General features: G+C 64.6%; 99 protein-coding genes and 3 pseudogenes. 45 read left to right on the top strand and 57 right to left on the bottom strand.

What is annotated here, in order from left to right; all coding sequences use genetic code 11:
• Positions 1-786: pseudogene (locus G3N64_RS04515) on the top strand (RND transporter); the annotation flags it as partial.
• Positions 779-1,726: a VacJ family lipoprotein gene (locus G3N64_RS04510; protein ID WP_205782579.1), complete on the top strand. Its 948-nt coding sequence runs from the start codon at positions 779-781 to the stop codon at positions 1,724-1,726. The pseudogene G3N64_RS04515 and the gene G3N64_RS04510, both read left to right, overlap by 8 nt.
• Positions 1,727-1,845: 119 nt before the next feature.
• On the opposite strand, the gene G3N64_RS04505 is transcribed toward G3N64_RS04510, so the two are convergent.
• The 5 genes from G3N64_RS04505 to G3N64_RS04485 form a co-directional block, all read right to left on the bottom strand.
• On the bottom strand, positions 1,846-2,502 hold the full coding sequence (locus G3N64_RS04505) for a phosphorylase (RefSeq protein ID WP_241020777.1): 657 nt from the start codon (positions 2,500-2,502) through the stop codon (positions 1,846-1,848).
• A gap of 51 nt (positions 2,503-2,553) precedes the next feature.
• A complete protein-coding gene (gene shc, locus G3N64_RS04500; RefSeq protein WP_205782577.1) occupies positions 2,554-4,527 on the bottom strand; it encodes a squalene--hopene cyclase in 1,974 nt (657 codons plus the stop codon).
• 11 nt (positions 4,528-4,538) lie between these two features.
• The gene (hpnE, locus tag G3N64_RS04495; RefSeq protein ID WP_205782576.1) at positions 4,539-5,792 is read right to left on the bottom strand and encodes a hydroxysqualene dehydroxylase HpnE; all 1,254 of its coding nucleotides are present in this window, start codon (positions 5,790-5,792) and stop codon (positions 4,539-4,541) included.
• 13 nt (positions 5,793-5,805) lie between these two features.
• Positions 5,806-6,654, bottom strand: a complete 849-nt coding sequence (hpnD, locus tag G3N64_RS04490; RefSeq protein ID WP_071333753.1) for a presqualene diphosphate synthase HpnD — start codon at positions 6,652-6,654, stop codon at positions 5,806-5,808.
• A gap of 259 nt (positions 6,655-6,913) precedes the next feature.
• On the bottom strand, positions 6,914-7,246 hold the full coding sequence (locus G3N64_RS04485; RefSeq protein ID WP_011353632.1) for a hypothetical protein: 333 nt from the start codon (positions 7,244-7,246) through the stop codon (positions 6,914-6,916).
• Positions 7,247-7,421: 175 nt separating this feature from the next.
• Here G3N64_RS04485 and G3N64_RS04480 point away from each other — a divergent pair, with 175 nt between their 5' ends.
• Entirely contained in the window at positions 7,422-8,306 is an 885-nt protein-coding gene (locus G3N64_RS04480; protein WP_205782575.1) for an alpha/beta fold hydrolase, read from the top strand.
• Positions 8,307-8,351: 45 nt separating this feature from the next.
• On the opposite strand, the gene G3N64_RS04475 is transcribed toward G3N64_RS04480, so the two are convergent.
• Genes G3N64_RS04475 through G3N64_RS04465 form a run of 3 tightly spaced genes read right to left on the bottom strand, consistent with a single transcriptional unit; the run spans position 8,352 to position 10,274 of the window.
• A complete protein-coding gene (locus G3N64_RS04475) occupies positions 8,352-9,290 on the bottom strand; it encodes a diguanylate cyclase (protein ID WP_205782574.1) in 939 nt (312 codons plus the stop codon).
• Positions 9,287-9,913, bottom strand: a complete 627-nt coding sequence (locus G3N64_RS04470; protein WP_205782573.1) for a chemotaxis protein CheC — start codon at positions 9,911-9,913, stop codon at positions 9,287-9,289. Before G3N64_RS04470 ends, G3N64_RS04475 begins: the two co-directional genes overlap by 4 nt.
• Positions 9,906-10,274 carry a response regulator gene (locus G3N64_RS04465; protein ID WP_205782583.1) on the bottom strand — a complete coding sequence of 123 codons (369 nt, stop codon included), beginning with the start codon at positions 10,272-10,274 and terminating at the stop codon, positions 9,906-9,908. The genes G3N64_RS04470 and G3N64_RS04465 overlap by 8 nt, the downstream gene beginning before the upstream one ends.
• A 471-nt stretch (positions 10,275-10,745) precedes the next feature.
• Here G3N64_RS04465 and G3N64_RS04460 point away from each other — a divergent pair, with 471 nt between their 5' ends.
• Positions 10,746-13,001, top strand: coding sequence for a hybrid sensor histidine kinase/response regulator (locus G3N64_RS04460; RefSeq protein WP_205782572.1), 2,256 nt, complete (start codon positions 10,746-10,748; stop codon positions 12,999-13,001).
• Positions 13,002-13,050: 49 nt separating this feature from the next.
• On the opposite strand, the gene G3N64_RS04455 is transcribed toward G3N64_RS04460, so the two are convergent.
• Positions 13,051-13,605: an NAD(P)H-dependent oxidoreductase gene (locus G3N64_RS04455; protein ID WP_069252806.1), complete on the bottom strand. Its 555-nt coding sequence runs from the start codon at positions 13,603-13,605 to the stop codon at positions 13,051-13,053.
• A gap of 367 nt (positions 13,606-13,972) precedes the next feature.
• On the opposite strand from G3N64_RS04455, the gene G3N64_RS04450 reads away from it, so the two are divergent.
• Positions 13,973-14,572 carry an RNA polymerase factor sigma-70 gene (locus tag G3N64_RS04450; protein WP_205782571.1) on the top strand — a complete coding sequence of 200 codons (600 nt, stop codon included), beginning with the start codon at positions 13,973-13,975 and terminating at the stop codon, positions 14,570-14,572.
• Entirely contained in the window at positions 14,550-14,771 is a 222-nt protein-coding gene (locus tag G3N64_RS04445) for a zf-HC2 domain-containing protein (RefSeq protein ID WP_205782570.1), read from the top strand. The genes G3N64_RS04450 and G3N64_RS04445 overlap by 23 nt, the downstream gene beginning before the upstream one ends.
• A gap of 134 nt (positions 14,772-14,905) precedes the next feature.
• Here the strand turns inward: G3N64_RS04445 and arsC are convergent, their stop codons facing one another.
• On the bottom strand, positions 14,906-15,262 hold the full coding sequence (arsC, locus tag G3N64_RS04440; protein WP_205782569.1) for an arsenate reductase (glutaredoxin): 357 nt from the start codon (positions 15,260-15,262) through the stop codon (positions 14,906-14,908).
• A 961-nt stretch (positions 15,263-16,223) separates the two neighbouring features.
• On the opposite strand from arsC, the gene parA reads away from it, so the two are divergent.
• Positions 16,224-16,886 carry a ParA family partition ATPase gene (gene parA / locus G3N64_RS04435; protein WP_205782568.1) on the top strand — a complete coding sequence of 221 codons (663 nt, stop codon included), beginning with the start codon at positions 16,224-16,226 and terminating at the stop codon, positions 16,884-16,886.
• Positions 16,887-16,909: 23 nt separating this feature from the next.
• Positions 16,910-17,971, top strand: a complete 1,062-nt coding sequence (locus G3N64_RS04430; RefSeq protein ID WP_205782567.1) for a ParB/RepB/Spo0J family partition protein — start codon at positions 16,910-16,912, stop codon at positions 17,969-17,971.
• A gap of 89 nt (positions 17,972-18,060) precedes the next feature.
• On the opposite strand, the gene G3N64_RS04425 is transcribed toward G3N64_RS04430, so the two are convergent.
• Complete coding sequence (locus G3N64_RS04425; RefSeq protein ID WP_205782566.1) at positions 18,061-19,428, bottom strand: replication initiation protein; 1,368 nt, start codon at positions 19,426-19,428, stop codon at positions 18,061-18,063.
• A gap of 1,822 nt (positions 19,429-21,250) precedes the next feature.
• Between G3N64_RS04425 and G3N64_RS04420 the strand changes: the two genes are divergently transcribed.
• Positions 21,251-22,432 carry a DNA-binding protein gene (locus G3N64_RS04420; RefSeq protein WP_205782565.1) on the top strand — a complete coding sequence of 394 codons (1,182 nt, stop codon included), beginning with the start codon at positions 21,251-21,253 and terminating at the stop codon, positions 22,430-22,432.
• A gap of 136 nt (positions 22,433-22,568) precedes the next feature.
• Here G3N64_RS04420 and G3N64_RS04415 read toward each other — a convergent pair whose 3' ends face one another.
• The 3 genes from G3N64_RS04415 to G3N64_RS04405 form a co-directional block, all read right to left on the bottom strand.
• Positions 22,569-23,588 (bottom strand): tyrosine-type recombinase/integrase, encoded by a 1,020-nt coding sequence (locus G3N64_RS04415; protein WP_205782564.1) that lies wholly within the window; start codon positions 23,586-23,588, stop codon positions 22,569-22,571.
• Between the two features lie 102 nt (positions 23,589-23,690).
• Complete coding sequence (locus G3N64_RS04410; RefSeq protein ID WP_205782563.1) at positions 23,691-24,068, bottom strand: DUF2471 family protein; 378 nt, start codon at positions 24,066-24,068, stop codon at positions 23,691-23,693.
• A gap of 140 nt (positions 24,069-24,208) precedes the next feature.
• Positions 24,209-24,820 (bottom strand): XRE family transcriptional regulator, encoded by a 612-nt coding sequence (locus G3N64_RS04405; protein WP_021163719.1) that lies wholly within the window; start codon positions 24,818-24,820, stop codon positions 24,209-24,211.
• 161 nt (positions 24,821-24,981) lie between these two features.
• Here G3N64_RS04405 and G3N64_RS04400 point away from each other — a divergent pair, with 161 nt between their 5' ends.
• Positions 24,982-26,181, top strand: coding sequence for a glycine C-acetyltransferase (locus tag G3N64_RS04400; RefSeq protein WP_205782562.1), 1,200 nt, complete (start codon positions 24,982-24,984; stop codon positions 26,179-26,181).
• Between the two features lie 13 nt (positions 26,182-26,194).
• Positions 26,195-27,223, top strand: a complete 1,029-nt coding sequence (tdh, locus tag G3N64_RS04395) for an L-threonine 3-dehydrogenase (RefSeq protein WP_205782561.1) — start codon at positions 26,195-26,197, stop codon at positions 27,221-27,223.
• 396 nt (positions 27,224-27,619) lie between these two features.
• Here the strand turns inward: tdh and G3N64_RS04390 are convergent, their stop codons facing one another.
• Positions 27,620-28,036 (bottom strand): hypothetical protein, encoded by a 417-nt coding sequence (locus G3N64_RS04390; RefSeq protein WP_205782560.1) that lies wholly within the window; start codon positions 28,034-28,036, stop codon positions 27,620-27,622.
• Positions 28,033-28,671, bottom strand: coding sequence for a GNAT family N-acetyltransferase (locus G3N64_RS04385; protein WP_205782559.1), 639 nt, complete (start codon positions 28,669-28,671; stop codon positions 28,033-28,035). Before G3N64_RS04385 ends, G3N64_RS04390 begins: the two co-directional genes overlap by 4 nt.
• A gap of 182 nt (positions 28,672-28,853) precedes the next feature.
• Between G3N64_RS04385 and G3N64_RS04380 the strand changes: the two genes are divergently transcribed.
• Both G3N64_RS04380 and G3N64_RS04375 read left to right on the top strand, forming a co-directional pair.
• Positions 28,854-29,459 carry a TetR/AcrR family transcriptional regulator gene (locus G3N64_RS04380; protein ID WP_205782558.1) on the top strand — a complete coding sequence of 202 codons (606 nt, stop codon included), beginning with the start codon at positions 28,854-28,856 and terminating at the stop codon, positions 29,457-29,459.
• A gap of 63 nt (positions 29,460-29,522) precedes the next feature.
• On the top strand, positions 29,523-30,002 hold the full coding sequence (locus G3N64_RS04375) for a nuclear transport factor 2 family protein (RefSeq protein WP_205782557.1): 480 nt from the start codon (positions 29,523-29,525) through the stop codon (positions 30,000-30,002).
• Between the two features lie 483 nt (positions 30,003-30,485).
• On the opposite strand, the gene G3N64_RS04370 is transcribed toward G3N64_RS04375, so the two are convergent.
• Complete coding sequence (locus G3N64_RS04370) at positions 30,486-31,571, bottom strand: tartrate dehydrogenase (protein WP_205782556.1); 1,086 nt, start codon at positions 31,569-31,571, stop codon at positions 30,486-30,488.
• A gap of 127 nt (positions 31,572-31,698) precedes the next feature.
• On the opposite strand from G3N64_RS04370, the gene G3N64_RS04365 reads away from it, so the two are divergent.
• Positions 31,699-32,622, top strand: coding sequence for a LysR substrate-binding domain-containing protein (locus G3N64_RS04365; RefSeq protein WP_205782555.1), 924 nt, complete (start codon positions 31,699-31,701; stop codon positions 32,620-32,622).
• 159 nt (positions 32,623-32,781) lie between these two features.
• On the opposite strand, the gene argC is transcribed toward G3N64_RS04365, so the two are convergent.
• Positions 32,782-33,720 carry an N-acetyl-gamma-glutamyl-phosphate reductase gene (argC, locus tag G3N64_RS04360; RefSeq protein WP_205782554.1) on the bottom strand — a complete coding sequence of 313 codons (939 nt, stop codon included), beginning with the start codon at positions 33,718-33,720 and terminating at the stop codon, positions 32,782-32,784.
• Between the two features lie 120 nt (positions 33,721-33,840).
• On the opposite strand from argC, the gene G3N64_RS04355 reads away from it, so the two are divergent.
• Positions 33,841-34,725 carry a LysR family transcriptional regulator gene (locus tag G3N64_RS04355; protein WP_205782553.1) on the top strand — a complete coding sequence of 295 codons (885 nt, stop codon included), beginning with the start codon at positions 33,841-33,843 and terminating at the stop codon, positions 34,723-34,725.
• 70 nt (positions 34,726-34,795) lie between these two features.
• Here G3N64_RS04355 and G3N64_RS04350 read toward each other — a convergent pair whose 3' ends face one another.
• The 4 genes from G3N64_RS04350 to G3N64_RS04335 are packed head-to-tail and all read right to left on the bottom strand — an operon-like array spanning position 34,796 to position 38,116.
• Positions 34,796-35,260 carry a hypothetical protein gene (locus G3N64_RS04350; protein WP_205782552.1) on the bottom strand — a complete coding sequence of 155 codons (465 nt, stop codon included), beginning with the start codon at positions 35,258-35,260 and terminating at the stop codon, positions 34,796-34,798.
• Between the two features lie 60 nt (positions 35,261-35,320).
• On the bottom strand, positions 35,321-36,538 hold the full coding sequence (locus G3N64_RS04345; RefSeq protein ID WP_205782551.1) for a patatin-like phospholipase family protein: 1,218 nt from the start codon (positions 36,536-36,538) through the stop codon (positions 35,321-35,323).
• Positions 36,535-37,320, bottom strand: coding sequence for a 3-hydroxybutyrate dehydrogenase (locus G3N64_RS04340; protein ID WP_205782550.1), 786 nt, complete (start codon positions 37,318-37,320; stop codon positions 36,535-36,537). The genes G3N64_RS04345 and G3N64_RS04340 overlap by 4 nt, the downstream gene beginning before the upstream one ends.
• A 55-nt stretch (positions 37,321-37,375) precedes the next feature.
• Positions 37,376-38,116 (bottom strand): acetoacetate decarboxylase, encoded by a 741-nt coding sequence (locus G3N64_RS04335; RefSeq protein WP_021157498.1) that lies wholly within the window; start codon positions 38,114-38,116, stop codon positions 37,376-37,378.
• 443 nt (positions 38,117-38,559) lie between these two features.
• Between G3N64_RS04335 and G3N64_RS04330 the strand changes: the two genes are divergently transcribed.
• Positions 38,560-39,141, top strand: coding sequence for an undecaprenyl-diphosphatase (locus G3N64_RS04330; protein ID WP_205782549.1), 582 nt, complete (start codon positions 38,560-38,562; stop codon positions 39,139-39,141).
• A gap of 26 nt (positions 39,142-39,167) precedes the next feature.
• On the opposite strand, the gene G3N64_RS04325 is transcribed toward G3N64_RS04330, so the two are convergent.
• The 3 genes from G3N64_RS04325 to G3N64_RS04315 form a co-directional block, all read right to left on the bottom strand.
• Complete coding sequence (locus G3N64_RS04325) at positions 39,168-39,392, bottom strand: hypothetical protein (protein ID WP_205782548.1); 225 nt, start codon at positions 39,390-39,392, stop codon at positions 39,168-39,170.
• A 164-nt stretch (positions 39,393-39,556) separates the two neighbouring features.
• Positions 39,557-40,378, bottom strand: coding sequence for a siderophore-interacting protein (locus tag G3N64_RS04320; RefSeq protein ID WP_205782547.1), 822 nt, complete (start codon positions 40,376-40,378; stop codon positions 39,557-39,559).
• A 38-nt stretch (positions 40,379-40,416) separates the two neighbouring features.
• Positions 40,417-41,127, bottom strand: a complete 711-nt coding sequence (locus G3N64_RS04315; protein WP_205782546.1) for a PadR family transcriptional regulator — start codon at positions 41,125-41,127, stop codon at positions 40,417-40,419.
• Between the two features lie 665 nt (positions 41,128-41,792).
• Between G3N64_RS04315 and G3N64_RS39595 the strand changes: the two are divergent.
• Positions 41,793-41,921 (top strand): annotated as a pseudogene (locus G3N64_RS39595) (IS110 family transposase); the annotation flags it as partial.
• A gap of 75 nt (positions 41,922-41,996) precedes the next feature.
• On the opposite strand, the gene G3N64_RS04310 reads toward G3N64_RS39595, so the two are convergent.
• Positions 41,997-42,347, bottom strand: a complete 351-nt coding sequence (locus tag G3N64_RS04310; protein ID WP_205782545.1) for a BON domain-containing protein — start codon at positions 42,345-42,347, stop codon at positions 41,997-41,999.
• Between the two features lie 402 nt (positions 42,348-42,749).
• Positions 42,750-43,100, bottom strand: coding sequence for a hypothetical protein (locus G3N64_RS39590; protein WP_241020773.1), 351 nt, complete (start codon positions 43,098-43,100; stop codon positions 42,750-42,752).
• Between the two features lie 364 nt (positions 43,101-43,464).
• On the opposite strand from G3N64_RS39590, the gene G3N64_RS04300 reads away from it, so the two are divergent.
• From G3N64_RS04300 to G3N64_RS04280, 5 genes are all read left to right on the top strand, one after another.
• Complete coding sequence (locus G3N64_RS04300) at positions 43,465-44,550, top strand: catalase family peroxidase (protein ID WP_205782544.1); 1,086 nt, start codon at positions 43,465-43,467, stop codon at positions 44,548-44,550.
• Entirely contained in the window at positions 44,547-45,083 is a 537-nt protein-coding gene (locus G3N64_RS04295) for a cytochrome b (protein WP_059605789.1), read from the top strand. The genes G3N64_RS04300 and G3N64_RS04295 overlap by 4 nt, the downstream gene beginning before the upstream one ends.
• Before the next feature lie 221 nt (positions 45,084-45,304).
• On the top strand, positions 45,305-46,456 hold the full coding sequence (locus G3N64_RS04290) for a TDT family transporter (RefSeq protein WP_205782543.1): 1,152 nt from the start codon (positions 45,305-45,307) through the stop codon (positions 46,454-46,456).
• A 102-nt stretch (positions 46,457-46,558) separates the two neighbouring features.
• Positions 46,559-47,545, top strand: a complete 987-nt coding sequence (locus tag G3N64_RS04285; protein WP_205782542.1) for a malate dehydrogenase — start codon at positions 46,559-46,561, stop codon at positions 47,543-47,545.
• Positions 47,546-47,609: 64 nt separating this feature from the next.
• A complete protein-coding gene (locus G3N64_RS04280; RefSeq protein ID WP_205782541.1) occupies positions 47,610-48,416 on the top strand; it encodes an extracellular solute-binding protein in 807 nt (268 codons plus the stop codon).
• A 179-nt stretch (positions 48,417-48,595) separates the two neighbouring features.
• On the opposite strand, the gene G3N64_RS04275 is transcribed toward G3N64_RS04280, so the two are convergent.
• The 6 genes from G3N64_RS04275 to G3N64_RS04250 form a co-directional block, all read right to left on the bottom strand.
• Positions 48,596-49,336, bottom strand: coding sequence for an SDR family oxidoreductase (locus tag G3N64_RS04275; protein ID WP_205782540.1), 741 nt, complete (start codon positions 49,334-49,336; stop codon positions 48,596-48,598).
• A 147-nt stretch (positions 49,337-49,483) separates the two neighbouring features.
• Positions 49,484-50,389, bottom strand: coding sequence for an SDR family oxidoreductase (locus tag G3N64_RS04270; RefSeq protein WP_205782539.1), 906 nt, complete (start codon positions 50,387-50,389; stop codon positions 49,484-49,486).
• A gap of 44 nt (positions 50,390-50,433) precedes the next feature.
• Positions 50,434-51,522, bottom strand: a complete 1,089-nt coding sequence (locus tag G3N64_RS04265) for a HoxN/HupN/NixA family nickel/cobalt transporter (RefSeq protein WP_205782538.1) — start codon at positions 51,520-51,522, stop codon at positions 50,434-50,436.
• A 100-nt stretch (positions 51,523-51,622) separates the two neighbouring features.
• A complete protein-coding gene (locus tag G3N64_RS04260) occupies positions 51,623-52,654 on the bottom strand; it encodes a DUF4331 family protein (protein WP_205782537.1) in 1,032 nt (343 codons plus the stop codon).
• 214 nt (positions 52,655-52,868) lie between these two features.
• On the bottom strand, positions 52,869-54,146 hold the full coding sequence (locus G3N64_RS04255; protein ID WP_205782536.1) for an MFS transporter: 1,278 nt from the start codon (positions 54,144-54,146) through the stop codon (positions 52,869-52,871).
• Positions 54,143-55,465, bottom strand: a complete 1,323-nt coding sequence (locus tag G3N64_RS04250) for a HAMP domain-containing sensor histidine kinase (protein ID WP_205782535.1) — start codon at positions 55,463-55,465, stop codon at positions 54,143-54,145. Before G3N64_RS04250 ends, G3N64_RS04255 begins: the two co-directional genes overlap by 4 nt.
• A gap of 327 nt (positions 55,466-55,792) precedes the next feature.
• Between G3N64_RS04250 and G3N64_RS04245 the strand changes: the two genes are divergently transcribed.
• Positions 55,793-56,530, top strand: a complete 738-nt coding sequence (locus G3N64_RS04245; RefSeq protein WP_205782534.1) for an SDR family oxidoreductase — start codon at positions 55,793-55,795, stop codon at positions 56,528-56,530.
• A 60-nt stretch (positions 56,531-56,590) separates the two neighbouring features.
• On the opposite strand, the gene G3N64_RS04240 is transcribed toward G3N64_RS04245, so the two are convergent.
• The gene (locus G3N64_RS04240; RefSeq protein WP_205782533.1) at positions 56,591-57,559 is read right to left on the bottom strand and encodes a LysR family transcriptional regulator; all 969 of its coding nucleotides are present in this window, start codon (positions 57,557-57,559) and stop codon (positions 56,591-56,593) included.
• Positions 57,560-58,316: 757 nt separating this feature from the next.
• On the opposite strand from G3N64_RS04240, the gene G3N64_RS04235 reads away from it, so the two are divergent.
• Together G3N64_RS04235 and G3N64_RS04230 are read left to right on the top strand one after the other, a co-directional pair.
• On the top strand, positions 58,317-59,267 hold the full coding sequence (locus G3N64_RS04235) for an AraC family transcriptional regulator (protein WP_205782532.1): 951 nt from the start codon (positions 58,317-58,319) through the stop codon (positions 59,265-59,267).
• A 264-nt stretch (positions 59,268-59,531) separates the two neighbouring features.
• Entirely contained in the window at positions 59,532-59,957 is a 426-nt protein-coding gene (locus G3N64_RS04230) for a DUF3331 domain-containing protein (RefSeq protein WP_205782531.1), read from the top strand.
• Positions 59,958-60,108: 151 nt separating this feature from the next.
• On the opposite strand, the gene G3N64_RS04225 is transcribed toward G3N64_RS04230, so the two are convergent.
• The 4 genes from G3N64_RS04225 to G3N64_RS04210 all read right to left on the bottom strand — a co-directional run bounded on the left by G3N64_RS04225 (position 60,109) and on the right by G3N64_RS04210 (position 64,764).
• Positions 60,109-61,017 carry a LysR substrate-binding domain-containing protein gene (locus G3N64_RS04225; protein WP_205782530.1) on the bottom strand — a complete coding sequence of 303 codons (909 nt, stop codon included), beginning with the start codon at positions 61,015-61,017 and terminating at the stop codon, positions 60,109-60,111.
• A 94-nt stretch (positions 61,018-61,111) separates the two neighbouring features.
• Entirely contained in the window at positions 61,112-61,456 is a 345-nt protein-coding gene (locus G3N64_RS04220) for a DUF4148 domain-containing protein (RefSeq protein ID WP_205782529.1), read from the bottom strand.
• Between the two features lie 297 nt (positions 61,457-61,753).
• Positions 61,754-64,087 (bottom strand): FdhF/YdeP family oxidoreductase, encoded by a 2,334-nt coding sequence (locus G3N64_RS04215; protein ID WP_205782582.1) that lies wholly within the window; start codon positions 64,085-64,087, stop codon positions 61,754-61,756.
• Between the two features lie 218 nt (positions 64,088-64,305).
• Positions 64,306-64,764, bottom strand: a complete 459-nt coding sequence (locus tag G3N64_RS04210) for a DNA starvation/stationary phase protection protein (RefSeq protein WP_241020775.1) — start codon at positions 64,762-64,764, stop codon at positions 64,306-64,308.
• A gap of 594 nt (positions 64,765-65,358) precedes the next feature.
• Between G3N64_RS04210 and G3N64_RS04205 the strand changes: the two genes are divergently transcribed.
• The 6 genes from G3N64_RS04205 (at position 65,359) to G3N64_RS04180 (ending at position 71,421) form a co-directional block, all read left to right on the top strand.
• Positions 65,359-66,180 (top strand): alpha/beta hydrolase, encoded by an 822-nt coding sequence (locus G3N64_RS04205; RefSeq protein ID WP_205782527.1) that lies wholly within the window; start codon positions 65,359-65,361, stop codon positions 66,178-66,180.
• 520 nt (positions 66,181-66,700) lie between these two features.
• Entirely contained in the window at positions 66,701-67,087 is a 387-nt protein-coding gene (locus G3N64_RS04200) for a response regulator (RefSeq protein ID WP_205782581.1), read from the top strand.
• Between the two features lie 119 nt (positions 67,088-67,206).
• Complete coding sequence (locus G3N64_RS04195; RefSeq protein ID WP_205782526.1) at positions 67,207-69,396, top strand: PAS domain-containing sensor histidine kinase; 2,190 nt, start codon at positions 67,207-67,209, stop codon at positions 69,394-69,396.
• The gene (locus G3N64_RS04190; RefSeq protein ID WP_205782525.1) at positions 69,386-70,060 is read left to right on the top strand and encodes a response regulator; all 675 of its coding nucleotides are present in this window, start codon (positions 69,386-69,388) and stop codon (positions 70,058-70,060) included. Before G3N64_RS04195 ends, G3N64_RS04190 begins: the two co-directional genes overlap by 11 nt.
• 179 nt (positions 70,061-70,239) lie before the next feature.
• Positions 70,240-70,917: a heavy metal response regulator transcription factor gene (locus tag G3N64_RS04185; RefSeq protein WP_205782580.1), complete on the top strand. Its 678-nt coding sequence runs from the start codon at positions 70,240-70,242 to the stop codon at positions 70,915-70,917.
• Between the two features lie 225 nt (positions 70,918-71,142).
• Positions 71,143-71,421, top strand: a complete 279-nt coding sequence (locus G3N64_RS04180) for a DUF4148 domain-containing protein (protein ID WP_205782524.1) — start codon at positions 71,143-71,145, stop codon at positions 71,419-71,421.
• Positions 71,422-71,527: 106 nt separating this feature from the next.
• Here G3N64_RS04180 and G3N64_RS04175 read toward each other — a convergent pair whose 3' ends face one another.
• From G3N64_RS04175 to G3N64_RS04165, 3 genes are all read right to left on the bottom strand, one after another.
• A complete protein-coding gene (locus G3N64_RS04175; RefSeq protein WP_205782523.1) occupies positions 71,528-72,688 on the bottom strand; it encodes an NAD-dependent formate dehydrogenase in 1,161 nt (386 codons plus the stop codon).
• 169 nt (positions 72,689-72,857) lie between these two features.
• Entirely contained in the window at positions 72,858-78,368 is a 5,511-nt protein-coding gene (locus G3N64_RS04170; RefSeq protein ID WP_205782522.1) for an AAA family ATPase, read from the bottom strand.
• A gap of 119 nt (positions 78,369-78,487) precedes the next feature.
• Positions 78,488-79,144 (bottom strand): response regulator, encoded by a 657-nt coding sequence (locus G3N64_RS04165; RefSeq protein ID WP_205782521.1) that lies wholly within the window; start codon positions 79,142-79,144, stop codon positions 78,488-78,490.
• 222 nt (positions 79,145-79,366) lie between these two features.
• Here G3N64_RS04165 and G3N64_RS04160 point away from each other — a divergent pair, with 222 nt between their 5' ends.
• From G3N64_RS04160 to G3N64_RS04140, 5 genes and pseudogenes are all read left to right on the top strand, one after another.
• Entirely contained in the window at positions 79,367-79,825 is a 459-nt protein-coding gene (locus tag G3N64_RS04160) for an MEKHLA domain-containing protein (protein WP_205782520.1), read from the top strand.
• A 1,113-nt stretch (positions 79,826-80,938) separates the two neighbouring features.
• Entirely contained in the window at positions 80,939-81,940 is a 1,002-nt protein-coding gene (locus tag G3N64_RS04155) for an FHA domain-containing protein (protein ID WP_205782519.1), read from the top strand.
• Between the two features lie 20 nt (positions 81,941-81,960).
• A pseudogene (locus tag G3N64_RS04150) lies at positions 81,961-84,795 on the top strand (TOMM system kinase/cyclase fusion protein); the annotation flags it as partial.
• A gap of 128 nt (positions 84,796-84,923) precedes the next feature.
• The gene (locus tag G3N64_RS04145) at positions 84,924-86,378 is read left to right on the top strand and encodes an aldehyde dehydrogenase family protein (protein ID WP_205782518.1); all 1,455 of its coding nucleotides are present in this window, start codon (positions 84,924-84,926) and stop codon (positions 86,376-86,378) included.
• Between the two features lie 82 nt (positions 86,379-86,460).
• Positions 86,461-88,074 (top strand): GMC family oxidoreductase N-terminal domain-containing protein, encoded by a 1,614-nt coding sequence (locus tag G3N64_RS04140; protein WP_205782517.1) that lies wholly within the window; start codon positions 86,461-86,463, stop codon positions 88,072-88,074.
• A 67-nt stretch (positions 88,075-88,141) separates the two neighbouring features.
• Here the strand turns inward: G3N64_RS04140 and G3N64_RS04135 are convergent, their stop codons facing one another.
• Entirely contained in the window at positions 88,142-89,029 is an 888-nt protein-coding gene (locus G3N64_RS04135; RefSeq protein ID WP_205782516.1) for a transporter, read from the bottom strand.
• 390 nt (positions 89,030-89,419) lie between these two features.
• On the opposite strand from G3N64_RS04135, the gene G3N64_RS04130 reads away from it, so the two are divergent.
• Positions 89,420-90,403, top strand: coding sequence for a helix-turn-helix domain-containing protein (locus tag G3N64_RS04130; protein WP_241020771.1), 984 nt, complete (start codon positions 89,420-89,422; stop codon positions 90,401-90,403).
• 161 nt (positions 90,404-90,564) lie between these two features.
• Here G3N64_RS04130 and G3N64_RS04125 read toward each other — a convergent pair whose 3' ends face one another.
• From G3N64_RS04125 to G3N64_RS04105, 5 genes are all read right to left on the bottom strand, one after another.
• Positions 90,565-91,656, bottom strand: a complete 1,092-nt coding sequence (locus G3N64_RS04125; protein WP_205782514.1) for a porin — start codon at positions 91,654-91,656, stop codon at positions 90,565-90,567.
• Positions 91,657-91,839: 183 nt separating this feature from the next.
• Positions 91,840-92,562 (bottom strand): SDR family oxidoreductase, encoded by a 723-nt coding sequence (locus G3N64_RS04120; RefSeq protein WP_205782513.1) that lies wholly within the window; start codon positions 92,560-92,562, stop codon positions 91,840-91,842.
• Positions 92,540-93,661, bottom strand: a complete 1,122-nt coding sequence (locus G3N64_RS04115) for a 2,3-butanediol dehydrogenase (RefSeq protein WP_205782512.1) — start codon at positions 93,659-93,661, stop codon at positions 92,540-92,542. Before G3N64_RS04115 ends, G3N64_RS04120 begins: the two co-directional genes overlap by 23 nt.
• Position 93,662: 1 nt before the next feature.
• The gene (locus G3N64_RS04110) at positions 93,663-94,967 is read right to left on the bottom strand and encodes an MFS transporter (protein WP_205782511.1); all 1,305 of its coding nucleotides are present in this window, start codon (positions 94,965-94,967) and stop codon (positions 93,663-93,665) included.
• Positions 94,968-94,985: 18 nt separating this feature from the next.
• On the bottom strand, positions 94,986-95,519 hold the full coding sequence (locus G3N64_RS04105; RefSeq protein ID WP_205782510.1) for a 2,4'-dihydroxyacetophenone dioxygenase family protein: 534 nt from the start codon (positions 95,517-95,519) through the stop codon (positions 94,986-94,988).
• Positions 95,520-95,697: 178 nt separating this feature from the next.
• Between G3N64_RS04105 and G3N64_RS04100 the strand changes: the two genes are divergently transcribed.
• The gene (locus G3N64_RS04100; RefSeq protein WP_205782509.1) at positions 95,698-96,690 is read left to right on the top strand and encodes a helix-turn-helix domain-containing protein; all 993 of its coding nucleotides are present in this window, start codon (positions 95,698-95,700) and stop codon (positions 96,688-96,690) included.
• A 33-nt stretch (positions 96,691-96,723) separates the two neighbouring features.
• Here the strand turns inward: G3N64_RS04100 and G3N64_RS04095 are convergent, their stop codons facing one another.
• The 4 genes from G3N64_RS04095 to G3N64_RS04080 form a co-directional block, all read right to left on the bottom strand.
• Entirely contained in the window at positions 96,724-98,289 is a 1,566-nt protein-coding gene (locus G3N64_RS04095; protein WP_205782508.1) for a GMC family oxidoreductase N-terminal domain-containing protein, read from the bottom strand.
• Between the two features lie 152 nt (positions 98,290-98,441).
• The gene (locus tag G3N64_RS04090; protein ID WP_205782507.1) at positions 98,442-99,416 is read right to left on the bottom strand and encodes a helix-turn-helix domain-containing protein; all 975 of its coding nucleotides are present in this window, start codon (positions 99,414-99,416) and stop codon (positions 98,442-98,444) included.
• 287 nt (positions 99,417-99,703) lie between these two features.
• Entirely contained in the window at positions 99,704-100,651 is a 948-nt protein-coding gene (locus tag G3N64_RS04085; protein ID WP_205782506.1) for an aldo/keto reductase, read from the bottom strand.
• A gap of 384 nt (positions 100,652-101,035) precedes the next feature.
• A complete protein-coding gene (locus G3N64_RS04080; RefSeq protein ID WP_205782505.1) occupies positions 101,036-101,656 on the bottom strand; it encodes a LysE/ArgO family amino acid transporter in 621 nt (206 codons plus the stop codon).
• A 109-nt stretch (positions 101,657-101,765) separates the two neighbouring features.
• On the opposite strand from G3N64_RS04080, the gene G3N64_RS04075 reads away from it, so the two are divergent.
• Positions 101,766-102,659: a LysR family transcriptional regulator ArgP gene (locus G3N64_RS04075; RefSeq protein ID WP_205782504.1), complete on the top strand. Its 894-nt coding sequence runs from the start codon at positions 101,766-101,768 to the stop codon at positions 102,657-102,659.
• Positions 102,660-102,712: 53 nt separating this feature from the next.
• Here G3N64_RS04075 and fnr read toward each other — a convergent pair whose 3' ends face one another.
• From fnr to G3N64_RS04060, 3 genes are all read right to left on the bottom strand, one after another.
• Positions 102,713-103,459: a fumarate/nitrate reduction transcriptional regulator Fnr gene (fnr, locus tag G3N64_RS04070; protein ID WP_175956992.1), complete on the bottom strand. Its 747-nt coding sequence runs from the start codon at positions 103,457-103,459 to the stop codon at positions 102,713-102,715.
• A 103-nt stretch (positions 103,460-103,562) separates the two neighbouring features.
• On the bottom strand, positions 103,563-104,030 hold the full coding sequence (locus tag G3N64_RS04065; RefSeq protein WP_205782503.1) for a universal stress protein: 468 nt from the start codon (positions 104,028-104,030) through the stop codon (positions 103,563-103,565).
• A 595-nt stretch (positions 104,031-104,625) separates the two neighbouring features.
• Positions 104,626-105,036, bottom strand: a complete 411-nt coding sequence (locus G3N64_RS04060; RefSeq protein ID WP_205782502.1) for a DUF3005 domain-containing protein — start codon at positions 105,034-105,036, stop codon at positions 104,626-104,628.
• A gap of 278 nt (positions 105,037-105,314) precedes the next feature.
• Here G3N64_RS04060 and G3N64_RS04055 point away from each other — a divergent pair, with 278 nt between their 5' ends.
• Positions 105,315-105,548, top strand: a complete 234-nt coding sequence (locus tag G3N64_RS04055) for a hypothetical protein (RefSeq protein ID WP_114181230.1) — start codon at positions 105,315-105,317, stop codon at positions 105,546-105,548.
• 137 nt (positions 105,549-105,685) lie between these two features.
• Positions 105,686-106,606: a serine O-acetyltransferase EpsC gene (gene epsC / locus G3N64_RS04050; RefSeq protein ID WP_174917940.1), complete on the top strand. Its 921-nt coding sequence runs from the start codon at positions 105,686-105,688 to the stop codon at positions 106,604-106,606.
• A gap of 35 nt (positions 106,607-106,641) precedes the next feature.
• On the opposite strand, the gene G3N64_RS04045 is transcribed toward epsC, so the two are convergent.
• The 3 genes from G3N64_RS04045 to G3N64_RS04035 all read right to left on the bottom strand — a co-directional run bounded on the left by G3N64_RS04045 (position 106,642) and on the right by G3N64_RS04035 (position 109,093).
• Entirely contained in the window at positions 106,642-107,445 is an 804-nt protein-coding gene (locus G3N64_RS04045) for an SDR family oxidoreductase (RefSeq protein WP_205782501.1), read from the bottom strand.
• Complete coding sequence (gene folE / locus G3N64_RS04040; protein WP_205782500.1) at positions 107,445-108,077, bottom strand: GTP cyclohydrolase I FolE; 633 nt, start codon at positions 108,075-108,077, stop codon at positions 107,445-107,447. Before folE ends, G3N64_RS04045 begins: the two co-directional genes overlap by 1 nt.
• Positions 108,078-108,166: 89 nt before the next feature.
• Positions 108,167-109,093 (bottom strand): LysR family transcriptional regulator, encoded by a 927-nt coding sequence (locus G3N64_RS04035; protein WP_059523507.1) that lies wholly within the window; start codon positions 109,091-109,093, stop codon positions 108,167-108,169.
• Between the two features lie 164 nt (positions 109,094-109,257).
• Here G3N64_RS04035 and pobA point away from each other — a divergent pair, with 164 nt between their 5' ends.
• From pobA to G3N64_RS04015, 4 genes are all read left to right on the top strand, one after another.
• The gene (pobA, locus tag G3N64_RS04030; RefSeq protein ID WP_205782499.1) at positions 109,258-110,490 is read left to right on the top strand and encodes a 4-hydroxybenzoate 3-monooxygenase; all 1,233 of its coding nucleotides are present in this window, start codon (positions 109,258-109,260) and stop codon (positions 110,488-110,490) included.
• A 142-nt stretch (positions 110,491-110,632) separates the two neighbouring features.
• The gene (locus tag G3N64_RS04025; RefSeq protein ID WP_043186141.1) at positions 110,633-111,349 is read left to right on the top strand and encodes a 3-oxoacid CoA-transferase subunit A; all 717 of its coding nucleotides are present in this window, start codon (positions 110,633-110,635) and stop codon (positions 111,347-111,349) included.
• A gap of 19 nt (positions 111,350-111,368) precedes the next feature.
• Positions 111,369-112,025, top strand: a complete 657-nt coding sequence (locus G3N64_RS04020) for a CoA transferase subunit B (protein ID WP_034189746.1) — start codon at positions 111,369-111,371, stop codon at positions 112,023-112,025.
• Between the two features lie 88 nt (positions 112,026-112,113).
• A partial coding sequence (locus G3N64_RS04015) for a lyase family protein (protein ID WP_241020770.1) occupies positions 112,114-112,670 on the top strand: 557 nt, incomplete at its 3' end.

Genomic DNA, 112,670 nt, shown 5'->3' with positions numbered 1-112,670 from the left:
GACGCCGCCACGCGCGACCGCGCCGAACGTGCGTTCTCCGACACGCTGCGCATCGCGCTCAACCAGCTCGCGTCGCTGCTGCAGCCGCAGGACATCACGCGCGAATCGCTGCCGCCGCAGCTCGTGCGCGACTGGGTCGCGCCGGACGGCCACGCGCTCGTGCAGATTTCGCCGAAGGTGCCGAAGGGCGTCGACCCGAACGACGACACGATGCTGCGCCGTTTCGCGAAGACCGTGAAGGCCGCGGAGCCGGGCGCGACCGGCGGGCCGATCTCGATCCTGCATTCGGCCGACACGATCATCAACGCGTTCCTGCATGCGGCACTGTGGTCGATCATCTCGATCACGGTCCTGCTGTGGGTCACGCTGCGCCGCTTCGGCGACGTGCTGCGCACGCTGGTGCCGCTGCTCGTGTCGGGCGTCGTGACGCTCGAACTGTGCGTCGTGCTCGGCATGCCGCTCAACTTCGCGAACATCATCGCGCTGCCGCTGATGCTCGGCGTCGGCGTCGCGTTCAAGGTGTATTTCGTGATGGCGTGGCGCGCGGGGCAAACCGGGTTGCTGCACTCGAGCCTCACGCACGCCGTCCTGTTCAGCGCCGCGACGACGGCGACCGCATTCGGCAGCCTGTGGCTGTCGCACCACCCGGGCACGTCGAGCATGGGCAAGCTGCTCGCGCTCGCCCTGACCTGCACGCTGATCGGCGCCGTGGTGTTCCAGCCCGTCCTGATGGGCAAACCGCGCGTCAAACGCGCCAAGAACCAATCGCAAGGAATCAATGAATAAGGTGCGAATCATTGCGGCGACCGTTGCCGCCAGCGCAGCGCTGACCGGCTGCGCGACGGGACCGAACCGCAACCCCAACGACCCGCTCGAGCCGATGAACCGGGCGATGTACACGTTCAACGACACCGTCGACACGAACATCGCCCAGCCGATCGCGAAGGGGTACCAGAAGGTCACGCCGACGCCCGTGCGCACCGCGATCAGCAACTTCTTCTCGAACCTCGGCGATCTCGGCAACATGGCGAACAACCTGTTGCAGCTGCGCATCACCGATGCGACGCAGGATCTGATGCGCGTGGCGATGAACTCGGTGTTCGGCGTCGCCGGCCTGATCGACATCGCGACCCCGGCCGGGCTGCCGAAGCATCACCAGGACTTCGGCCTGACGATGGCGCGCTGGGGCGTGCCGTCGGGCCCGTACCTCGTGCTGCCCGTGTTCGGGCCGAGCACGATCCGCGACGGCGTCGGCCGCGCGGTGGACGTGCGCTTCAACCTGCTGAACTACATCGAGCCGGCCGCGCGCAACCCGATGTACATCGCGCAGTTCATCAGCGCGCGTTCGGACCTGCTCGGCGCGACCGACCTGCTGAAGCAGGCCGCGCTCGATCCGTATTCGTTCGTGCGTGACGCGTACCTGCAGCAGCGCAAGTCGCTGACGTATCGCAGCCAGTCGTCGTCGGCCGCGCTGCCGACCTACAACGAGCCAGGTGAATCCGGCGCCGTGCCGGCCGCGACGCCGGCCGTTCCGGGGTTGCCGAACTACGAGGATCCGGGCGACTCGGGCGGTGCATCGGGCGCTACGCCGAACAACGCGCCGGCCGCACCGGGGTTGCCGAAGTACGACGATCCGGGCGCGGACAATGCGATGCCGGCGGCTGCGCCGGCTGCGGCATCGGCAACCGCACCGGCGACGCCTGCGAGCAGTCCGGCCGCGCAGTAACGCCGCAACGGCCTACGCCGCAAAGACAAAGAGCGCTGCAGTTCAATGCAGCGCTCTTTTTTTGTCCGCGAGAAATGGAAGACCGGGAAGAGAAGGGCGAGAAAGGCGGCGCGTACCGCTCAGACGATCCGCATCGCGCCGGCACGCTCGAACGCGTGCCGCGCCTGGATCAGCGTCGTGCGCGCCGCGCGCGCGTCGCTCGCGACCTGCAGCAGCGGGCCGAGCTGCGACGGCTGCTTCAGCAGTTCACGCAGGATCGGCAGGATCGCCGTGCTGCCGTCGTCGCGCAGGCCGGCCGTCGCCGCGCGCGGCAGCGTGCGCCACGCCGGATCGACGATCGCGCGGCACACCGCGAACGGTACGCCGCGCGCGGCCGCAAAGGCCGCCGCGATATGCGACTCCATGTCGACGGCAAGCGCGCCCTTCGCGCGATGCAGCGACGTCTTTTCCTGTTCGCTGACGACCGGTGCGCCGACGGCCGCGATCGTGCCGCGCGTGATGCGCGCCCAGACCGGCGTGTCGTGCAGTGCGGCGACGAGCCGCGCGCTCCAGCCCGCATCGGTCTCGACGCGACCGAACGGCCCGTCGATCGCGTTCGCGATCACGAGTGCGCCGGGCGCCAGGTCGGGCGCGAGCCCGCCCGCCGTGCCGAAACTCACGATGCCCGCGCAACCGCGCGCGGTCGCCTCGGTCAGCGCGCGTTCGAGCCGGTCGGCCCGTGCGGCAAAGACGGCTTCGACACCGTCGCCGCGCGCGATGCGCGCCTCGAACGCCATCCCCGTCACGGCGATGACGGGCAACGTGCCGATGGATTGCGGCGCCACGCGTTACAGCCCGACCGTTACGCGCGTCGTATTGTCGCGCTTCAGGTTGCGATAGCGCGCGAGCGCCCACAGCGGGAAGAACTTGCGATAGCCGTGATAGCGCAGGTAGAACACGCGCGGGAAGCCCGTCGCCGTGAAGCGCGTCTCGTCCCACAGGCCTTCGTCGTTCTGGTTGGCGATCAGGTAGTCGATACCGCGCGCAACCGCCGGGTTGTTCACCTCGCCGGCCGCCATCAGGCCGAGCAGCGCCCACGCGGTTTGCGACGCGGCGCTCGGTGCCTGCTCGAAGCCGCGATAGTTCAGCTTGTAGCTGTCGCCGTCCTCGCCCCAGCCGCCGTCCTTGTTCTGGATCGACAGCAGCCACTGCGCGCCGCGCTTCATGCGCGGATCGTCCGGCGTCAGGCCGGCCGCGTTCAGCGAGCACAGTGCCGTCCACGTGCCGTACACGTAATTCATCCCCCAGCGGCCGTACCAGCTGCCGTCAGGCTCCTGCTCCTTGAGCATGTAGTCGAGCGCACGGCGCGCCGGCTCGCTGTTCAGCGGTGTCTCGCCGAGCTGCGACAGCATCGACAGGCAGCGGCCCGACACGTCGGCCGTCGGCGGATCGAGCAGCGCGCCGTGATCCGAGAACGGGATGTTGTTCAGGTAGTACTGCGTGTTTTCCGGTTCGAACGCACCCCAGCCGCCGTCGCTGCTCTGCATCCCGACGACCCACTCGCGCGCACGCGCGATCGAATCGCGATAGGCGTCGTTCCGCTTGAGTGTCTGCGCGCGCTCCATCGCCACCGCGACCACCGCCGTATCGTCGACGTCCGGGTAGTGCGCGTTCGCATACTGGAATGCCCAGCCGCCGGGCCGCACGTTCGGGCGACGCGAGATCCAGTCGCCGCGTACGTCGAGGATCTGCAGCGGGCGCAGCCATTCGAGGCCGCGGATCGCGGCGTCCTCGGCACGCGCGTCGCCCGTTTCGAGCAGCGCATGCGCGGCGAGCGACGTGTCCCACACCGGCGACAGGCACGGCTGGCAATACGCTTCGTCGTCGTGCACGACGAGCAGCTTGTCGAGCGCCTTGCGCGCGATCGCCCGGTTCGGGTGATCTTCCGCGTAGCCGAGCACGTCGTACATCATCACCGCGTTGGCCATCGCCGGATAGATCGCGCCGAGGCCGTCCTCGCCATTCAGGCGCTCGTCGACGAACGACACGGCCTGGCGGATCGCGCGTTCGCGCGTGTAGTTCGGGAACAGGCCGTCTACCGCGCGCAGCGCATGGTCGACCACGCGGAAGAACGCGAACCAGCCGGCGCTCTGGTGGCCCTGGCGCGGCAGCAGCCCGGCGTTGACGGGCGGATCGATGAACAGCTCGTCGATGCGCACGCCGCGCGGGTTCTTCGCGAGCGGGCGCTTCGCGTTCAGCACGAGCAGCGGCACGATCACGGTGCGCGCCCAGTACGACACCTTCGACAGATGGAACGGGAACCACTGCGGCAGCAGCATGATCTCGACCGGCATCATCGGCACTGCGCGCCACGGAATCGCGCCGTACAGCGCGAGCTGGATGCGCGTGAACACGTTCGACATCTCGGCGCCGCCCATCGCGTGAATGGCCTTGCGCGCACGCTGCATGTGCTCGGCGTTCTCGTCGTCGCCGATCACCTTCAGCGCGAAATACGCCTTCACGCTCGCGCTGATGTTCGGTGCGCCGTCGGTGAACAGCGGCCAGCCGCCGTCGGCCTGCTGGATGCGGCGCAGGTACTTGCCGATCTTCTGTTCGAGCTCGAGGTTCGGCGTCTCGCCGAGATAGTGGACGAGCAGCACGTATTCGGCGGGAATCGTCGAATCGGCTTCGAGTTCGTAGACCCAGTGGCCATCCGCGTTCTGCGCGGCCAGCAACGCGTCGGTCGCACGCGCGACGGCTGCGTCGACGCCGGCCGGCACGGTGCCGGCGGACAGGGTAGCCATTTCGGTGAGATCGTTCATCGGTCCCTCTCTTATTGTGTCTGGAGCACGTCCGCGGCCAGCTGGCCGGAACGGATCGCGCCCTCGATCGTGGCGGGCAAGCCGGTGGCAATCCAGTCGCCCGCCAGTACAAGATTGGTCCAGCGCGTGCGCACGGCCGGACGCTTCATTTCCTGCGACGGCACCGCCGCAAAGCCCGCACGCGGCTCGACGACGAGCTGCCACGCGGGGATGGTTTCCGGGTTCGCGCCGGTCACGCGCGCGACGTCTTCCCAGATGCGCCGCGCGAGCGTGTCGTGCGGCGTGTCGAGCCAGCGGCCCGCGTCGCGGATCGTCGCCGCGAGCTGGCCGCCGCCGGTGCGCACCGCATCGACGACACCGTTCACGACGGCCGTCTGCAGCGGCGTGCCGGCCGGCGCTTCGACCGCGAAATACGCGGTCACGACCGCGCTGAACGTATCGGGCGCGGTGAGTTCGGGCACGAGCGGCTGCGCGACCTCGGGCGGCACGGCCAGCACGACGGCGTCGCCCGGCGCGAGATCGATCCGCTCGCCGCCGACCGAGACCGCATCGACCGCATTGCCGTGCGCACCGAATTCGAACGCGTCGAGCCGCGAGTTCAGCCGGATCTGCGCGCCGCCGTGCTGCAGCATGCGCAGCGCCGGTTCGACGAACGCGCTGCCGAGGCCGTGGCGCGCGACGAGCGGACGGCAGCCGGGGCCGCCCGCGGCAAACGTGCCGTACAGCGCCGCACGCGCGAGCTCGGCGCTCGCGTGGCGCGGCTCGACGTTCAGCACACCGAGGAAATACGGCCTCAGCCAACGTTCCCACAGCACGCCGTCGCATCGCATCGTCTGGGCGAGTGAACGGCCCATGCGCGCGAACGCGAGCGGGGCGAGCGCGAGGTAGTCGAGCGGCGTCGTGCCCGGCGCGCGCGACGCGGCATCGAACAGCCACGACGGCCAGCGCCCGTTGCCGAAGCGCAGCGTCCAGCGCTGCTGCGACGCGACGTCGACGACCGGGAGTTCAGGCAGCGCGGGCCCCGCGAGCCGGTCGGCCGCGCCGATCGCGCGCAGGTAGCGCTGCGTCGCGGGCTGTCCCGCGAACACCGTGTGCAGCCCGCTGTCGAGCGTCGTGTTCAGCGTCCCGTCGAACCACGAGCGGCAGCGGCCGCCCGCATGCGCGTGCGCGTCGTGCAGCACGATGCGTCGCCCGCGGCGTTGCAGCTCGACCGCGGCCGACAGGCCGGCAAGGCCGGCGCCGATCACGTGGACGGTCCTGGGCATCGACTCGGTCGGCTCAGAACAGCGCGTAGCGCGCGGCGATCATCAGCATGCGCGCCTTCGGCTTGCGCAGCGGCGCGCGCGGGAAGGCAAAGCCGCGTGCGATCGCGGCTTCGAGAATGCAGCGATACGCGCCCGACATGATGCGCGGCGCCTTCACCTGTGCACGCGGGCAGGTATCCATCACCGCGTCGGCCTGGCGGAAGTGCTCGAGCGCGCGCTCGACGAGCGTCGCGCACACGCGCGGCAGCGCCGGATCGCGCACGATCGTCGCCGGGTCGGTGATCGCGATGCCTTCGCGCGCAAGCAGCTCGCGCGGCAGGTAGCAACGGTTGATCGCCGCATCGTCGTCGATGTCGCGCAGGATGTTGGTCAGTTGCAGCGCACGGCCGAGGTGATGCGACAGCGTGATCCCTTCGGCTTCAGGCATCCCGAAAATCCTCACCGACAGCCGGCCGGCCGCGCTCGCCACGCGATCGCAGAAGAGGTCGAGCGTCGGTTCGTCGGGTGCGCAGATGTCTTCGACCGCATCCATCGCCATCCCGTCGATCATCGCGTGGAAGTCGTCGCGCTGCAGGTTGAATGCGCGGATCTCGCGGTCGAGCGCGGCCAGGTGGCGCGGCGGGCGGCCGGCGAAGCACGCGTCGATGTCCGCGCGCCAGCGATCGAGGCCCGCGTTGCGCTCGGCGCGCGGCAGGTCGCTGTCGGCGATGTCGTCGACCGCGCGGCAGAATGCGTAGACCTGGAACATCGCATCGCGCTGCACGGCCGGCAGGATGCGCATCGCGAGATAGAAAGAACTGCCCGATGTGACGGCAGCGGCGTCGGTTTCTTGTTCGTCCACGACGGAATTGGAAACGGCCAAGACGAGCTCCACGGAGACACCCACGCGGGGCGATTGAAGAAGCCATGCCCGGCTGGGATGGTCAGGGTGTCAAATGCGTGCGAGATATGCGAACGATCGACGCAGACAGGCACAAATTACCGGCCGGAAGCCGGAATTGGGCGAAAGTATAGCAATCTTTGAAGTTCGATGGCGGACACGCGCCGCGTCCGGCGGCATGCCGGAAGCCGCCGGCCGGCAAGCGTGGCCGGCACGAGCGGGAGCCGGCGCCGGCGGCGCGTCAGCCGTAAACGATGTCGCGCTGCAGGTCGAGCGCAATGAGCCCCATTTCGCGGGTGAGCTGCAGCATCGAGCGACGTTCGAGGCGCGAGCCCATGAAGCTCGTCACGCGGCCGTCGGGCTCCGCGGTGAACTGGAACACCGCACCGCCCGTGCCGAACCACGCCCCCGGCACATCGGGCGATTCCTGCCAGTCGATCTGCGCGAACACGCGCGCGATGCCCGCGCGCACCAGGTCGCCCGGGCCGATCGGCGGCGCGATGTCGCCCAGGTCGTCGAGCGAATAGGGGCCGGGTTTGTCCGGCTTCCGGTAGAAGAGATAGTCGACGTTCATGGGGCGCAATCGCAGGCAAACCCACAAATTAGCGTGCTTCGGGATAAATTCATATCGGATACGAACGAAATGTGGCCTGCACGAGACAAGAGGGACAGATCGAAACCGGCCCCTCTGGGCGCGCGCGGGTTCGTCTAAGATGACACCTTCCTCGAAATCTAAAGACCCGGACATCATGGAGACGAACGCAAGCGCCACCCCGCAGTCCGATCATCCCGTTTTCGTGCTCGTGCACGGCGCCTGGCACGGTGCATGGTGCTACGCGCACGTCGCGGCCGCGCTGGCCGAGCGCGGCCACCTGTCGATCGCGCGCGACCTGCCCGCGCACGGCATCAATGCCCGCTTTCCCGCATCCTACCTCCAACGCCCGCTCGACAAGGACGCGTTCGGCGCCGAGCCGTCGCCGGTCGCGAACACGACGCTCGACGATTATGCGACGCAGGTGATGCAGGCGGTCGACGACGCGTACGCGCTCGGTCACGGCAAGGTCGTGCTCGTCGGGCACAGCATGGGCGGCCTCGCGATCACGGCGGCCGCCGAACGCACGCCGGAAAAGATCGCGAAGATCGTCTATCTCGCGGCCTTCATGCCCGCGTCGGGCGTGCCGGGCCTCGACTACGTGCGCGCACCCGAGAACAAGGGTGAAATGCTCGGCCCGCTGATGCTGGCGAGCCCGCGCGTCGCCGGTGCGCTGCGCATCGATCCGCGCAGCGGCGACACTGCGTATCGCGAGCTCGCGAAGCGCGCGCTGTACGACGACGTGCCGCAGGCCGACTTCGAGGCCGTCGCGAACCTGATGACCTGCGACGTGCCGGCCGCGCCGTTCGCGACCGCGATCCCGACGACGGCCGCGCGCTGGGGCGCGATCGACCGCCACTACATCAAGTGCCTGCAGGATCGCGTGATCCTGCCCGGGCTGCAGCAGCGCTTCATCGACGAAGCCGACGCGTTCGCGCCCGGCAACCCGACCCACGTGCACCAGCTCGACAGCAGCCATTCGCCGTTCATATCGCAGCCGGCCGTGCTGGCCGGCGTGCTCGCCGACATCGCGAAAAGCTGAGCGCGGCACGCATCCGCTCCGCGCGCAGCGGGGCGAATTCGCCGCCTATGCGTACGCGACCGACCGATCGCGCCCGAGCCGCTTCGCGCGATAGAGCGCGGCGTCGGCCTCGTTGACGAGCACGTCGCTGGTCGGCGCGCCCGTCTTCGCACACGCGCCGCCGACGCTCGCCGTCACCGGCACGCTGACGCCCTCCGCATCGACCGGCATGCTGCCGATCGCATCGCGCACCTTGTCGGCCACGCGCATCGCCTCGTCGAGATTCGTGCACGGCAGCAGCAGCGCGAATTCCTCGCCGCCGAAGCGGCCGAACGTATCCTGCGCGCGCACGATCGACGCGACGCGGCGCGCCGTCTCGCGCAGCACGGCATCGCCGGCCGCGTGCCCGAAACGGTCGTTGATCGTCTTGAAGTGGTCGAGGTCGAACAGCAGCACCGACATGTCGCCGCCGTAGCGCTGCCAGCGCGCGAATTCGTCGCCGAGCCGCGCCTCGAAGAAGCGCCGGTTCGCGATGCCGGTCAGGCCGTCGCGATTCGCGTGTTCGCGCAGCTTCGCGACCGCTTCCTCGCGCTCGCGCTGCATCACGCTCACATGCGTGACGTCCGAGATCGTCACGCACACGGCTTCGACGTCGCGGCCGCGCGTGAGCGGCATGAACGTGCAGTCCTGCTGCATGTAGTCGACGCCGCCCGTGATCGGCCGGTCGTGCTCGAAGCGGAACAGGTAGGGCCGCTGCTCCCACGAGCTGAACGCGAAGCTGCCGAGCTGGAACACGCTCTCGAGCTTGCGCGACAGCCACGCGCGCGGCAGGTCGGGAAAACGGTCGAACAGGTTGCGGCCGATCACGTCGGCGGCCGGGATGCCGCTGTGGTCCTGCATGAAGCGATTCCACATCAGCACGGTCATCGCGCGGTCGAGCACGAACAGGCCGAAGCCCACCCGCTCGATCACGAGGTCGCTCAGCGACGGGGTAGCGGCCGTCATAGCGCGGACAGCAACGCGTCGAGCGCGTCGCCCATCAGCCGGATCGAATCCTCGGCCATCAGCATCACGAAGTGCGCCCGGAACGCGTGGTCCTCGAGCCCGAAGTTCACTTCCAGCAGCAATGCCACGCTCCATGCCAGCTCGGTCGGCTGGAAGACGTCGTCGAACGACACGTTCGCGCCGAGCAGCCCCGGCGGAAAGAACACGGGCTTGCGGCCGAGTTCGTCGAGGATCGACGCGACGCAGGCGCCCATCAGCACGTTCGCGACGTCGAACACGACTTCGTCGGGCGTCGCCATCCCGCCGTACACGCCGTCGCCGAACGTGCGGTCGACGACCGACATGAGCCGCGCGATCCCCGCGGTGCGGCACAGCACGATCGCCTCGCCCTTGATGTCGGAACGGAAACCCTGGCGCACGGCGGTCACGTTGTCGTGAATGCCCGTCATCTCGCGCAGCGCGTCGCCCGCGTCGCTCGCTTTCACGACCCGCACGCGCGGCACCGACAGCTCGATGAAGTGCCCGAGCAACAACGCGAGCCGCGCGGCGGCGCGGCCCATTGCAAGGTTGGCGATTTCCTGCAACGCGTCGCGTTGCTCCGCCGTGAACACCGATTCAGGCATACAACCCATACTCCTTGAGAATGGGCAGCAATGCCTCCGACGTCACGGGTTTGGCTACGAATGCGATCGCGCCCAATTCGCGCACGCGTGCTTGCGCCTGCGGCTGGATATCGGCGGATACCACGATCACGAACGTGTTCAGATCTTCGTGGCGCAGTGTCTCCAGGACCTGATATCCGCTCATGTCGGGCATCGTCAGGTCCAGAAACATTACGGAAGCTTTGCCGTCACGATAGAGCGCCAAGGCCTCTCGACCATTCGCGGCATACGCGATATCGACGTCCCAGCCTCCCGGCAGCGCCTTTGTCAGAAGTTTGCGAGCGAGCAGCGAATCGTCGGCAATTACAATCGGCAAAGGCATGGAGCGAAGCGGTATACGGAGTGGTCTCTCTCGCGTTAACGACCGCGCGGCGCGCTTCTTGAGGCGCCAATGCGTTCGGGCGCGGGCAACCGCCTTGCGGCCGCGCGCGGGCGACGCGACGCGGGTGCGCGCGACGCACCGCGCGGCGAACGCCGGCGGGCGCATATATCTGTCATAGGGAAAGCAAGGCGCGATTCTCGGAGTAAACCAGAGGCGATGCAACTCGCCATTTTCGCCATTTCGAACAGAATTGGTCCAAACGCACGTCATTCCGAAAACAGCCGCGACCATTTTCGAGATAAGCACGCAAAATTTTTCCTTGTGTACGTTTGCGCTGCCGGATTCGTCGCGTTTTCAATCTGACGGTTTCCCGCTGTCGGAATCGACAGGATGGCTGGCGTCCGGGGCCGCGCAGCGGGCCGTCGCAACTCGTTTATGATGGCAGGCACCTCTGCCTGACCCGCTTCTTCGATGACGTCCGACCGGCCCGCCGATTCCCACGCTCCCGCCTCCCCACCCGCCGACGACTGGCAGGACGACGGCAACTATGCGTCCGGTGCGCCCGAGCACGATTTCGCGGTGCGCCGCGTGACGCTGATCGTGCTGCTCGTCGCGGCGATCGTGCTGCCCTGCATCTACGTCGTGGTGATGGCGTACAACGACCTGAAGACGCGCGAGGCTGCCGCGAGCGACGTGACGATGCGCACCGTGCGGGTGGCCGAAGAGCACGCACTCAAGGTGTTCGACCTGAGCGAAACGCTCGATGCGCGCATCGTCGATCTCGTGCAGGACATGGACGACGCGACCGTGCGCAACCGGGAGTCCGACATCCACGAAGCGCTGAACACGATCGGCGGCGGGTATCCGCAGGTGGCCGCCGTGTCGATCTTCGGCGCGAGCGGGATGCTGCTCGCGAACAGCCTCTACTATCCGGCGCCCTATGCGTCGATCGCGAATCGCGACGACTTCGCCGGCATCCGCGACGGCAAGGTGATCGAACACATCTCGCGGCTGATGATGGGGCCGCTCAAGCTCGAGAACATTCCCGTGTTCAACACGGGCGTCGCGCGGCGCCATAGCGACGGTTCGTTCGCCGGGATGGTGTCGATCGCGCTGAAGTCGTCGTATTTCAACGCGTTCTACCGCGACCTGCTCGGCGGCGCCGGCACGCCGATGACGATGGCGCTCGCGCGCTCGGACGGCGCGGTGATCGCGTCGTATCCGCCGCCGCCGGCACTCGCGCACACCGATCGCGCCGCCACGTTCGGCGACGCGCGCAACGATCCGCGCGCCGGTATCGTGCGCGTGCGCCACGACGGCGCGAACAGCGAGATCGTCGCGTATCGCCAGGTCGGCAGCTATCCCGTCTACGTGACGTGCGCGTACCGCACGTCGGCGATCTGGCGTGAATGGTACGAACACCTGAGCGTGCTGTTCATCTCGATGTTCGCGCCGTCGATCGCGCTGTGGTCCGTGATCTGGCTGTCGCTCAAGCGGCTGAAGGCGGAAGAGGAGGCGTGGGACCGCTGGCAGGCCGAAGCGTCGATGCGGCGCTCGATCGAATCGGCGTACCGGCAGTCGCGCAAGATGCAGGCGCTCGGCAACCTCGTCGGCAGCGTCGCGCACGACTTCAACAACCTGCTGATGATCATCTCGAGCAACGTGCAGATCGTGCGGCGGCGCGAGGCCCAGCATCTCGACAAGGAACTCGGCGCAATCGAACGCGCGCTGAAGAACGGGCAGTCGCTCACGCGCCAGCTCCTCGGCGTCGCGCGCAAGCAGCCGCTGCACAACGAGACGATCGACGTCGGGCAATGGGTCGGCACGTGCCGCGAACTGCTGAAGACGTCGCTCGGCTCGAAGTCGTCGCTGGTCGTCGCGATCGAGCCCGGCGTGTGGCCGATCCGCGTCGACGTCGCGGAGCTCGAGCTCGCGGTGATCAACCTCGCGGTCAACGCGCGCGACGCGATGGCGGCCGGCGGCCGCTTCACGGTCGGCGCGCGCAACGTGACGCTGCGTCGCGAGGACGGCTTTCCGCTGACCGGCGATTTCGTGCAGATCTCGCTCGACGATACGGGTTCGGGCATGGCGCCCGACGTGCTCGCGCGCGCGTTCGAACCGCTGTTCACGACGAAGGCGCAGGGGATGGGGACGGGGCTCGGCCTGCCGCAGGTGTTCGCGTTCTGCGAACGCTCGGGCGGCCTTGCAACGATCGACAGCGCGGTCGGCGCCGGCACGTCGGTGCGCCTCTACCTGCCGCGCGCACGCGCCGAGGATGTCGTCGCGCGGCCGCAGGCGGTCGTGCATGAAGCGGGGGCGGGGGCAGGCGCGCTCGCCGGCTTGCACGTACTGCTCGTCGAGGACAACAGCGAAGTCGCGGCCGGCACCGAAGCGCTGCTGTCGCTGCTCGGGCACCGCGTGACCTACGCGCCCACCGCCGACGACGCGCTGCACCTGATCGAAGGCGCAGCCGCGAACGACGCGTTCGACCTCGTGATTTCGGATATCCACATGCCGGGCCGCCTGAACGGCATCGACCTCGCCGAAGCAGTCGAGAAGCGGCCGGAGAAACTGCCCGTGATTCTCGTCACGGGTTACGCGGAGGAGCTCGACCGCACGCGCACCGTCAACGTCCGCGTGCTGTCGAAGCCGTTCGACATCGCACTGCTCGACGAGATCCTGCTGGGCATCCGCGAAGCGCGCGACGCACGGCACGCCGGCACGTGACCCGCTGCGTGCGGGCCGGCGCCGGCGGCAGCATGAACGGTTGCGACGCTCAGGCCGACTTCAGCAAGCGCACCCAGCCCGTGTAGCGATCGACGAAGCCCTGCAGGAACTTGCGGGTGTCTTCGCTGACGATCTGGCCCTGGTCGTCGATGCGCGCCGGGTCGTGCTTGATGAACATCTCGGGCTGCCCGAGCGTCTTCACGTCGAGGTACGCGAGCACGTTGCGCAGGTGCTGCTGCGCGAGCGCGGTGCCCGTCGCGCCCGGCGACGTGCCGAGCACCGCACCCGGCTTGCCCGACCACGAGTTGGAACCCCACGGGCGCGAGCCCCAGTCGAGCGCATTCTTCAGCACGCCCGGAATCGAGCGGTTGTACTCGGGCGTGACGAACAGCAGCGCGTCGGCGGCTTCGATCGACTGCTTGAAGCGCTTCGCGACTTCCGGGAAATCCGCGTCGTAGTCCTGGCTGTACAGCGGCAGTTCGCCGATCTCGACGAACTCGAACGAGAAATCGGCGGGGGCGAGCGAGATCACGGCGTGCGCGAGCGCGCGGTTCCACGAAGCGCGACGCAGGCTGCCGACGACCACAGCGATGCGATAGGACATGGCATTCTCCTTCCGGTGAGTGAGGAATCGGATCGATTGATTCCGAACGAGCGACAAAGGTCTGTTTATAGGCAAGCCAGCCCGCGAACCGCCCCACGGGGCCGTCAGGCCGACTTTCCACAAGGTTTTCCACAGAAATTGTGGATAACTTGGCCGTTATGTTCCGACGTTACAGATTGCCCGCCGCGCGTCGTCGCCGACACGCGACACAGGGTTCGGCAAGGATAGCGCAGCGCGCCCGCCGGTTTCGTGAATTCGTGACGGAACATGCGTTGCAGGCCGGCACCGCGCCCAGTAAGCTGCTCGCACCGCGACGCGCGCACTTGGTGGCGCACGTGCGCCTGCCTCGAGAGACCGCAACCCAGACATGCCGTCCGCCTACGACGACCCCGCCTATCTCGCGCAACTGCGGCGCGACCTGCTGCGCTTCGCGCGACTCCAGCTCCGCGATGCCGATGCGGCCGAAGACGCCGTGCAGGAAGCGCTCGCCGCCGCGTGGTCGCACGCGGGCGACTTCGCCGGGCTGTCGGCGCACAAGACCTGGGTGTTCGGGATCCTGCGCAACAAGCTGATCGACGTGCTGCGCGCCCGGCAGCGGACGGTGAGCCTGTCCGCGCTCGATGCGGAGCTCGACGGCGAATCGGTGCTCGATCGCGAGCTGTTCAAGGAAAACGGGCACTGGGCCGCACATGCGAAGCCGCGACCGTGGCCGCGCCCCGAAACGCTGTTGCAGCAGCAGCAGTTCTGGACGCTGTTCCAGGCCTGTCTCGACCACCTGCCGGAGCAGATCGGGCGCGTGTTCATGATGCGCGAATTCCTCGACGTCGAAATGACGGACATCTGCAGCGAGTTGACGCTGACGACGAATCATTGCAGCGTGCTGCTGTATCGGGCGCGCACGCGCCTGCGAACCTGCCTGAGCGAACAAGGACTGACGACCGAAGATGCTGCCGGGGAAATGTACTGACGTGACGCGACTGCTGTCGGATGCGCTCGACCGGCATCTGACCCTGCATGAGCGCCTGCAGGTGCGTGTACACCTGCCGGCCTGCAGCGGCTGCAGGGCCTATCGCGAGCAGATCGCGCTGCTGCGGACGGCCGCGAAAGCGGCGGCGGGGCGGGGGCCTGCCCCGGATGATGACGGTGGGTCGTCCGGGGAAGGCTAGGCCCGGATCGCGTGACGTCGATCGTCCGGGCGGTGGTGGCGTGCGACCCGGTGATCGAACCGGTTTCGATAGCCGGTGCTCGCGCGAGTGTTCGCGCCGGGCTGATGCAATCAGAAAAATACGGCGGGCAAGAATTATTCGAACAGTGCCTGCACCGATTCGGGCGGCCGGCCAATGGCTGCCTTGCCGCGATAAACGACGATGGGCCGCTGCAGCAGAACCGGATGAGCGGCAATTGCCGCGTAGGCTTGCGCATCGGTCAGATCGGCGCGGGCCAGATCCAACGTCTTGTACGGCTCCTCACCGTCGCGCAGCATGTCGCGAACCGGGCGACCAAGCTGCCGATGCAGCGTTTCCAGTTCATCGATCGTCGGTGGCGTCTTCAGGTACTCGACGACATTCAACGGTGTACCGGTGGTATTCAGCGACTCGACCAACGCAAGCGTCTCGCGCGATTTCGAGCATCGGGGGTTATGGTAGATCGTGATCATCATTCAGGCCTGGAGGGTAGAGCCCTGTATTGTAGCCAGTCTGCATCGGGGGCTTGGCGGGGTGGTCGATGCGGGATCGGGGGCGGATTTGCTGCTTCGTAGAGGCACGTGGGTGAGGCAGTGCGACGGGGCACGAAAGGGGAGTGCTGTTCGAGATGCGCTTCAAGGCGTTGGTAGGTTTATGCGCATAAAGACGGGCGGGACGCTGTCGCGGGACGGTGAATAAATGCCGCCACTCCAGATCAATACGATGGGCGTTTCGGACCGCAAAGGGCATAGGCCGGTGCGTCGTAGGTCGGTTGGTTTATGCGCATAAAGCGTGCGGCTGCCGGGTGAGGGGTCCCCGCGACTCACGGTGCGCTAAGTGCGGACACTTCGGCGCTTCGGTGTGTTGCTTGCTTCGGTGTGTTGCCTCGCAGGTAGATCGCCACGCCCAGGATTCCGGCGCGATCGAGTTGTGATCCTTCGCCGCTCGCCGTCCATCGCTCGCGGTTTATGCGCATAAACGTAGCGCCCGGGCGGCACGTTGGGTCGACGTCCGTGGATTCAGTGACACACGTCTATGCCGCACCGCCGGCCAGGGCGGTACCACTTACCCCCTCTCAAAAGCACTCGCCTTCCCGTCGCTCGATCGACGGCCTCGGTATGCGCGGAGTTTATGCGCACAAACTCCCCGGCTCTCAGGCAAGACTGCCCCATCGAACGAAAGGGCAGTGCCCTGCAATCCTGCAGCAATTCGCTACTCATACCGACGGCGCCACGCGTGATGACGCAATCCCCTGGCGGTCATCGACGTTTCAGACATCCGCCACGCCATCCGATCGCGCCACCGTTCATCGCCGGTCCGTTTATGCGCATAAACCGATAGCCCGAATGGCCAATGCGTAGTCGTCGAACGACAATTTCATTGAAATTCAAATATCGTCCTGTAGAATTCCAACGACCAAAATAGGAGTGAAAATTGGCCGCGGAAATCATTGCAGTCACTCAACAAAAAGGTGGCGTCGGCAAAAGCACGATTGCCATGCACCTCGGTGCCGCGTTCCATGAAAAAGGGAAGCGCGTCCTCGTCATCGACGCAGACCGTCAAAACACACTGGTTCACTGGTCGAGCGCATCCGGCGACAGCGACACCGGCATTCCATTTCCGGTCGTCAACCTGGCCGAAGCCGATGGCCAGATCCATCGCGAGATCAAGAAGTTCATCAACGACTACGACATCATCGTCGTGGACTGCCCGCCGTCGATCACCGAGAAGGTATCGGGCGTCGTCCTGCTGGCCGCATCGATTGCCGTGATTCCGACGTCGTCGTCGCCGGCCGATTACTGGTCGAGCGTCGGGCTGGTCAAACTGATCCAGCAGGCGCAGGTCATGAACGAAGACCTCCGCGCCGTCTTCCTGCTGAACAAGACCGAAGAGAAGCGCATGCTGACCCGCGAGCTCAAGCGCGCGCTCGAGGAACTCGGCTTTCCGTTGCTGAAAACGCAGATCCCGACCCGGGAGGCGTACAAGCAAGCGATGGCGCTTGGTCAGACCGTGCTGCAGATGAACGATCGCGGCGGCAAGCTGGCCGCCACCGAAATTCGCGCATGCGCCGACGAAATCGTCGCCATGCTGCCCTGACTTTATGCGCACAAAGGAGTCACATGAAACCCTCCCAATTTGCCAAAGGATTCCAAGCGCGCCCGGATATTACGACGAGCGAAAAGCGCACGGCGCTCGATCGACTCAATGCGATCGACGGCATCGTCAAGTCCGAGACACCCAACCCGGCGCCGACCAAATCCGCGAAGAAAGACATCGCGCCGCTGCCCGCTCCCGAACTCACGCTCGATCCTTCGATCGATGAATCGACGCAATATCGCGCGTGGCGCCTCGAGAACCGCTATGCACCGGGGCAGGTGATCGAGTTGTCGCTGAAGGCGATCAAGCATAGCCCGTTCAATCCGCGGCATTTCTATCTGAAATCGTCGATTGCCGAACTCGCGGTCAACCTCGCGAAGCAAGGGCAACAGCAGGCAATCCACGTGATTCCGGATTACGACAACCCGGGCACGTACTTCGTCAGCGATGGCGGCCGCCGCGTGCGGGCACTGAAGGAAGCGAACAAGGAATCGGTCAAGGCGATCGTGATCGACGTACCGATCGGCATCCAGAGCTACAAGCTCGGCTACGATCTCAACGTCCAGCGCGATTCGCAGACGGTATTCGACAACGCCGTCGTATGGCGCCGCTTTCTCGACGACAAGCATTTCCAGAGCCAGAAGGAGCTCTCCGAACACCTCGGCCTCGACGAGTCGACGGTGGCCGTCGCGTTGTCGATCGGCAAGCTGCCGGAAGCGATCATGCAGGAAATGGTCGCGCGCCCCGATCGCTTCGGTTCGAACATGGCATATCAGGTCGGCCGCTATCACAATGCGCGCGGCACCGACGCCACGCTGCGGCTGATCAACAAGATCGTGTCGGACGATCTCAGCACGCGCCAGGTGTCGGATATCGTCAAGGGCCGCGTCGCGGCGCAGGAAACGCCGAAGGCTGCGGGCCGTCAGCGCTATGCGCAGCGTCACGAGATCAAGCTCGGCGGCAAGTCGGTCGGCGACCTGAAGTCGTATGGCGAAGATCGCATCGAATTGCGCCTGCGCGGTCTCCCGAAGGACAAGCGTGACGCGATCCTCGAGCAGCTCGAGCGGATGCTGTTGTCGGAGTGACGGAAACGGCCGGCAGGGCCTGGTGAGGACGCCGGGCCCGCCAACCAAGGCGGGGCCGGCGACGGCCCGTCAGCGGGCCTGAGCGGGCCTCAGGCGGCCCGCGACTGATTCAGCGTGAACGACAGCAGGTCGCCGTCCGTCGGCTCGCCCCAGGTCTTCTGGGCCAGCCAGTCGAAAAAGGCCGTCTCGGCCAGCTTGGAATCGAGGCCGCGCTTGCGCCAGTCATCGCGCAGATGCGAGCCCATCGTCGGCAGCGCCTCCGACTCGAACGACTCGCGCGCCACTTCGCGCTCGGCGTCGCCCTGCTCTTCGTACAGCACCTTCGCTTCCTTGCGGCGGAACGCGGCGAACTCGCTCAGCAGGCGTGCCTTCAGATCGTCCGGCTGGGCCACTGCAACCTTCGCGGACGGCGTGCCGGCAGGCAGCGCGTCGACCGATTCGACCGGCGGTGCATAACCCTTCTTCAGTGCATCCTTGAACAACGCGGGCGCGCTGCGCACCGGCGGCAGCGTCGTGCTGCGCATCCGCTGCTCGGTCATCTGCAGCGCGGCACGAATGCGGTTCTCTTCGCTGTCCGCATAGAGCGTCTGCGCTTCCTTCAGCGGGATCCCGAGCTTCACCATCCGGTCGACCAGCGTGCTGTCGAACACGTTCGGATGTTCGTCGAGCGCGAGCATCGGCTGCTTGCGCTCGGTCACGCGGAACTGGATCTCCGCGACCCGACGCCCTTCACGGTGCTCGATCAGCTCGACGAAGATGTTGGTAACCGCGTTGACTTCCGCGATCGCGGGACGCAGATAGTCGCGCTTGAAGTACTTGTACTCGCGCTTCGCCTCGTCGCCGGCTTCCGTGTCGGGCGTGCCCGACAGGATCGGCCGCCACCATTCCCACGGCTCGCGCATCGTCAGGTGGCTCGGGTTCGTCAGGTAGCGCACGCAGATTTCGTACAGCGCGAGACCGGCGCTGCTGCGCAGCTGGCTCTGGAACTGCAGGCTCAGGCGCGCATACTGCACCGGGTCGAGCAGCTTCTTCTTGATCTTCGGCGCGAACGAGAATTCGACCCACACGCGGCGGGTCGCCGGATCCTCGAGAATTTCCGCGTCGGCGATCAGCGTCGAGATCCCCCATTTGCGGCCCGGCTTCTGGCTCGACGTCCCCGTGCTCCATTCGACCTGCACCGACACCATGCGGCGCAGGTGTTCCTTCACCAGCGCGGTGTCGTTCGAATCGAAGGCGGAGTTGGCGACGATATCCGACAGCAGCGCGCGATACGTATCGCCCGAGTCGTCGGCCTGCTGGGCCACGGCCAGCAGGACATTGAACAGCTTGCGAGTGAGGAGCGTGATCTTGCCGCTCTTCGGCTGAATGGCGATCGCCTCGACGGCCTTACGCAATTCGGCTGAACTGGCACTCACCACATCCACATCGGTTTTCTTGGCGCGCTTCGTCGTGGCCATACGTCGGGTCGGAGGAGAAGTTTTCCGGAAGGATAGCGCCTGCGGTGATGTGCGTCCAGAACGACATGCTCACCATAGCGGGTGAAGCACGCGTGCAAAACGGCACTCACCCCAGGCGCTCCCGAAAACCCTCACCGCTCCGGATTTGCAGCGTTCCAGACTCTTCCAGACGTGCTGCGGGATGCGCCGATTCACAGAATTTCACCTGTGCACGATACGTGCGAAATGTGCTCCCGTATCGGCTCACCTTTCGATTTGTCGTAATTTTACGACTGCGCAGGTAAGCGTTCAGCACAGGGTTGCGATCCCACCTCGCTGCGCCTCCCAATTGGTCCTTCAACGGCCTGTATGCATGTACAGGCGTGACTCACCGGGAGATCGTGATCGAGTCCGGCATCCCGGAAGACACCGGCGAAACCGGCCCGCACGGCCTGATCGGGTCGGCTTTGCGGGCCCGGGCGCGCATTGTACAGCGCCCAAACCGGATCGGATCCCGAAAATACTCACCTCGAGCACAGGGTGTTCATTCCTCTGAATGTCGACGAATGCCCGACACGCGCGGGATTCGCCACCCAAGACTCCCGAAAACGCTCACCTCAAGGAAAAATCGCTGTGCCCCCATGGGCACGAGAATGGCTCCCGAAAAACCTCACCGTAACTGTCTCGGTATCAAAAATCTCAATGCCTTCCGATACTTATACACAGAAGGCATTTGGCTGTGCGTCACCGACATCCCCCGAAAAGCCTCACCTTTCGAAGAAAATCCTTCATACGACAACCCTATGTCAGCCCCCGAAAAATCTCACCTGTGCCTAAAAGTGGCACAGCAAAAACGAGATTTCTTCCAGTCCTGGCGGGCTTTTCGGCGAATTCGGCAGCTCACAGATCCCGAAAAACCTCACCTTTGACCATTTTTCACGCAAATTTCGTTCCCGGAAAGTCTCACCTGTGGCCTGAATCACAGCCTGTGATCCAGGCCCCGAAAAACCTCACCTCAACAGGATCCAGGCAGGAAAACCCGGATTTCGCTCCCGAAAAACCTCACCTTTAGGGCTCCACAAGCCCCCAAGACCGCTTTTGCTGTGCAAAATGGCGTTCGTTTCCCGGAAGTCCTCACACCAAACACCCGTGGAGTCCCGTGAAACCTCACCTTTTGCAAAAACTGCCTAAAAGATGGGCAGAATCGGGGCGCGAAGAAGGTCCCGCAAATTCTCACCTATGTCTGCACAGGCAGAAAACTGTGCAGACAGGCACAGCGCGGGTTCTGTGGCTGTGAGGCCCCGAAAAGCCTCACCTTTGGGAAATCTCGTGTTTCACTGTGATCCCGAATCCGCTCACGATCTTTCCCGCAACGGCTCACGCAGCTCCCTGAACCCCATCACGTCAGCTCCCGCAGAAGATCACCTTGGCTCCCGTAAAACTTCACCTTGTCGACCGGAAAGCCTTGCAGCATAAGGCTGTGCCGTGGCGTTAACGTTTTTAACTAAGGGTTCAAGGGTGTTTACTTCTAATACTCTCAAGACATCCGCTGACGAGTTTTCCACAGACACCCCAACCCCTGAACACCCACGGGCAATCGGATCCGTGGTCATGTGAAACAAATGCCGAATTTCGGCGTCTGCAGGAAAATGCTTGTGGGACAAGGATTTAGCCAATTTTCTTCGCTTTGTTTCACGGAATCCTGAACCACAGTCGTCCGGATTGGCCCACAGACCCGATTCCTGTGCGACGCGACGTAAATTCACAACGTCGGCACAAAATAGGTATCAATAGATACGTATTTCGTTATGATTCCCACACTTCAATGTCGGTGAGCATAGCGATGACCCTGGACGAAATACGCCAAGCCATTCGGGACGAACTGGAATCGCTGCGTGCAAGCGGTGCGCGACGGCAGGAATTGTCGCTGCATGCTTGCAAGCGATTGTTCTTCGATCTCGGCATCCGGCCGTCGGCTGCTAACGTCCGCGATCTCACCCAGACCGGCAGCGCCAGCGATATCCCCAAAGACATCGACCATTTCTGGGAGCGCATCCGCTCCGCCTCCAAAGTGAGGCTCGACGGTGCGGCAATCCCGAAGGCCGTCGAGGAAAAGGCGGGGGCATTGCTCGGCGCACTCTATGAAGAAGCGTTGAAAGCCGCGCGGGACAGTCTCGACAGCGATCGCCAGCAGGTTCGCGCCGGCGTTGCCGATGCCGAACAGCGGTTGCGTGACGCAACTGTCCGCCAGGAGACGCTCGAAGGTGCGCTCGCGCGTGGCGAAGCGAAAAACGAGCAGTTGCAGGCCCGCGTGACCGAACTGGAGGTCCAGCTCGCGTCGCAAACGACGCACGGTTCGGCCAGCGAAGCGACGTTGCTCACCACAGTCGCCCGACTGGAGAGGGAACTGGCTGCGACCGCCGGCCGCGTCGAAGCTGAGCAGGCGCAGAACGCAGCGCTGCGCGATCGCATCGATGCACTGCAAGCCGAACTGCAGCAACGCACCGAACACTACGCGCAGCAAATCAAGGATGCGGTGGCCGAAGCCGAACGCCGCGTCAAGCCGATGCTGGTCGAGCTGGATTCGTTGCGCAGCATGGCGTCGACCTATCAAAGCGGTTTGCGCGATGTTCAGCGCAAGGAGTTCGATTTCCTGCAGCAACTGAGTTCGGCCAAGGCGCGCGCCGACCGGCTCGAAGAACAGTTGCGCAGCCAGGGCGATGAACTGGAACGTGCGACGCGCGATGTGAATTCGCTGCGCGCGAGCCGCGGCATGAATCCGGAAATCGCCGCGCTGATCCGCCGCCTGGCCGATGCCGGGCAACTGGATGCGGAGGCGTTTGCCGTGATCGGCACTTCACTGGATCAAGAGATCCCGGTGCCGGCCCATTGCCCGCATTGCGATGGCGAGCCGGAGCTGTCACACGGAGAAGAGGGTTTTGAAGTAGCCTGCCCCGAGTGCGAACATGCTTCCGGCGCATGGCCGTCCCGATTCGAAGCTGTCGCCCGCTTTGCACAGACGTGACGCAGGGATCGGCTGACCCGCACAGGTGAGACGATCCGGGGAGCTTGAGGTGAGGATTTTCGGGAGCTGTGAAACGGTGAGGCTGCGCCACACAAGGCTGCTCACGGATCGCTTCACGTGAGCAGCCGTTGGGCGATCAGTGAGTTTCGTCGCTGTCGGACGCGTCACCGTTGCTGTCGGCCAGACCGTCCCGCCAGTTTTTCCAGGCGCGATGCAGGCGGTTCGACGAGATCGGCCGCATGAAGCCCAGCCATTTGCCGACCCGTTCGGGCGGCACGTCGTGTTCGAACAGTTCGGCTGCATAGGTATTGCGCAGGGTTTGCGGGCTCGCGCGCGCGGTGCGCGACGACGTGAGCCCGGCGGATTCGACGATCGCGTCGATCGCGCGCAGCATCGTCGCCTTGTGCATCGGCCGCCCGGCATGGGATGCGGGAAACACGAGTTCCCCCGGAATGTCCTGTCGCTTGCGCTCGGTGAGCCAGGCTTCGAGCAGGGCGATCGCGAACGACGCCAGATGGGTTTCGCGCGCGAAATCCGGATGGGTCGACTCGATCTGCAGCGACGTTCCACTCGTATTGATGCAACTAATCGTAAGCGCGCGAGCTTCGCCGGTTTTAATGCCGGCACCGAGAAACGCGGCGACGAGCGCGCGGTCGCGCCGCTCTTTCCAGTACGCGGAACCGGATACGCCGATCGGCGAAAACAGGTACGCGAGCAACGTCGCGCGCTCGGCGGGCGTGAGGAAACCGGTCGGTTCGTTGTCGCGCGCCTTGCGCCAGTTCGCTTCGCCATCCTGAGCAATGAACCGTGCTGGGTTGGTCGACGCGTATTCGGTGCGCCGGATGTGGTCGAGCACGCGCTCGATCAGCCTCAGATAACGCATTCGCTGGGTTTTCCGGATCGGCAGTTCGCCGACGAAATTCGCGATGGTTGCGGTATCGACCGTTGCCAGATTCTTCTGGTGCGCACGCATCCAGGTGAGAAACGCGCCCCATTGAGCGCGATAGACGTCGGCCGATGAGCGGCGATAGTCCTGCATGGCGAGCCATGCATCGAATGCGGCTTCGGGCGAGATGATCCAGTCGGATGCGCCGCGGTCGAACAGATCCGTTTCTTCCGGGTGTGCGGGGGTATCGGGAGAGGCGGGAAGAGACATGTGATTTATTCCGTTAGTTGCGTATATGGTAGCCCTTTCCGCAACGTCTCGGGCAGCAAGAGGCTGGACAAGGCCGCCACGCGTGGCGGCCCGGGCGGGCGGTCAGTCGCCCCACGCCTTGGACGGGCGGTGAGCACGCTCGCGAGGTGCGGTGTCGTGCGAGGTCGAGGCCGCTTCGTACGCGAGAACCGCGAACGAAAAAACGGCAGGCAGCGCATTCGAGCGCCCGAAGTCGATCGGATCGTCCGTTTCGGGAAACGTCATGTCCGAAGGCCGTTCGAACAATTGACGCATGCCGGCCTCGTGCCGGCTGGCAAAGCCGAGATCGGCAAGCGCCTCGGCTTCGATGGCGTGCAGCAGGCGCCACGTCAGCGGAACGCGCTGGCGGATGTAGCGCCCGGCAATATGGCGGACGATCAGCTCGAGGTCGTGCGCGGCAGCCTTGAAGCTGAGCGCGGCCAAATCTTGTTCTTCTGTCATTGCAGGCTCCTGTCGACCAGGCGGGCGCCTCGGTGCGCCGGCTCCGGCCCGTGCATGGCGGAATGTCCGTATACTGTACAAACATACAGTAGTTTCCGCAACTGGCCTGCAATTGGCCCTTTGGCCAGCTATCCGCGCCGTCAGCGATGTATCACGATCAGCAGTGCCCGCGCCTCGGCCTTGCCGGGATTGCGGATCGCGTGCGGCTCGTCGGCCGGGTAGCGCGCGGTGTCGCCTACCTTCAGGCGCCGGCTGGCCGCCGCGGCTTCGATTTCCATCGCGCCCTGCAGCACGGTGAGGTGTTCGCGCGTGCCGGGCTCGTGGGCGTTCGATATCAACGCGCCGCCACCGGGCAGCGTCAGCTCGTACCACTCGAACTTGCCGGCGAGGTCGATCGGGCCCCACACGCGCAACTGGTAGCGGCCGTCATGGCCGGCGAGCGTCGGGATGTCGTGCGGGCCGTCCACGCGGATGGTCTCGGGCGCCTTCGGCTGCGAGAACAGCTCGTCGAGCGTGATGCCGAGCGCGTTCGTCAGCCGCCACGCCACGGCGATCGTCGGGTTGGCCTTGTCGCGTTCGATCTCGGAGAGCATCGATTTCGATACGCCGGCCGCACGCGACAGGTCGTCGAGCGTCAGCTTGCGTTCGTTGCGCAGCCGCTGGATCTGCTCGCCGACACGCGGCGGCGTGGCGGCCGGCGGTTGCGGTGCGGCGCTGGCAGGCGTGCGCCGCGAGCCGGAGGAACTTGCCATTTGGATTCCGTTCGCTTAGAGTTGTTCGGTATTTCGAATTCTAGTTCGGAATATCGGATAAATGCGGTCAACCGAACGACCGACTATAACAGTAGCAGGCCGTTGCGCCGCCGCCACGAGTGGCGCGTTGCGGAATGCGAAACCCTGTCAGGAGCTTTGCGATGCGTGATGCCTTTCTCGCCCAGGTGCGCGGGACGCTGGACCAGATCCGCGCGGACGGTTTTTACAAGACCGAGCGCGAGATCGCGAGTCCCCAGGCGGCGGCCGTGCGGCTCGCCGGCGGTGCCGGCGTGCTCAATTTCTGCGCGAACAACTATCTGGGTCTGGCGAACGATCCGCGCCTGATCGATGCGGCGAAGGCCGGCCTCGACCAGGACGGCTTCGGCATGGCATCGGTACGCTTCATCTGCGGCACGCAAACCGTGCACAAGCAACTGGAAAGCGCGCTGGCCGCATTTCTCGGCACCGAGGACAGCATCCTCTATTCGAGCTGCTTCGACGCGAACGGCGGGCTGTTCGAGACGCTGCTCGACGAGAGCGACGCGGTGATCAGCGACGAACTGAACCACGCGAGCATCATCGACGGCATCCGCCTCTGCAAGGCGAAGCGTTTCCGCTACAAGAACAACGACCTGTCCGACCTCGAGGCGAAGCTCAAGGAAGCCGATGCGGCGGGCGCGCGCCACAAGCTGATCGCGACCGATGGCGTGTTCTCGATGGACGGCATCATCGCCGACCTCAAAGGCATCTGCGATCTCGCCGATCGTTACGGCGCGCTCGTGATGGTCGACGATTCGCACGCAGTCGGCTTCATCGGCACGCACGGCCGCGGCACGCCCGAGCACTGCGGCGTCGAAGGCCGCGTCGACATCATCACGGGTACGCTCGGCAAGGCGCTCGGCGGCGCCTCGGGCGGCTATGTCGCTGCGCGTCGCGAGGTCATCGAACTGCTGCGCCAGCGCTCGCGCCCGTATCTGTTCTCGAACACGCTCACGCCGAGCATCGCCGCGGCATCGCTGAAGGTGCTCGAACTGCTCGGCAGCGACGAAGGCGCGAAGCTGCGCGAGCGCGTGCGCGAGAACGGCGCTCGGTTCCGCAAGCAGATGACCGAAGCCGGCTTCACGCTCGTTCCGGGCGCGCATCCGATCATCCCGGTGATGCTCGGCGACGCGCAGCTCGCGACGAACATGGCCGACAAGCTGCTCGGCGAAGGCGTCTACGTGATCGGCTTCTCGTTCCCCGTCGTGCCGCGCGGCCGCGCGCGCATCCGTACGCAGATGAGTGCCGCGCATACGCCGGAACAGATCGACCAGACGGTCGCCGCGTTCGTGCGCGTCGGCAAGTCGCTCGGCATCATCTGACGGAGGCGCGACCATGAAAGCACTGGCAAAGCTCGAACGCGGCCCCGGCCTCACGCTCACGCGTGTGAAGCGTCCCGAAGTCGGCCACAACGACGTGCTGATCAAGATTCGCCGCACGGCGATCTGCGGCACCGACATCCATATCTGGAAATGGGACGACTGGGCGCAGAAGACGATTCCCGTGCCGATGCACGTCGGTCACGAATATGTCGGCGAGATCGTCGAGATGGGGCAGGAAGTGCGCGGCTTCGCGATCGGCGATCGCGTGTCCGGCGAAGGCCACATCACGTGCGGTTTCTGCCGCAACTGTCGCGCGGGGCGCCGGCATCTGTGCCGCAACACGGTCGGCGTCGGCGTGAACCGCGAAGGCGCATTCGCCGAGTATCTGGCGATTCCGGCGTTCAATGCGTTCAAGATTCCGCCCGAGATCTCCGACGATCTCGCGTCGATCTTCGATCCGTTCGGCAACGCGACGCACACGGCGCTGTCGTTCAACCTCGTCGGCGAAGACGTGCTGATCACCGGCGCGGGCCCGATCGGCATCATGGCCGTCGCGATCGCGAAGCACGTCGGCGCGCGCAACGTCGTCATCACCGACATCAACGACTACCGGCTGGAACTCGCGCGCAAGATGGGCGCGACGCGCGCGGTCAACGTCGCACGCGAGTCGCTGCGCGACGTGATGTCCGACTTGCACATGACCGAAGGCTTCGACGTCGGCCTCGAGATGTCGGGCGTGCCGAGCGCATTCACGAGCATGCTCGAGGCGATGAACCACGGCGGTAAGGTCGCGCTGCTCGGCATTCCGCCTGCGCAGACGGCGATCGACTGGAACCAGGTGATCTTCAAGGGGCTCGAGATCAAGGGCATCTACGGCCGCGAGATGTTCGAGACCTGGTACAAGATGGTCGCGATGCTGCAGAGCGGCCTCGACCTGTCGCCGGTCATCACGCATCGCTTTGCGGCCGACGATTACGAGAAAGGCTTCGCCGCGATGCTGTCCGGCGAAAGCGGCAAGGTGATTCTCGACTGGACGGCCTGAGTGCCGCAGGGGCAGCGCGGCGCGTTCGCCGTCTGCCCCGCTTTTGATTACGTCTGCGTTTTCGAGGCCGAAACGCGCGAATCCGGGCGCAAGGTGAGATTTTTCGGGAGCTGTACTTGCGCGCCGGATCGCGACACGATCGCACATCGGTGACCTGCAATCGCACGTTCACTTCACCTGTCGTCAGCCGCCTCGCTTCCCGCCATCACGCCGTTCGGCACCTGCTCTCCCTCTTCCGCGCGCTTCCTTGCCTGGCTTGCCGCGAAGTCGTTCGCTATGCACCCCATGCGACGCCGTGCCGAACCACCGCATCAACCGTGAGCCCGCACGCCTCGTTGCGACTCACTCATGCGCGAGGTGATCGATATCCATCGACATCGAACGGTGCGCACACTGCTACTTGATCCGTTCACCATTCAACCCTCGCGGGTCGAGCTGAAGACTCAACACGACGAGCCAGCGCTTCGGGCACTGCGGCGCCACGTCGACCGGATCGCCGTGCGCGCCGGGAACGGTGACGAACCCGTGTTGCGCCGCGTATTGATACGCGCGCAATGCATCCGCCTGCAGCCAGAAGCTGACGAGCGCGCACGTCACGAAGCGGAACAGCAACACCGTCGCGGCGTCCGGCGCGAAACCGGCCATCACCAGCAGGCTTTCGAACGCGAACGCCAGCGCTTGTGCGACCGCGATCGTGAGGATCGTCAGCTTCAACACACCGCGCAGCCGTAGCGCCGCACGCACGCGTGCCTGCCGGACGGCGAGTTGCGTGCGATCGTCGCCGCCGTCGTGCTTCGGCACATCGTGTTTCACGACGCTGCACCGACGTGCGGCGCGACGTCGATCTGCGTCGTATCGCCGGCAACGATGCGACCGTCCGCGACGCTGACGGATTTGCACAGGATCGTGCTGTCGTAGTTGTGTCCCGGAAAGCGCATCACGTCGACCGGTTGAAATCCTGCGCGGCGATAGAAATCGATGAGCCGGACTGCCGCGTACGGCGCGTCGAGTGCGAGGTGCGTCGCGCCGCGTGCGGCGGCCCGCCGTTGCGCGAACGCGAGCAGCGAACGGCCGATGCCGCGATCCTGCCAGACGGGATCGACCGCCAGCTGGCCGAGCGTCGCGACGTGCCGGCTGCGGTACGGATCGCAGCGGGAATCGGGATCGTGCGAACGCATCGTCATCGTCGCGACCAGGTGTGCGTTGCCGAGTGCGACGAAACACTCGCCGGTGAGCACGCGTTCGCGCGTCGCCGAGGCCGGCTGATCGACGCACGGGCAGTTGAAGCCCAGTGCGCCGAGCGGCGCGAAGGCGCGATGCAGCAGTGCGGTCAACGTGTCGTACGAATCGTTGCGCGGGTCGAAGCGCCGCACGACGACGCGGCCGTCGAGCCGCTTGGCATAAGCCGCATAGGCGCGCGCGGGGCGCGCGGATTCCGGTCGCTGCATGTTGTCCTTTCGCCCAGACAGGGTGACCGAAGTGTAGTGAGCGCCGCGGGTCCGCTTCAAGAAAAAATGTCGTAAACGCGGCGGGCGCGCGTCGCGCGGCCCGGCCGCGATTCAGCCCTCTCATCGACAGGTTTTTTCACGTGGGTGTTGACGATGGAGAACGATCGTTCTACATTAAACCCATGAACACACATCACGACCCCTCCGGCGAACCCGACGTTCGCGACCGGCTGCTCGATGCGGCCGAAGCGCTGATCTATTCGGGCGGCATCCACGCAACCGGCGTCGACGCGATCGTCAAGCGATCCGGCGCGGCACGAAAGAGCTTTTATTCGCATTTCGAATCGAAAGAAGCGCTGGTTGTCGCTGCGCTCGAACGCCGCGACGAGCGCTGGATGCGCTGGTTCGTCGATGCCACGCTGGCGTGCGGCAAGGCGCCGCGCGTGCAGCTGCTCGGCATGTTCGACGTGCTGCGCGACTGGTTCGGGCAGCCCGACTTTCACGGCTGCGCGTTCCTGAACGCATCGGGCGAGATTCCCGACGCGGACGATCCCGTGCGCGTCGTCGCACGTGCACACAAGGCACGCCTGCTGGCATTCGTGCGCGAGCGCTTCGATGCGTATGCCGACGAGAAGGGAATCGAACGCCGCGGGCTTGCGCGCCTGGCGCGCCAGTGGCTCGTGCTGATCGACGGCGCGATCGGCGTGGCGCTCGTCAGCGGCGATGCAAACGCTGCGCGCGATGCGCGCGCAACGGCCGAACTGCTGCTCGACGCGGTATCGCGGTAGTCGAAGCGGCGAATCTGAACCGGCCGCGATTGTCCGTGGCCATCACCTGAACAGGAGCAACCCATGTCCGCTTCCCCCGAAGTCCGTCCGCCCGTTCCGCCCTTCACGCTCGAAACGGCGCGCCAGAAAGTGCGCGCCGCCGAGGATGGATGGAACACGCGCGACCCGCAGCGCGTGTCGCTCGCCTATACGCCGCAAAGCCGATGGCGCAACCGTGCGGAATTCGTGACCGGTCGCGACGAGATCGTCGGGCTGCTGCAGCGCAAGTGGGCGCGCGAGCTCGACTACCGGCTGATCAAGGAGCTGTGGGCATTCGACGGCAATCGCATCGCGGTGCGTTTTGCATACGAATGGCATGACGACGCCGGCAACTGGTTCCGTTCGTACGGCAACGAAAACTGGGAGTTCGACGAAGACGGCCTGATGGCGCATCGTCACGCGAGCATCAACGACCTGCCGATTCGCGAGCAGGATCGCCTCTATCACTGGCCGCTCGGCCGTCGTCCGGATGATCATCCGGGGCTGTCCGACCTCGGGCTGTGACACGCGTGTCGACTCGACGGATCGACGAACGCGTCACCGGGATTCAACGGTGAGGAAATTCGGGAGTCGATGCGCGGAAGGTGAGGTTTTTCGGGACGAGGTGAAACGTCGCGTCGGACTGTGTGCTTCGAGCCGTTCGACGCGGCGTCGTACCGGGCAAAGCGGACCTGCCGCACACGCCGGCATGCAGCGGTGTGCCTCACCACGTGATGCATCTCACCGATCGCACAGTGCCGGCAGTGGATTGACGATCGGTGTGCATGCGCGCGATGTGCAACTCACCGATCGTGTCGACGTCGACGATGGATAGCGCGAGCCGTGCGCGTTGCGGTGCGATGTTGCTCACCGCTCGACTTCACCGGTGCAGACATTGGAATTCGCACGAGTGCGCAACCGCATTGCGTGTTGCTCACCGCACACCACTCACCTCACACCGACTCGTGCCGCACTGCCCGGCGCATGCGATCGCGCCGGGCGCGATCGTCAGCCCGCGATCCGCGCGGCGATCGCCTCGCCCACTTCCTGTGTCCCGGCGTTGCCGCCGAGGTCGCGCGTATGCGGCCCCGTGCGCAGCACGTCCTCGATCGCGGCGACGATCGCATCGTGCGCTTCGCGTTCGCGGCCCGCACCGTTGCCGAGGAAGTCGAGCATCAACGCAGCCGACCAGATCATCGCGACCGGATTCGCGATGTATTGCCCCGCGATGTCGGGCGCGGAGCCGTGCACGGGTTCGAACAGCGACGGGAACGTGCGGTCGGGGTTCAGGTTCGCCGACGGCGCGATGCCGATCGTGCCCGTACAGGCCGGCCCGAGATCCGACAGGATGTCGCCGAACAGGTTCGACGCGACGACGACGTCGAAGCGGTCAGGCTGCAGCACGAAACGCGCGCACAGGATGTCGATGTGCTGCTTGTCGACGGCGATCTCGGGATAGCGTTCGGCCATCTCGGCCGTGCGCGCGTCCCACCACGGCATGCTGATCGCGATGCCGTTGCTCTTCGTCGCGACGGTGAGGCGTTTCGCGCGCCGCTGCGCGAGTTCGAACGCGAATTTCAGCACGCGCTCGGTGCCGTGACGCGTGAAGATCGACTGCTGCATCACGATCTCGCGCTCGGTGCCTTCGAACATCGTGCCGCCGACCGACGAATATTCGCCCTCGGTGTTTTCGCGCACGATCATGAAGTCGATGTCGCCCGCGCGGCGGCCGGCGAGCGGCGACGGCACGCCGTCGAACAAGCGCGCAGGCCGCAGGTTGATGTACTGGTCGAACTCGCGGCGGAATTTCAGCAGCGAGCCCCACAGCGAAATGTGATCGGGCACCGTCGCGGGCCAGCCGACCGCGCCGAACAGGATCGCGTCCATGCCCGACAACTGCGCCTTCCAGTCGTCCGGCATCATCTTGCCGTGCTGCGCGTAGTAGTCGCAGCTCGCCCAGTCGACCTGGACGAATTCGAAGCGGATGCCGAAGCGCGCGGTCACGGCATCGAGTGCGCGCAGGCTCTCGGGCATTACTTCACGGCCGATGCCGTCGCCGGGGATCACGGCGATCCGGTAAGTCCTGTCGTTCATGCGAGTGCTCCTCCTTCATCGTGGGTCGGGCCGCTGCCGGCGTAGCGCGCAGCGGAACATGACGCCATTCTATTTATTTCCATTGGGATTAAAATCGTGCGAAAGGTTAATCGACTTTCCACGAATCGTGAATAAATCGCCGAATCTCGACGACCTGCGCGTGTTCAGCCTGGTCGTCCGCCTGGCCAGCTTCAGCGCAGCCGCGGAGCAGCTCGCGGTGTCGCCCGCCTATGTCAGCAAGCGCGTCGCGTTGCTCGAGGCGCAGCTTGGCACGCGCCTGCTGCATCGCTCGACGCGCCGCGTGACGGTCACGGAAGCCGGCGAACGCGTGTACGCGCGCGCCGAGAAGATCCTCGACGACGTCGATCATCTCGTCGAGGACGTGTCGACCACGCGCACGGTGCCGCGCGGCACGCTGCGCATGTCGAGCAGCTTCGGTTTCGGCCGGCACATCGTCGCGCCGGCGCTGCTCGACTTCACAGCGCGCTATCCGCAACTGAACGTACGGCTCGATCTGTTCGACCGGCTCGTCGATGTCGCGGGCGAAGGCTACGACCTCGACGTGCGCATCGGCGACGAGATCGCCGATCACCTGATCGCGCGCCGCCTCGCCGTGAACTACCGCGTGCTGTGCGCATCGCCCGACTATCTCGTACGGCGCGGTACGCCGCGCACGCTCGCGGATCTCGCGTCGCACGACTGCCTTGCGATCAAGGAGCGCGACCATCCGTTCGGCGTGTGGCGGTTGACCGTGCGCGGCGAAACGGCAACGGTGAAGGTCGGCGGCGCGTTGTCGACGAACCACGGCGAGGTGGCCGTGCAATGGGCGCTGGCCGGCCGCGGAATCGTGTTGCGCTCGATCTGGGAAGCCGGGCCGCTGATCGAACGCGGCGCACTGTGTCGCGTGCTGCCGGACGCAATCCAGCCCGCGAACATCTGGGCCGTGTATCCGGAGCGCGTTGCGGCGTCGGCGAAAGTGCGCGTATGCGTGGATTTTCTGGTGGAGACGCTGGCCGGTTTGAACGCTGCGGCGAGCGACGATGCGGGCTGAAATCGCCCAAAGGTGAGCTTTTACGGGGGCATGTGCGGGACATCGGCAGGCCCCCGTTTCCGGCTCGCAACCGCTTCGCGAGCCGTTAGCGACCAACCGGCACCGACGCAACGCGACCGCGATGTGCCGGGCCGGCCGACGATGGTGCCGGCACGCGGCTTATGCCGCGCGTGCAACACCGAGCATCAGGTCGAGATTCTGCACGGCTGCGCCGGATGCCCCTTTGCCGAGATTGTCGAACACGGCGGACAGTAGCACCTGGCCGTGACCGGCATTGACGAACACGCCGAGCCGCAAGTCATTGGTGCCGTTCAGCGCTTGCGGATCGAGATGCGTGATCGCCTGCGTCTCCGCGAGCGGCGTGACGTCGACGTGACGCGCGCCGGCGTAATGGTGCGCGAGACACGCATGCAGCTGCTCACCGGTCACGCCGGCAGGGAGCAGGCGCAACTCGATCGGTACGGTGAGCACGATGCCTTGCCGGTAGGCACCGTAAGCCGGCACGAACAACGGGCGGTTCGCCAGACCGGCATGCAGCTGGATTTCCGGCACATGCTTGTGTGCGAGCGCAAGGCCGTAGACCTGTAGCGATTTCGCGTGCGAAGCGCCGTCCGATTCGAATGCGTCGACGGCAGCCCGCCCGCCGCCCGAGTACCCGGAGACGGCATGGAGGCTCACCGGGTAGTCGCGCGGCAGCAGGCCGGCCTGTTGCAGGGGCCGCAGCAGCCCGATCGCGCCGGTCGGATAGCAGCCCGGATTGGTGACACGCCGCGCATGCGCAATCGTCTGCGCGTGCCCGTCGACCATCTCGGGAAAGCCGTAGACCCAATCCGGCTGCGTGCGATGGGCCGAACTCGCGTCGATCACGCGTACCGCCGGATTCCGGATGAAGCCGACCGCTTCGCGTGCGGCCGCATCGGGCAGGCACAGAATCGCGATGTCGGCGGCGTTGATCGCTTCGGCGCGCCGCACGGGATCCTTGCGCTCGGCATCCGGCAGCGTGACGAGCCGCAAGTCGGTGCGCCCGCGCAGGCGCTCGTGGATCTGCAATCCGGTCGTGCCTTGATCGCCGTCGATATAGACAGTGGGGAGGCTCATGATGGTCGCGTTCCTTCGGTTCGGTCGTCGGGAAAGCCGTATCGTCCGCCGAACGCCTAGAATAGGAAAAGTTGAATTTGCTGACTGCGAGATTCAGTTTTCTTGAACGAGAGGTGGGGAATGCGCGAGATCAGCCTGGACCGCCTGCGCACGCTGGTCGCCATTGCGGACCAAGGGTCCTTTGTCGCAGCGGCGCAATGGCTTCATCTCGCGCCGCCGACCGTCAGTCTTCACGTTGCCGAACTGGAAAGCCGCATCGGCGCGCCGTTGCTGTCCCGTACGCGTGGAAACGTGCGGCCGTCGCCGATCGGTGAAGTGCTGGTGGAGCGGGCGCGCCGCCTGCTGGCCGAGGTCGAATCCACGCTGGACGATGTCCAGCGGCAGGTGCAGGGGTTGACCGGACGCGTGCGCCTCGGCGCATCGACCGGCGCGATCGCGCACCTGTTGCCGCAGGCAGTGGCCCGGTTGCGCGAGCAGCATCCGGACATCGATGTCCAGATCGCGGTGCTTACGTCGCACGACACGCTGGCGCGCATTGCGCAGGGCACGCTCGATGTCGGACTGGTGGCGCTGCCGCAGACGGCGGTCGCGGGGCTGTCGATTCGCGCGTGGCGGCGCGATCCGGTGATGGCGTTTCTGCCGGCGGACTGGCCGCTTCCGGCTCGCGTGACGCCCGGCTATCTGGCCGCCCGCCCGCTGATTCTCAACGATGCGACCACCCGCCTGTCGCGGCTCACGACGGAATGGTTCGCGCTCGGCGGCCACCGGCCGGCGCCGCGGATCGAACTGAACTACAACGATGCGATCAAGAGCCTGGTCGCTGCGGGTTATGGCGCGACGCTGCTGCCGCACGAGGCGGGTGCCCCGTTGCCGGATGCGCGCATCGTCATGCGGCCGCTGCGCCCGGCGTTGTGGCGCGAACTGGGTATCGCGCATCGGGCGGGGCCGGTCGAACGGGCGACGCAGCACGTGCTCGATGCGTTGTGGGCGCTGAAGGCGCGATAGCGCGTGGAATGCGGGATAGTCGGCGCGGCGGTTCGTGCGGGGCGCACATGCGCATCCGCCGCGCGCCGTTTCAGAGCCGGTTGTCCTTCGCGAGCGTCAGCACGCGCGCCCAGCGTTGCGCATCGCGCTTGTCCATCATCGGCAGCTTCCATTCGCTGCGCACGGCGTCGCGCACACGCACGACGAGATGCCAGCGGTCGCCGATCGGCGCGGCCTGGCAGCCGTCGAGCTGCGACAGCGTATAGCGGCCGTCCGCGCCGTCGTGCGACAGCCACAGCAGCCCCTGCGTCGCCGACACGCGCAGCTCGCCCCACGCGCGATGCACGACGTGGGTCCAGCCTTCTTCCTTCGTATTCGGTGCGATGTCGCGGCGGCGCTTGATCCACCACGCGACCAGTGCGATCAGGATCGCGGCGGCGAGCACGGCGGCCGCGATCGCGACCGGCTGGCCGAACTGCGCGGCGATGACGTGAAACAGGTGAACCGCGCCCCATCCGAGAGCGATGAGCGCGAACAGTGCAATGAAGATCGGCATGTCTGGTCGGAGAAGAGGACGGACCGGCGCGTGCATTGCGCCGATCCGTCGCGCACGGCATTACCGTTTGCGGTGAATGTCGTGCGTCACGAAGCCCGCGTCGTTGTTGGGCAGCGCGAGGCCGTCCTTGACTGCGAGCGTCTTGCGGATGTCGTCGAGACCCGCGGACCAGTGGTCGCGCATCGTCGACACACCGAACTGATAGTCCTTGTAGTGATGCTCGTACGCCTTCTGCTGGTAGATCAGGTGCTGGATGTTGTACTTCTTCCCGCTCGACATCGCATCGGCTTCGACGCACCACGGGTCGTTCTTGCGCTGCTCTTCCGGCACCTGTTCGAGCACGTGGCGCAGCACGTTGCGGTAGCGCTGTTCGCGCTGCAGCGTGTCGGTGACGAAACGCGTGCGGCTCGAATACTGCACGTCCTTCGTGCGCTCGGCGACGTCGGCCATCGAGCGCGGCAGCGGCCCGCGCGCGCTCCACAGATCGACCTGGAACGCGAGCGTGTCGCGGCGCGGCCGTGCGCGGAGCACCTCCATCAGCGGCGTGTTCGACACGACGCCGCCGTCCCAGTAGTACTCGCCGTCGATCTCGACCGGCGGGAACGCGGGCGGCAGCGCGCCGGACGCCATGAAATGCTCGGGCGCCAGACGGATGCGCGAGTTGTCGAAGTACACGAAGTTGCCGGTGCCGACGTTGACCGCGCCGACCGACACGCGCGTCTCGCCCGAATTGATCCGGTCGAAATCGCACAGCTTCAGCAGCGTCGCGCGCAGTTGCGACGTGTCGTACCAGCTGATCTTCTCAGGATGGTCGGACACGCCTGGCACCGGCGGCGGGAAGCGCGGCACGAAGAAGCCCTGCTGGCCCTGCATCATCGCGCTCGCGGCCTGCGACGCGGTGAAGAACGTGCGGACCTGGTCGATGCTGTTGAACAGCGCGAACTCGAATGCCGCCGGGACCGTCGGGAAGAACGCCGGCTTGCAGATCGTTTCCCAGAACTCGCGCAGCCGCTCGACACGATGCTCGGGCGCATTGCCCGCGATCAGCGCGGTGTTGAGCGCGCCGATCGAGATGCCCGCGATCCAGTCGAGCGGAATGCCCGCCTCGTGCAGCCCTTCGAACACGCCGGCCTGGTATGCGCCGAGCGCGCCGCCGCCTTGCAGCACGAGCGCGATCGTCTCGTACGGCAGCGTGTGTGCGGCGGCCGGTGCGCCGGCCTCATGATGCAGGTCCGCCGCATCGACGGCCTGCTTTTCGGTGCGGGCGTGCGGCTTCATTGCATGAACCAGCCGTGGCTGACGATGAACGACTGGCCCGTGAGCGCGGCGCTCGGGAACGCCGACAGGAACAGCACCGTCTGCGCGACGTCCTGAACGGTCGTGAACACGCCGTCGACCGTATTGCCGAGCATCACCTTCTTCACCACTTCCTCTTCGCTGATCCCGAGCTCCTTCGCCTGCTCAGGAATCTGCTTGTCCACCAGCGGCGTGCGCACGAAACCCGGACACACGACGTGCGAGCGCACGTTGTGCTTCGCACCTTCCTTGGCCAGCACGCGGGCCAGGCCGAGCAGGCCGTGCTTGGCCGTCACGTACGCCGACTTCAGCGGCGACGCTTCGTGCGAGTGCACCGAACCCATATAGATCACGACGCCGCCGCGATCGTCCTTGTACATGTGCTTGAGCGCGGCCTTGGTCGTCAGGAACGCGCCGTCGACGTGGATCGACTGCATCTTCTTCCAGTCGGAGAACGAATAGTTCTCGATCGGGTTGACGATCTGGATACCTGCGTTCGACACGAGGATGTCGACCGAGCCGAACGTTTCGGCCACCTTGTCGATGCCGCTGTTCACGGCTTCCTCGTTCGTCACGTCCATCGCGACGCCGATCGCCTTGCCGCCCGCCTTGACGATCTCGTCGGCGACGGCGTTCGCGCCGTCCTGGTTCAGGTCGGCGATCGCGACGGCCGCGCCCGCCTTCGCGAGCTCGAGTGCGATTTCCTTGCCGATGCCGCTCGCGGCGCCCGTGACGACTGCGGTCTTGCCATTCAGGTTGCTCATGTTCGAATTCCCGTGGTGAAAGGATTGACAGGGAGAAGAAAGGACTGCGGACGTGTTACTGAGCCAGGTAATCGTAGACGACTTCGCCGAGGCCCAGTGTCAAATCCGCGACGATGTGGCGGGCTTCGACGATTTCGAGCACCGGCAGGTCGGCCACCGGCGCAAGTGCGTGCGGCGCCAGCTCGAGCGATGCGGGGCCCGTCCATGCGCCCTTCATCTTGATGTCCTGCATGTAGTAGCGCACCAGTTCGCAGACGCGCGCGGTGCCGTCGACGTGCGGGATGATCTTCAGCAGGAAATTGGGGCCGGCGAGCCGCTTCGTCTGCTCGTCGATGTCGAGTTCCTTGTGCTTGTAGCCCATCGTGCCGGTGGCGACGCGCACCTTGCCGTAGTCGAGCGTGCCGAGGAGGTGGTCGGTGTTCACGTGCAGCGTGGGCGACGCGAGCTTCTTCGGGAAGCCCCACAGCTCGCGGCCGCCGGCGATCGGCGGGTGATCGTCGAGATACATCGCGAGCGTGTAGCCGCCCGGCTGGCCGTTGTATTCGACGGGAATGACCTGGCCGCTTTCGGTGTAGTCGCCGAAGCCGGTCGAATCGGCCATGCGGATGAATTCGTAATGGACGAGCGGCTCGGTGACCTGCAGCGGCTCCGGGACGATTTCGCGGAGACGGTCCGGATCGGTGCGATACGTGATGATCAGGAACTCACGATCGACGAAACGGTAAGGGCCCATCGGGAAGGCAGGGCTGGTCAACGGCATCGCAAACGCTTTCGATCGGACATCGCTGGGTTTCATGCGGACTCCTTGTTGTTGATCGCTTCGTGGATGAGTGCTCGTAAGCTCGTAATCCTATGCCTGTGCGTTGCCGTTGTGCGATGCCGCATCTGGAATTAATTGTTGCCTATTTCGAAGCAGTCGCGACGTAAATATTGAGATGAATGAGGCAAACGGCCTGGACGGCACCCGGCGCTCCGATCATCGCACGCGTCGATGACGCCACGATGTGAAAAAGGTGAGTCTTTACGGGATGTAGGGTGAGTCTTTACGGGAGACGGTCACGCGGGAATGTGACAATTGTGTGAACTTGTGTTGCAGTGCAGGCTCTAAGTGCGTTCGCCGCGGCGGGCATCGCCGCGCGCGGCCGCCGCATTAAGCATCGCTTAAGCGGGTGCGCCCTAGCATCGCTCGTATCAGGCCGGGCAACCGGCCGATTTTTTACGCCCCACGCAACCGGATTCATGCAGACCCTCAATCTCACCCTCTTTTCCGCCATCAACGCCGGGGTTGCGCCGCAGCCGGGCGTTGCCCGCCTTGCCATCTTCGCTGCCGACTGGCTCGTCTATGCGTTGCCCGCGATGCTGCTGCTGACCTGGCTTTTCGGTGCGCGCCCGACGCGGCGCCAGGCGATCGAAGCCGGCGTCGGCGTGTGCGTGGCGCTCGTGCTTGCACAGGTCATCGGACATGTCTGGTTCTCGCCGCGCCCGTTCATGGCCGGTGTCGGCACGCAACTGATTCCGCACGCGCCGGACAGTTCGTTTCCGAGCGATCACATGACGTTCGCGTGGAGCCTGGCGGTCGGGCTGATGCTCGGCGGCACGACCCGGCTCACCGGATTCGTGATGGCCGCGATGGCCGTGGCGATTGCATGGGGACGTATCTATGCGGGCGTGCACTGGCCGTTCGACATGGCGGGCGGCGTGCTGGTCGGCACGGCCGGCGCGCTGGCTGCGCACCTGTACGGGCAACGCGTGACCGCGCTGCTCGAACGGCTAGGCGATTCGGTGCACGCAGTCGTGATGGGCCGCCGGCACGCGCCGTAAGCGGCGGGAGATCGGGCAGGACGCCGTCAGCCGGGTGTCCTGGCCGATTCGGCCGATGCCGCCGGCCCGCCGCCCGCATCGTGCAGTTCAGGTGTATCGGCCGGTTGTTGCGCGGCGTCGCGGTCGAGTGCGCTTTCCTTCAGGATCGCGCACATTGCGACGAACAGCGCGAGTACCACCGCGGCAAGGCCGCAATAGCCGGCGATCTTCAGGTTGCGAAGGAACGGCGAAGCGTGGCTTTCTTTTGTCATGACCGGGCGCTCCTGGGCGGGCTGCGGCGGCTGTCGCCCGACAGCGTCGCAGACACAGATATATACCAGCCGCGATAGCGGTGCCAAGCCCGCTGGTGCGCCGGCGCCACGATTGTGTCATCGCCCGGTCAACCGGGTACCCCGTTACCGGGTACCCGCATCCGTCAGTCTTCCAGCGTTTCGTGCACGGCCGCCGCGCCGCGCTTCCAGTAGGCCGCCGCGCGAATGCGCGACTTGTCGATGCCGCGCTCGCCGGTCAGGTGCTGGCGTACCGCGCGCATCGACAGCGCTTCGCCCGCCGCCCACACGTAGCCGTCGCCGGACGGCGGCAGCGGCAGGTCGCGCACGGCATTCAGCAGCACGTCGCCGTTCGCTGCGTCGGCTTCGGCGCGGAAGCGCCAGATTTCATGCACGTCGGCACGCGTGTCGAACGCGATCTGCGCGGTGCGATCCACGACTTCCAGCACGACGGCCGCGCGCGCACCGGCCGGCAATTCCTCGAGACGCCGCGCGACCGCCGGCAGCGCCGTATCGTCGCCGATCAGCAGGTGCCAGTCGAAACCGGTCGGGACGACGAACGAACCGCGCGGGCCGCCGATGCCGAGCCATTGGCCGACGCGTGCCTGTGCAGCCCACTGCGACGCGGGGCCCGGGTGGTTCAGCACGAATTCCAGATCGAGTTCGCAGGCGGCGCGGTCGAAGCGGCGCGGCGTGAAGTCGCGCGCGACCGGCTTCGGTTCGCCTTCCGGAAACTCGGGGCCGTTCGCGCCGAGCGTCGGCATCGCGGGCCGTTCAGCACCGGGCGGCGGGAAAAATACCTTGACGTGATCGTCGAACGACGCGGATTCGAAATCCGCGAGATCGGGGCCGCCGAGCGTGACGCGCAGCAGGTGCGGCGTCACGGCATGCACGCGCAGGACCTGCAGCAAGCGGAACTTGAGGGTGTGGCGCACGCGGGTCACGGTGCGGTCGGATGGGTTCTGCATCAATCCGTTCTCCTTGGGTGTCGACGGGGCGGCGCGGATTACGCGCCGGTGCCGCCTTCGATTTCGGCCGTCGCGCGGCGCATGATGGCCGCGATGCGCCGCTGTTCGTCGGCGTCGGCGGCGCTCTTGTGCAGCAGCGCGCGCTTGAGCGCGAGGCGCGCCTCGACGAACTCCGGCAGCCAGCCTGCTTGCGCTTCGTCCTGCGTTTCGCTGCCCGCCGATTCCCCGGCGAACGCGCGGCGCATGAACTCCATCTTGCGGGCGAGGTGCGTGAGGCGCGCGAACAGGGTGTCGACGCGTTCGCGCTGGGCGTCGAGGTGCGTGCGGCCGGCGTCGGTCAGCGCATAGCGCTTGCGGTTGCCTTCCGCCTGCGACGCGACGAAGCCGACTTCTTCGAGATACGTGAGTGCCGGATACACCATGCCGGGGCTCGGGCTGTAGAAACCGTTCGAACGCGTGTCGAGCGCCTTGATCAGCTCGTAGCCGTGGCTCGGTTGCTCGGCGACGAGCGCAAGCAGCAGCAGTTGGAGATCGTCGGAGCTGAACTGGCGGCCGCGCGGCATGCCGTCGTCGCCGAAATCGCCAAAGCCGCCGCGCCCGCCACGGCCACCGAACGGGCCGCCGCCGAACGAATCCTGGCCGCGGCGGTGGCGGCCGATTGCGTACCAGAGACCGGTGAACCACTCAGGGCGGGCATGCGCACCATGACCGTCGCATCGGGCATGGCCGCGGGAAGAGGTGTGTCGCATGATCGAGTCCTATACGTCGTAAAACATATCTAAAGATATATATCGAAAGATAGGTCGTCAAGGGGATTTATTGGGGATGGATGGTGGGGCAAGGGGGTAGGTTGGCAAAAAAGTGACCTTTTTTGCAGTATTTGCGCAAAACTATCGATAATATGAAGCCATAGTTTTTATCGAATTCGGTCCGATTTGCGCGAGCTAGCGTTGGACCCGTGTACCGGCTTGAGGTTGGTTGCCGATACGTTCCAGAGTGGGTTCCGCGTTCGCAGATCGGCGTGAAGACCTACCGAAGATTCGACAGGCCTTGCATGAGCAGGCTGGTATCAAGGCGTTGCGAAATCTCGGGATCTCGGCTCGACGGCAGATCGTGTTGCTGCCGCTCCTTTTTCCGGAGGCTCAAGGAGGTACCGTACAGCTCAACAAGCAAGAAAATGTACAAGTCCTGAAATCCAGCATCGAGAACTTACTCAGACTCGCCAACGAATTACCAGTCGTAGATCATGAGAGCAACGGACAAGTCGCGTTGGAGCGAGTACTTCGATCATGCGCTTGGCGAAACAACATGGTCGAGCATCTCTTTCAGTTGATTCTGAGAATTGAAATGAACGCGTCCCACCCACGCACGTGAGAGCAAAAGAGGGGTGGATCCTCACGGGCCAACGGCATCGATGTGCCCAGGTGGAAAATGCACGCATTTCCCGGCAACCGGAGGATCCACGATGAACAGTATGGCCGTGGGCGTCGATATCGCCAAGAACGTGTTCCAGGTGCATTACGTTGATCAGGCAAGCGGCGGCACGTGAAGGCGCTCAACCGTCGCAGGTTTGACTTGCCCATTCGGTGTAATGAGAGCGGTTGAGCGGACCAACGGTTCAGTGCCCGGCTTCCTTTACGGACAAGTTGTTGACGATGGATTTCGCCGGGGCCGCGACCTGTGCTGCATTCTGTGCGAGCTGAACCTGGTTCTGTTCGGGAACCGTGCCGTCGAGGGTAACGGTGTTTCCGCGTGCAACTACACGGATGTCCGAGGTGGCGAGTCCTTGCGTCCGTGTCAACGCCTTGCGGACTTGTGTTTCGATGTGCCAGTTTGCCCGGCGCGCTTGTTTCTTGCTGATCGTCGTTGCAGACGAGGCCGGAACCGATGGCGTGCTTTGAGCGAACGCGGTGGTGGTGACAACGAACACCGGGACGAGTGCCAACGCTGCAAGTTTGATATGGCGCATTTCTTCCTCTCTGTTAAACAGTGCCGAGATGATGGATCTCGGGGTGTGGGGGGAAAGCCTTGTCCGATGGACCGACGCGGAAATCACGCGCGAGGGTCACCTAGACGACGCAGACAACGACAACCCCGACATGGCGGTAGTTCCGCCTTCGTCGGGGTCAGCGCAGTGTCCGACACTCCCCTGACAATGATTTTCGAAAACGCACACCTGATTATTGGATAGAACGAAGTAGTACCGTTCTACAGCTTCTGTTGCGCTCGGTGCGTCTTTCGAGACGGTCGGGAAGCAAGGCAGCCCCTTTCCTTTGCATAACCAACGACCGATGTTCGGGATGACGACGAGATCGCCGTCCGCACCTCGACGCATGTGCAGAGATGGGCCGACCTGTCGATTAAGTGGCTCCTACGTCCAGTCCTTCGCGTCATCGACGGTCGTCTTGTAACCGGGAAAATGGTGAAACGGTTCCTGTCGGCGAGAGACGACGGGGACCGGATTTCGTGACGGAGAAACCCATACTGGACCCGATCGATTCGGAGCTATCCTCCGATGCGTTGAATCGCTGTTGCCGGCGATCATGCATGCGAGTCGACCGTCGGTCGAGATCTGCTCCAACGGCGTCACCAGATCCGTTTCAACCTCGGTCATGGTATCGGTAAGGCGCCGCGTCTGTGTCATATGGCCGAAGCCGGTCGCACACGCGACTATGGCGGTCAGGCAGGCTACGCGAAACGGGATCGCGTTCATCGATTTCATCAGACTGGTTCCCATGTCAGGGATGGAGAGGCGCACTTCGAAACTGGACTGGGCTCGATTGAGCCGCTATGCGCAGTGCATTTGCATCATTGGCGAAGCTTGATTCGAATCGACTACAAAGCGTTTCGCGATGGATCGCCGCGCTTCAAAAATGCACGCTCACGGGTCTAGCTGCGTTCGGCTACTCCCCGCCAGTATGGTCGAGCCGCGCGTGTCGATCTGCAATCGGCCGTGCGAACGCCAAATGGATTCCGGATATCTCCTGACATAGTCGCTTCGCCTGCTTCGCAACCGTTGCGGTAGCGGCGTTGAGACGCGAATGCGCGTCTCGGCCATCTACTCGATCGACCCAGGAGCATATTCAATGTCGTCTCCCGGCCCTTCCCGCCCCCCGTTTCTTGCGATAACCGCCATTGCGCTTATCGTATTCTCATCAGCTTTGGCATTCGCGTGGACTGGAGGTTGGCTTACGCCCTCCCGGCTGAGCGGCGCTGAGCTGATCGATTCACTGCAGTCCAATACCGGCAAGGTATTCCCCGGGTTTCGCCGAGCCCATACAAAAGGCATTTGTGTCGCGGGGCACTTCGATTCGAACGGCGCGGGTAGCGCACTGTCGTCGGCAGCGCTCTTCCGCGTCGGCTCGGTGCCTGTAACAGGTCGCTTCAATACCGGAGGAAGCGTGCCGACTGGTGCGGACAGCGATCAGATATTTCGTGGACTCGGCATGCGATTCGCGCTGGCCGACGGTGAAGAGTGGCGAATGGCGCTCGATCAAACGCCAATCTTCGTCGTGTCGAATCCGGCCGATTTCGTCGCACTGCAGATCGCATCGACCCCGGTTCGTGCTACGGGACAGCCTGATCCCGGCACGATGAAGGCGTTCCTCTCAACGCATCCGGAGACGCAGCGCTTCTTCGATTATCTGGAGAAGACGCCAATGTCCTCCGGCTTTGCAAACGGCACGTACTACAGCATCAACGCGTTTCGCTTCATCGACGCGCAAGGCGCAGCACGATCGGTGCGCTGGCAATTCGAGCCGGAGCAGCCGTTCACGGCATTGGACAAGCGCACGGCTGCCGCACTGCCAGCAAACTTCCTCTTCGACGATCTGCTCGAACGCGTCCATGAGGGGCCGGTGAAGTGGCACCTTGTGCTCGTGCAAGCCAATTCGGCGGATCGCACCGATAACGCAACGATCGCGTGGGATGGACCACATCGACGGGTCGACGCCGGCACGCTCGTCTTCGATGCAATTGCGACGGAAGCGGACGGACATTGCCGCGACTTCAATTACGATCCGCTGATGTTGCCGAAAGGCATCGCACCATCCGACGATCCGCTTTTGCCCGCGCGCTCCGCAGCCTACTCGGTGTCGTTCTATCGACGTGCAGTGGAAGGGCCGCGCCCGGATGCCATCACTCTCGAACACGATCATGGAGCCGCGAAATGACGAGCCAAAACCCGACCTTTTCCGTGCCGGCCCGTGCGCTGCACTGGCTGATGGCCGTGCTGATCATCGCGATGCTATTCGTCGGAGCCGGCATGGTATCGACCGTTAGTGCGCGTTATCCGCAATTGCTTGCGTTGCATCGGCCGCTCGGTATCGCGATCCTGTTACTGGCGGTGATCCGACTTGGCGTGCGTTTGACGCACCGGCCACCACCGTTGCCGTCCGACATTCCACTATGGCAGACCATAGTAGCGAAGCTGTCGCATTACCTGCTTTACGCGTTGATGATTGCAATGCCGCTCATCGGGTGGGCGATGCAGTCCGCCGGCGGCTATCCGATCGTGATGTGGAAAGGCGTCGAGCTGTTTCCGATCCTGCCGCACGACATCGTCGTCTACGGTCAGCTGCGTCGGCTGCACGGGCTGCTCGCCTATGCATTTTTCCTGCTGATTCTTGGTCACCTTGCCGCTGCGCTCGTGCACGCATGGATCCGGCGCGACGGTGTCTTCGAGAGCATGGCAGGCAGCCGATAGCGGCACGTCGGGTTCCTCCGGCGGACCGGGCGCCGGACTTGGCGCCGCGTCAAGGCGCGATCGTGCTTTGCGGCACAACCACCCGCCGGGGGCACTTGCGTGAAGGCATCGTGAGCGGGATCCATAAGTAAAAGGTATGTGGTGTATGCGAAGCATGTATTTTTCGTATGGCTCACACACACCTACATTGTCGATATCCCCTCCCTTCCGAGAGAACATCGATGAAAGCGACAATGCCTGGCACGACGGCGGCCCATAGCCGACAAAATCTCGGGGACAAGATTCGGCAATTCACACCGAACTGGTTCGCGATGACGATGGGCAACGGAATCGTATTTCTCGTCATCGCCGGATTGCCGTGGCACTTTGCAGGGCAGATGACGTTGGCCCACACGTTGTGGATGGCCGATAGCGTGCTTTACGTCTCGTTTGCCGGCATGCTGTTGGCGCGCTGGATCTTCTATCCGGAAACGATGCGCCCGATGTTGCATCATCCGCTGCAGTCGATGTTCCTCGGCGCGGTGCCGATGGGGCTCGCACCCGTCATCAACGGCCTGGTGCTCTTTGCCGGCCCGCACGGAGGCGGGGCAGCGAGCCAACTGGCGTACGGCTTGTGGTGTGTGGATGCAGTGCTGGCAGTAGCCGTCGCCGTCGGTGTGCCGTACATGATGTTCACCGCGCAGGACCACGCGCTCGAGCGCATCACCGCCGTGCTGCTGCTGCCGATCGTCGCGCCTGAAGTGGCTGCGTCGAGCGCCGCCGTGCTCGCGCCGCATGTCGACGCACAGACCGCGCGCTTCCTGGTGGCCGCTGGTTACGTACTGTGGGCCGTATCGGTGCCGCTCGCCTTTACCGTACTCACGGTCGTCTTCTTCCGGCTGGTGATCCACAAGCTTCCGCATCGTGATCTCGGCCCGTCCAGCTGGCTGACGCTCGGGCCGATCGGCACCGGCGCGCTGGGCTTGCTCGCGCTCGGCCACGTCGCACCGGATGCATTTGCTGGGACGCCGTTCGGGGCTACAGCAATTGTCGCGCGCGACATCGGCTTGATCGGCGCTTTGCTGCTCTGGGGCGTGGGCCTCTGGTGGCTGGCCATGGCGATGCTGTTCACACTGAAGTATTCCCGCGACGGGCTGCCGTTCAATCTCGGATGGTGGGGATTTACATTCCCGCTCGGCGTCTACACCGTCGTGACGCTCAATCTCTATCGAACCACCGGCTTTGCCGCGTTTGCCGCGCTCGGGATTGCGCTCGCGGCGCTGCTTGGCGGGCTGTGGTTGACCGTGCTGTCCCGCACACTGCGCGGCCTCGCCCGCGGCGAACTGTTCCACGCCCCCTGCCTCGTCGGCCGGGAACGATCCGCCACCGCCTGAACGAATCGTTGAACGCGCTCCCGCCGACCGCACGTGCACCAGGCGGCCGGCCGGCGCGGAGCGATGCCATGACCATCACCGAACCTTCGAAGGAGATGCTGCATGTTCAAGTCAGCACGCCGTGTGGCCGTGACTGGGGCAGCCGGTCAGATTGCCTATTCGTTGTTGTTCCGGATCGCGCGCGGCGATCTGCTCGGCGACGATCAGCCTGTGATCCTTCAACTCCTGGAACTGCCGCACGCGCTCGACGCGCTGCGCGGCGTAGTCATGGAACTGGAAGACTGTGCATTCCCGTTGCTGCAGTCGGTCGAAATCAGCGATGATCCACGCGTTGCGTTTCGCGACGCCGATTACGCGATGCTCGTCGGCTCGCGTCCGCGCGGAAAAGGCATGGAGCGGCGCGATCTGCTGGCCGCGAACGCCGCCATCTTCCGTGCCCAAGGCCATGCGCTCAATGAAGTGGCGAACAGGCAGGTCAAGGTGCTCGTCGTCGGCAACCCGGCCAACACCAACGCGTGGGTGGCACGCTACTACGCTCCCGATCTGCCGACGGATGCCATTACCGCGATGATCCGTCTCGACCACAATCGCGCCGTATCGAAGCTGGCCGCCCGATGCGGCGTAGCGGTGGATGCCGTCACCCGCATGGCGGTTTGGGGCAATCATTCGCCGACCATGTTTCCGGACTATCGTCATGCGCTGATCGAACAGCAGCCTGCCCCGCTGCGGGTCGGCGACGAACGGTGGTATGTCGAGACGTTCATTCCCGAAGTCGCCCGCCGCGGCACCGCAATCATCGAAGCGCGCGGTGCATCGTCCGCGGCGTCGGCGGCCAATGCAGCGATCGACCAGATGCGCGACTGGATTCGCGGAAGCGACGGCCGGTGGGTGTCGATGAGCATCGTGTCGAACGGCGAATACGGCATTCCCCGCGGCCTGATGTTCGGCATGCCGACGATTTGCAGCGAAGGTCACTATCGTATCGTCCCGGATCTCAAGGTCGACGCGTTCGCGCGTGCCCGTATCGACGCATCGATCGTGGAGCTCATGGACGAAATGCAGGCCGTGCGCACGATTCTTGCGTTGTAGAGCGATTCGAAACGCATCGAAATCGCGTGCAATTTCTGAAGCAACTCACATAAATGGACCCATCATGTTCAGCTCCTTGAAAAAGAAGACGACTATATCGTTCGTAACCCTAATGGTATCGTGCGGCGCGTTCGCTCATGAAACCGCCGATCCGACGATACGGCGTGACGCGCGAGACGGCATCGTGCGTTTGTATGGAGCCGGCGGCCCGGATACCGCGTTCCAGAAGGTTGCAAAGGTCTTCACTGACGAAACCGGCATCAAAGTGGAGGTGACGGGCGGGCCGGAGCCGATGTGGAGCCGCAAAGCGCAAGCCGATGCCGATATTTTGTGGGGGACGTCGGAAGAAGATATGGCCGGCCTGCTGGAAACCTACACGGTGTTTCAATGGAGTGACGTCGTGCCGATCTATATTCGTCCAGCTGTCATTGCCGTGAAGAAGGGCAATCCGAAACATATCAGCGGCTTTGACGATCTGCTCGCGGATGGCGTACGTATCGTCGTCACCGAAGGCGCCGGCGTGGCGAATACGTCCGGCACGGGTACGTGGGAGGACATCGCCGGCCGCACGGGACGCCTCGACGACGTGAGGCGGTTCCGGCGGAACATCGTCGGATTCGGCACGGGCAGCGGGCCGAGCTTCAGGATGTTCGTCGAAAAGGACGCGGATGCGTGGATCACCTGGCCCGACTGGCCGATTACACATGCCGACAAAGCGGATTACGTCAGCTTGCCCGCGAACAGGGCGATCTGGAGAGACGTCAATGTTGCGCTCGCCCCGGATGCCGATCCTGAAGCAAGACAGTTTCTCGATTTCCTGACCAGTGATCGGGGAACCGCAATCATGAAGACAGAGGGTTGGGTGCGTTGAATGGATCCCGGAGTGGGACGACCCATCTACGTTGGCTGTTCCGCCCGACTATCAGTGACCATGCATCGAATCGAGTCAGCGAGGCGAAGGTGCCTTCAGATGAAGGCGCCCTCGCGATATGCGGTCCGGGATCGGCATCGATGCACCGCGCGCGATGGACGCTGTCCCGGACCGTAGATTCAGCACATGCCGCCGTTCGCACGAACGACCTGACCGTTGATCCACGCGCCTTCCGGGCTGGCCAGAAACGCGACGACGGCTGAGATGTCCGACGGCTGCCCCAACCGTTCGAGCGGATTCATCTTCGCCATTCGATCGATGAGCTCCGCGCTCTTGCCGGCGAGGAACAGCTCGGTGGCCACAGGGCCGGGTGCCACGGCATTAACGCTGATGCCTCGTCCGCGTAGTTCCTGCGCGAGCACCTGAGTCAGCCCCTCCACCGCGCATTTCGTCGCGATATAGACGGCATACGTCGGCAAGCGCACACCGGTAACGCTTGTCGTCAAGTTCATGATCCGGCCGCCGTCGCGAACACGACGAGCGGCCTCGCGCGATACATTGAACGCACCCTTGAAGTTGATCGCAACCGTTCGGTCAAACGTCGCATCGTCGAAGTCTGCGATCTTCGCCTGATTCATGACGCCTGCGCTGTTGACGACGACGTCCAGGCGGCCAAAAGCCTTCTCCGTCGCGTCGAACATCGCAATGGTCGCGGCCGGGTCGGCGATGTCGGCCTTGACGAGCAACGCGTCGCCGCCGCTCTCGCGAATCGTTGCGGCGACTTCCTCGGCCGGCGCCGCGTTGCTGGCATAGTTCACGACGACCTTGAAGCCGTCGCGCGCGAGACGAATCGCGATTTCCGCGCCGATCCCGCGCGAAGAACCGGTAATGAGGGCTACCTTTTCGGAAGGTTGGATCATGTCATGCTCCTGGAGTGTATGCCGGGCCACTGCGAACGAAGGTTCGTCGCACGTCGGGCCCGGACGTTGGCGGGAAGATGTCGGTATCGAGATGACACATTGCTACGCCGTTACAACGACGCAGTTAAATCGATTCAGGACGCCGGCTCACGGCGATGTGCGGCGGTGCGGCGCAAGAAGGTCGGACAGTCCGACGCGATGCAGCATCTCGGCGCGCAGCCGGTCGAGCACGGCGAAGCCCACGTTCGCGCCGTCTTCGGTCGGATCGACATGCACGCGGAACGGGCGCTTGCCTGCAGGCTTCGCGACTACGTCCACGATCGCATCGGCGACGAGATCCGCATGGGCGTCAGGCGGTACGATCGCGGCGAATGCCTCTTGGACTTCGTGCCCGAAGTTCTTGTAAGGGCCTGCGTCGTATTCGGCCGCACGAGCCGTGTCCGCCGGGGCTCCGGCGTGAGCGAAATGATTCGTGCCCTGCGTAAATGCGCCAGGGACGATGATTGACGTCTCGATTCCCCAGCGCGACAACTCGCGTGCGTACAACACGGCAATCGCATCCATTGCCGCCTTCGCACCAAAATACGGTGCGAGATAGGGCGGTGTGCCGCCCGCGGCGCTGCTGCTCGATACCCACACCAGCAATCCTTGCTGCCGCTCACGGAAGTGTGGGAGGACTGCCCTGTTCACCCGCTGGGTACTGACCACGTTAATGTCGTAAAGCTGCGCATACTGCTCGGGCGTAAACGCTTCGGCCGGGCCGAAGGCCATGTGCCCGGCGTTATGGATCAGCACATCGATGCCGCCGGCCTGCTCCAGAACGGTCGTGATTGCGCGTTCGACGGACGCGTCGGATTGCACGTCGAGTTCAAGCGTGCGCAGATCGATGCTTGCCGTGTGCGCAAGTGCGCTCATCTGTTCGGTTACGGCGGCGTTCCGCCCTGCCGTATCGCGCATCGACGCGTAGACGACGTGGCCGGCATGTGCGAGTGCCTCTGCCGTCAGTCTGCCAAAACCGCTAGACGCGCCGGTGACGAGTATGACCTTGCTCATGATGGATTTCCTTTGTGGTGAGTGAACGTTAAACGGGTGAAGAATCATGCGTCGCCGCCGCGTGCCCAGTGCTGTTCGATTCGTCCGAACTTCCATATCGCGACGGACACCGCCCATGTCGCGGCGAATAGGGCGACGATCGCGAAACCCATATGGTTGAGGTCGAGTGCTGGCAGCCACGTACCTGACGCGACGTGGATATGGAAGACGTTGTCGAGCAGACCCAGCATCTCGATCGTTCCGATGATGAGCGCAAAGCCGATCGAGAGGCCCGTGACGACGAGGTTGTAGTAGATTTTGCGAATGGGGTGCGTGAGCGCCCATCCGTATGCAAGCGTCATGAACGAGCCGTCGATCGTGTCGAACAGCAGCATGCCCGCAGCGAAGAGGACGGGCAGGCAGAGGATCGCGTACCACGGGAGGCCCGAGGCGGCGCCCGCACCGGTCAGCACCAGGAGCGCGATTTCGGTTGCGGTATCGAATCCGAGCCCGAACAGGACGCCGACGAAATACATCTGACCGGGTTTGCGAACGATGCGCATCAACGGCGCGAGAAGCCGGCTGATCAGGCCGCGCGAGCCGAGGCATCGTTCGAGTTGCGCTTCATCGAACCTCCCGCTCCGCATGCTTCGAAATGCTGTGCAAAGATCGTAAAACGAAGCGATGTTCAACGCCGCTATCGAATAAAGGAAGACGCTGGAAACGATCGCGCCAACGGTGCTCGTCAGCATGCGCAGCGGCGAGCCGGCGTCGAGTACATGCGCCGATAGAGAATGCATGCCGAGTGCGATGAAGAGGGCGAGTCCGAACACGACGCTCGAATGGCCGAACGAGAACCAGAACCCCACGCTCGATGCCCGCTGGCCTTCACCGATCAGTTTGCGCGTGGTGTTGTCTATCGCCGCGATGTGGTCGGCGTCGAACGCGTGCCGCATGCCCAGCGAGTACGCAGTGATCCCGGCGCCGATGCCGAAGGCGCGGGAGTCGACGCTGAGGTGGTGCGGAACGATAAACGCGACCAACGTACCCCAGCCAACGACGTGAAGAAGAACGATGAACATGCCGAGCGCAACCCATGAAACGGTTGCGGTCCGGTGGTTTGAGAAACGACGAATGTCATGGCTCGCGGACATGGAAGCCTCGTCAAGAATGAGGGGAGAATCGGGGCCGCCGACGCCGGGCGGTCAATTGCTACCGGAGAGCGTCGGCGCCACCGCGCACCGCCGAGTCGATTCAAACCTTGGGCACGTACGGGAACGTCGAGGACGGCTTCGATGTGACGGACTCTTTCCCGATTCCGAGACTGATCGGCGTATTTGCGGCGATCGAGAACATCACATCCGGTGCGTTATCGGTCATGGACCGCCCGTTCCATTGCGAGAAGCCGAATACGGCCGGCGTGCCGACCGTGTACGGCAGTACGTTCGGAAGCAGTCGGTGTGCGACGGCTGCTGCATAGCCGTCCGGGTCTTCGGCTGTTCCGTTGGCTCTCACCGCGCCCGCGATCGCCTTGATGAGCGTGGCGCCGTAGGTTTCGAAGTCGTCGGCCGGGCGGCCAGCGTTCAGCCGGTCGCCGAGATCCTCGTTGAACTGAGTGAAGAGCGGATGAATCATCGGGAGCCCGACGCGATTGATCGGTCGCCAGCCGCCACTGTCGGTGGCGAGTGTCGCGACCGCCCACACGCCGATTTTCCGGTTACCGTTTGCCGTGGCGAGCAATTCCGCGTCAGGCACTTCGAGAACGATCGAATACACGGTGTGACCGGCAAACAGGTTGCGCGCATCACGAGGTTGCCACGTGCCCAGATCGAGCGGCTGGCCGTCCTGGAACGCGTGACCGACCGCATGAAGGACATCGGGTTCGATCCAGAACGGATCCCCTGCGCGTCCGGCCCACACTCGCAGGCCGGACGGCGTCGTAATCGTCTCATCGGTGTCGCCTTGCGCAACCACGTCGCCGGCCGCATGCGGATCCGCAGCCGAAGTGCCGACGATGCGGCGCACGACGAAATGTTGTTTTCCGCTGGCTTCCCGCTCGTTAAACGTGATGCGATAGGTCACGTCCTCGATTGAGTCCTGATCGAGGTCGATCTTGAATTCATAGAACCCTTCGGGGTGGTAACCAGGCGTCGGTACGTCGCCGGCAATCGAATGGCAAACGTTGATGACGAATACGGTCCCGGTCTGGCCTCGAAAGCAATACAGGTCGGTGATGTCGAGACGGATGTCCTGGCGGGCGAGCGGGGAGTCGAGGTGATGCGACATGGTTCGATCCTTTCCGTAAGATCAATGAGGATGGCGGCGATCCGGCGTCGTGGACACCGCACCGCGATGCCTCGCGCTGGATGACGGAAAGGAGTGTGACGCGCCGACCGAACCGGCGCTGTCCGGAAAGGCAGCGCCATTTCCGATTTGCACGGCATCGATACCATGCACATGTGCCGCCGTCTCCGCGGGCTTGCGGACCGGCGGCTAGATGTTATGCGCTCGCGCTACGGGCGGTGCGAACCTGAAGAACAGCAATCAGCGTAATCGCGGCAGACACGCAGACATACCAGCCGGCAGCGGAATGCAGGCCCGTCCACGCATCAACCGAAGCAACCACGAACGGGGCTGTACCGCCAAACAGTGCGACACCGGTGGCATACACGACCGACATCGCGACGGCGCGACCTCGCATCGGGAACATTTCGAGGATAACAACAATGCTCGGTGCACCAGCGATGGCAGACAACCCGGCGAGTAGCGCGACCACGCAGCGTAATACGAGGGGTTGCGGATGGATCGCCGCGTAATGGAATGCCGGTAGTACGGCCAGCATGGTCAAGGCACGCGACAGGCCGATGGTTCTCAATCGCCCGGTTCGATCCGCGAGCCAGCCGCCAGCCAGCGACAGACTCAGCGTGACCGCGCCGACAGCCACCGTCGTCACAAAAGCGGCGTATGCAGTCGGTGGTGGACCGGCTACGCCGACCGTGGTCGCGTAGGTCGCAACATAGGTCGGTACAGTGCCGCCGAAGATCAATGCAATCGCGATGAGCCACTGCTGCCTATACCCGACTAACGTAGTACGCACAGCGCGCCCATCGCGCGGTACCCGCCAAGTCTCGTCGATCTGGCGGCGCAAATAGAGTTGAACGGGAATGAGCATACCCGCTAGCGCGAATGGTATGCGCCAGCCCCAATGCTGAATTTGCGTGATCGTAAGAAGGTTGAATATTGCAATACCGCAACTGCCAGCTGCGACCAATGCAAGTCCCTGGCCCGCCATCAGCCATCCTGCGTAGACGCCTTTGCGCTCGGGTGGACAGCGCTCGATCAGCAACGCTCCCGACGATCCCATTTCCCCACCGATCGCAAAGCCCTGCAGGATCCGGCAGATGAGTACGGCGATCGGAGCGCCAATGCCCAGGGTCGCATAGCCGGGCGTTAACGCAACCCCAACCGAACCTGCGGTGACGAGTGCCGCGGTGAGTAGTAACGCTGGCTTGCGTCCGGCGGTGTCTGCATGGAGGCCGATCACCAGCGCGCCGATCGGGCGGGAGAGGAACCCGGCCGCGAACGTGCCAAGCGACAACATTCGGCCATAGGCAGCCGATGCGTGCGGGAAGAACGCATCGGCAATGAATGCGGCGAAGACCGCGTAACAGAAGTAGTCGAAAAACTCGACAGCGTTGGCAAGCACAACCGAGGCCAAGGTGCCCGCCGTAAGGCTGTGTGCAAACGCTTTGTCGGCATCGTTCCGAGATCGTCTCATGCGGCCTGGCCACCTTCGGGTGCAGATGCACGCGGATTACTGGTACCGAAGGCCCCTGGACAGCGCGGGACGGTGAAGCAGAAAGTCGTGCCTTGTTTACTGGTTTGCCCGATCCATATCGTACCGCCGTGAGCCTCCACGATTGACTTCGAGATCGGAAGACCCATCCCCATTCCGTCGCTCTTCGTGCTGGAAAGCGGTTGAAATATCGAGTCCGGCTGGGCCGCCGCGATGCCACTGCCCGAATCGGAGACTTCGAACAGTGTCTGCATATTGTCGTAGCGGCGCACGCGCACCGCCAGTTCGGGCGCGCGATCGGCGAGATTGGCTGCCGAGATCGCATGGATACCGTTTATCAACAGGTTGGTCAGCACTTGTTGAAGTTGAATACGATCGGCATACGCGCGTATTCCCGGCTCGATATCCGTTGCGACGGCGATTGAATGCGCATTCGCCTCCGATGCAACCAACAGCATCGCGGATTGCACGATTTCCGCGCAATCGACGTCGGTCGCCTCGACCGGCGCACCGACGAGAAACCCGCGCAGACGCTGGCAGATGGCCGCAATGTCGTCCGTCCAACGTGCCGCGTATCGGAATGCGGCCAATGCTTCATCGATATTCGGCTCGGGCCGGTCCATCCAGCGAGCGGCTGCGTCCAGCGCGGTCCGGACCGCGCCGAGCGGCTGACCGATTTCGTGAGTAATCGATGCAACGAGCTGCCCGACCATCGACACTCTTGCGGTTCGGGCCATTTGCGCGCGCAACGCCTGCAGGCGCTCGCTGTTTTCCTTGTGCTCGGTCACGTCGAATGCATAGAAATGCAGACGACGATACTGTGCCGGGTCGGCCGGCAGCGAACACCGCCACACGATAGGCACCTTCCTGCCGGTGAGGGTCGATAGCAGGCGTTCGCCCTGGCAAAACGCCCGCCCGTCGAACATCGCGCGCAGTACCTGCGAGTTGCTGATGCGATTCGCCGGAAGCAGCTTGCGCGATTGTTCGAAAAACAGCTCCTTGGATTCAGCTTCGAAAAGTGCGAGCGCGGCGCCGTTTGCGTCAATGAACGCGTGCAGCTCGCGCAGCTCGTCGATGACTTGCGGATGGGCGTCGACGTAGGCTTCCAGATCCGTCACGCCACATGCCTTGAGCGAGTCGACCCACGCCTTGATGCCGGACCAGTCTTCTATAAGAATCGGTATGGGCGCGTCGCGAAACAGCGAATCCGCTTCGACGCGCGCTTGCGCCGCAGGGCTCGACGACGGGTCCGAAGCATTCCGTGTCGACAGGCTCGGCGACTTTCCGTTTGATCCGTTCATGGGGCGAGTTCGAATACGTGTGAAGCGAGGTCGAGCACCGCTGGGTGTCGCGGACGAAGGTGTCGCGGGAAAGGTGCGGCGATTATACAAAACCATAATTTCCTGAGAACCGGTGGCTGCGAATCGTTGCGTGGGCGCGGCATTCGGGCCTGTCGCCACGGTGCGAACCGACTGACCGCGCGTCTCTAGTCTTCTTCGCTCAAGTGCGTTGTGGCTGCTCTGGCTCAATAAACGTGCGAATCGAAAAAGAGCGGATCGGTGGCAACTGCATATTGGTGCGGGCATCGGGCTGTGCCGGTGCGTCACATCAACTGAACGGAGCCAAATATGTCGGAAGTAGTGAAAGTTGCGCTTGTCACCGGAGCGTCGGGTGGCATCGGCAAGGCGGTCGCATTGCGCCTCGCGGCCGACGGATTTGCGATCGTGGGCCACTACGCTGGAAATGCCGCCGAGATGGACACACTCATCTCGGAGATCACCGACCAAGGCGGTCAGGCAATCGCGGTCAAGGGCGATATCAGCGCGGTGGACGACGTCGCCGCACTCTATGAGCGTACGTTGAATGCATTCGGACGGCTCGATGTGGTCGTCCATTGCGCGGGCATCATGCCGCTCGCGCCTATCGGCCCGGACGGTCTGGACATATTCGACAGGACGATTCGGGTCAATCTGCGCGGCAGCTACCTGGTCATGGCGCATGCCGTGTCGCACCTGGGCGCCGGCGGCCGTATCGTCGTCTGTTCCAGCAGTGTCGTCGCGAAGTCTTTCCCCAACTACGGCGCGTACATCGCGTCGAAGGCGGGCGGCGACGGACTGGTGAGAGTGCTGGCGAACGAGATGCGCGGGCGGGGGATTACGGTCAACGCGGTCGCACCTGGGCCTGTCGCGACCGAGTTGTTCCTGAAAGGGAAGACGGACGAGCAGATCGAGCGGCTCGCGCACCTTGCACCGCTCGAGCGGCTCGGCGAGCCGGACGATATTGCCCGGGCGGTAGCGTTTCTCGTCGGCGAGGACGGCCAGTGGATCAACGGTCAGATTCTTTACGCCAACGGTGGTTTTGCTTGATGTATCGGACGCCTTCGGCGAGCGGTCGCGAAGGCGTCTTCCCTCTTCTCCCCGTGCATGTCAGCCTGCGCAAGCGGGGTGTTCCGAGCGAGGGGCGAGTCCCGCCACACCTGGGACAGTGTGGCACCTTGGCGCCTGAAGAGTGTCGATCATGTGCGCCACCACGAAATCGACGAATGTTCGGATTTTCGCGTCGACGTGGCGACGCGATGCGTAAAGCACGTACACGGGAGTGCGCTCCAGTCGCTGTTCGGGGAACAGGCGCACGAGCGAGCCTTGGCGAATGTCGTCGATCACGCAGTGCAGCGGCAGCGCGGCGACGCCGGCACCAGCAAGAACGGCGAAGCGCGTGGCATCTACATCGTCGATGACGATGGGTCCCTCGTGGTTCGTCGATGCAAGCTTGACGATGTTGAGTCTCGCTTGGTGTTTGGACGTCGAAACGCGCGTCGGCACGGGCGTCAGCGCATGCGCGACCACCTGGTCGAACGTATCGATTCGGCATGTCCGGAGATACCTCGGTTCAGCGACCAGCACATGCTCGATCTGGCCGATTATCCGGCTCACGTTCCCGGAATCGGGCAGTGAAGCCGTGGGCACGATTGACACATCGACGCGGTCTTTAATGAGATGTGCGGTGCCGGGTATGAATGTCACATGAACCTTGACGCTCGGGTGCCGACGTTGATATTCGACGAGACATTGCGTGACGCGTCGGAGTCCGAGCTCGGGCGAGCAATGGACGTGCAGTGTGCCGTGCGGCCGTGAATAGGCGCCGACGGCCTCCGCTTCCGCGTCGTCGAGATCGACGAGAACCTGCTTGCATCTGGCGTAATAGCGCTGCCCGGACTCCGTCAATGACAGGCTGCGTGTGGTGCGATTCAGCAGCCGCGTATGCAGCCGGTTCTCGAGCATCGAGACCGCACGCGACACGCATGCCTTGCTGTACTCCATCTGAACGGCAGCCGCGCTGAAACTGCCTGTTTCCACCACGCGCGAGAAGATTCGCATGCTCAGTAGCGTGTCCATTCATACCTCGCCTTCTGGGGGAGTGTCGACTGACCGACAGCAGGGTCCGGGATGGACGATCACGCGCACCAGGCTGCTGTCTCGCGATAAAAAGATAGCGGGATGCTCGCTCGCGCGCCATCGTACGTTTGGATGTGCGGATACCCGATGGGAACTCCAGTCTCATCCTCCTGTATAGCAGCACCGTTGATTTCAGTTTTGTCATCCGGATGTTCGAATGGCGTCAAGCCCGATCGTCACAATGGGCTCACTGGACAACGACTGCATCGGCTGACGTGTTTGCCGTGCGTCAACGATACGCACTCCCCTGCTTATGCGAGGTATTAGCGATGCATAACCCGATATCGACGAGCGCATGGCCAAGACCCAAATCCATCGAATCGTGCAGTGATGGTGGGAAAGACCGACCGATTTCGCATGCCTGTTAATACCTTCGTATAGTCGGGGCCAGCGGTTTCTGGCAGGAGCACGTATCGGCGATGACGTTTCCGCGTCCGCCGCCAGTCTTTCTTCAGGCGCGATTGATCGTTCTCACTGAGGCCCGGGGCGTGAGGGCGATCATTCGTCGCCATGCCGACAAGGCGTGGTGCGGGATGCGAGCCTTGATTCGTGAATTAAACCTCGATATGACCGACCTCACCCATCGATAAGTTCGAGCAACCCTTTGTACGGCTGGTGCGACGTTGTTCGTTTCGATACCTTGTATTCACCGCGCAGGTCGTGCGCAACGTTTCATGTTTCCGTCAGGTAGCTAACCATGATTCTTTTGTCATCGAGTCCTTCCAGGACCGCCGCCGATTTCAACGCGCTTGCCGGCGCGCGCGTGTCGAGCCCTATCGCTGCCGAAACGACCTGGCGCGAGCCTGGGGCCGGTCGCGATATGGACATCGCGCTTTCGCGCTGGACGCGCAATGGCACCGAGACACTCGAGGTAGCGAACGATTGCAGCGAGAATTGGCACTGCATCGGCATCAACCTCAAATGTACGGTGCTGACTTTCACCCACGCGGGGCGCCCTCTCGTCCAGGGACGGTTGACGGCGGGCGCTGCGCAAGTCACGGCGCCGGGCGTCGCGTGCCGCGCGGTGTTTGACGCACCGAGTGACGTGCTGCATTTGTTCGCGTCGCAAGCAGTACTGGCCGAATGCTATGCCGACCTGTTCAATCGCGCTCCTTCGGCCGACATCGTCATCGACGACCCGCGTCTCATCCGGGATCCTGCGCTTGAGCGACTCGGTCAGGCACTGGCCGTGTCTCACACGCAGGACGCGGCGTTGGGCAAGGTTTTCGCCGACAGCGTCAGCCTTGCAATCGTGTCGCGTATCGTGGCCAGCCACTTCGCGACGAACAGGAGCGAGGTGCGCGGTGCGGCTGCGCTGCCGTCGTGGCGCATGCGGCGCGTGGTCGAGTTCGTCGAAGCGCACCTCGCCGACTCGATCGGGCTCGCCGACATGGCACAAAGTGTCGGGCTGACGCGGATGCACTTTGCCGCCCAATTTCGTCGAGCCACCGGATTGCGGCCGCACGAGTATCTGATGCGGCGGCGCATCGAACGCGCACAGCAACTGTTGCTCGAATCGCGCCACGGCTTGCTCGATGTTGCACTGGGTTGCGGCTTCCGTTCGCAAGCTCATTTCACTACGGTGTTCAAACGTTTCGTCGGAGAGCCCCCTTTTTGCTGGAGAGCCAAGGCAAATGCAGATCGATGAACGGGTAACAGCATTCCTTGCCGTGAGCGAGGGATTTCTTCGTGGCACTTACCGGTGCGATGGCCGAAACGCTGTCCATCAAATTTCGCAAGTGTCGCAGAACTGTATCGGCGCCGGGCCGCGTGCATCGAATGACGTTCGCGAGACTGCGGAGCGCGCTCGCCGATGTGACTACCCAGGCGCGCCCAGATAGCGCCGTGCGCGGCGCCGCTCGCGGCGCACGCCCACCGAAGCGGTTCAACCTACGACGCAACGAGGACGACAATGAACTTCTCGACCGACGTGATGGCGATGGATCCATGGCAGCAGACGCTGAGTTTGCTGTCCCAACTGTGTCGAAACGATCTGCGACCGATCGTACCTGAGCCTGAGTCACTGCGTGGGCGTGTGGCTACGCATCAGGGCCGCTCATCAGAGGCAGGTTCCGGGCTTCGGGCCGTTTCGGTGAGCTTCGTCGATCGTGTGAGCTCGACAGCCGTGACGATCGCATGGCGCGATTCCACGCACTGCTCGTATGGTGACCAGACCTGGCACGTGACACGTGCCCGCGCAAGCGGCGTGTGTGCACTCAGCGGTCGCCCGGTCCGGACCGGCGATGCCGTATATCAGCCGCGTGGCCGTCCGCGGCCGCTCAATGCCGGTGCGATGATCCTCGAGGCGGTGCTCCGCGAAGCGGAAACAGATCGGTGACGCAAGCGACAATGCGGCAAGCAGAAGCCTCCAGCGAGCGGCAAATCCGCTTGCCGCGTGTCAGTTCGCGCTCGTTTGGACCGAACGATTAATTGAATGGAGCGTGCGGATTCCGATCGTCCTTGAACGCAAAGCGCGTCATAGCGGCGAACTACAGCGTGCCCACTGCAATCGCGGTGTTCAGTGTTCCGCTCGCGATCAGGTCGAACAACGCCTGGCTACTGGGCGACAACGATCGCCCTTTCGCCCAGACCATGTGGAGCGGCCGCGCTATTCTCATGTCGTCGACTTCGACAACGGCCAGCTCGCCGCGTCGCAATTCATCCGCGACGCTGAGCGTGGAGATGTAAGCAAGCGCGTGCTGGGACAGCAGCATCCGCTTGATGGCTTCGGTGTGGCTTACCGACATCAGCGGCTCGATCTCAAGCCCGGCGCGACGGTACGATTCTTCGATGATCGCGCGCGTTCCGGACCCTGGCTCGCGCATGATGACCGCCCTGCTCACGAGATCTCGCGCGCATACTCTTTTGCTCGCGAGCGGGTGACCGGCCGCGGCGATGACGGCGATTTCGTCGGAACCAATGCGTCGGGCATGGAGAATGGAATCGTCGAACGGTCCCTCTATGAAGCCGATCGTGAAGGTCAAATCGTGTAATCCCGCTTCCACGCGCTCGGTGTTCGTGACCGTGAGATCGATGGTGACGCGAGGGTAACGTGCGTTGAATAGCGCAATGGCTTCCGGCACGAAGAAAACGCCTAGCGTGCCGCTCGCGCCGATCTTCATGTGACCCGATCCAAGGCCGGCAAGCTCCGCGAGCTGTTTTTCGGCCGTATCCGCGAGAGTAAAAATGCGACTTGCATACTCGTACAGCAGCTTGCCACCTTCCGTCAGTGCCACGCCGCGAGGCAACCGATCGAACAGCACGATGCCGAGACGATCTTCGAGCTCGCGAACCTCCCGGGTGACGGCCGGCTGACTGACGTGCAGTTGCTCCGCGCCGGCGCTGATGCTGCCGGCGCGCGCGACTTCATAAAAGGCGAGAAGGTGAGTGAAGTTCATGGAGCTCGACAGGGGCGACAGCAGCTGCGCGCCGCGCTTGCAGCCCACGTGCCAAACGAGCGAGCTCGGCTGAACGGTGCGCGGTCCATGCGTGTCAGCTACCGAAATAGGGATTGCAGAAGCTTGCCGGACCGACGCAGGATGCGGACGCGTGCGTGGTTGCGTGAATGCGCTTGCCGCTTCCCGAGGTTCCGTCCGTCAACGCACTGCCGAAGCCGCTCCCTGCCTGCTGCCTGGCAGCAATCTTCGCCTCGGCTGCTTGAATGTCCGCCGGATACTGCGGATCGTTTCCGGTCGCCGGGTTGTAGCCAGCACGCTCGACACGGACCAGATCGGCGCGCACTTGCTCGCGCGTGAGCTGCGTGGAGCCCTGAGCGAAGCTCACGGCGGGAGCGGCGAGGGTGCCGATGACGATGGCGATACATGCGAGCGTTTTCATGATGAAGCTCCTTCAGTTGAGTTGAATGCGACACATCTTCCACTGTCGATCAATTTCGCGTTGGTCAAACAGCGTGTGCCATTACCGGGTCTCGGTGGCGTGGCCACTGTTCGCGAGTCGGTAAAGGAAGAATATCGGCGCGCCGCTCGCACGAAAAATGCGTTGTTGCGATGCTTGCCATAATGTAGTGGCATGGCGGTCGGCCGGTGTGATCGGCGATTCTCGAAGGGGCCGCCCGCGGCCTGTGGCCGCTGACGGTGCCGGATACGCGATGAACTGGCCAGGCCCGTAGAGCGGCTATCCCCCGATCGCCCGTGCAACTGCGAATGCGGCGGAATCCGGGCCTACCGTAGCCGCACGCACCACCTTCACGGGGACGGACTTGTACGCGGGCGTGCGGCTTTGCGGGTCGAATGCATCGAGCGGCACAAGCGGATTCGCTTCGGGGTAGTAGGCGCCGCAACAGCCGTCCGGCAGCGAGTATTCGACAATCTTGAAGCCGCGCACGACACGTTCGATGCCGTCCGTCCACATCGCGACAATGTCCACGCGCTCGCCCGGATGCAGATTGCGCCTGGCGAGTTCGCGCGGATTCATGAACAGCACGTCGCGCTGCCCGAATACGCCACGATATCGGTCCGAATGAGAATAGAGCGTGGTGTTGTACTGATCGTGGCTGCGCATCGTCGTGAGCATCAGCGCTTGCGCGTCGCCATGATCGAAATCTTCGTCGAGACCGTCGAAGACGAGAAAATTCGCCCGGCCCGTCGAAGTGGCCCACACCCTCTCGCGCGCGGTCGAAGCGAGATGAAAGCCGCCGGGTATGCGAATGCGATCGTTGTATGCGTGGAAGATCGGGAATACTGCTTCGATGGCGTCGCGAATACGATCGTAGTTGGCGACGAGGTGCTCCCATGGCACGCGGGAGACACTGCCAAGCGTCGCGCGGGCGATACCGGCGACGATCGCCGGCTCGCTAAGCAGCTGCTCCGACGCTGGCAGGTTGCGGCCAGCCGACGCATGGACCATCGACATCGAATCTTCCACGGTAATCGACTGGGGCCCGTCAGCCTGCATATCGATCTCGGTGCGCCCGAGGCAAGGCAGAATCAATGCGGCTTTGCCGTGCACCAGATGGCTCCGATTGAGCTTCGTTGCGATGTGCACGGTCAGGTCGAGCCGGCCGATCGCCGGCTGCACGCGGACCCAGTCCGGTATGGCCGCGGCGAAATTCCCGCCCAGCGCGATAAAGACCCGTGCATGGCCGCGCATCATCGAGTCGATGGTCGCGAGCACATCATGACCGTGTGCAGCAGGCGGGCGAAAGCCGAAGGTGCGCTCGATGCCGTCGACCAGCGCAGCGGTCGGCTTCTCGGTAATGCCGACCGTCCGGTTGCCTTGCACGTTCGAATGTCCGCGCACCGGGCAGATTCCGGCTCCGGGGCGCCCGACGTTGCCTCGCAGCAGCGCGAGGTTGGCGATCTGCTGGACGTTTTCCGTGCCGCGACGGTGCTGGGTGAGCCCCATCCCGTACACCAGGATCACGTTGTTCGCCGCCGCGTAGATGCATGCGGCATTTTCAATGTCGGCCCGCGCGAGGCCCGACACGCGCTCGATGGCGTCCCATGACGTTGCTCGCAAATCCGCGATGAGCTCGTCGATACCTTTCGTATGACCCGCGATGAACGTCATATCGAGGATTCGGGGCTTGTCGGCCTCGACGGCTGCATCGTCTGCCTCGACGATTGCCTTCATCATGCCCTTGAGCACGGCCGCGTCGCCGCCGACGCGGACCTGGTAGAGGAATGTGCTGATCGGCGTCGAACCGAGCGTTGCCATTTCGAGCGGATCCTGCGGCGCGGTGAAGCGCTCGAGCGCGCGTTCGCGAAACGGGTTGAACGAGACGATCTTGGCCCCACGGCGAGACGCTGCATGGAGGTCGCTCATCATTCTCGGGCTGTTGGTCCCGGGGTTCTGGCCGAAGATGAAGATCGCGTCGGCCTGCTCGAAGTCTTCGAGCAGCACGGTCCCTTTGCCTACGCCGATCGACTGCGGCAGCCCGACGCTCGTGGCTTCGTGGCACATGTTCGAGCAATCGGGAAAATTGTTCGTGCCGAATTCGCGTACAAAGAGCTGATAGAGGAATGCCGCTTCGTTCGATGCGCGTCCGGACGTATAGAAATCGGCCTGGTCTGGATGGTCGAGGGCATTCAGGGCATCTGCGATAGTCGAGAACGCGGCCTCCCACGTGACCGGTACGTAGCGATCCGACATGGGGTCATAGGTCATCGGGTGAGTGAGGCGTCCGGCCATCTCGAGATCGTAGTCATCCCATGTCGACAGCTCTGACACGCTGTGTGCAGCGAAGAACTCAGGCGTGCAGCGCTTCGACGTTGCCTCCCATGCCACCGCTTTCGCACCGTTCTCGCAGAATTCGAACGACGACGTATGTTTCGGATCGGGCCATGCGCAACCCGGACAGTCGAATCCCTCCGGTTGGTTCATGTGGAGCAGCGTCTTCGCGCCGGAAACGGGAATGCCCTGTACTGCGAGCGCCGCACCCGTCGCTTTGAGAGCCCCCCAGCCGCCGGCGGGTTCGCTGTAGATACGAACGGTTTTCTTCCTGGCCATGTCGAGTTCCTCGATGGATTCGGGATCGATCTTGATGCGTTCGTGCGCGACGGTATTGCATCTTGGCGCCGCGGTTTTCGAATTCGCACGCAAGAATGCCGGTGACCGGAGTGCGCTGCTCGGAGACTTCCCGACAGGGCGCGGAAATGGCGCGACCCGCAATTGGCGGTGGAGCGTTGTTGAAGCAAGCGCCGTCGACAAGCGGTCTAGCCGATGTGCTAACGACAGGCTTCGGCAAGAAACCATGCGCGCCGTTGCGCTTCGTCGATCCAGTTCTCGAGCATGCTCGCCGTTGCGACGTCTCCGTGCGCTCCGCAGACAGCGTGCGCGGCCAACATGAACTGCACGAGCAGCAGGTTGTCTCGGTGAAGTTCGCTCAGCATCGCGTCGGGGGGCACGTTCGCTGCGTCGTTATCCGCGAGTCGTTGGTGCCGTGCGATGTCGGCTATCGAACGCAACGTCGTCCCGCCGACCTTACGTACGCGCTCGGCGATGTCATCCGTGATCGCGAAGAGCTGGACACCGTGCTCGTCAAGCATCAAATGGTAGTCACGGAAATGCGCACCGCTCATGTGCCAGTGGAAATTCTTCGTCTTCAGGTAGAGCGCAAACACGTCTGCGAGTAACGGGTTGAGCGCGTCCGAGATCGCGCTGACCGCGCGTTCGTCGAAACTCATCGCGGTTTCGGAGGTAGCTTGGCGAATGGTCTGGCGTGCTTTTGACATGAGGTGGCTCCTTTTCAACGCAAACGGCGGCATCACGATCGAAGCACTCGTGTCGCGTGGTGCCGTTGAGAACGATTCGAAGGCACCGCATGGGAGCACGACATGCCGGACAATGAGACAGTGCATGCAGCCGTTTCTTGGCGAGACTTGCGTCCGTTCGCGGCCTTCATGGCAGTCGCGATGGGCAGACGGAACGCAAGAATGTATGGAGAGGTTGGCGATTCGGCCGTTCCGGGATTTTTCCGTTCGCCCGTAACCACGTGAATCGAACGGCTGCAAAACCGATGTCTGGGCGAGCGACGCGACTCGGCCTCGGCCTCGACCTCGACCTCGACCTCGACCTCGTGTGCGGCAACCGTGTATGCCGGGGACGATCGTGCGGAGCGGAAAATCCCGGTCCCTGTCAAAGGGAACGGGGATTCGTCGCTTCGATAATTGTTCCAGTGCGTGAGTTTTGCGGCCCGCGTCGTGGCCGCGAGGCAGCGCGTAACGTCGCTTCTACCGTGAAGGCAGGTTGGGAGCGACATCGCCAAGGAGAGTACGAAGATGGCAACGCTCGTATTGAAAGACGGAACCGAACTGTTCTACAAGGACTGGGGCTCGGGCCAGCCGGTGGTGTTCTCGCACGGATGGCCGTTGAACGCCGACGCGTGGGATGCACAAATGATGTATCTCGCCGAGCGAGGCTATCGCGTGATTGCGCACGACCGCCGGGGGCACGGCCGCTCCAGTCAACCGTGGGGCGGAAACGAGATGTCCCGTTACGCGGACGATCTCGCCGAACTCATCGAATATCTCGATCTCAAGGATGCAGTACTCGTCGGTCATTCGACCGGAGGCGGGGAGGTTGCCCGATATATCGGCCGTCACGGCACCACGCGTGTCGCGAAGGCCGTATTGATCGCGGCTGTGCCGCCGCTAATGCTGAAAACCGAGGCGAACCCCGGTGGCCTGCCGTTGTCGGTGTTCGACGATATCCGAAAGGGTGTCCTGGCGAACCGCTCGCAGTTCTTCAAGAACCTGGCGGTCCCGTTTTACGGCTTCAACCGCGACAATGCAAAGGCGTCGGCCGGGACGGTGGATGCGTTCTGGTATGCGGGCATGCAATGTTCGATCAAGAGCGCGTACGACTGCATCAAGGCCTTCTCGGAAACCGACTTCACCGCTGATTTGCGAAGCATCGACGTTCCTACACTGGTGCTGCAAGGCGATGACGATCAGATCGTCCCGCTCGACGATTCCGGTCGGTTGTCGGCCGAGATCGTTCGCGACGCACGGCTGACCATTTACCCCGGCGCACCGCACGGCTTGTGTACCACGCATGCCGATCAGGTGAGCGCGGATATTCTCGCGTTCATTCGCGCGTGACATTCCGGCCGCTCGACGTGTCGTCGGTCGACGCGAACCGGCGACGCGCGTGACGCGTTCCCGATACCGGTGCACTTACCGCCGGTATCGGCTCGGCGACATCGCCGGCCGCCCGCCGCGCATGCGGCCCTCATCGCACCGACGATGCGCCGAGATCCGGACATTCGATGCAATGCAGACGTGGAATCCTCATGCATGGCGGCAGAAGTGGAGTGCCACGCATACCGCACGCGTGCGGCATGCGTACCTTCGTTTATCACAGGCTTGTACGGCCTTCGTTGCGCGGAAGCCGGCGTGAGGTGGCGTCGTCCGATCGGGATGAGGCCGCGTTTTCCAAGCAAACGCGACGGCGATGGCGTCCGACAGCTCGGCATTGCGATGAACGACCGGTGCCGACCGGGACCGCGTGGAACTATACATATATATGATTTCCGCAAATTGCCGATTTCTCTATGATTGGGGGCGACAGGGCGACCAATGTTCGGTCACCCGAAACGGAATTTCGGCCGAGGGCTCGGGTTTGCAGAATTATCCAATCGTTTCGATTGTTGACGATGACGAATCCGTCCGTGTCGCCACGTCCAGTCTGGTTCGCTCGCTGGGTTGGAGCGCGAAACTTTACGCATCGGCGGAGCAGTTTCTGGCCACCGACGACGTTCTGGACGTTTCTTGCGTTATTTCGGACGTGCAGATGCCTGGTATTTCAGGTCTGGAAATGTATCGACGGCTGCTGGACAGCGGCGTCACGGTGCCGATTATTTTCATTTCGGCATTCGCGTCCGATGCCGTCCGTCGGCAGGCGCTCGATATGGGCGCGATCTGCGTGTTGAGTAAACCCGTGGATGGCGTGGAAGTTGCCCGCCATCTGGAATCTTTGAAGAACAGCGGGGCAAACCGGGCCTCGTAGCGCATTCCGCAAGCCAGGTATCCCCGCTCGTATCGCCAACGCGCTGCTGTGGGAAAACGAGATACAGACTGGTATTCCGTACGCTTCATTTCCTTCGAGCACTGCGAAACACGACGACGATGAGCAATCGGACAATTGGCAAGCCGTGGCGAGAAGACGCACGCGTGTTGTACACCCTGGCGGGTGCACTGGCGTCGCTCATTTTCATCATCGACGTGACGCCGCTCGATATTGCGATTGCAGTGCTTTACGTGGTGGTGGTGTTGCTAGTGGCGTCCGCGGGCTCCCGCCGGGCCACGTATGTCGCTGCATGCGGATGCGCGGGATTGACATTACTCGCGCTGGGACTGTCGCATGACGAACGCTATTCCGGCGGCGCGCTCGCACGTTGTTGCGTCAGCTTGCTGGCGATAGGTACGACGGCACTTTTGTCGCTGCGCAATATCGCCAACACCGCGACCTTGCGTGAGCGATTGCAGTTGCTCGATCTCACTCATGACGCGATCGTCGTATACGACTTGCAGGGCAGGATCGCGTTCTGGAATCAGGGCGCGGAAGCGCTTTACGGCTGGACGGCCGAACAGGCGCTCGGTCAGCCGGTCCACGTGCTTACACAGACCGTCGCGTCGGTGCCGCTCGATCGCATTCACCGTACCGTACTCGAGTCTGGACAGTGGCAGGGTGAACTGCAGCGTGTACGCAAGGACGGGAAAGTGGTGATGATATCGAGTCGACTCGCGCTGTGGCGTGATGCCGGCGGAAAGGCGGTTGCGATACTCGCGACCAACAATGACATCACGGACCGCAAGCGCCTGGAGGGCGAAATGCGGCAGCAGAAAGATGAATTGCACGCGATGATCGACGCCATTCCAGCGATGGTGTGGAGCTCGGATAGTGAGGGCAAGATTGGCTATGTCAACAAGCGATGGACGGAGTTCGGCGTGTCCATGGCCGAGCGCGAAGAGGATATCTGGCGTGCCGTCGTACATCCCGACGATCTGGTTGCGATGCAGCACGCATGGGAACGCGCTGTCTGTAACGAATCACGGTTCGAGAACACCGTCCGGATCAGGCGCGAGGACGGCGTCTACCGATGGGTGCATGTCCGCGCGGCACCGCTTCGCGACGGGAGCGGGCGTCTCGTTCGTTGGTATGGGGTGAATGCGGACATAGAGGCACGAAAGCAGGCAGAGCAGGCATGGCGCCGCAGTGAGGCACTTTTATCGGGCGCGCAGCGGCTGAGCCATACCGGTAGTATTGCGATGCGGCTTCCCGACGGTACGATGTGGTGGTCCGACGAGACATATCGCATCTTCGAACTCGGTCGCCACATGGTACCGAGCCTGCAGGCGATTGCATCGCGCGTCCATCCGGATGACATTTCCGTCGTTCGCAATGCGTGGAATCGCCAAGTCTCGGGTGCGTCGGCGCTTGACATCAAGTTTCGACTGTCGATGGCCGATGCCCGCATCAAACATGTCCATTACGTTGCGCATCCGATCCGACATCAAAACGAGACGGAATACGTCGGTGCATTGATGGACATCACCGAGCGAGTCGTCGCGCAGGAAGCGCTTGATCGATCGAATGCCGAACTGGCGCACGCGACGCGGGTAACGATGCTGGGCGAACTGGCCGCGTCGATCGCTCATGAAGTCACTCAGCCGCTCGCAGCAATCGTCACGGCTGGCGACGCTGCATTGCGCTGGATCGATCGGCCGGAGCCGGATCTGCGCGAGGTACAGCAATCCGTTGCACAGATGATCCGCGACGCCAAGCGAGCGTCCGATGTCATCCGGCAGATCCGTGCAATGGCGAGAAAGCGTGCGCCCGAACAGGTACTGCTCGACCTGAACGACGTCGTGCGAGAATCGCTCGAACTCGTCGCGCGCGAGCTGGAGACCCAGCGGGTGGACGTTGAGACAGACTATTCGTCGTTACCCCAGCGCGTTTGCGGCGACCGCGTGCAATTACAGCAAGTTGTCATCAATCTGGTGATGAACGCGATACAGGCCATGTCGGGCGTGCCTCCGGGCGCGCGCCGCTTGCGGCTTCGCACTCAGGCGCGCGATGGCCGCGCCCACGTGATGGTGGAGGACCACGGAGTCGGGATCCGGGACGAAGACTTCGCCCGGCTGTTCAGCGTATTCTTCACGACGAAGCGGGACGGAATGGGCATGGGCTTATCGATATGCCGGTCGATAGTAGAAGCGCATGGCGGCCGTATTTGGGCCGAGATGCCGGACCGCCCCGGAACGGTCGTACAGTTCGTATTGCCACTGGATGAGGAAACGTGTAATGAACCCTGACGCGCAAGACGCCGCCCATCAATCGATCGTTTATGTCGTCGACGATGACGAGTCGATGAGAACAGCGGTCGACATGCTGCTTCGGTCGGTCGGGTTCCGCGTTGAAGCGTTCGCGTCGGCGCAGGAGTTTCTCGCCTTCGACAAGCCCGACGTCGCGAGCTGCCTGATTCTCGACGTTCGCCTGAAAGGCCAGAGCGGGCTCGCGGTTCAGGAGCAGATCGCCACCGCCGAGCTGCACCTGCCGATCATCTTCATGACGGCGTACGGCGATATTGCGATGTCGGTGAAGGCGATGAAGGCCGGTGCGATGGATTTCCTCGCGAAGCCGTTTCGAGAGCAGGACATGCTCGACGCGGTCACTGCGGCGCTAGAGCGCGATGCGCGATGGCGAAGCGGGCATCGTTCGCTCCTCGATCTGCGCGCGCGCTATGCAACGCTGTCCGCGCGCGAGCGCGAGGTCATGGCGTTCGTGGCGAGCGGCCTGATGAACAAGCAGATCGCGGCAGAACTGAATCTGAGCGAAATCACCGTCAAGATTCACCGCGGACAGGCGATGAAGAAGATGGATTCGCACTCGTTGGCCGACTTCGTGAAGAAGGCCGAGGCGCTGGGTGTCGACCGGCCGGCACAGGCCCCCGGGGCAGCCAGAATGCAAGGTAGCTAGCGTGCGTCGGAACCTGACAAGCGACGACGTTCGTCTGTTTGGCCGCGTAATCGGATCCTGATTTTTTCCTTCGGAAACGGGAACCTCGGCGTAGCCGATACGGCCGCGATTGCATGTCGCTGTTTCTTCTTCCAGGACGGTTCGCCGATCGTGCGGCGACAGTTCGCACGGGTACGATCATGCGCATTCTGATAGTCGAAGACGAGCCGAAGACCGGTGCATATCTGAAGAAGGGGCTTGAAGAATCCGGCTTCAGTGTCGACCTCGCGAAAGACGGTGCAGAAGGGTTGATGCTTGTACAGGAAGAGAGCTACGACGTGATCGTGCTCGACGTGATGCTGCCGGTACTCGACGGCTGGGGCGTACTTAAGCGATTGCGCGCCACGCATATGACGCCGGTGTTGTTTCTGACAGCGCGCGACGACGTACAGGACCGAGTGCACGGTCTCGAACTCGGCGCCGACGATTATCTGGTGAAGCCGTTTGCGTTCGTCGAGCTGCTCGCGCGTATTCGCACGCTAGCGCGTCGCGGACCGCCGCGGGAGATGGAGCGTATCGTCGTCGGTGATCTTGAAATCGACGTCGTGCGTCGCCGCGTGAAGCGAGGCACGGTCCGCATCGAGCTCACGCCGCGCGAATTCTCCCTGCTGCAACTGCTTGCGCGACGGCACGGCGAGGTGCTGACCCGAACGCAAATCGCGTCGTATGTGTGGGATATGAACTTCGATAGCGATACCAATGTCGTCGAAGTAGCGATCAGGCGTTTGCGCGCGAAAATCGACGAACAGTTCGAGGTGAAGCTGATTCATACGGTGCGTGGCGCTGGCTACGTGCTCGAGCTGCAGGACACTGCGTGATGCTCTGGGTCGTCGATCGCACCGTTCGCGCGCCCAAGCCGCTAATCCTGCAAAGTTCGATCGACGGTCAACTGAAGCGATCCGTGGATTTCGGAATCGTCATCTAACAGTCAGCGTGTCGGTGGGGGCACGGTACGAGAATAGGTTGGTCGATTGCAGCGCCAACGCCATTCGCTGTGCAATCGCGATGCAATTTTCTCGATCTACGCCCAGGAGAGTTTCATCATGAACCGCCGACTCATCGCAGCAAGTGCGCTACTCTTTGTCGCGCTCGGTACACCGGTTGTAGCGTTTGCGCAGATTCCGCAACATGTGCTGACGCGCGCGCAGGTTATCGCTGATCTGGCGCAGGCCGAGCGGGACGGCACCGTGCCCAATCCAAACTCGGACTACCCTCCCAGCGCCCAGGCGGCCGCCCGCCATCGCGATATGTACCCGATGGCGCCCGGTGTGCGGACAGCCGTAAGCGCGCCGGCGTTCGTGTCGAACGCACGTCCCCAATAACTCGGGAGCATGGCTACCGACACTCCTGCGTCAGGATGCCGGTACGCAAGGTTCACCGCCGGCTCCACGCCGAATGAACGACGTCTGTGTCGGCGCCTTTGGGGTATCAGCTCAACTTGTATGACGCTGCGCCCGTCCCGGCGAGTTTCCCGGCATCCACGATAAGGTATTCAGGGCGAATCGGCCGGCCTTCCAGATGGCACTGCAGGATCTCCAACGTGCCTGCCGCATAGCGCGCCTGTGCGGACAGCGATGTGCCGGAGATATGAGGTGTCATTGCTTCGCTCGGCATGCGGCGCCACGGATGGTCGGGCGGCGCCGGTTGCGGGTACCAAACGTCGCCGCCATAGCCGGCGAGACGACCGGATTCGAGCGCTCGCACGACGGCGTCCCTATCGCACAGCTTGCCGCGCGCGGTATTGATGAGGTAAGCGCCCGGTTTCATATGCGAGAACATTTCGTCGTCGAACATATGTTCGGTGGTCGGATACAGCGGGCATTGCAAGTTGATCACGTCGCACACCTGGACGAGGGACTTGGCGCTGACGTGGTAGGAGAGGCCCAGTTCGCGTTCGAGGTCTGCCGATAGGCGATGACGGCTGTGGTAATGAAGATGTACGTCGAACGGCTTCAGTCGTCGAAGCACGGCCAGCCCGATACGCCCTGCCCCGATCGTTCCGAAATGCATCCCTTCGAGATCGTAGCTTCGCCTCACGCAGTCCGCGATGTTCCATCCTCCGTTCGCCGCAAACTGATGAGCGGGAACGAAATTCCGGACGAGCGCCAGCACCGTCATGACGACATGTTCCGCTACGCTGATGCTGTTCGAGAACGTCTCCTCCGCGACGGTAATGCCGCGTTCTGCAGCAGCCAGGAGATCGACATGATCCGAGCCGATTCCCGCGGTGAGCGCGAGCTTGAGCTTGGATGCCTTCGCGATTCGTTCTCTCGTCAGATAGGCTGGCCAGAACGGTTGCGAAATTACGACATCCGCGTCGGGCAGATGTTGGTCAAAGACGGAATCGGGGCTGTCCTTGTCGCTCGTCACGACCAGTTCGTGACCGTTTGCCTCCAGATAAGGCCGAAGGCCGAGCTCGCCCGATACGCATCCGATGAGTTCGCCCGGAGAGAAGCCGAGCGGACCTTGAGGGGTAGGCAAGCGCTGTCCACCGGGATATGCGGCGATCGACGGGATGCCGTCACGAACGTACCGCGGCGGATAGCCGGACGTCGGATCCGGGTAGAGCACACAGAGAACTTTTGCCATTCATCGTCTCCTTCTCGCGTTGACGGGACTACGCAGTGACGCGTCGTCGCAGATTAGGAGAGACGGACAGCGGTGAATTTTGTTATGGCACGGCTTTTATCAAATTGCATGAAGAGCCGGTCGAGCCAAGTCACACGGCGCAATTCCGGCAGTCGATGTCGCGACGTGGTTACGCCAGCGACGCTGGAAGCGTGATGTGAAATGTTGTGCCGGAAGGTTCTTCGGGGGTCGCCCTCAGGTGTCCGTCATGGGCTTGAACGATCGAATGAGCGACTGATAGCCCGATGCCCATTCCCGTATCCTTGGTGGTGAAGAACGGCTCAAAAAGCCGTTCCATATGTGCGGCCGACATACCAGGGCCCGAGTCCTTCACCTTTATGTCTACCATGCCGTCGTCGCTGCACGATGTGGTGATCGACAGCCGCCGCCGCCCTTCGTTGACGGCGTTCATCGCTTCGATCGCGTTGGCGACGAGGTTGAGTACGACCTGCTGCAGTTGTACGCGATCGCCTGTCACGATCGGAGCGGGCGCGGCAAGCGTCGTCTCTACGCCGACGCCATTTTTCTCCGCATCGCGGCGAGTCATAAACAGAACTTCGAGTATGGCATCGTTGACGTCCACCTGCTCCTTTCGCACCGGGGATTTGCGCACTAGGTCTCTGATGCGGTCGATGATGTCGCCGGTTCGCAAGGTATCACGCACGATCAGTTCGAGGGCCCTGGCTGCTCGGTCGACGTTTGCGGGGCGAGCAGACAGCCACCGCAGCGCCGCGTCTGCATTCGCGGACATCGCGGCGATCGGTTGCTTCACCTCGTGACTGATCATCGCCGTCAACTGTCCGACGGTCGAGACACGGTTCGCGTGGGCGAGTTCCTGCTGCATTTCGCTGAACCGGATTTCGCTGTCGCGCGCGCGTGCCTCCGCACGCTTGCTTGCGCTCAGATCGAGAACGAAGGCGACCCCTTGATCGCCGTCGGGCGAGAACATCGCGGCGCCGACAAGGACAGGCGCACGGCTGCCGTCCTTGCGGAAATACTCTTTTTCGATTGGCGCAAGCACGCCGGTCGCGCGAAGGACCGGTTCGTGGATCTGGAAGTCGACCTGAATCCATTCAGGAGGTGTGATGTCCCGCCAGTTCAGCTGGCGATGACGGAGCTCCTCGCGACTGTAGCCGAGCAAGTCGAGAAAGGCGCTGTTCGCGTCCAATATCGTGCCATCCAGCGCGTAAATGAAGATGCCGATGATGTTGGCGTCCACGAGGCGCCTGATTCTGGCCTCGCGGTCGGACAGCTCTCGATACAGGCGTGCGTTCTCCAGCGTGATGGCGACCTGCGAAACGAGTACGCCAAGCGCCGCCAACCGGGTGGGCGCGAATACGCCCGTGGAAAGCCTGTTTTCCAGATAAAGCGTACCGACCAGTGTGCCGCGACGGACAAGAGGAATGCATAGAATCGAGCGCACTCGATGTGCGACGGTGTATGCGTCGGTCGCGCATATTGGATCCTTCGATACATCCGGTATCGACAGGACTTCCCGAGTCCGCATGACGTAGGTGATCGTCGCCGTCGGGAGCCGCTTCGGATCGAGCGGTGAGCTTTCCTGCCGAATGCACACTGCTTCGCCTTGGACCGTCGCCTCGGCCTGTATCTTCGCGGGTCCCTCGTCCGCGGTGAGAATCAGAATGGCGCGATCCGCGCCAGAGTGCGTCAGTGCAGCCCGCATGAACGTATCGACTACGTTTTCGAGAACGATCTCGGACGAAACGCGCTGCGAGACGTCGATCAGCATCCAGTAGTCGATCTCGCCGGCTGTGGACCGCGTCGTCTCGTGCGCGCTGCTGCCACGCGCGTCGGTGCCTAGATGCGGGTATGCGTCGTCGAGTTGCCGGACTTTCCCAAGCGCGCCCCAGCGCATATAACCGTAACGTGCATTGCGTAAGTAGGCATCGCTGATGATCGCGAAGCCACGGGACTGGTAAAAGCGCGCAGCCAGTTCGCTCGCAATCGCTTCCTGATGCGGAAAGTCGCTTGCGCGTGCGGCACCGATCGCCTGTTCATAAAGCCGCTCGGCGTCGAGTATGCGGGATTCGATGCGAGCGATCTCCGCATTCACGAGCGCTGCTCGATCGTCGAAATTGCGGGGAAAGTGGTTCGCCAGTACGTTGAGTTTCGCTTGGTGCCGAGCCAGTTGCTCCAGCCGCCGAGCACGGTTCTCCGGCGTCATCTGCTCCAGCGTTGCGGTCAACGTGAGCGCGGCGTAGAAATGGAACTCCGCCTCTTCGAGGAACATCGAAGAGGTCCACATCAGGGCTTCGGCGCGGAGCAGAGACTCGAAAGCGGCGTCGTGGTCACCCGCCAGATAACGTGCTTGCATTTTTCGCGTCCAGTACCAGCACTCCGCGATGGCAAGACCGCAGCGCTGAGAAAGACGGGACTCAAATGCCTGTTCATTGAAATGCTCGTTGCAGAATGTCCCGAGCCTTTTCGTCCGCCCTCGCAGGCTGTCGATGAACGCGATTTGTGTCGAGATGATATCGACGACCAATCCATGTTGAGCGTTCCGGGCGAACGCAAGACCGCGTTCCGCTTCGGTGTGAACGGTGGAAAGGGGATCGCCCGCGAACAGCAACACCGTATTCAGACAATTGAGGGAGTACGATGCGTACAACAGATCCCCGGTTTTGTTTGCCGCGGAAAACGCGTACCTCAACGTGTCTTCGGATGTGCGAACGTGCTCTATCCAGCACTTCGTAAAGATTGCGAACACCATCGACGTGCTGGCATGGAAGCGATGTTGAACATTGCGTTCGGCAATGCGATAGCCCGCATGGCTGAAGCGAATCCCGAGGTCGAAATCACCGAAACGCGGACCGGAAGTCCGGGTCAGCGTGCCGTAAGCAACGCAGGACGCGTCACAGTTTCCACTGGTCAAGCTGAGGTTGATCGCCTTGCACGTAATCAGCGAGTTGAGATTGAAATCGGTGAAGCATGCTGCGGACAGCAGGCGCGTCAGTACCTCCAGCGTAGTCAATGCCAGCGGGTCGACCATGGCTGGTAATCCGGCGATGTCATTGCCCGTCAGGCCGGCCGCACGTCGGTGGAGTTGCGCATATTCGTCTTGCACGTCCTGATCGGACGGATGTGCCGACGATGTGATACCGACGCAACGCAGATAATCGAGCGCGACGGCGATTGCGTCGTCGCTTTGATCGAGCGCCGTGTACACGTCCATCCGTTGTACCGTGACGCGACCGCGCGCGATCAGGTCTAATCCTTGTATCGGCAACGCTGCCAGGCGCCGTTCCGCCAGCTCGAGTTGTCCGGTCAGGAATTCACATTCGGCAAACTCAAGTTCGAACTCGAAATGGATGCCGGCAGGGGCGTTGGTTGGTATAGCGCTCAGTAGCGCCGCACCGGCACTGAAGTAGCGCAGCGCGGTATCGTACGCGGCGGATCGCTTCGCTCGAATGCCGGCTCGCAAATTGAGCGCCGCGACTTCGTGCCGTTCTTCCGCCAAGATGAGTTTGTCACCGGCGCGATTGAATTGGCCGACGATTTCAAACAACAGCCCTTCGTCGGTCCCTTCGGCAAGATGCGGTAACAGGCGCCGCGCGGCCATCAGGTGCATTTCCGCGCGCGAGCTGACAGCGATGAGCGAATATGCTGCCTCGTGAATCCGGTCGTGGGCGAATCGATAGATATTTCCAACGCGTTCGACGAGTTGTTGACGGATGGCGGCCTGAAGCTCGTCGTGCAACGTTTCTTCGGTGGTTTGGCGCACGATCGCCAGATTGCAGGTCGTCGCTGCGCTGCCCAGGCAGGCAAGGTCGCGGAGTGCGGTGTTGCAGTTTGGTGGAAGCCGGTTGAGCCGGATAGCCATCAGATCCGCGACGTTGTCCGTATAGCGGGCGCTCCGGACGTCCTGAACATTCCACGACCAGCGTCCGGCGGCCGGATCGATGACGAGCACGTTCTCTTCCGCGAGTGCATGCAGGAACTGAACGACGAAGAACGGGTTGCCTGCCGTCTTCGAATATACGACTCTCGCAAGCGGCTCGACCAACTTGTCGGTGGAGTGCAGGATGTCGCGAAGAAGCGGCGCGACATCCTTGGCGCTCAATGGCAACAGGTCGATTTCATGAACGGCGATTCCCGCCGCTTTGGCGATAGAGATCTTTCGCGTCAGTGGGTGATCGGCATCGACCGCATTGTGACGATACGCACCGATCAGCAGCAGGTGGCGCATGTCGGAATGGTGCGCGATATGTTCGATGAGATCGAGCGTTGCGGCGTCTGCCCATTGAAGATCGTCGATAAAGAGCACAAGGGGAGGGCTCAGCGTCGCGAATACCTGTATGAGGTCCCGCAACACCCGTTTAAATCGGACCTGTGCCTGTTGCGGCGGTAAATCCGCTACGCCGGGTTGCTTGCCTATCAGCAGTTCGAGATCCGGCACGAAATCCGTGACGAGGCGTCCGTTCTGACCGAGTGCGTCGAGCATCGCGTCGCGCCACCGGCGTACGTCGTCTTCGCCTCCGGCGAACACGGACTTGATCATGCCTTTCAGCGCAAGCGCCACCGAGGCATACGGTACGTCGCTGTTGTACTGGTCGCACTTTCCGCTGGCGAAAGTCCCTTGAAACGTGCCTACCGCGGTTTGCAGCTCGCGCGCGAGACACGATTTGCCGATACCGGCATAACCGGAAATCATCACCAGTTCAGTCGATCCCGCGAGCATGGCCCGTGAAAATGCGCCGGTCAGTCGCGCCAGTTCCTGGTCCCGACCGTACAACTTGGCCGGTCGGGAAAGTCGCTCGGGCAGATCGGCGATGCCCAGCTCGAACCGAGATATCGTCGCGCTCGCTGACCACTCCGCCATGCATCGACGCAGGTCGCGCTCCAATCCTGCCGCGCTTTGATAGCGTTCGCCGGGGCATTTTTCGAGCAGTTTCATGACGATCGCCGACAACTGGGGATCTACGAGTCCGTGGCGCAGATGGGGCACGACGGGCGTGCGCGACGTATGACTGTGTATCCACTCCATCGGAGCGGTTGCGGAAAATGGCAGTTGCCCGGTCAACATGCGATAAAACACGACACCCATGCTGTACAAATCGCTGCGCGCATCGATCTGCCAATTCATGCGGCCCGTTTGCTCAGGCGCCATGTAGGGCATCGTGCCGGCAATGACTTCCGCGTGCTCTGCCATCTCGGGTCGATCCTGGCCGCCGAGTGCGATCCCGAAGCCGGTGAGCCTCACACTGTCACCGGGTTCGTCAACGTACAGGTGAGCGGGTTTGAGATCGCGGTGAACGATCTTGGCGGCGTGCATATGGCCGACTGAGACGACGATCAGGAGGGCAATATTCAGAAAGCGTTCAGTATCCAGCGGCTCACTCAATAGCTGCTCGAGGCTGACGCCGGCGGAGTTTTCAAGAATGAGTGCGACGCTGTCGCCTTGCCGCTGCAATTCGAGCGGGCGCAACGCCCACGCGCCATCCAGCTGGTCGCGCATCCGGTATTCGTTCAATAGATGTTCAACGGCGATCGTGTCAGATGCGCCGCGTCGCGGCCGGACGACGACGACCGGGATGCGCCGCCCTTCGGCATTCGTGAAGCATGCGCGGGAGTGAGAGATGCCGTCGTCTTCGGGGATGATGGAGGGGGCGGTATCGGTCATGCCGGCAATCGCTGTTCCGGGAGAGGGGTATAGCTGACGGAGCCGTTCATGACGACCGGCAACGCCGGCGATCTGGCGCCGCGCCGTCACGATCGCCGCGGGTCGTTATCGTTGCGCGCTCAGGCCAGTGCGGCCAGACGCTCGTCGCGGCTGATCAAACCCAGCGCTTCCGCTTTCAGTACGAAATCGGCAATCGACGGCGACTTCATTTTCTTCATTGCTTGCCCGCGGTGCAGCTTGACCGTGATTTCGCTCAGGCCAAGTTCGGCCGCAATTTGCTTGTTCAGCAGCCCGTTGGCGACCATCGTCATGATGGTTCGTTCTCGCGGCGTCAATGTGTCATAGGACGCGCGCAATATCGCCATTGACCGTTCGGACGTGCGGCGCTTGCAATCGGACTCCAATGCGCGTGTCACGGCGTCGATCATGTCTTGTCCGCGAAACGGCTTCGGAAGAAAGTCGACGGCACCAGCCTTCATCGCCTGAACCGACATGGGGATATCTCCGTGCGCCGTCATCAGGATCACGGGCAAGCGCATGTTCCTCACGATGTGCTCCTGCACGGCGAGTCCGCTGTGCCCTTTCAAGCGAACATCGAGGACAACGCAACTCGGTCGGTCCGGCAAGCCGGCGGACAGGAAGCCGTGCGCACTGTCGAACGAAACGACATGCAGGCCGACGGAATCGAGCAACGTTTCGACAGCTTCGCGCACGGCACTATCGTCGTCTACTACGAAGACGACTGGATCCGTCGTACCACCATTCATGTCCGTCATCATCGCTCCGCTGCTGAGATCCGTAGAGAATTGCCTTTGATGCTTCTGCTTAATGATCCGGTAGGCCGGCTCATAAACCACCACATTTTAGAGCGAAACATATCGCCGGTACCGACAAAGGTCTGCTTGAACGGACTGGACCGGGTGGTCGCGCGCCAGATGTTGCTGCACTCGAAATCGTCATACTATTAACGACGAAATCCCTCTCTGGAGCATTCTGCGATGTCATCGAGTCTTGACCTTCACTTCTTCCGCATCCTTGCGGACAGCTATCACCGACTGCTCAACAAGTCGCTCGTTCCTGCCGGGATGAATGCGTCTGAAGCCGCGACATGGCTGTACGAGGAAGCGCCGTTCGGGATTCTGGCGCACGATTTAGCGGTAGATCCCGTGTTCGTCTACGGCAACAAGCGTGCGCAGGCCATTTTTGGGTATGACTGGGACGAACTCACCGCCCTACCTTCCCGGTTCTCGGCGGAGCCAATGGAGAGGGGCGAACGCCAACTGTTTCTTGAGAAAGTCACGCGAGATGGCTTCGTGGCGGGATATCGAGGGATACGGATCACCAAGTCCGGCACACGCTTTTGGATCGATCATGCGACGGTGTGGCAACTCACTGATGCGGCCGGGAATCACTGCGGTCAGGCAGCGATGATCCCTGAGGTACACGCCATTGAGTAGTTCATGCATACCGGGCAAGAGTCTTGGAGTCCGCGATCAGGTAACGAATTCGTAGCTGTTCGCTATTTGCAGACTATGCACACATTTATAGCAGACGCGAGCCTGCCATCGGGCCGTGAACCTCAAGCAACCAGGGCTTCTGCAACTCGTATGCGGCGTAGGTCGGACCGTCTCGATCCATGAGCACCCCCTTTTTTGGGGGCCAACCGTGCGCGCAAGTCTTTGATTTTAAGAACTTCTAGGCCGGGGTTTGATTGGAGGTCAACTTTTCTGCGAATTTTGTAGGGAGGGGTCATCTTTTCTGCCACATCGTTGCGGGAAAATTCGCAGAAAAGACGGCCAAATCATTGATTTGCATGGTCCGCAGAGGCCACCTTTTTTGCCAACCTACAGGGGGGCGGCAGCTTGCGGCGGCGATCGCCGCCGATGCGTTCCATCGACCTCGCTGGCGAGCCGGTCACGACGATCGGGTGTTCGGTGGCTTGCCGGCTTCCCCGGACGTTGCGAGGAAATGATCGCGGCGCAGCGACGTGCCGACAGGTATCAGCTTGCCTATGACATCGCGAGACATTGGCCGTGGCACACCTGAACTTCGCGATAATCCATGGAATGCAATCTGCCAAAACACCGGATGGAATTATTTAAATAGTCGAAACTGTTTAATTAATTTTCTTTTCATCAAACAAAATTTCCGCGCCGGCAAAGGTATTTAAATTCGCTCCGTCATTCAATGTGATGTTTCTCATCGGGGTAGGCCTGTCAAGGGTCGCGAGATAATGAATATTTTCGACCCTTTATATGTGAGCTAGAAATTCGGCGAAAATGTAAAGCATTGCAATATCAAAACTGGATTTGAGTATTTCGATTGCGATGCATGATTTTATTTGGCAGGATTTTCATCAAGTTGCTCGATTTTAAAACAACAAAACAGCCGACCATTCAATCAACCGAAATGACGCGCACCGGATGGGCAACGAATCGAAAGGAAGCAGACGAAGAAACAGGTAACGAGGCGGCGAACGGTCGACATCGTTCGCGATCATTGAATCAATCGCTTTCCCGGGCGTCGATGCGTCACTCGAGCGATCCGGGCGAATCCGATACGGGGCGGCCATGGCGATACTCAAGAACGATTCTTCCGGGGAAGCGTGCCTGCTCCGCGCGTATCACGTGTTCGGCCGCGATGCCGCACGCTGCGATACGGTCATCCGCGACGCGTCGGTGTCCCGTGTCCATGCCCATATCCGCTGGGTCGGCGGGCTGTGGGAGCTCCACGATCACAGCAGCAACGGCACGTCGGTATCGGGCGTGCCGTTGCGCGACGGCGAGCACGCGGTGCTGCGGCCAGGCGACGTCATTCGGTTCGGCACGACGGGTGTCTCGCCCTGGCGCGTCGATGCGCTCGACGATCCGGTCGATACGCTGTGGCCGGTACGGGGCACCACGCATCCGATCGTGCTCGCGCCGCGCCAGATCCTGCCTGCCCGCGCCGCACAGCCGGTCACGATCGTCCGGTCGCCGGCTGGCGAATGGCTATGCGACGACACGTTGCCGCCGCGTGCGCTCCATGACGGCGACGAAGTGTCGACGGGCGACTTCACGTGGCGCGTGGCGCTCGTGCGCCACGGCTCGACGATGAGGCTGCGCGCGCCTGCCGATCCGGCCGCGCCGTCCCGATTGCTCGAATTCTTCGTCAGCCGGGACGAAGAGCACGCCCGCGCGCTGCTGCACATTCGCGGCGGCGTGGTCGACCTCGGCGAGCGCGCCCATCACTACAGTCTCGTCACACTCGCCCGCGCCCGCTCGGCCGACATGCAGGCCGGCTACGACGCCGCCACGCAAGGTTGGATCGAACTCGACCGGCTGGCGCGCATGCTCGGTATCGATACGTCCCATGTCAACGTGCAGATTCATCGCGCCCGGAGCCAGTTCGCGGCGCTGCCGGGGCTCGACGCGAGCCAGCTCGTCGAGCGGCGGCGCGGCAGCGTCCGCTTCGGCGATTTCCCGTTCCGCATCATGCGCGGCGAGCGCCTCGAATGCCAGTCGGTGCCAGGCGTCGGGCCGCGCATCGGCCTGCATCGTCCGGCGCCGGATCCGGTCGTCCACTGCTCGTGAACACGGCAACACAGTCCGGATTGCCGACTGCGACACGCGCACGCGTCGTGCCGCACGTGCGTGAATCGCGGCAACCCGCCGCGCCTTTCGCGGTGCTGGCCGGCAAGCGGCATTACCGGCTCGGCGCATTGCTCGGCGAAGGCGGCAGCGGCGTGGTGTTTCGCGCGACCTGCGGCGAGACGGGGCAAGACGTCGCGATCAAGCTGATGCGGGACGATGTCGCGCGGAGCGCGCCGGAGCGCGCGCGCCAGCGCATGCGCTTCCGGCACGAGACGGGCCTGTGCGAGGCGCTGCGGCACCCGAACATCGTGGCGCTGCTGGACAAGGGAGAAGCGCCCGACGGGCGGCTGTTCGCCGTCTTCGAACGCGTGCAGGGCCGGACCCTGCGCGACCGGCTTGCAATGGACGGGCCGCTGTCGGCCGTCGACACGGGGCGATTGATGACGGAGGTGCTCGACGCGCTCGCGGCCGCGCATCGCCGCGGGATCGTGCACCGGGATCTGACGCCGCAAAACATCGTGATCGCGACGGCCGACGACGGGCCGCACGCGAAGCTCCTCGATTTCGGTCTCGGCGCGCTGTTGCCCGGCACGGCAGATATCGCGCCCCAGGCCGCGACGCTCGCGGCCGAGGTACTCGGCTCGCCGTCATACTGCGCGCCCGAGCAATTGCGCAACGAACCGCCGACGCCCGGAAGTGACCTGTATGCGTGGGGCCTGGTCGTGATCGAATGCCTGACGGGCGAAGTCGTCGTGCAGGGCGCAAGCGTGGCCGACATTCTTTATCAGCAGCTCAGCCCGGTGGATGTCGCGCTTCCGCCGTCGATCGCGTCGCATCCGCTCGGATCGGTGCTGCGGCGCGCGCTGAGCAAGCATCCGGCGCAGCGCGCCGCATCGGCCGACGAACTCGCGGCACAGTTTCGCGCGCTCAATTTCGCCGCGCTGGTCGGCCCGTTCGACGCAGGCCGCGCAAGCCGGCACGCGCGGCCTCACCCGTTCACGCCGCGCAGCGAGGCGATCGCAACGGCGGGCGAATACCGGCAGGTCACCACGCTGTGCTGTTGCGTGACGATCGCCGGAGACGGCCGGCAACGCCATGCCGGAACCGATCACGGCGCGTTGCTCGATGGCTACGAGGCGCAATGGTTGACGAAGTGCGAGGATATCGCCGTCGGGTATGGCGCGCAGGTCGGCGAGCGGCTCGGCGACACGCTGCTGTTCCATTTCGGGCTGCAAGGCGATATCGACCGGCCTGCGCGCCGCGCGGCGCGTGCGGCACTCGACATGGTGCGGGTGGCCGGGCGCGCGCGGCTGCCGGTGCCGGTCGATGCCGGCGATGCCGCCGGCGGCCCAGGCTGGCATGTCGAAGTGGCTGCCGCGATTCACGTCGGGCAGGTTCTCGCGCATGCGTCGCAGATGTCGGGCGGATCGACGCCGGCTGCTGCGTCGCGGCTGTTGCGGCTTGCCGGGCCCGGGCAGATCCTGATCAGCGACGATGCGAGGCTCGCGCTCGAACGGCATGCCGACGTATGGCCGACCGCATTGCGGCTGGCGCGGGCCGGCCTCGCGCCGCAGCCGGTTCACGAACTGCTCGGCGAGCGCCGCGCCGATACGCCGTTCGATTCGCTCGACACGGGCATGAGGGCGCCGATGATCGGCCGCACGCGCGAACTCGACGCGCTGCTGCGCGCGTGGCAGGCGACGCGCGCCCGCCATCGTCGCGCGATGCGCGGCGTGCCGCGGCTCGTCGTCGGCGACGCGGGAATCGGCAAGTCGCGCCTCGTGCACGCACTGTGCGAGGTCGTGCGGACACAGGGCCACGCGTTCGCGCATTGCGGGTGCCTGCCCGAGCGGGAGAATCACGCGCTGTTTCCGATCCTGCGGTTCATCGGCGCGCATTGGCAGATCGATGCCGACAGCCCGGCCGGTATCGCGCGCGCGGCGATCGACGCGATGCTTGCGCCGCTCGAATGCGATCGTGTGGCGGCCCGCGTCGCGCTCGCGACCTGGCTGGGGCTGCCCTGCGATGCGAAGGGGGCGCGGTGGTCGAGCGCGCGCGAACAGCACGTGCTGTTCGACGTCCTCGAGCAATTGATCGTGTCGCTCGGCAATGGCGCGCCGGTGTTGCTCGTCATCGAGGATGTCCAGTGGATCGACCGCTCGACCGCGGATTTTCTTGCGTACCTGCAGTGCTCGCCGCGCGCGGCGGCGCTCTGCATCGTGCTCACGTCGCGCCCCGCCGAGCTCGCGCGCTGGCGCGGCGCGACCGAACGCCTGGTACTGCGCCGCCTGCCGCGCGACGACGCACGGCGCCTGATGTCGGCGTATCTGGGTCAGGGCGCGCTCGACCCGGCCTGGCTCGACCCGCTCGTCCATCGCACGGCGGGCATTCCGCTGTTCATCGAGGCCGTCGCGCGCGAACTGACGATGAGCGGTGCGGACGGCTCGCTCGCGGCGCTGCGGACGACGGAACCGTGCCCGCTTCCGCTCAGCCTCGGCGGGATGCTCGGGCGCGCGTTCGACCGGATCGACGACGCACGCGACACCGCGCAGCTTGCCGCGACGATCGGGCTCGAGGTGGATGCGCACCTGCTCGCCGCGGCATCGCCGCATGATCGCGCGACGCTCGACGCGCACCTGCAGTTGCTGCTCGAAGAACGGATCATGTACGCGCAGCATCGGCGCGATCGCGTGTTCTATTCGTTCCGTCATGCGTTGATTCGTGATGCGGCGTACGAGTCGATGCCGCCGGCCGTGCGGCGCGCCAACCATGCACGAGTCAGCCGCGCGCTGGCCGCGCAAGCCGATCGCGGTGCCGGTGCGCCCGCGTTCGGCGTCGACGGACACTTCGCGCGCACGTGCATGTGAATCCTGCATTCGATGCACGGATGTCCCAGCGTCGCCGGAATCCGCGTCCTACAGTGGGCCAGATGTGCCGATCCGCCTTTTGGCGCCGGATCGGCCCTTGATCTGGAGAAAGCCACATGACAGCCGAGTACACCCTTCAACACCGGATCGCAGGCGAGGCGTGCGACGCCGTGCAGGGCGAGTGGTTCGAGAAATTCGAACCATGCACCGGACACCTGCTTGCACGCGTGGCGGCCGGCACCGGTGCCGACGTCGACCAGGCCGTGCGCGCGGCCCGCGCGGAATTCGACGGCGGGCACTGGAGCCGGATACCCGGCGCGGCGCGGGCGAAGCTGCTGAACCGGCTGGCCGACCTGCTCGAGCAGGACGCGGAACGCTTCGTCGAACTGCTGGCGCGTGAGCAGGGGCGCCCCGCGATGGAAGTGCGCATGATGGACCTGCCGATGTCGATCGACACGCTGCGCTACTTCGCCGGATGGGCGGACAAGCTCGAAGGCCGCCAGATTCCGACCGGCGGTTTCATGGGGCGTCCGACCGTCAACTACACGGTGCGGGAAGCGGTCGGCGTCGCCGGCCTGATTGTGCCCTGGAATGCGCCGCTGATGATCGCGTGCTGGAAGCTCGCGCCCGCGCTCGCGGCGGGCTGCACGGTCGTGATCAAGCCTTCTGAGGACGCGCCGCTCGCGGTCGGCGCGCTGGCGGACCTCGCGGTGCAGGCGGGCTTTCCGCCGGGCGTCGTGAATCTCGTGCACGGCATCGGCGCATCGGTCGGGGCCGCACTGGTCAATCACCCGGGCGTCGACAAGATCAGCTTCACCGGCAGCACCGAGGTCGGCCGCACGATCGCGCGCGAAGCCGGCGCGCAGTTCAAGCGGCTGACGCTGGAACTCGGCGGCAAGGCGCCGCAAATCATCTTCGACAACGCGAATCTCGAGCAGGCGATCGCCGGCGTCGCGATGGGGCTGTTCGTCAACCAGGGGCAAACGTGCGCGGCCGGCACGCGCGTGCTGGTGCAGCGCCGTCACTACGATGACGTCGTCGGCGCGCTCGCGCATGCGGCACGGTCGGTCAGGGTCGGCACGCCGTTCGACCCGGCGACGCAGATGGGCGCGCTGATCAGCGCCCGCCATGCCGATCGCGTGAAGACGCATATCGCAGCGGCGCTTCGCGACGGCGCGACGATGGTCGCGGGCGACGAGCCGGTGCCGTCGCAAGGCTTCTTCGTGCGGCCAACGGTGTTCGCGAACGTCGATCCGGCAATGCGCATCGCGCGCGACGAAGTGTTCGGGCCGGTCGGCACGATCATTCCGTTCGATACGGAGGACGAAGCCGTTGCGCTGGCGAACGACACCGTCTACGCGTTGTCCGCGTCGCTGTGGACCCGCGATCTCGCGACCGCGCATCGCACCGCGGCCCGGCTGCGGGTGGGCGCGGTCGCGGTGAACGCGTGGAGCCCGCTCGACGCGCGGCTGCCGTGGGGCGGTTTCAAGGACAGCGGCGTCGGGCGCGACCTGTCGCAAAGCGGGCTCGATGCCTACCTGGAGGAGAAGGTCGTCACGATCGCGATGTAGCCGCGCAGGTTCCGGCACGCAGACACAACAACAAGATCGCGGGCGTTGCGTTGCTCGCCCGCCCACCCCTATCGACAGACACATGACTACTCAAGACCTGACCTTCGATTACGTCGTCATCGGCGCGGGTTCCGCCGGTTGCGTCGTGGCCGCGCGGCTGATCCAGCAGAACGCCGGTTCGGTGCTGCTGCTGGAGGCTGGCACGCGCGACGACAATCCGTTTCACCGGATTCCGGGCGGCGTGATGCAGGTGTTCCAGAAGAAGTCGTGGCCCTACATGACCGAACCGCAGGCGAACGCGAACGGCCGCAGCATGATCATCGCGCAGGGCAAGGTGCTGGGCGGCGGCAGTTCGGTCAACGGGATGATCTACATCCGCGGGCAGCGTGAGGACTACGACGACTGGGCGACGCAGTGGGGTTGCACGGACTGGCGCTACGACGACGTGCTGCCGTATTTCAAGAAGGCGGAAGCGAACGAAAGCCTGGGGCCCGCGTATCACGGCCAGACGGGCCCGCTGCCCGTCAGCGAGAACCGCTATCGCCATCCGTTGACGGCCGCGTTCATCCGGGCCGGGCAGGAAACGGGGCTGCGCTACGTCAACGACTTCAACGGCGAAGTGCAGCAGGGCATCGGCTACTACCAGACGACGACGCGCAACGGCGAACGCGCGAGCACCGCGCAGACCTATCTGGCATCGGTGCGCAACGACGCGAAGCTGAAGGTGGTGACGGGCGCGCTCGTGCACCGGATCCGGACCGATACGGGGCGTGCGGTCGCGGTCGAATTCAGCGAAGGCGGCCATGCGCCCGTGGCGGTACGCGTGCGCAACGAGGTCGTCGTGAGCGCGGGGGCGATCGGGAGTCCGAAGGTACTGATGCTGTCCGGCATCGGGCCGGCGGAGCATCTTGCCGCGCTCGGGATCGATACGGTTGCCGCGTTGCCGGTCGGCCAGAATTTCCACGATCATCTGCACATGTCGGTGCAGGCGTCGATTCGCACGCCGGCGAGCCTCTACGGCGAGAACACGGGGCTCCGGGCGATGCGCCATTTCCTGCAATGGAAGTGCTTCAGGAGCGGGCTGCTGACCAGCAACATCCTCGAAGGCGGCGCATTCATCGACACGCTGGGCACCGGGCGGCCCGATGTCCAGTTCCATTTCCTGCCGCTGCTCGACAATTTCGACAATACGCCGGGAGAGAAGCCGCCGGCGAGCGAGCACGGCATGTCGGTCAAGGTCGGCCATCTGCAACCGAAATCGCGCGGGCAGGTCGGGTTGCGCAGCAACGATCCGGCGGACCTTCCGAGGATCGATGCGAACTTCCTGAGCGACCCGGCCGACCTCGAAGGCCAGATCCGGGCCGTTCAGGCCGGGCTCAGGATCCTGTCGGCGAAGGCGCTTCAGGCGCACGTGAAGGAAATCGTCGCGCCGGCCCGGATCGATCCGGACGATCTGCCGGCGATCGAGCGATTCGTGCGGCAGGACATCAAGACCGTCTATCACCCGGCCGGCACCTGCAGGATGGGTGCGGACCCGCGGACGTCGGTGGTCGACCAGAAGACGCTGCGCGTGCACGGCTTCGCCAATCTGCGCGTGATCGATTGCTCGATCTGCCCGCAGGTGCCGAGCGGCAATACCAATGCACCGGCGATCATGATCGGCGAACGTGGCGCCGATCTGCTGCTCGGCCGATGAAACGGGCGGCGCAGGGACGACCTGCGCCGCCTTCGCGTCGGGCGACGCCGACGCGGATCCGGACGAATCAGAGCGGGAACACGGCCTTGAGCCAGAAGGCCGCGCCTTCCGGGCGGTTTCGCACATCGGTTTCCATCTGGTATTTGGCGGTCACGAACCAGCCTTTCCCGCTGTCGTACCTGATCGACGGGCCGATCGCGAACGAACGGCCGCGATTGCCGGCGATCGTTTGCCCGGCTTGAGAGTCGTCCGTCATCTGCCGGTAGATGTAACCACCCGCGCCAACAGTCAGGCCGTTGCCGAACCCCCAGCCCGCCGAATAGTCGACGATGAATTCCTGGCCGGACCGGTAGTCCGTCGCATGGTTGCGCTGATTGAATGTCCACATCAGCTTGGCATCGAACACCGGCCCGGTGCGGCCGCCGTACGACACGCCGGCGATCGGCTGGATCGCCCAGACGTTCCGGCCGATGTTGGCCAGGTCGTGCGGATCGTACCGGCCGGTCGGCGCGAAGAAATCGACGGCGAGCAGCGTGTGGAGTGTCGGCGTGACGTGCCAGCCGAGCGCTGGCCCGAACGTCATGTCGCCGACGCCGGTGCGCCGTTGCGATTGCCCGCCCGCGTGTACGTCGAGCGTGACGAGCGGAAGCAGCGCATGCATGGCCAGGGATGCGCCGGCAAACGTGTAGGGCGTCACCCACACGATCCGCGGCGTCACCGCGTAGGCGGTGAGGCTGAAGTCGGGCGGTGCGACGTTGCGGCCGTCGTTGTCGCGCAGTTTGCCGGCGTGGTAACGCTCTGCGTAAATCAGCGCATAGCGCCCCGGCGGCGGCAGTGCGCAGCACAGGTAGCCTTCCGCCCCGGTCGCGTAGACGGAGCCGCCGCCTTCGGTTGCGTGAGCGCCGTGCGCGACGGCGAGCGCGGCCAGCATCACGGAAATGGATCGTCGTTGCATCGTTTGTATCCTCCTGCGGCGTGCGTGTCGGTATGAGTCGGTCGCGTGAAGCCCGGCCGGAGCCTGGTTTCCGCGCGTCAGCAGGGTGCCGCGCCAGTTTCCCGCTCGCATGTGTTTGCGTGCAGAGCCGTCAGGAGTGCGGTGCATCTAGGTGAAATCTTTACTGCGTCAGGTAGCGTTCCGGCCGCGCATGGGAGTTGTGCGAATTTTCTTTTTGCGTCGACGCGCCGTACGCTACGATCCGATCTCCTCTCCCTGATGTTTGCCGGGCGCGTGCCGCCGCACACGACCGGAAGTCGGGCGAGTCGGTCGTCGCGCCCGCTGCATGCGCATGCAGGCGGCCAGGCAATGGACGCACTTGAAAGCCGGATATTTCTGGAGGCGAACGTCATGATCGATTCGGGATCGCATCCGCCGCCGCGCGAGGGCGGCGTGTCGTGCTGGTCGGAGCAGATCCGGCATCGGTTCTTTCCGCTGGAGCTCAACGCCGGTACGTCCGGCGAATTCGATGCAAGCGTCGACGTGTTCGATCATGCGCGCTGCCGCGTGGCGCGCATTTCGGCAAGCGCGCACAGCGCATCCATCGGGCGCGACGCCTGCAAGACGCTGAAGCACCGCTACGTCAAGGTGATCTGGCAGCTGAGCGGCATGGCGAGACTCGAGCAGGGCGCGTGCGAAGTGATCGTGCCGCCCGGGCATTTCACGCTGTACGAGGCGAGCAACCCGTACTGGATTCAAAGCGACACACACGGTGAATTCGTCACGATGCTGTGCGAAGTCGCCGATCATGACGCGCTGCTGGCGTTGGCCCGGCACGCAATCGGCCGTGCGATGCCGACGACGGGCGGCGCGGCCGTCGCGCTCGCCAGCCTGCAGGCGATGATTGCCGAGGGCCGGCGCATGAATCCGCGCAGCCGCTTCGGCGTGCTGGAGCTGGTGGCGACGTTGCTCGCCGAGGCGATCGATTTCACGGACGGCACGGCACCCGCTTCGCGGCGCAAGATCCGCGAGACGTTGCTGCGCGATGCGCAGCAATACATTCATCGGCATCTGGACGATGGCGAACTGTCACCCGATCGGATTGCGGCGGCATTGAAGGTGTGCCGCCGCACGCTCTACCAGGCGTTCGAATCGATCGGCGAGCGGCCGCAGGCGATGATCCAGCGCCTGCGGCTCGAGAAGTGCCACGAAGTGCTGTCGCAGACCGGCGCCGACGGGGCGAGCATCACGCGTCTCGCGCTGCAGTCGGGGTTTTCCGATCCGGCGTATTTCGCGCGCCTGTTTCGCCGGCGCTTCGGTGTCACGCCGTCGCAGTGTCGTGATGCGGCCATGGAGGACGGCGGCGGAACGGATTCGTCGGATTCGTCGGGGTAGTCGCGGTCGTGCAGCATGCTGCGCGAGCCGAGCCGAGCTGAGCCGATCGGAGGACGGCCGGCAGCATGTGACGACGAAGAAGGCAGACAGGCCGGCGCTTCGCCCGCGTCGTCAGGCGATCCGGACACTGGATCGCCGACAGGAATCTCCGGGGAGGTGGCCTAGAACCGTGTGCTGAACCCGATCCGCGCGATCGACTGCAATGCGCCGCTCGACGCGCCGTTCGCGTCCATCACCCCGTTGATCTGCGCGTGGCTGCCGTGGTTTGCGCGTTGGTGCACGCCCGCCACGTACACCATCGTGCGTTTCGACAGCCAGTACTGGACGGCAGCCAGGAACTGGTGCGCGTGCGCGTTGTCGAGCGCGTCGTTGCCCTTCATGTACGTGTAGCTCGCGCCGATCACCCACACCGGCGACGGCCGCCATGCGGCGCCGGCTTCCGCCGACCACGCGCCCGCGCCGTTCTGCGCGTTGTGTACGGTCGTGAAGAGCGCTTTCCCGGTGACCGTGCCGAGCGTGTAGTGCACGCCCGCGCCCCAGTTGCGCACGCTGGTCGGCGGCAGCCCGCCCGTCGCGCTGTACTTCTGGTTCGTATAGGCCGCGCCCGCGCCGAACGGGCCGTTGTCGTAGCTCGCGCCGACACTCACCGTGTTGTTCGCGCCGACCGACCCCGCGACGTTCCCGAAGCCGTACAGCGCACCGAAGGTCAGGCCCGACAGCGACGCGCTCGTGACCTTGACCGAATTCGCGACGCGATTGCTGCCCGCGACGCGATCCCAGTCGAATGCGCCGGTCGGGTTGTTCGGCAACGCGAGCCTGTCGAACGGCCCGTTGCGAAAGCCGTACAGGCCGACGAGATCCTGCGCGATCTCGTTGCCGCTCGCGGCCAGCGCATCGACCATGAACTCGTACTGGTTGCCGAGCGTCAGCGTGCCGTACCGGTCGTTCTGCAACCCGACATAGGCCGTGCGCGCGAACAGCCCGCCTCCGATGATCGAGCCGTTGCCGAGCGAATACTGGTTGACGAGCCGGAAGATCGCGCGCGTGCCCGCGCCGAGATCCTCCTTGCCTTCGAAACCGAGCAGGTTCGGGAAGAAGATGTTGTCGTCGAACTTCGCGGCGCCATGGCCGCCCTGATTGCCGACATAGCTGATGCCGGCATCCATCAGCCCGAACATCGTCACGCTGCTCTGCGCGAACGACGCGGTGGGAATGGCGCACGCCGCGAGCGCCAGAAGGGTCTTTTTCGTCATCTCCAATGTGCTCCTCACATGTTTCCGATCGGATCGGATATTTTTGATTGGACTACTGATTGATATGAACAAGCCTGAGCCGGGACGAATCCCGGTTCGGCGGCAGCCAAAGGAAGCCGGTGCGCGACGGCATCGGCAGAAATCGCGTCCGCCGATACCCGCGAATACCCGTTCAGCAGCGTGCTAGACCGTCGAATACCCGCCATCCACCGGCACGACCGCGCCGGTGACGAACGATGCACCGGGCGAGCACAGGAACAGGATCACGTCTGCGACCTCGTCGGCCGTGCCCCAGCGCCCGAGCGGCGTGCGCTCGAGGATGCGCCGCGACGCCTGCGTGTCGGCCATCAGGCCGCTGCTGAGCGGCGTGTCGATCCAGCCGGGTGCGACCGCGTTCACGCGTATGCCGCGATCGGCCCACGCCTGCGCGAGCGAGCGCGTGAGCTGCGCGATGCCGCCCTTGCTCGCGCTGTATGCAGGGCGATCCTTGCTGCCGAAGTACGTGTACATCGACGCGACATTGACGATGCTGCCGCCGTGCGCCGACAGCGCCGGCCGCGCGGCGTCGGACGCCCGCATCACCGACGTCAGGTTCACGTTCAGCACGAGCTCGAACTGGTCCATCCGGTATTCGTCCGCGTGCCGGCTGATGCCGACGCCGTTGACGAGCACGTCGAGCCGCGGCAGGGCTGCGATCGTGCGCGTCAGCGCATCGCTGTCGGTCACGTCGAGTGCCACGCAACGGATGCCCGCATGCACGGGCGCATGCGGGCCGGCCGCATTGAGCCCGAGCGCGACGACCGACGCGCCGGCTTCCGCGAACCGCATCGCCGTGCGCGCACCGATGCCCGATGTGCCGCCCGTCACGACGACGGACTGGCCCTCAAACGCCCACTGACGACTCATGCTCGACGCTCCCGATGGTGTGTGCGCGACGGGCGGGCCGCTGCGCGGGTGAAACGAGGATCTTGATCTGCGCGCGGTCGGCGAGCAGCGCGTCGAAGCCGTCGGCGACGGCGTCTTCGAGCGACACGGTGCGCGTGACGATCGACGTGAGGTCGAGCGCGCCTGACGCGACGATGCGCAGCAGGTCTTCGTACGCATGCCGGTAGCCGACGCTCGCCGTGAAGGTGAGCTCGTCGTTGACCGCGCGAAACGCGTCGAAGCCCGCATGCGGCATCAGGCCGACCATCACGACGCGGCCGCCCTTGCGCAGTGCCTGCATCGCCGATTCGAACGTGGCAGGCAGCCCGGCCGCTTCGAAACTTGCGTCGACGCCGAGCCCGCCCGTGGCCGCGCGGATCGCGTCCTGCAGTTCAGATGCGCCCAGTGCGCACGCGTCGAACGTATGCGTCGCGCCGAAGCGTGTGGCCGCCGCGAGCCGTTCGGGCGAGACGTCGACGGCCACGATCGTGGTTGCGCCCTGCAGCTTCGCGAGCATGATCCGCAGCAGGCCGATCGGCCCGAGCCCGAACACCGCGCAGGTCTCGCCGAGCCGCAGTTCGCCACGCCGCAACGCGTGCAGCGCGACGGCGGCCGGCTCCATCACCGCGGCCTGTTCGAGGCTGACACCGTCAGGCAGGCGATGCAGCATGTATGCCGGCACGACCGCGAAGTCGGCCATGCCGCCGTCGCCCATCAGCCCGGCGAAGCCCATCGACACGCACAGGTTGTACGACCCCGAGCGGCAGTACGCACACTGGCTGCAGCGATACTCGGGCTCGACCGCGACGCGATCGCCCGTGCGCAGCGCCGTCACGCCCGTGCCGACTTCGACGACGGTGCCGCAGAACTCGTGGCCGAGCGTCAGCGGTGCGGTGCGCCGCGACAGCGGATGCGGCGTGTCGACCGGTATCGCGTGCGGGCCGTCCGCGTATTCGTGCAGGTCGCTGCCGCAGATCCCGCAATACGCGATCGCGATGCGCACGTCGCCGGGGCCGACGCGCGGCGGTTCGATTTCCACGAGGCGGACGTCGCGCGGGCCATGCCATTGGAGTGCCCGCATGTCAGCGTCCTCCGAGGTTTTGTGCATCGAGACGGCTCGCGGCGGTGCCGGCGAGTGCGCGTTTGCGCAGCACGGCGGGCGCGGTTTCGACGAGGCCGAACGACAGCACGCACGCGAGGATCGCGCCTGCGGCCGACGTCCACATCGCGAACTGCAGGCCGTACTTGTCGGCCGCGAAGCCCGCGACGGTCGGTGCGACGAAGCCGCCGATCAGCTCGCCCGCGCCCATGATCAGGCCGAGCGCACTGGCGATCGCGCGCGGCGGCACCGTTTCCGCCGGGATCGTCGCCATGAACAGCGTGAAGCAGCCGAGGCCCGTGTACGTGGCGAACACGAGCGCGCCGAGCGCCCAGAGCGAGCCGGCATGGATCATCACGACCGGGCACGCGGCCGCGATCAGCGCGAACGCGATCATCGTCGGCTTGCGGCCGATCCGGTCGGAGATCGCGGGCACTGCGAAGCCCCAGAATACCCAGGCGGCGCCGAGGCAGGTCATCACGACGCCCATGTCGGACGGCGACAGGTGGCGGCTTGCCACGAGGAACACCGGCGCGAACGAGATGATCACGATGAACCACGTGAGGAAGAAGCAACTGATCAGCATGCAGAGCAGGATGTTGCGTTCCTTCAGTAGCGCCCAGCGGTTGATGGCCGCGCCGCTCGCGGTCGGTGCGCCGGCGGTATCGGCCTGCGCGTGCCGCACGCCGCCCGGCGGCACTTCGCGCACCCAGCGCCAGATGCAGAACGCGATCAGGAAGCCCGGAATGCACGACACGTAGAACGCCTCGCGCCAGCCGTACGCGGTCGCGATGCCGATGACCACCGGCGGGCCGATCATCGCGCCGAGCAGGCCGGCGGCGGAGCCTTGCAGCAGGCCCATGTTCAGCCCGCGGCGGCTCGGCGTCGAGCTCTCGACCATCAGCGATTGCGACAGCGGCAGCACGGGGCCTTCGGCAATGCCCATCAGCGCGCGGAACGCGATCAGGCTCGCGAAGCCGCCGACGAGCCCCGACAGCGCCGAACACACGGAAAAGCCGAGCACGGCCGCGATCAGCAGCGGCTTGCGCGTGCCGCGCGCGTCGGACCACGCGCCCGTCGCGGCGCCCGACAGCGCCCACGTGAGCGCGAGCGCGGACGACACCATGCCGAGCTGCGCGTTCGTCAGGTGCAGCTCGGCCGACATGAACGGGAACAGGAACGACAGCGCGAGGCGGTCGAAGAACACGAAGCCGAACGTCATGAACAGGATCAGCAGCAGCCTGTTCTCGTACGTCCAGGCGGATCTGGAGGACGAAGGAGATGTCATGGTGAGCCTCGCCGCGCGTCAGCGGAACAGCTTCTCGATCGCTTGCGCGCCGAGGCCGACCTGCTCGTAGTGCGCCTTGCACATCGCGATGTACGAATGCACGTCGAAGTAGCCGTCGGGATTGCCTGCGTCGTCGAGCCAGATCAGCGGCCCCTTGACGATGAAGAACGCGCGCATCGGCTCGGGGTGATCGAAGGCGACGAGCGTGTGGCCTTCGCCCGGCGTCTCGTACACGAAATCGCCACGCGTCGCGGTCCATTCATGCTCCAGGTAGCCCCATTTCCCCGACAGCGTGTACGCGAACACCTCGTGCGGGTGATAGTGCCGGTTCACGAGCCCGGCTTCCTTCGCCATCAGGATGTCGCACCATTTGTTCTGCGACGGCGAGATCCACAGCGGCCGCGACGAAACCGTTTCGGTGAACGGAACGTAATAGCGCTCGTCGTCGGTGGCTGCGTTCGCGATGTACGCTTCGGGCAGCGCATCGGGCTTGAACGGATTGGCAATCGGCGGGATGTTTTGCCAGAATTCGGCTACGGCTTGGTCGACCACGGCTTGTCTCCTTGGGTATCGGTTGTCGTGGGCTCGACTTTAGCCAGCCGGTGCGCGCCGCTCTTGACTGGGCTGGACGAATTGCTTGACCGCGCCGGACATTGCATCGCACCAAAATCCGGACGAACCTTCCCCCAATCCGTGCGGCTCCGCACGACAGGCGCCCGCAGGAGGCGACGTGACGAATTCGACCGTTTTTTCCCGCACGCGAGGCTCGACGGCCGACGTGCCGGCGCGCGACAGGATGGCGTACTGGGATGCGTTCAATGCGGCGACGCTGGTCGGGCTGCGCTGTTCGTCGCTGTCACCGGCGGGGCTGGAGGTCGAGAAGACCGATATCGCGCTGCCCGGCCTCGGCATCGCGGATATCAGCGGCCGGGATCACGTGATCGAACGCAGCCCCGCGCTGGTGCGCCAGTTGCCGAAGGAGTCGCTGTTCGCGTGCCAGCTCCTGAGCGGGCGCGCGTATTTCATCCAGCGGGATCGCTGCCTGCTCGCGGACGCCGGCGATGTCGTCGTCTACGACACACGCGTGCCTTATCTGTTCGGATTCCTGACGCCGATGCGGCAGCTGTTGATCGATATCCCGATCACGACGTTCGACGAGCGGCTCGATGCGGAGCTGGCGGCACTGCCGCTGCGGATCGCGCCGAAGCCGGGCGCGGGCGCGATGCTCGGCGCGACGTTGCGCGCGAGCGTCGAGCGGTTCATGAAGGATCCGGTCGAGCGCGACGCCACGCGGTTCGCCGAACACACGCGCACGCTGATCGCCGAACTCATCGACGCGGAGGTGAACGGTGCGGGCGCATCGCGCGCGTCGCTGTCGTATCTGCTGACCGCGAAACAGTACATCGCAACGCACCTGGGCGACCCGGAGCTCGGGCCGCAGGCCGTCGCCGACGCGGTCGGGCTGTCGCTGCGGCATCTGGGCCGGCTCTTCGCGGCCGAAGGCGAGTCGATCACGCAGCACATCTGGTCGGAACGGCTGTCCCATGCGCATCGCGAGCTGACCGATGCGCGGCTGCGCAAGACGAGCGTCGGCGAAATCGCGTTTCGCTGGGGCTTCTCGAGCCAGGCGCACTTCAGCCGGGCGATTCGCGAGCGCTATGGTGCGTCGCCGATGGCGCTGCGCGAGGCGGCGCGGGCGGCGGGTGCTGATTCCGATAGGTGATGTGGCGGCGCGTGTCTCACGCGCCGCATTGCATTACTCCGCCAGCATGAACTCGGCACAGCGCTCCGCGATCATGATCGTCGGCGCGTTCGTGTTGCCGGACACGATGCGCGGCATTACCGACGCATCGCAAACCCGCAACCCGTCGACGCCTTGCACCGAGAGGCGTGGTGTGACGACCGCATGCTCGTCGTTGCCCATGCGGCAGGTGCCGGCCGGGTGATAGACGGTTTTCGCGCGGTGTCGCACGTAGTTGGCGAGTGCCGTATCGGTCAGCGACTCGGCTTCGCGCACGATCCGAGCGAGCGACGGCGCGCGGATGATCCGCCGCGCGAGCGCGACGCCGCGCACGAGGCCGTCCACATCGGCCGGGTCGGACAGCGCGCCGCTGTCGAACAGGATCGGCGCGGCCGGATCGTTGCCGCGCAATTGCACCGAGCCGCGCGAGCGCGGCCTGAGCAGGCACGGGTTGATCGACAGGCCGTGGCCGGGCAGCGGCTCGCGATCGACGTCGCCGACGAGCGTCGGCAGCACGTGGAACTGGATGTCCGGGCGGCCGCTGCCGGTGGTGTCGACGAACGCGCCGGATTCGACGACGTTCGACGTCAGCAGGCCCGTGCGGCACAGCATCCACTGCAGCCCGTGCCGCAACGCCTTCAGCCCGCGATCTTCGCCCAGCAGGCTGACGGGCGCGTGGCTGCGGCCGTAGATCGAAACTTCGAGGTGATCCTGGTAATTCGTGCCGACGTCGCGGCTGTCGTGCAGCACGTCGATGCCGTGCGCGTGCAGGTGCGCGCCGGGCCCGATGCCCGACAGCATCAGCAGCTTCGGCGTGCTCAGCGCTCCGGCCGCGAGCACGACGTCGGCGCGCGCGGTGGCCGAACCCGTCGCGCCGCTTTCCGTCCGCCATTCGACGCCGGCCGCACGCCGGCCGTCGAACCGGATGCGCGTGGCGCGGCAGCCGGTCAGCACGCGCAGGTTCGGGTGGCCGATCGCGTCGGCGAGATAGGTGGCCGCGGTACTGCCGCGCTGCCCGTCGAAGATCGTCGTGTGGTAGAAGCCGACGCCATGTTGCGCGGCGCCGTTGAAATCGTCGTTGTACGCGATGCCGGTTTCCTGCGCAGCCTTCACGAACGCGAGGCTCAACGGATGCCGGAAGCGCGTGTCGCCGACCTTCAGCGGCCCGTCGGTGCCGTGAAACGGCTCGGAGAGCCGCAGGTGCGATTCGGCGCGCCTGAACACGGGCAGCACGTCGTCCCAGCCCCAGCCCGTGCAGCCGAGCGCCGCCCAGTCGTCGTAGTCGTCACGCGTGCCGCGCACGTACAGCATCGCGTTGACCGAACTGCCGCCGCCGAGCGTGCGGCCCTGCGGCACGTAGGTCTTGCGGCCCGCCGCGCCGGCCTGCGGCTCGCTCTCGAACGTGACCGTGCGCCGCGTGCCGAGCACGCGGATGAACGTCGCCGGAATCCGGATGAACAGGCTGTCGTCCTTCGGGCCGTCCTCGAGCAGCAGCACGCGCCTGCCGGCCTTCACCAGCCGGTGCGCGACCGTGCAGCCGGCCGAACCGCCGCCGACGACGATATGGTCGTACGTCTCCATCCCGCTTCTTCTCCTTGCTGTCGGGCGGCGAAACGAGTGCCGCCGCGCAGGAAGCCAGCTTAGCGACCGCTATGCGGCCCCATTTGACCGGGACGGACGCCGTGCTTGCCTCGCAGGGACACGGCGGCGGGTGGTGGGCGGTAGGTGGTGGACTATCGCGCGTCGGCCGGCGCCGGCGCGCGGGTATCGCTCGGCGTCTCGCCGAAGCGTGCGCGATAGCTGCGGCTGAAGTGCGCGCTGTTGTTGAAGCCCCAGCGGAACGCGATCTCGCTGACAGTCAGGTGCTTCAGCGACCGGTCGCGCAGGTCGGCGCGGCAGCGTTCGAGCCGCCGCGCGAGGATGTAGCGCGTGAGCGGCATCCCTTCGATTTCGAATACGCGCGCGAGCTGGCGTGGCGACAGGTGGATCGCGCGGCTCACCGACCGGCTGTCGAGGTCGTCGTCGGCGAGATGGCTGTCGATGAACGCCTTGGCGCGCGACAGCGTATGGACGGTCGACTTGGACGGCGACGCGTCGCCGTCGCGCAGCCGCAGCATCGACTGCACGAGATCGAGGATCGCGGCGGCGTGCCGTTCGCGTGCGTCGGGCGCCGGCTCCTGCGGCGCGGCGAGCAGTGCGTACACCTGCCGCACGGCCCACGACGCGACACCGTCGCCACGATCGATCTTGACGAGGCTGCGGTAGCGCCACGGGCCGACGCGCGCCTCGAACACGTCGCGCGGCACGTCGAGCACGGTCATCGCCATGTCGGCGGGAAAGCCGTGACCGTACGGCATCGACGTGTCGTAGAGGACGAGGTCGCCGGGCCCGTGCTGCATGCAGTCGACATCCTGGAACGTATAGCCTTGCCCTGCGTGCATCAGGCAGATGAACACGGCGTCGCGCTGGTCCGCATGGATGTTGTGCGGCGTGCGCACGACCGCGTGCCGGTTCGCGACGATGTCGCATGCGCCGAACAGCCCGAGATCGCGCCTGCGCAGCGTCGCGTCGATCCCTTCGGACGACTTGCCGCTGCATTCGATCCGCACGAGCGTGCGTGCGACATGGTCGACCCAGAAGTCGACGCGTTCGTGGCCGCGTACGGCGCGCGTCGAGATCGTGGCGATCTCCGTGCTGGTGTCCGGCATGACGTTCTCCCAATGACCGCCCGAGCGGCGCAGTCTCGGGCACGACGGAGCGCGCGGTCAATCCGTGAAAGACCCGGGACCGGCGTGAGACGCGCTTGCAGCGGGGCGTTGCGGCTGCAAGCGCAATCGATGTCCGGCTGAGTCAACACAAGCGACCGTGCTGGTCAAAACACGATGGCGGTCTTGGTCTATGTGGTGTGCGGCGATACCGGCGCGCACATGACACAGGCCGGTCCCGGAACCGCGCGAATTGCGCGATCCGGTCGACCGGCCCGCTGCCGACGACTTCAGGCCGCGCTGGCCTCGTCGATCCGGCGAATGTCATCGTGATCGAGCTCAACGCGGATCGCTTCACCGAGCGATGCCAATTGCGCAAGCGACGTCGCGCTCGCGATCGGCGCGGTGATCGTCGGCCGCGCGATCTGCCATGCGAGTGCGATCGCGGCCGGCTGCGTGCCGTGCTTCGCCGCCACCGCATCGAGCGCCGCGAGAATGCGCAGCCCGCGTTCATTGAGATACCCGGCGACGCGATCGCCGCGCACGCTCTTCTTCAGGTCGGCCTCGCTGCGGTACTTGCCCGACAGGAAGCCGCTCGCGAGCGCGTAGTAGTTGACGACGCCGAGCTTCAGGTCGCGCACGACCGGCTCGAGATCGCGTTCGTAGTCGGCGCGATCGAGCAGGTTGTATTCGGGCTGGATGACCTGGTATGCGGGCAGGCCGTCGCGCTGGCTGATGTCGGCGGCTTCGCGCAGGCGTGCGCCGCTGTAGTTCGATGCGCCGATGATCCGCACCTTGCCCGCGTCGATCAGCGTTTGATAGGCGCCGAGCGTTTCTTCGAGCGGGGCCGTATCGGCGAGATCGCTGTGCGAGAAATACAGGTCGATGTAGTCGGTCTGCAGGCGGCGCAGCGAATCGTCGGCGGCTTTCAGGATGTTGTCCCGGGTCAGCCCCGCGCGCGCGGCCAGCAGGCCGACCTTGGTCGAGATCACGACCTGTTCGCGCTTGCCGGAACGCTTGAGCCACTTGCCGATGATCGTTTCCGATTCGCCGCCGCTGTTGCCGGGGGCCCAGGCCGAATAGACGTCGGCCGTGTCGATGAAGTTGATGCCGGTGTCGGCGAGCGCGTCGAGCAGCGCAAACGACGTGTTCTCGTCGACGGTCCAGCCGAAGACGTTGCCGCCGAACGCGAGCGGCGAAACCTGGATGGTCGACGTGCCGAGGGTGCGGTATGCCATGTTCTGCTCCGATAGCTGCGGGGTGACGGAATTGAACTGCGGGATGAGCCGAGACGACTACGGCGAGACGACGGGGTACGTGGCGTGGTCAGGCCGTTGTCGCGGGACGCCGGACATTCTCGCCCATCGCTCCGATTCGTGCAGGCGGCGCACCGTCGCAATGGCGGACGGCTTGCGGCAGATGGCGGACACCGCGTTCGCTATGTGCGTGTTTCGTGCGGCCGCGTTCGATCGGGCGCGAATTTTTGTCGAGGCGTGCGCGACGGGGCGCGGAATGGTGCGTGGGCCGAAGCGGGCGGGAGCGGGACGGTGGATGCTCCGGCGTTGCGCCAAAGCGGGCGGGACGACGGGCGGCGAGCGGCCGCCCGTGTGACGGTGCGCCGATCAGCGCAACTGCACGGCCGCGAGAAACAGCACCATGCTGCCGATCGCGCCATCCAGCACGCGCCACGCCACCGCCTTGCGGAACCACGGTGCCAGCAGTCGCGCACCGTAGCCGAGCCCGAGGAACCACACGACGCTGACCGTCATCGCGCCGATCGCGAACGCGAGCCGCGCGCCTTCCGGCTCGCGTGCACCGGCCGTGCCGATCAGCAGGAACGTGTCGAGATACACGTGCGGGTTGAGCCACGTGAACGCGAGCGTCATCAGCACGATCGCCAGGCCGCTCTGCGGCGGCGGCGCGACCGCGTCGCCGCGCACGTCGAGCGTTTCGTGGCCGGGCTTGAACGCACGGCGCAGCGCGTTGATGCCGAACCACGCGAGATACGCGAGGCCGCCGTACAGCACCGCGTGGACGAAGGTCGGATAGCGTTCGACGAGCGCCGATGCGCCGCCGACGCCCGCGCCGATCAGGATCATGTCGGACAGCGCGCACAGCAGCACGATCTTGCCGACATGCGAACGCATGATGCCTTGCCGCAGCACGAATGCGTTCTGCGCGCCGATGGTGACGATGAGCGATCCGCACAGTGCGGCGCCGTGGGAAAAAGCGAGCCAGTTCATAGGGGTGACAGGAGTAGAAGCAGTAGACGGATGAATCGGGTAGCGCTAGTCTGCGGTCAGCATGAAAATAAGAGAAGCTAAATCACCTAATGCAGATTAAGGAAATCTAATGCTCGACTACGCGTTGCTCGATGCCCTCGCGGCCGTGATCCGGCACGGCTCGTTCGAGCGGGCGGCCAAGGAGCTGAATGTCACGCCGTCGGCCGTGTCGCAGCGCGTGAAACTGCTGGAGGAGCGGGTCGGCAGCGTGCTCGTCAAGCGCGGGCAGCCGTGCGTCGCGACGACGTCGGGTGCGCTGCTGTGCCGGCACACCGAGCGCGTGCAACTGCTCGAGGCCGAGCTGGGCGGCCGGATGCCGGCGCTGCCGGGCCAGATCGCGAGCGCGTGGCCGACGTTGCGCGTGGCCGTCAACGACGACAGCGTCGCGACGTGGTTCATCGACGCGGTCGGGCCGTTCTGCACGGAGCGCGAGACGTTGCTCGACCTCGTGATCGACGACCAGGATTACACGGCGTCGCGCATTCGCGACGGCAGCGTGCAGGGCGCGGTGACCGCGCAGGCCGAGCCGATCCAGGGGTGCCGGTCGGAGCGGCTCGGGCGCATCCGCTATCGCGCGGTGTGCTCGCCGGCGTTCTACGAACGCTACTTCGGCGCGGGCATCACGCGCGATGCGCTGCGCCGCGCGCCGTGCGTGATGTTCAATCCGAAGGACGGGCTGCAGGCGCGTTTCATCCGGCGCGTGACGCGCGCGGATCTCGATCCGCCGCAGCACTGGATACCGCACGTCGCGGGCTACCTGCGTGCGTGCGAAACGGGATTGGGATGGGGAATGTGTCCGGACCGGATGGTCGACCGCCAACTGGCGGCGGGCGAACTGGTCGACATGTCGCGCGGGCGAACCGTCGACATCGATCTGTACTGGCAGAGCTGGCGCCTGTCGATCGGCTGGCTCGACGATTTCAGCGCGGCGCTGAAGGCGCGCGCCGCGCTGTTTCTCGACTGACCGGCGACGCGAGGCGGGCGGCGCGCAGGATGCGCGCGCCGTGCGGCATTACATCAGACGTGATGCAGGCCGTCGAAGTCGACGATCTGGACGTGGCGGCCCTGCATTTCGATCAGGCCGCGCTTCTGGAATTTCGACAGCGTGCGGCTGACCGTTTCGAGCGTCATGCCGAGGTAGCTGCCGATGTCTTCGCGCGTCATCCGCAGGTTGAATTCCGACGGCGAGTAACCGCGCTTCAGGTAGCGCGACGAGACGTCGAGCAGGAAAGCGGCGACGCGTTCTTCGGCATTCAGCGAACCGAGCAGCATCGTTTGCGACGTTTCGCGCACGATCTGTTCGCTCATCAGCTTGTGCATGCGCAGCTGCATCGAACCGGCTTCCGAGCACAGCGCCTTGAGCGCGCTGTACGGAATCACGCAGACGGAGCTGTCTTCCAGCGCGACTGCGGTACGCGGATGCGTGTCGTCGCAGATGCCGTCGAGGCCGAGTGCTTCGCCCGCAAGATGCAGGCCGGTGACCTGCTCGCGGCCGTCGTGACGCGTCGCGACGGTTTTCAGCGAACCCGAACGCACCGCGTACAGGTTGTCGAATGCGTCGCCTTCGCGGAACAGCGCTTCGCCGCGCTTGACGGGGCGCGCCGCGCAGATGACCGACTCGAGGCGACTGAGCGCTTCGGGCGCGAGGCCCTGCGGCATGCACAGGTGCCGCATGGCGCACGACGAGCAGTGCGCGGCCTGGCGAGGAGCCCAACTGCCGGCATGAGGCGTGGCGGCGGGACGTGTGGCGACGGGCGTCAGCATGATCGTTTACTCCGGCATTGAATCGACGAAATCATTGTCCCACCGCAACTTGCCGCTGTCGGGTGACAAAACGTCGCGACCGGCCGCGCGTGGCGAGCGCCGTTCACGCGGCCGGCTCGTCGACGTTGGCGGCCGCCGGAATCAGCAGCACGGGCAGTGTCGCGTGGCGCACGCACTGCTCGGCGATGCTGCCGAGCACGAGACGGCGGAACCCGCGGCGGCCGTGCGTGCCGAGCACGAGGAGATCGGCGCCGAATGCTTTCGCGCCGTCGAGGATCAGCGACGACACGTCGTTGATCGACGTCGCTTCGCTCAGCCGCGTCTCGCCTTTCACGCCGGCTGCCTGCATCAGCGCGGTGAAATCCTTCGCGAGTGCTTCGCCCTGCGCGACGAGCTGATCGCGCAGCACGGACGGATCGTAACCGGGCACGTTGTAGTAGATCGCGGCGTTCTCGACGACGTAGAACGGTTGCAGTTCGGCACCGTGCGATTTCGCGAGCGCCAGCGCGGCATCGAACGCATGGCGGGACGTGTCGCTGCCGTCGACGGCAACCAGAATACGCTTGTACATAGTGTCTCCGAGTGGCGGGTTGAAACGAAGTCGGCCGGATGGCCGATCGGGCTGGGCAATGCGCAACGCTGCGAGGCAGAGTAAACCAATGAAAGGGACTTTGCAGTGAGGTGCCGGTCGTGCCGCGCGGCGCTGCCGCTTCGGTTTCAGCGACGCACGCCATGCACTTGGCGCATGCTGTGACGCGCGTCGTGCGACACGCGTTGAGGTGGTCACCGTCGTCCGCATCGTGGCCGGGATGGCATGCGCGAGCATCGGTGTCGCGTGCGGCATGCGGCACGCGCACGCGTCGCCGCGCCCGCCGATCGCATCGACACGGCGCGACAGTCACGCGGTGCATCGCCCGCATCGCCATTCAATCGCATTTGCGCCGTTTCGACATGACCTCGATCAACGAACGCATGTGCGTCGGTGCGATTCACGGCATGCATGAAGCCGCCGGTGCCGTTGCGCGGAATCGTTCGCTTTTGCAGCGTGCAGTTGCCGGTGCACGGCCGGCGCACGGCAGTAGCCGTGCGCGTGCGCCGATCCTCAGCCATCGGCTGTCGACCGATGCCGGCCCGCAAACGAACGATCGATTCAAACGCCGCGCCGGCTATCTCGGTACGGCGGTCAGCTCGAATACGCGCTCCGGCCGCCGCTGGTGGCCGGGCCAGTACGTGCTGCCGTACATTCGGTGGACGGGGCCGAACCGCGCATCGCTCATGGGCGGCGGCGCGTCGAAACCCTTCTCGATCACCACGTAGCCCGCACGCAGCGCGAACGCCGGATGATTGCCGCCGGGGCGGCTGTCGAAGCCGGCGAAGCCGTCGCCGGCTTCCGGCATCGCATTGACGAGCGACGCGTTGCTGCCCGTGATCTCGTCGGGCGAGATCGGCCCGCCGCCGGCGAGGCGCGACGCCTCGCGGTTCTTGCCGTCGGTGTCGACCGTGCTGTCGTGCGTGTCGTCGTTGTCGAGCTCGATGCTGCGTGGACGCGAACGATCGGTTTGGCCTGATGATTCCATCGCGGCTCTCCTCGCGGCGAAGCGTTCCGGATCGAAGCAAATCCCGTTCCGGGCGTGACGGGAAAAGGCGCGCGGGCGATCGCCGCGGTCGCGCGGCGCGCACTGATTTGTCGTGATTTATTTCAGCTAGAAGACGCGTTTTCTACAGAGTATGATTCTTTTCCTGCGAAGCGGCGACAGGGGATTCAGTCACGCCGCCTCTGCCCGCGCCGGGGCGCCGCAGCACCCTTAAAGACGGGTAGTGAACAACAAAGCAAGGGACTAGAGGTGGCGGATTCATGCAAGCGACTACTGCCTTCACGCACCGCGGTTATCTGTTGAACTGCGCGCCCGCGCGCGCCAGTGACGGTTCATTCAAGCCCTACGTCGTGATCTCCCGATCGAGCGACGGGGAGCTCGTTGCGAACCGTTTTTTTCCGATCGAGCTCCAGTTCAACGACGAAGGCGCCGCAATCGCGCACGCGCGCGACTGGGCCGTGCGATGGATCGACGCGAGCAGCATCACGATCTGACGCCGCCGCGATTCGGCACCATCGGCCGTCCGGCCGATCCCCGGCGTGCCGCTCCCGGACAAAAAACGCGGTAATCTTGCGGAACCCGTCACTTTATTAGCGGCCGTGCGATCGAGCGCGGCTGCCTGCATTGGCATATGTCGACATCACCCGCCCGTCAGTGGGGCCTCGAAGAAATCGTCGCCGGCTTGCGCGAGTCGCGCGAGGAACTCCATCGCACGCGCCATCCGCGCGGCATCCGCGAACTGCCGTCGCGCGATGCAATCTGCAAGATTGTGACCGGTTTGCGCGCGTCGATGTTTCCGACGCACTACGGCGCCCCGGATCTGACCGACGAAAGCGTCGACTTCTACGTCGGCCACACGCTCGAAAGCACGCTGCGCATTTTGTCCGAACAGATCCGCCGTGCGCTGCCGTTCCTGCCCGAGCATGCCGATACGCCGTTCGCCGAGCTCGACGAACGCGCGTTCGAGATCGCACGCGAATTCGGCCGGCAGTTGCCGGCGGTCCGCGCGCTGCTCGTCAGCGATATCCAGGCCGCGTATGCGGGCGATCCGGCCGCGCAGCACATCACCGAGATCCTGCTGTGCTATCCCGGCGTACTGGCGATGATGCACCACCGGCTTGCGCACGCGCTGCACCGGCTTGGGGTGCCGCTGCTTGCGCGGTTCATCAATGAAATCGCCCACTCGGCCACCGGCATCGACATCCACCCGGGCGCGCAGATCGGCCCGAGCTTCTTCATCGACCACGGCACGGGCGTCGTGATCGGCGAGACGGCGATCATCGGCGAGCGCGTACGCGTGTACCAGGCCGTCACGCTCGGTGCGAAGAGCTTCCCGGCCGATGGCGAAGGGGCGCTGGTCAAGGGCAATGCACGGCACCCGATCGTCGAGGACGATGTGGTGATCTACGCAGGCGCGACGATTCTCGGCCGCGTGACGATCGGGCGGGGCTCGGTGATCGGCGGCAACGTGTGGCTCACGCACAGCGTGCCGCCCGGCACGAGCGTCGCGCAGGGCAAGGTTCGCGAAGGCGGGAGCGCCGAGAAGCCGTAACGCGGCGCGCGGCCGGCTGCTACCGCGCGCGTCGGTCAATGCTTGCCGTCGGGCGCGCGGTGCTTGTACAGCACGTCCTGGTCGACGCGGATCAGGTTCTGTCCCGCATCGACGACGAAATCCACGCCGTTGTACGCGTTGCCCGTCAGCATCAGGATCGCGCTCGCGACGTCGTCGGGGCCCGCGATGCGCGCGAGCGGCGTCGATGCGCGGCTCGCGTGTTCGAAGTCGGCCGGTGTCTGGTCGTCGCTCGGCAGCATCAGCCCGGGGAACACCGCGTTCACGCGCAGCACCGGCGCGGACGACAGCGCGAGCATCTGCGTGAGGTTGCCGAGCGCGGCCTTCGCGACCGTATAACTGAAATGGTCGCGGTGAAAGTTTTCCTTGATCTTCTGGTCGACCACATTCACGACGACACCCTGCATACCGGCCGCGCGGGCCCGTTCGTAGAACGCACGCGTGAGCAGGATCGGCGCGCGGCAGTTGACGGCCCACGCCTGGTCGAACGCCGCGAGGTCGAAGCTCGGGAAATGGTCCTGCCAGAATACCGACGCGTTGTTGACGAGCACGTCGAGGCGCCCGAAGCGCGCATACACCTGATCGATCAGCGCGGTGATCTGCGCGGCATCCGATAGGTCGGCCTGCAACGCAACCGAATCGAGCCCGCGTTCGGCGATCGCGCGGGCGGCCGCCTGCGCGGCTTCGGCCGAGCGGTCGTAATGCACCGCGGTGCGATAGCCGTGCGCGGCGAAATACTCGGCGAACGCGCGCCCGGCGCGGCGCGCGGCGCCGGTTACGAGCACGACGGGCGCGCGCGCCGTTTGCTTCGTCGACTCCATTACGTATTCGTCAGGTTGACTGAAGAAGGATTCGCGACGATCGACAGGAATTCGCGCCGCGTCGACGGATCGGTGCGGAACGTGCCGAGCATGCGCGACGTGACCATCTCGACGCCCGGCTTGTGCACGCCGCGCGTCGAGATGCACTGGTGCGCGGCTTCGAGGATCACGCCGACGCCCTTCGGCTGCAGCACGTCGAACAGCGTGTCGGCGATCTGCACGGTCATCTTTTCCTGGATCTGCAGGCGCTTCGCGAACGCGTCGACGAGGCGCGCGAGCTTCGAGATGCCGACCACGCGATGGTTCGGCAGATACGCGACGTGCGCGCGGCCGATGATCGGCACCATGTGGTGCTCGCAGTAGCTTTCGAAGCGGATGTCCTTCAGCACGATCATTTCGTCGTAGCCGTCGACTTCGCTGAAGGTGCGCGCGAGGATGTCGCGCGGCTCCACCGCATAGCCGGCGAAGAACTGCTCATAGGCGCGCACGACGCGTGCGGGCGTGTCGATCAGGCCTTCGCGCGCGGGATCGTCGCCGGCCCAGCGCAACAGCACGCGGACCGCGTCTTCCGCTTCATCACGGCTCGGGCGGGATGCGGCCGGCTCGGGCCGCGCGGACTTCTTTTTACCCATCTATCTGCTCCATCGAATGCCGCCGCCGGGGCGGCGCGGAATCCGGGCATTGTTTCATGCTTTCGCCGGTCGCGTGCGGGCCTTGGCACTCACTTCGGCCATTCGTCCTGCTCGTCGTTGAACAGCGACGCAACCACGCCGCGCAGCCACGCGGTGCGCGGGTCGTTGTGGTACTTGCGATGCCAGTGCTGCTTCAGGTCGAAGCGCGGCAGTGCGAGCGGCGGCTCGACGGGCACGATGAACGCGTGCTCGGCCGCATACGCATAGCCGATCGCATGCGGCACCGTCGCGATCAGGTCGGTGCGGCTCAGGATGAACGGCAGGCTCATGAAGTGCGGCGTCTCGAGCACCGCGCGGCGCTGCATGCGCTGCTTCGCGAGATATTTCTCGAGCACCTCCTGGCTGCGGCCTTCGGCGCGCACCACCGCGTGCCCGCACGTGAGGAACTGCTCGACCGTGAACGGCGGCGCCTGTTCGAACGGATGGCCGCGCCGCATCAGGCACACGAACCGGTGCGTGAACAGCCGCTGCTGGAAGAAGTTGTTGCCGTCGAGATCGGGGAAGTAGCCGACCGCGAGATCGATCGACCCGGCTTCGAGGCCGCGCCCGACTTCGTCGTGCGCGAGCGAGACCGAGCGCAGGTTCGCGTGCGGCGCGCGCGTCGCGAACGCTTGCAGCAGCTTCGGCAGGAACACGATCTCGCCGACGTCCGACAGCGCGATCGAGAACGTATGCGTGCTCGCGGCCGGATCGAAATCGTGCGGCGCGACGAGGCCGCGCTCGATCTGCGCGAGCGCGTCGCGGGCCGCCGGCAGCAGCGCGAGCGCGCGCGGCGTCGGTTCCATCCCGCGCGACGTGCGCACGAACAGCGGATCGCCGAAATACTCGCGCAGCCGGCCGAGCGCCGTGCTCACGCGCGGCTGGCTCACGCCGAGCAGGTCGCCCGCGCGGCTCACGTTGCGCGTGTCGTCGAGCGCGACGAGGTAGGGAATGAGGTTCAGATCGAGCGTATCCATCGCCGGGCCGGTATCTTCAAAACGTATACAACATATCTCCTGAATCGCGTTGCCGCATAGTCGGGAAAGCGCTCAAATAGGTTCCATTACGCGAACCAATTAGCTTTGCATGGGGCCCGAGCAAGCGCTAAAGCGCCAACTCGGGCCGACACAGGAGACGAACAATGCGCACCCAGGTCGCCATCATCGGCGCCGGCCCGTCCGGCCTTTTGCTTTCCCATCTGCTGCGCCTGCAAGGCGTCGATGCCATCCTCGTCGAAGCGCGTTCGCGCGAATACTGCGAGAACCGCATCCGCGCCGGCGTGCTGGAACAAGGCACGGTCGACACGCTGAACGAAGCCGGCCTCGGCGACCGGATGCGTCGCGAAGGGCTCGAGCATCACGGCATCGAGCTGCTGTTTTCCGGCCAGCGCCATCGCATCGACCTGTCCGCGCTCACCGGCGGCCGCGCGATCACCGTCTACAGCCAGCACGAAGTGGTGCGCGACCTGATCGCGGCCGGCGTCGAGCATGGGCATCAGATGCATTTCGAAGTGAGCGACGTTGCGTTGCACGACGTCGAAGGCGAGCACCCGTTCGTCACGTTCAAGCATGCCGACGGCCGCGAAGACCGCATCGACTGCGACTACATCGCCGGCTGCGACGGCTTCCACGGCATCGCGCGCCAGACGATTCCGGCCGAGCGGCTGAACACGTTCGAGCGTGTCTACCCGTTCGCATGGCTCGGCATCCTCGCCGACGCGGCGCCGTCGCTCGACGAGCTCGTCTATGCCCATCACGACAACGGCTTCGCGCTGTTCTCGATGCGCTCGCCGACGGTCACGCGCCTGTACCTGCAGTGCAAGCCCGACGAGGACCTCACCGAATGGTCCGACGCGCGGATCTGGGACGAATTGCACACGCGCTTCTCGAACGACACGGGCTGGACGCCGACCGAGGGCCGGATCACGCAGAAAAGCGTGACGCCGATGCGCAGCTTCGTGTCGGAGACGATGCAGCACGGGCGCCTGTTCCTCGCCGGCGACGCCGCGCACATCGTGCCGCCGACCGGCGCGAAGGGGATGAACCTCGCGGTGGCCGACGTCCGCGCGCTGTCCCGCGCGCTCGGCGCGCGCTACCGCAACGGTGGCGCGACGCTGCTCGACACGTATTCGGCGACCTGCCTCGAACGCGTGTGGCGCGCCGAGCACTTCTCGTACTTCATGACGAACATGCTGCATGCGTCGCCGGACGATTCGCCGTTCGTCAATCGCCTGAAGTTTGCCGAGCTGAAATACGTGACGCGCTCGCGGGCCGCCGCGCAGTCGCTCGCCGAAAACTACGTCGGGCTGCCGTTCGACGATGCGACGGCCCCCGAGGGAACCCGCCTTGACAACGCGCTGTGCGCGACTCTATGATCGGCCCATCGTTCGCTAATCGAATCTAGGTTCGATTAGCGAACAAAACCGGGATCGACATCGGCCCCGGCGCGGCACGCGGCACGCGCGTGTCCCCTCGACAGGCCGCGCATCGAGCCGCGGGTTCGTATCAGGAAGAGACATGGTCAACAAGATTTTCGAATCGCTTCAGTCGGCGGTGGCCGACATTCACGATGGCGCGACAATCATGATCGGCGGCTTCGGCACGGCCGGCATGCCGTCCGAGCTGATCGACGCGCTGATCGAACAGGGCGCGCGCGACCTGACGATCGTCAACAACAACGCCGGCAACGGCGAGACGGGCCTCGCGGCGCTGCTGAAGGCGAAACAGGTGCGCAAGATCATCTGCTCGTTCCCGCGCCAGAGCGACTCGCAGGTGTTCGACGGGCTGTACCGCGCCGGCGAGATCGAGCTGGAGCTCGTGCCGCAGGGCAACCTCGCGGAGCGCATCCGCGCGGCGGGCGCCGGCATCGGCGGCTTCTTCACGCCGACCGGCTACGGCACCAAGCTCGCGGAAGGCAAGGAAACGCGCGTGATCGACGGCAAGCCGTACGTGTTCGAAACGCCGATCCACGCCGATTTCGCGCTCGTGAAGGCGTACAAGGGCGATCGCTGGGGCAATCTCGTGTATCGCAAGACCGCGCGCAACTTCGGGCCGATCATGGCCAGCGCCGCGAAGGTCGCGATCGTGCAGGTGTCGGAAGTCGTGCCGCTCGGCGCGCTGAACCCGGAACACATCGTGACGCCGGGCATTTTCGTCCAGCGCATCGTCGAGGTGCCGCAGGCCGCGCACGCGGCCGAGCTGGCCGCCGAACACGCCACGTCCCAAGCCGCCTGACTGCCTCGAGGAATTCGACATGAAACGACTGACCCGCGATGAAATGGCCAAGCGCGTCGCCCAGGACATCCCCGAAGGCGCGTACGTGAACCTCGGCATCGGCGTGCCGACGCTGGTGGCGAACCACCTCGACCCAAGCAAGGAAATCTTCCTGCACAGCGAGAACGGCCTGCTCGGCATGGGCCCCGCGCCCGCGCCCGGCGAGGAAGACGACGAACTGATCAACGCCGGCAAGCAGCACGTGACGCTGCTCACCGGCGGCGCGTATTTCCATCACGCGGATTCGTTCGCGATGATGCGCGGCGGCCACCTCGACTACTGCGTGCTCGGCGCGTTCCAGGTGTCCGCGACCGGCGACCTCGCGAACTGGCATACGGGTGCGCCCGATGCGATTCCGGCGGTCGGCGGCGCGATGGATCTCGCGATCGGCGCGAAGCAGGTGTTCGTGATGATGGAGCACCTGACGAAGCAGGGCGAGAGCAAGATCGTCGCGCAGTGCTCGTATCCGGTCACCGGCGTGCAGTGCGTGAGCCGCATCTATACGGATCTCGCCGTGCTCGACGTGACGGCCGATGGTCTTGCCGTGAGCGAGATCTTCACCGACCTGTCGTTCGACGAACTGCAGAAGCTGACCGGCGTGCCGCTGATCGACGCGACGCAAAAGGCCGCTGCCTGAACCGCGAGCGTGCCGGCGCGTGCGCTCGCGCGCATGCCGGCACGCTTGGGTGGACAATAGGCGCACGCCGTTTCCCCAATCTGATGCCATGCTCGAAGACAGCGCCCGCCTGACCTCCCTCATCTGCGGCACCGAGCCGCTCAACCGGATCTGGTCGCCCCGCGCGACGATCCAGCGGATGCTCGACGTCGAGGCCGCGCTCGCGCGCGCGCTCGCCGCGCAGCAGGTGATTCCCGCTGCCGCCGTCGCGCCGATCGAACGTGCGTGCGATGCCGGCCGGCTCGACGCCGACGCGCTCGCGCACGGCGCGGCGCTCGGCGGCAACCTCGCGATTCCGCTCGTCAAGCAGCTCACCGCGCAGGTGAAGGCCGACGACCCCGAGGCCGCGAAGTTCGTGCACTGGGGCGCGACGAGCCAGGACATCATCGATACCGCCACCGTGCTGCAGTTGCGCGACACGCTCGACGTGCTCGAGCCGATGCTCGAAGAAGCGTGCGCGTCGCTTGCGGCGCTCGCGCGCACGCATCGCGCGACGCCGATGATCGGCCGCACGTGGTTGCAGCAGGCCCTGCCGATCACGATCGGCCTGAAGTTCGCGCAATGGCTCGACGCGCTGCTGCGCCACCGTGCGCGCTTCGCCGAATA

The sequence above is a fragment of the Burkholderia sp. Ac-20344 genome (assembly GCF_017104975.1).
In the GTDB taxonomy this organism is placed as follows: Bacteria; Pseudomonadota; Gammaproteobacteria; order Burkholderiales; family Burkholderiaceae; genus Burkholderia.
Note: the sequence above shows the minus strand (reverse complement) of the source record. Positions and strands in the feature narration are given on the sequence as shown.

Bases quoted from the DNA above. Each gene is read 5' to 3' on its own strand.
- G3N64_RS04510 (WP_205782579.1), top strand. From the start codon at position 779: ATGAATAAGGTGCGAATCATTGCGGCGACCGTTGCCGCCAGCGCAGCG.
- G3N64_RS04505 (WP_241020777.1), bottom strand. From the start codon at position 2,502: ATGGCGTTCGAGGCGCGCATCGCGCGCGGCGACGGTGTCGAAGCCGTC.
- shc (WP_205782577.1), bottom strand. From the start codon at position 4,527: ATGAACGATCTCACCGAAATGGCTACCCTGTCCGCCGGCACCGTGCCG.
- hpnE (WP_205782576.1), bottom strand. From the start codon at position 5,792: ATGCCCAGGACCGTCCACGTGATCGGCGCCGGCCTTGCCGGCCTGTCG.
- G3N64_RS04485 (WP_011353632.1), bottom strand. From the start codon at position 7,246: ATGAACGTCGACTATCTCTTCTACCGGAAGCCGGACAAACCCGGCCCC.
- G3N64_RS04480 (WP_205782575.1), top strand. From the start codon at position 7,422: ATGGAGACGAACGCAAGCGCCACCCCGCAGTCCGATCATCCCGTTTTC.
- G3N64_RS04475 (WP_205782574.1), bottom strand. From the start codon at position 9,290: ATGACGGCCGCTACCCCGTCGCTGAGCGACCTCGTGATCGAGCGGGTG.
- G3N64_RS04470 (WP_205782573.1), bottom strand. From the start codon at position 9,913: ATGCCTGAATCGGTGTTCACGGCGGAGCAACGCGACGCGTTGCAGGAA.
- G3N64_RS04465 (WP_205782583.1), bottom strand. From the start codon at position 10,274: ATGCCTTTGCCGATTGTAATTGCCGACGATTCGCTGCTCGCTCGCAAA.
- G3N64_RS04460 (WP_205782572.1), top strand. From the start codon at position 10,746: ATGACGTCCGACCGGCCCGCCGATTCCCACGCTCCCGCCTCCCCACCC.
- G3N64_RS04455 (WP_069252806.1), bottom strand. From the start codon at position 13,605: ATGTCCTATCGCATCGCTGTGGTCGTCGGCAGCCTGCGTCGCGCTTCG.
- G3N64_RS04450 (WP_205782571.1), top strand. From the start codon at position 13,973: ATGCCGTCCGCCTACGACGACCCCGCCTATCTCGCGCAACTGCGGCGC.
- G3N64_RS04445 (WP_205782570.1), top strand. From the start codon at position 14,550: ATGCTGCCGGGGAAATGTACTGACGTGACGCGACTGCTGTCGGATGCG.
- arsC (WP_205782569.1), bottom strand. From the start codon at position 15,262: ATGATCACGATCTACCATAACCCCCGATGCTCGAAATCGCGCGAGACG.
- G3N64_RS04430 (WP_205782567.1), top strand. From the start codon at position 16,910: ATGAAACCCTCCCAATTTGCCAAAGGATTCCAAGCGCGCCCGGATATT.
- G3N64_RS04425 (WP_205782566.1), bottom strand. From the start codon at position 19,428: ATGGCCACGACGAAGCGCGCCAAGAAAACCGATGTGGATGTGGTGAGT.
- G3N64_RS04420 (WP_205782565.1), top strand. From the start codon at position 21,251: ATGACCCTGGACGAAATACGCCAAGCCATTCGGGACGAACTGGAATCG.
- G3N64_RS04415 (WP_205782564.1), bottom strand. From the start codon at position 23,588: ATGTCTCTTCCCGCCTCTCCCGATACCCCCGCACACCCGGAAGAAACG.
- G3N64_RS04410 (WP_205782563.1), bottom strand. From the start codon at position 24,068: ATGACAGAAGAACAAGATTTGGCCGCGCTCAGCTTCAAGGCTGCCGCG.
- G3N64_RS04405 (WP_021163719.1), bottom strand. From the start codon at position 24,820: ATGGCAAGTTCCTCCGGCTCGCGGCGCACGCCTGCCAGCGCCGCACCG.
- G3N64_RS04400 (WP_205782562.1), top strand. From the start codon at position 24,982: ATGCGTGATGCCTTTCTCGCCCAGGTGCGCGGGACGCTGGACCAGATC.
- tdh (WP_205782561.1), top strand. From the start codon at position 26,195: ATGAAAGCACTGGCAAAGCTCGAACGCGGCCCCGGCCTCACGCTCACG.
- G3N64_RS04385 (WP_205782559.1), bottom strand. From the start codon at position 28,671: ATGCAGCGACCGGAATCCGCGCGCCCCGCGCGCGCCTATGCGGCTTAT.
- G3N64_RS04380 (WP_205782558.1), top strand. From the start codon at position 28,854: ATGAACACACATCACGACCCCTCCGGCGAACCCGACGTTCGCGACCGG.
- G3N64_RS04375 (WP_205782557.1), top strand. From the start codon at position 29,523: ATGTCCGCTTCCCCCGAAGTCCGTCCGCCCGTTCCGCCCTTCACGCTC.
- G3N64_RS04370 (WP_205782556.1), bottom strand. From the start codon at position 31,571: ATGAACGACAGGACTTACCGGATCGCCGTGATCCCCGGCGACGGCATC.
- argC (WP_205782554.1), bottom strand. From the start codon at position 33,720: ATGAGCCTCCCCACTGTCTATATCGACGGCGATCAAGGCACGACCGGA.
- G3N64_RS04355 (WP_205782553.1), top strand. From the start codon at position 33,841: ATGCGCGAGATCAGCCTGGACCGCCTGCGCACGCTGGTCGCCATTGCG.
- G3N64_RS04350 (WP_205782552.1), bottom strand. From the start codon at position 35,260: ATGCCGATCTTCATTGCACTGTTCGCGCTCATCGCTCTCGGATGGGGC.
- G3N64_RS04345 (WP_205782551.1), bottom strand. From the start codon at position 36,538: ATGAAGCCGCACGCCCGCACCGAAAAGCAGGCCGTCGATGCGGCGGAC.
- G3N64_RS04340 (WP_205782550.1), bottom strand. From the start codon at position 37,320: ATGAGCAACCTGAATGGCAAGACCGCAGTCGTCACGGGCGCCGCGAGC.
- G3N64_RS04335 (WP_021157498.1), bottom strand. From the start codon at position 38,116: ATGAAACCCAGCGATGTCCGATCGAAAGCGTTTGCGATGCCGTTGACC.
- G3N64_RS04330 (WP_205782549.1), top strand. From the start codon at position 38,560: ATGCAGACCCTCAATCTCACCCTCTTTTCCGCCATCAACGCCGGGGTT.
- G3N64_RS04325 (WP_205782548.1), bottom strand. From the start codon at position 39,392: ATGACAAAAGAAAGCCACGCTTCGCCGTTCCTTCGCAACCTGAAGATC.
- G3N64_RS04320 (WP_205782547.1), bottom strand. From the start codon at position 40,378: ATGCAGAACCCATCCGACCGCACCGTGACCCGCGTGCGCCACACCCTC.
- G3N64_RS04315 (WP_205782546.1), bottom strand. From the start codon at position 41,127: ATGCGACACACCTCTTCCCGCGGCCATGCCCGATGCGACGGTCATGGT.
- G3N64_RS04310 (WP_205782545.1), bottom strand. From the start codon at position 42,347: ATGCGCCATATCAAACTTGCAGCGTTGGCACTCGTCCCGGTGTTCGTT.
- G3N64_RS39590 (WP_241020773.1), bottom strand. From the start codon at position 43,100: ATGAAATCGATGAACGCGATCCCGTTTCGCGTAGCCTGCCTGACCGCC.
- G3N64_RS04300 (WP_205782544.1), top strand. From the start codon at position 43,465: ATGTCGTCTCCCGGCCCTTCCCGCCCCCCGTTTCTTGCGATAACCGCC.
- G3N64_RS04295 (WP_059605789.1), top strand. From the start codon at position 44,547: ATGACGAGCCAAAACCCGACCTTTTCCGTGCCGGCCCGTGCGCTGCAC.
- G3N64_RS04290 (WP_205782543.1), top strand. From the start codon at position 45,305: ATGAAAGCGACAATGCCTGGCACGACGGCGGCCCATAGCCGACAAAAT.
- G3N64_RS04285 (WP_205782542.1), top strand. From the start codon at position 46,559: ATGTTCAAGTCAGCACGCCGTGTGGCCGTGACTGGGGCAGCCGGTCAG.
- G3N64_RS04280 (WP_205782541.1), top strand. From the start codon at position 47,610: ATGTTCAGCTCCTTGAAAAAGAAGACGACTATATCGTTCGTAACCCTA.
- G3N64_RS04275 (WP_205782540.1), bottom strand. From the start codon at position 49,336: ATGATCCAACCTTCCGAAAAGGTAGCCCTCATTACCGGTTCTTCGCGC.
- G3N64_RS04270 (WP_205782539.1), bottom strand. From the start codon at position 50,389: ATGAGCAAGGTCATACTCGTCACCGGCGCGTCTAGCGGTTTTGGCAGA.
- G3N64_RS04265 (WP_205782538.1), bottom strand. From the start codon at position 51,522: ATGTCCGCGAGCCATGACATTCGTCGTTTCTCAAACCACCGGACCGCA.
- G3N64_RS04260 (WP_205782537.1), bottom strand. From the start codon at position 52,654: ATGTCGCATCACCTCGACTCCCCGCTCGCCCGCCAGGACATCCGTCTC.
- G3N64_RS04255 (WP_205782536.1), bottom strand. From the start codon at position 54,146: ATGAGACGATCTCGGAACGATGCCGACAAAGCGTTTGCACACAGCCTT.
- G3N64_RS04250 (WP_205782535.1), bottom strand. From the start codon at position 55,465: ATGAACGGATCAAACGGAAAGTCGCCGAGCCTGTCGACACGGAATGCT.
- G3N64_RS04245 (WP_205782534.1), top strand. From the start codon at position 55,793: ATGTCGGAAGTAGTGAAAGTTGCGCTTGTCACCGGAGCGTCGGGTGGC.
- G3N64_RS04240 (WP_205782533.1), bottom strand. From the start codon at position 57,559: ATGGACACGCTACTGAGCATGCGAATCTTCTCGCGCGTGGTGGAAACA.
- G3N64_RS04235 (WP_205782532.1), top strand. From the start codon at position 58,317: ATGATTCTTTTGTCATCGAGTCCTTCCAGGACCGCCGCCGATTTCAAC.
- G3N64_RS04230 (WP_205782531.1), top strand. From the start codon at position 59,532: ATGAACTTCTCGACCGACGTGATGGCGATGGATCCATGGCAGCAGACG.
- G3N64_RS04225 (WP_205782530.1), bottom strand. From the start codon at position 61,017: ATGAACTTCACTCACCTTCTCGCCTTTTATGAAGTCGCGCGCGCCGGC.
- G3N64_RS04220 (WP_205782529.1), bottom strand. From the start codon at position 61,456: ATGAAAACGCTCGCATGTATCGCCATCGTCATCGGCACCCTCGCCGCT.
- G3N64_RS04215 (WP_205782582.1), bottom strand. From the start codon at position 64,087: ATGGCCAGGAAGAAAACCGTTCGTATCTACAGCGAACCCGCCGGCGGC.
- G3N64_RS04210 (WP_241020775.1), bottom strand. From the start codon at position 64,764: ATGAGTTTCGACGAACGCGCGGTCAGCGCGATCTCGGACGCGCTCAAC.
- G3N64_RS04205 (WP_205782527.1), top strand. From the start codon at position 65,359: ATGGCAACGCTCGTATTGAAAGACGGAACCGAACTGTTCTACAAGGAC.
- G3N64_RS04195 (WP_205782526.1), top strand. From the start codon at position 67,207: ATGAGCAATCGGACAATTGGCAAGCCGTGGCGAGAAGACGCACGCGTG.
- G3N64_RS04190 (WP_205782525.1), top strand. From the start codon at position 69,386: ATGAACCCTGACGCGCAAGACGCCGCCCATCAATCGATCGTTTATGTC.
- G3N64_RS04185 (WP_205782580.1), top strand. From the start codon at position 70,240: ATGCGCATTCTGATAGTCGAAGACGAGCCGAAGACCGGTGCATATCTG.
- G3N64_RS04180 (WP_205782524.1), top strand. From the start codon at position 71,143: ATGAACCGCCGACTCATCGCAGCAAGTGCGCTACTCTTTGTCGCGCTC.
- G3N64_RS04175 (WP_205782523.1), bottom strand. From the start codon at position 72,688: ATGGCAAAAGTTCTCTGTGTGCTCTACCCGGATCCGACGTCCGGCTAT.
- G3N64_RS04170 (WP_205782522.1), bottom strand. From the start codon at position 78,368: ATGACCGATACCGCCCCCTCCATCATCCCCGAAGACGACGGCATCTCT.
- G3N64_RS04165 (WP_205782521.1), bottom strand. From the start codon at position 79,144: ATGACGGACATGAATGGTGGTACGACGGATCCAGTCGTCTTCGTAGTA.
- G3N64_RS04160 (WP_205782520.1), top strand. From the start codon at position 79,367: ATGTCATCGAGTCTTGACCTTCACTTCTTCCGCATCCTTGCGGACAGC.
- G3N64_RS04155 (WP_205782519.1), top strand. From the start codon at position 80,939: ATGGCGATACTCAAGAACGATTCTTCCGGGGAAGCGTGCCTGCTCCGC.
- G3N64_RS04145 (WP_205782518.1), top strand. From the start codon at position 84,924: ATGACAGCCGAGTACACCCTTCAACACCGGATCGCAGGCGAGGCGTGC.
- G3N64_RS04140 (WP_205782517.1), top strand. From the start codon at position 86,461: ATGACTACTCAAGACCTGACCTTCGATTACGTCGTCATCGGCGCGGGT.
- G3N64_RS04135 (WP_205782516.1), bottom strand. From the start codon at position 89,029: ATGCAACGACGATCCATTTCCGTGATGCTGGCCGCGCTCGCCGTCGCG.
- G3N64_RS04130 (WP_241020771.1), top strand. From the start codon at position 89,420: ATGATCGATTCGGGATCGCATCCGCCGCCGCGCGAGGGCGGCGTGTCG.
- G3N64_RS04125 (WP_205782514.1), bottom strand. From the start codon at position 91,656: ATGACGAAAAAGACCCTTCTGGCGCTCGCGGCGTGCGCCATTCCCACC.
- G3N64_RS04120 (WP_205782513.1), bottom strand. From the start codon at position 92,562: ATGAGTCGTCAGTGGGCGTTTGAGGGCCAGTCCGTCGTCGTGACGGGC.
- G3N64_RS04115 (WP_205782512.1), bottom strand. From the start codon at position 93,661: ATGCGGGCACTCCAATGGCATGGCCCGCGCGACGTCCGCCTCGTGGAA.
- G3N64_RS04110 (WP_205782511.1), bottom strand. From the start codon at position 94,967: ATGACATCTCCTTCGTCCTCCAGATCCGCCTGGACGTACGAGAACAGG.
- G3N64_RS04095 (WP_205782508.1), bottom strand. From the start codon at position 98,289: ATGGAGACGTACGACCATATCGTCGTCGGCGGCGGTTCGGCCGGCTGC.
- G3N64_RS04090 (WP_205782507.1), bottom strand. From the start codon at position 99,416: ATGCCGGACACCAGCACGGAGATCGCCACGATCTCGACGCGCGCCGTA.
- G3N64_RS04085 (WP_205782506.1), bottom strand. From the start codon at position 100,651: ATGGCATACCGCACCCTCGGCACGTCGACCATCCAGGTTTCGCCGCTC.
- G3N64_RS04080 (WP_205782505.1), bottom strand. From the start codon at position 101,656: ATGAACTGGCTCGCTTTTTCCCACGGCGCCGCACTGTGCGGATCGCTC.
- G3N64_RS04075 (WP_205782504.1), top strand. From the start codon at position 101,766: ATGCTCGACTACGCGTTGCTCGATGCCCTCGCGGCCGTGATCCGGCAC.
- fnr (WP_175956992.1), bottom strand. From the start codon at position 103,459: ATGCTGACGCCCGTCGCCACACGTCCCGCCGCCACGCCTCATGCCGGC.
- G3N64_RS04065 (WP_205782503.1), bottom strand. From the start codon at position 104,030: ATGTACAAGCGTATTCTGGTTGCCGTCGACGGCAGCGACACGTCCCGC.
- G3N64_RS04060 (WP_205782502.1), bottom strand. From the start codon at position 105,036: ATGGAATCATCAGGCCAAACCGATCGTTCGCGTCCACGCAGCATCGAG.
- G3N64_RS04055 (WP_114181230.1), top strand. From the start codon at position 105,315: ATGCAAGCGACTACTGCCTTCACGCACCGCGGTTATCTGTTGAACTGC.
- epsC (WP_174917940.1), top strand. From the start codon at position 105,686: ATGTCGACATCACCCGCCCGTCAGTGGGGCCTCGAAGAAATCGTCGCC.
- G3N64_RS04045 (WP_205782501.1), bottom strand. From the start codon at position 107,445: ATGGAGTCGACGAAGCAAACGGCGCGCGCGCCCGTCGTGCTCGTAACC.
- folE (WP_205782500.1), bottom strand. From the start codon at position 108,077: ATGGGTAAAAAGAAGTCCGCGCGGCCCGAGCCGGCCGCATCCCGCCCG.
- G3N64_RS04035 (WP_059523507.1), bottom strand. From the start codon at position 109,093: ATGGATACGCTCGATCTGAACCTCATTCCCTACCTCGTCGCGCTCGAC.
- pobA (WP_205782499.1), top strand. From the start codon at position 109,258: ATGCGCACCCAGGTCGCCATCATCGGCGCCGGCCCGTCCGGCCTTTTG.
- G3N64_RS04025 (WP_043186141.1), top strand. From the start codon at position 110,633: ATGGTCAACAAGATTTTCGAATCGCTTCAGTCGGCGGTGGCCGACATT.
- G3N64_RS04020 (WP_034189746.1), top strand. From the start codon at position 111,369: ATGAAACGACTGACCCGCGATGAAATGGCCAAGCGCGTCGCCCAGGAC.